106 protein-coding genes, 1 tRNA gene and 2 pseudogenes (1 of these 109 only partly in view) are annotated in these 111,591 nt (G+C 73.2%); 64 read left to right on the top strand and 45 right to left on the bottom strand.

Annotation, left to right across the window (positions count from 1 at the left end; translation table 11 throughout):
- Together ACIA5A_RS09055 and ACIA5A_RS09050 are read left to right on the top strand one after the other, a co-directional pair.
- On the top strand, positions 1-563 hold the 3' end of the coding sequence (locus ACIA5A_RS09055; protein WP_396758388.1) for a methylmalonyl-CoA mutase. Its footprint begins 1,021 nt before the window's first position; 563 of the gene's 1,584 nt are visible here — the last part of the coding sequence; the start codon falls outside the window, past its left edge; its stop codon occupies positions 561-563.
- A gap of 616 nt (positions 564-1,179) precedes the next feature.
- The gene (locus tag ACIA5A_RS09050; protein WP_396758385.1) at positions 1,180-2,439 is read left to right on the top strand and encodes an amidohydrolase; all 1,260 of its coding nucleotides are present in this window, start codon (positions 1,180-1,182) and stop codon (positions 2,437-2,439) included.
- On the opposite strand, the gene ACIA5A_RS09045 is transcribed toward ACIA5A_RS09050, so the two are convergent.
- Positions 2,396-3,367, bottom strand: a complete 972-nt coding sequence (locus tag ACIA5A_RS09045) for a DUF4349 domain-containing protein (RefSeq protein WP_396758382.1) — start codon at positions 3,365-3,367, stop codon at positions 2,396-2,398. The genes ACIA5A_RS09050 and ACIA5A_RS09045 overlap by 44 nt on opposite strands.
- A 123-nt stretch (positions 3,368-3,490) precedes the next feature.
- Here ACIA5A_RS09045 and ACIA5A_RS09040 point away from each other — a divergent pair, with 123 nt between their 5' ends.
- From ACIA5A_RS09040 to ACIA5A_RS09025, 4 genes are read left to right on the top strand one after another with little or no spacing between them, the layout of a single operon-like run.
- The gene (locus ACIA5A_RS09040; RefSeq protein ID WP_396758379.1) at positions 3,491-4,123 is read left to right on the top strand and encodes an MBL fold metallo-hydrolase; all 633 of its coding nucleotides are present in this window, start codon (positions 3,491-3,493) and stop codon (positions 4,121-4,123) included.
- Complete coding sequence (locus ACIA5A_RS09035; RefSeq protein ID WP_396758376.1) at positions 4,116-5,111, top strand: hypothetical protein; 996 nt, start codon at positions 4,116-4,118, stop codon at positions 5,109-5,111. Before ACIA5A_RS09040 ends, ACIA5A_RS09035 begins: the two co-directional genes overlap by 8 nt.
- A 43-nt stretch (positions 5,112-5,154) precedes the next feature.
- Positions 5,155-5,895, top strand: a complete 741-nt coding sequence (locus ACIA5A_RS09030) for a hypothetical protein (RefSeq protein WP_396758374.1) — start codon at positions 5,155-5,157, stop codon at positions 5,893-5,895.
- 42 nt (positions 5,896-5,937) lie between these two features.
- Positions 5,938-6,900, top strand: coding sequence for a GNAT family N-acetyltransferase (locus ACIA5A_RS09025; RefSeq protein ID WP_396758371.1), 963 nt, complete (start codon positions 5,938-5,940; stop codon positions 6,898-6,900).
- A 74-nt stretch (positions 6,901-6,974) separates the two neighbouring features.
- Here the strand turns inward: ACIA5A_RS09025 and ACIA5A_RS09020 are convergent, their stop codons facing one another.
- Positions 6,975-7,430 carry a gamma-glutamylcyclotransferase gene (locus ACIA5A_RS09020; protein WP_181571642.1) on the bottom strand — a complete coding sequence of 152 codons (456 nt, stop codon included), beginning with the start codon at positions 7,428-7,430 and terminating at the stop codon, positions 6,975-6,977.
- A 106-nt stretch (positions 7,431-7,536) separates the two neighbouring features.
- Here ACIA5A_RS09020 and ACIA5A_RS09015 point away from each other — a divergent pair, with 106 nt between their 5' ends.
- Positions 7,537-8,940: an NAD(P)H-quinone dehydrogenase gene (locus ACIA5A_RS09015; protein WP_396758369.1), complete on the top strand. Its 1,404-nt coding sequence runs from the start codon at positions 7,537-7,539 to the stop codon at positions 8,938-8,940.
- A gap of 1 nt (position 8,941) precedes the next feature.
- Here ACIA5A_RS09015 and ACIA5A_RS09010 read toward each other — a convergent pair whose 3' ends face one another.
- The 3 genes from ACIA5A_RS09010 to ACIA5A_RS09000 all read right to left on the bottom strand — a co-directional run bounded on the left by ACIA5A_RS09010 (position 8,942) and on the right by ACIA5A_RS09000 (position 11,474).
- On the bottom strand, positions 8,942-9,832 hold the full coding sequence (locus ACIA5A_RS09010; protein ID WP_396758367.1) for a PhzF family phenazine biosynthesis protein: 891 nt from the start codon (positions 9,830-9,832) through the stop codon (positions 8,942-8,944).
- A 34-nt stretch (positions 9,833-9,866) separates the two neighbouring features.
- The gene (locus ACIA5A_RS09005; protein ID WP_396758365.1) at positions 9,867-10,517 is read right to left on the bottom strand and encodes a DUF998 domain-containing protein; all 651 of its coding nucleotides are present in this window, start codon (positions 10,515-10,517) and stop codon (positions 9,867-9,869) included.
- A 138-nt stretch (positions 10,518-10,655) separates the two neighbouring features.
- Positions 10,656-11,474 carry a DedA family protein gene (locus tag ACIA5A_RS09000; protein WP_396758363.1) on the bottom strand — a complete coding sequence of 273 codons (819 nt, stop codon included), beginning with the start codon at positions 11,472-11,474 and terminating at the stop codon, positions 10,656-10,658.
- Positions 11,475-11,847: 373 nt separating this feature from the next.
- Between ACIA5A_RS09000 and thrS the strand changes: the two genes are divergently transcribed.
- Positions 11,848-13,065, top strand: a complete 1,218-nt coding sequence (thrS, locus tag ACIA5A_RS08995; RefSeq protein ID WP_396758360.1) for a threonine--tRNA ligase — start codon at positions 11,848-11,850, stop codon at positions 13,063-13,065.
- Between the two features lie 73 nt (positions 13,066-13,138).
- Here thrS and ACIA5A_RS08990 read toward each other — a convergent pair whose 3' ends face one another.
- The 4 genes from ACIA5A_RS08990 to ACIA5A_RS08975 all read right to left on the bottom strand — a co-directional run bounded on the left by ACIA5A_RS08990 (position 13,139) and on the right by ACIA5A_RS08975 (position 17,998).
- A complete protein-coding gene (locus ACIA5A_RS08990; protein WP_396758357.1) occupies positions 13,139-15,172 on the bottom strand; it encodes an ABC transporter ATP-binding protein in 2,034 nt (677 codons plus the stop codon).
- Positions 15,169-16,902, bottom strand: coding sequence for an ABC transporter ATP-binding protein (locus ACIA5A_RS08985; RefSeq protein ID WP_396758354.1), 1,734 nt, complete (start codon positions 16,900-16,902; stop codon positions 15,169-15,171). Before ACIA5A_RS08985 ends, ACIA5A_RS08990 begins: the two co-directional genes overlap by 4 nt.
- A complete protein-coding gene (locus ACIA5A_RS08980) occupies positions 16,896-17,417 on the bottom strand; it encodes a MarR family winged helix-turn-helix transcriptional regulator (RefSeq protein WP_396758800.1) in 522 nt (173 codons plus the stop codon). The genes ACIA5A_RS08985 and ACIA5A_RS08980 overlap by 7 nt, the downstream gene beginning before the upstream one ends.
- Positions 17,418-17,479: 62 nt before the next feature.
- Positions 17,480-17,998, bottom strand: a complete 519-nt coding sequence (locus ACIA5A_RS08975; protein ID WP_396758352.1) for a MarR family winged helix-turn-helix transcriptional regulator — start codon at positions 17,996-17,998, stop codon at positions 17,480-17,482.
- Positions 17,999-18,054: 56 nt separating this feature from the next.
- Between ACIA5A_RS08975 and ACIA5A_RS08970 the strand changes: the two genes are divergently transcribed.
- Entirely contained in the window at positions 18,055-19,674 is a 1,620-nt protein-coding gene (locus ACIA5A_RS08970) for an MFS transporter (RefSeq protein WP_396758349.1), read from the top strand.
- Positions 19,675-19,737: 63 nt separating this feature from the next.
- On the opposite strand, the gene ACIA5A_RS08965 is transcribed toward ACIA5A_RS08970, so the two are convergent.
- Positions 19,738-20,181, bottom strand: coding sequence for a DoxX family membrane protein (locus tag ACIA5A_RS08965; protein WP_396758346.1), 444 nt, complete (start codon positions 20,179-20,181; stop codon positions 19,738-19,740).
- A gap of 85 nt (positions 20,182-20,266) precedes the next feature.
- On the opposite strand from ACIA5A_RS08965, the gene ACIA5A_RS08960 reads away from it, so the two are divergent.
- Entirely contained in the window at positions 20,267-20,815 is a 549-nt protein-coding gene (locus ACIA5A_RS08960) for a TetR/AcrR family transcriptional regulator (RefSeq protein ID WP_396758343.1), read from the top strand.
- 4 nt (positions 20,816-20,819) lie between these two features.
- Here the strand turns inward: ACIA5A_RS08960 and ACIA5A_RS08955 are convergent, their stop codons facing one another.
- Together ACIA5A_RS08955 and ACIA5A_RS08950 are read right to left on the bottom strand one after the other, a co-directional pair.
- The gene (locus ACIA5A_RS08955) at positions 20,820-22,259 is read right to left on the bottom strand and encodes a GuaB1 family IMP dehydrogenase-related protein (RefSeq protein WP_396758340.1); all 1,440 of its coding nucleotides are present in this window, start codon (positions 22,257-22,259) and stop codon (positions 20,820-20,822) included.
- Positions 22,260-22,378: 119 nt separating this feature from the next.
- The gene (locus tag ACIA5A_RS08950) at positions 22,379-24,133 is read right to left on the bottom strand and encodes an acetyl/propionyl/methylcrotonyl-CoA carboxylase subunit alpha (RefSeq protein ID WP_396758337.1); all 1,755 of its coding nucleotides are present in this window, start codon (positions 24,131-24,133) and stop codon (positions 22,379-22,381) included.
- Between the two features lie 133 nt (positions 24,134-24,266).
- On the opposite strand from ACIA5A_RS08950, the gene ACIA5A_RS08945 reads away from it, so the two are divergent.
- From ACIA5A_RS08945 to ACIA5A_RS08930, 4 genes are all read left to right on the top strand, one after another.
- Entirely contained in the window at positions 24,267-24,860 is a 594-nt protein-coding gene (locus ACIA5A_RS08945; protein WP_396758797.1) for a PadR family transcriptional regulator, read from the top strand.
- A gap of 94 nt (positions 24,861-24,954) precedes the next feature.
- The gene (locus ACIA5A_RS08940; RefSeq protein WP_396758334.1) at positions 24,955-25,914 is read left to right on the top strand and encodes an ATP-binding cassette domain-containing protein; all 960 of its coding nucleotides are present in this window, start codon (positions 24,955-24,957) and stop codon (positions 25,912-25,914) included.
- 17 nt (positions 25,915-25,931) lie between these two features.
- A complete protein-coding gene (locus tag ACIA5A_RS08935) occupies positions 25,932-26,687 on the top strand; it encodes an ABC transporter permease (RefSeq protein WP_396758331.1) in 756 nt (251 codons plus the stop codon).
- A 103-nt stretch (positions 26,688-26,790) separates the two neighbouring features.
- Positions 26,791-28,113: an MFS transporter gene (locus tag ACIA5A_RS08930; RefSeq protein WP_396758329.1), complete on the top strand. Its 1,323-nt coding sequence runs from the start codon at positions 26,791-26,793 to the stop codon at positions 28,111-28,113.
- 8 nt (positions 28,114-28,121) lie between these two features.
- Here ACIA5A_RS08930 and ACIA5A_RS08925 read toward each other — a convergent pair whose 3' ends face one another.
- The 5 genes from ACIA5A_RS08925 to ACIA5A_RS08905 all read right to left on the bottom strand — a co-directional run bounded on the left by ACIA5A_RS08925 (position 28,122) and on the right by ACIA5A_RS08905 (position 32,709).
- Complete coding sequence (locus ACIA5A_RS08925; RefSeq protein ID WP_396758326.1) at positions 28,122-28,775, bottom strand: O-methyltransferase; 654 nt, start codon at positions 28,773-28,775, stop codon at positions 28,122-28,124.
- A 9-nt stretch (positions 28,776-28,784) separates the two neighbouring features.
- Complete coding sequence (locus ACIA5A_RS08920; RefSeq protein WP_396758323.1) at positions 28,785-29,441, bottom strand: Maf family protein; 657 nt, start codon at positions 29,439-29,441, stop codon at positions 28,785-28,787.
- A gap of 10 nt (positions 29,442-29,451) precedes the next feature.
- A complete protein-coding gene (locus ACIA5A_RS08915; RefSeq protein WP_396758794.1) occupies positions 29,452-30,588 on the bottom strand; it encodes a S8 family serine peptidase in 1,137 nt (378 codons plus the stop codon).
- Between the two features lie 1,354 nt (positions 30,589-31,942).
- Positions 31,943-32,395, bottom strand: a complete 453-nt coding sequence (locus ACIA5A_RS08910; protein ID WP_396758321.1) for a hypothetical protein — start codon at positions 32,393-32,395, stop codon at positions 31,943-31,945.
- A 101-nt stretch (positions 32,396-32,496) separates the two neighbouring features.
- Positions 32,497-32,709 (bottom strand): acyl-CoA carboxylase subunit epsilon, encoded by a 213-nt coding sequence (locus ACIA5A_RS08905; protein ID WP_396758318.1) that lies wholly within the window; start codon positions 32,707-32,709, stop codon positions 32,497-32,499.
- A 91-nt stretch (positions 32,710-32,800) separates the two neighbouring features.
- On the opposite strand from ACIA5A_RS08905, the gene ACIA5A_RS08900 reads away from it, so the two are divergent.
- Positions 32,801-34,783, top strand: a complete 1,983-nt coding sequence (locus ACIA5A_RS08900) for a protein kinase (RefSeq protein WP_396758315.1) — start codon at positions 32,801-32,803, stop codon at positions 34,781-34,783.
- An 87-nt stretch (positions 34,784-34,870) separates the two neighbouring features.
- Positions 34,871-35,086: a hypothetical protein gene (locus ACIA5A_RS08895; RefSeq protein WP_181571661.1), complete on the top strand. Its 216-nt coding sequence runs from the start codon at positions 34,871-34,873 to the stop codon at positions 35,084-35,086.
- Between the two features lie 70 nt (positions 35,087-35,156).
- On the opposite strand, the gene ACIA5A_RS08890 is transcribed toward ACIA5A_RS08895, so the two are convergent.
- Both ACIA5A_RS08890 and ACIA5A_RS08885 read right to left on the bottom strand, forming a co-directional pair.
- Entirely contained in the window at positions 35,157-35,909 is a 753-nt protein-coding gene (locus ACIA5A_RS08890; protein ID WP_181571662.1) for a GH25 family lysozyme, read from the bottom strand.
- A gap of 93 nt (positions 35,910-36,002) precedes the next feature.
- Positions 36,003-36,527 carry a Uma2 family endonuclease gene (locus ACIA5A_RS08885; protein ID WP_396758312.1) on the bottom strand — a complete coding sequence of 175 codons (525 nt, stop codon included), beginning with the start codon at positions 36,525-36,527 and terminating at the stop codon, positions 36,003-36,005.
- 136 nt (positions 36,528-36,663) lie between these two features.
- Here ACIA5A_RS08885 and ACIA5A_RS08880 point away from each other — a divergent pair, with 136 nt between their 5' ends.
- The 4 genes from ACIA5A_RS08880 (at position 36,664) to ACIA5A_RS08865 (ending at position 39,876) form a co-directional block, all read left to right on the top strand.
- A complete protein-coding gene (locus tag ACIA5A_RS08880; protein WP_396758309.1) occupies positions 36,664-37,407 on the top strand; it encodes a M50 family metallopeptidase in 744 nt (247 codons plus the stop codon).
- Between the two features lie 56 nt (positions 37,408-37,463).
- Positions 37,464-38,447 carry a ketopantoate reductase family protein gene (locus ACIA5A_RS08875; RefSeq protein WP_396758307.1) on the top strand — a complete coding sequence of 328 codons (984 nt, stop codon included), beginning with the start codon at positions 37,464-37,466 and terminating at the stop codon, positions 38,445-38,447.
- A gap of 63 nt (positions 38,448-38,510) precedes the next feature.
- Entirely contained in the window at positions 38,511-39,011 is a 501-nt protein-coding gene (locus ACIA5A_RS08870) for a SigE family RNA polymerase sigma factor (protein WP_396758304.1), read from the top strand.
- Positions 39,004-39,876 carry a hypothetical protein gene (locus tag ACIA5A_RS08865; RefSeq protein WP_396758301.1) on the top strand — a complete coding sequence of 291 codons (873 nt, stop codon included), beginning with the start codon at positions 39,004-39,006 and terminating at the stop codon, positions 39,874-39,876. Before ACIA5A_RS08870 ends, ACIA5A_RS08865 begins: the two co-directional genes overlap by 8 nt.
- A gap of 67 nt (positions 39,877-39,943) precedes the next feature.
- Here ACIA5A_RS08865 and ACIA5A_RS08860 read toward each other — a convergent pair whose 3' ends face one another.
- The gene (locus tag ACIA5A_RS08860; protein WP_396758299.1) at positions 39,944-41,527 is read right to left on the bottom strand and encodes an acyl-CoA carboxylase subunit beta; all 1,584 of its coding nucleotides are present in this window, start codon (positions 41,525-41,527) and stop codon (positions 39,944-39,946) included.
- Positions 41,528-41,600: 73 nt separating this feature from the next.
- Here ACIA5A_RS08860 and ACIA5A_RS08855 point away from each other — a divergent pair, with 73 nt between their 5' ends.
- Positions 41,601-42,479 (top strand): biotin--[acetyl-CoA-carboxylase] ligase, encoded by an 879-nt coding sequence (locus tag ACIA5A_RS08855; RefSeq protein ID WP_396758296.1) that lies wholly within the window; start codon positions 41,601-41,603, stop codon positions 42,477-42,479.
- A gap of 139 nt (positions 42,480-42,618) precedes the next feature.
- Entirely contained in the window at positions 42,619-43,188 is a 570-nt protein-coding gene (locus ACIA5A_RS08850) for a PH domain-containing protein (protein WP_396758293.1), read from the top strand.
- Positions 43,189-43,195: 7 nt separating this feature from the next.
- On the opposite strand, the gene ACIA5A_RS08845 is transcribed toward ACIA5A_RS08850, so the two are convergent.
- Both ACIA5A_RS08845 and ACIA5A_RS08840 read right to left on the bottom strand, forming a co-directional pair.
- The gene (locus ACIA5A_RS08845) at positions 43,196-43,894 is read right to left on the bottom strand and encodes a GtrA family protein (RefSeq protein ID WP_396758289.1); all 699 of its coding nucleotides are present in this window, start codon (positions 43,892-43,894) and stop codon (positions 43,196-43,198) included.
- A gap of 63 nt (positions 43,895-43,957) precedes the next feature.
- The gene (locus tag ACIA5A_RS08840; protein ID WP_396758791.1) at positions 43,958-44,494 is read right to left on the bottom strand and encodes a GtrA family protein; all 537 of its coding nucleotides are present in this window, start codon (positions 44,492-44,494) and stop codon (positions 43,958-43,960) included.
- A gap of 402 nt (positions 44,495-44,896) precedes the next feature.
- Between ACIA5A_RS08840 and ACIA5A_RS08835 the strand changes: the two genes are divergently transcribed.
- From ACIA5A_RS08835 to ACIA5A_RS08820, 4 genes are all read left to right on the top strand, one after another.
- A complete protein-coding gene (locus tag ACIA5A_RS08835) occupies positions 44,897-46,738 on the top strand; it encodes a phosphoenolpyruvate carboxykinase (GTP) (protein ID WP_396758286.1) in 1,842 nt (613 codons plus the stop codon).
- Positions 46,739-46,778: 40 nt separating this feature from the next.
- Entirely contained in the window at positions 46,779-47,660 is an 882-nt protein-coding gene (locus ACIA5A_RS08830) for a hypothetical protein (RefSeq protein ID WP_396758284.1), read from the top strand.
- 118 nt (positions 47,661-47,778) lie between these two features.
- A complete protein-coding gene (locus tag ACIA5A_RS08825) occupies positions 47,779-48,945 on the top strand; it encodes a geranylgeranyl reductase family protein (RefSeq protein ID WP_396758788.1) in 1,167 nt (388 codons plus the stop codon).
- Positions 48,946-48,976: 31 nt separating this feature from the next.
- Positions 48,977-49,747 (top strand): isoprenyl transferase, encoded by a 771-nt coding sequence (locus tag ACIA5A_RS08820; RefSeq protein ID WP_396758281.1) that lies wholly within the window; start codon positions 48,977-48,979, stop codon positions 49,745-49,747.
- A 121-nt stretch (positions 49,748-49,868) separates the two neighbouring features.
- On the opposite strand, the gene otsB is transcribed toward ACIA5A_RS08820, so the two are convergent.
- The 3 genes from otsB to ACIA5A_RS08805 all read right to left on the bottom strand — a co-directional run bounded on the left by otsB (position 49,869) and on the right by ACIA5A_RS08805 (position 51,719).
- Positions 49,869-50,693 (bottom strand): trehalose-phosphatase, encoded by an 825-nt coding sequence (otsB, locus tag ACIA5A_RS08815; RefSeq protein WP_396758278.1) that lies wholly within the window; start codon positions 50,691-50,693, stop codon positions 49,869-49,871.
- Between the two features lie 68 nt (positions 50,694-50,761).
- The gene (locus ACIA5A_RS08810; RefSeq protein ID WP_396758275.1) at positions 50,762-51,115 is read right to left on the bottom strand and encodes a hypothetical protein; all 354 of its coding nucleotides are present in this window, start codon (positions 51,113-51,115) and stop codon (positions 50,762-50,764) included.
- 163 nt (positions 51,116-51,278) lie between these two features.
- Positions 51,279-51,719 carry an XRE family transcriptional regulator gene (locus ACIA5A_RS08805; protein WP_396758272.1) on the bottom strand — a complete coding sequence of 147 codons (441 nt, stop codon included), beginning with the start codon at positions 51,717-51,719 and terminating at the stop codon, positions 51,279-51,281.
- Positions 51,720-51,983: 264 nt separating this feature from the next.
- Here ACIA5A_RS08805 and ACIA5A_RS08800 point away from each other — a divergent pair, with 264 nt between their 5' ends.
- The 6 genes from ACIA5A_RS08800 (at position 51,984) to ACIA5A_RS08775 (ending at position 57,279) form a co-directional block, all read left to right on the top strand.
- Positions 51,984-52,325: a hypothetical protein gene (locus ACIA5A_RS08800; RefSeq protein ID WP_396758269.1), complete on the top strand. Its 342-nt coding sequence runs from the start codon at positions 51,984-51,986 to the stop codon at positions 52,323-52,325.
- Positions 52,322-52,747, top strand: coding sequence for a hypothetical protein (locus ACIA5A_RS08795; RefSeq protein WP_396758266.1), 426 nt, complete (start codon positions 52,322-52,324; stop codon positions 52,745-52,747). The genes ACIA5A_RS08800 and ACIA5A_RS08795 overlap by 4 nt, the downstream gene beginning before the upstream one ends.
- 262 nt (positions 52,748-53,009) lie before the next feature.
- Positions 53,010-54,419, top strand: a complete 1,410-nt coding sequence (locus tag ACIA5A_RS08790; RefSeq protein WP_396758263.1) for a PhoH family protein — start codon at positions 53,010-53,012, stop codon at positions 54,417-54,419.
- 302 nt (positions 54,420-54,721) lie between these two features.
- Positions 54,722-55,423: a transglycosylase SLT domain-containing protein gene (locus tag ACIA5A_RS08785; protein WP_396758261.1), complete on the top strand. Its 702-nt coding sequence runs from the start codon at positions 54,722-54,724 to the stop codon at positions 55,421-55,423.
- A 102-nt stretch (positions 55,424-55,525) separates the two neighbouring features.
- Complete coding sequence (locus tag ACIA5A_RS08780; protein ID WP_396758258.1) at positions 55,526-56,182, top strand: rhomboid family intramembrane serine protease; 657 nt, start codon at positions 55,526-55,528, stop codon at positions 56,180-56,182.
- 128 nt (positions 56,183-56,310) lie between these two features.
- Positions 56,311-57,279: an NAD(P)/FAD-dependent oxidoreductase gene (locus ACIA5A_RS08775; RefSeq protein ID WP_396758255.1), complete on the top strand. Its 969-nt coding sequence runs from the start codon at positions 56,311-56,313 to the stop codon at positions 57,277-57,279.
- Positions 57,280-57,301: 22 nt separating this feature from the next.
- Here ACIA5A_RS08775 and ACIA5A_RS08770 read toward each other — a convergent pair whose 3' ends face one another.
- Positions 57,302-57,988 carry a TetR/AcrR family transcriptional regulator gene (locus ACIA5A_RS08770; RefSeq protein WP_396758252.1) on the bottom strand — a complete coding sequence of 229 codons (687 nt, stop codon included), beginning with the start codon at positions 57,986-57,988 and terminating at the stop codon, positions 57,302-57,304.
- 140 nt (positions 57,989-58,128) lie between these two features.
- Here ACIA5A_RS08770 and ACIA5A_RS08765 point away from each other — a divergent pair, with 140 nt between their 5' ends.
- Entirely contained in the window at positions 58,129-59,058 is a 930-nt protein-coding gene (locus ACIA5A_RS08765; protein ID WP_396758249.1) for an NAD-dependent epimerase/dehydratase family protein, read from the top strand.
- 14 nt (positions 59,059-59,072) lie between these two features.
- On the opposite strand, the gene ACIA5A_RS08760 is transcribed toward ACIA5A_RS08765, so the two are convergent.
- Complete coding sequence (locus ACIA5A_RS08760) at positions 59,073-60,032, bottom strand: DMT family transporter (protein ID WP_396758246.1); 960 nt, start codon at positions 60,030-60,032, stop codon at positions 59,073-59,075.
- Positions 60,029-61,060, bottom strand: coding sequence for a class II fructose-bisphosphatase (glpX, locus tag ACIA5A_RS08755; RefSeq protein ID WP_396758243.1), 1,032 nt, complete (start codon positions 61,058-61,060; stop codon positions 60,029-60,031). The genes ACIA5A_RS08760 and glpX overlap by 4 nt, the downstream gene beginning before the upstream one ends.
- A 160-nt stretch (positions 61,061-61,220) precedes the next feature.
- Here glpX and ACIA5A_RS08750 point away from each other — a divergent pair, with 160 nt between their 5' ends.
- Together ACIA5A_RS08750 and ACIA5A_RS08745 are read left to right on the top strand one after the other, a co-directional pair.
- Positions 61,221-61,901 carry a DUF4245 domain-containing protein gene (locus ACIA5A_RS08750; RefSeq protein ID WP_396758240.1) on the top strand — a complete coding sequence of 227 codons (681 nt, stop codon included), beginning with the start codon at positions 61,221-61,223 and terminating at the stop codon, positions 61,899-61,901.
- 90 nt (positions 61,902-61,991) lie between these two features.
- Positions 61,992-62,828, top strand: coding sequence for a hypothetical protein (locus tag ACIA5A_RS08745; protein WP_396758237.1), 837 nt, complete (start codon positions 61,992-61,994; stop codon positions 62,826-62,828).
- A 128-nt stretch (positions 62,829-62,956) separates the two neighbouring features.
- On the opposite strand, the gene ACIA5A_RS08740 is transcribed toward ACIA5A_RS08745, so the two are convergent.
- The gene (locus tag ACIA5A_RS08740; protein ID WP_278107737.1) at positions 62,957-63,169 is read right to left on the bottom strand and encodes an exodeoxyribonuclease VII small subunit; all 213 of its coding nucleotides are present in this window, start codon (positions 63,167-63,169) and stop codon (positions 62,957-62,959) included.
- 13 nt (positions 63,170-63,182) lie between these two features.
- A complete protein-coding gene (gene xseA, locus ACIA5A_RS08735; RefSeq protein WP_396758233.1) occupies positions 63,183-64,439 on the bottom strand; it encodes an exodeoxyribonuclease VII large subunit in 1,257 nt (418 codons plus the stop codon).
- A 69-nt stretch (positions 64,440-64,508) separates the two neighbouring features.
- Between xseA and ACIA5A_RS08730 the strand changes: the two genes are divergently transcribed.
- Together ACIA5A_RS08730 and ACIA5A_RS08725 are read left to right on the top strand one after the other, a co-directional pair.
- On the top strand, positions 64,509-65,495 hold the full coding sequence (locus ACIA5A_RS08730; RefSeq protein WP_396758230.1) for a 4-hydroxy-3-methylbut-2-enyl diphosphate reductase: 987 nt from the start codon (positions 64,509-64,511) through the stop codon (positions 65,493-65,495).
- Between the two features lie 37 nt (positions 65,496-65,532).
- The gene (locus ACIA5A_RS08725) at positions 65,533-65,937 is read left to right on the top strand and encodes a hypothetical protein (RefSeq protein ID WP_396758227.1); all 405 of its coding nucleotides are present in this window, start codon (positions 65,533-65,535) and stop codon (positions 65,935-65,937) included.
- Positions 65,938-65,997: 60 nt separating this feature from the next.
- On the opposite strand, the gene ACIA5A_RS08720 is transcribed toward ACIA5A_RS08725, so the two are convergent.
- Together ACIA5A_RS08720 and ACIA5A_RS08715 are read right to left on the bottom strand one after the other, a co-directional pair.
- Positions 65,998-69,303 (bottom strand): S8 family serine peptidase, encoded by a 3,306-nt coding sequence (locus ACIA5A_RS08720; RefSeq protein WP_396758224.1) that lies wholly within the window; start codon positions 69,301-69,303, stop codon positions 65,998-66,000.
- Positions 69,304-69,452: 149 nt separating this feature from the next.
- A complete protein-coding gene (locus tag ACIA5A_RS08715; protein ID WP_396758221.1) occupies positions 69,453-70,631 on the bottom strand; it encodes a DNA recombination protein RmuC in 1,179 nt (392 codons plus the stop codon).
- Positions 70,632-70,685: 54 nt separating this feature from the next.
- On the opposite strand from ACIA5A_RS08715, the gene ACIA5A_RS08710 reads away from it, so the two are divergent.
- Positions 70,686-71,480, top strand: coding sequence for a hypothetical protein (locus ACIA5A_RS08710; RefSeq protein WP_396758218.1), 795 nt, complete (start codon positions 70,686-70,688; stop codon positions 71,478-71,480).
- Positions 71,481-71,550: 70 nt separating this feature from the next.
- On the opposite strand, the gene ppc is transcribed toward ACIA5A_RS08710, so the two are convergent.
- Positions 71,551-74,337: a phosphoenolpyruvate carboxylase gene (ppc, locus tag ACIA5A_RS08705; RefSeq protein ID WP_396758215.1), complete on the bottom strand. Its 2,787-nt coding sequence runs from the start codon at positions 74,335-74,337 to the stop codon at positions 71,551-71,553.
- A gap of 124 nt (positions 74,338-74,461) precedes the next feature.
- Positions 74,462-75,496 carry a hypothetical protein gene (locus ACIA5A_RS08700; RefSeq protein WP_396758212.1) on the bottom strand — a complete coding sequence of 345 codons (1,035 nt, stop codon included), beginning with the start codon at positions 75,494-75,496 and terminating at the stop codon, positions 74,462-74,464.
- A gap of 84 nt (positions 75,497-75,580) precedes the next feature.
- On the opposite strand from ACIA5A_RS08700, the gene ACIA5A_RS08695 reads away from it, so the two are divergent.
- The gene (locus ACIA5A_RS08695; protein ID WP_396758209.1) at positions 75,581-76,621 is read left to right on the top strand and encodes a S66 peptidase family protein; all 1,041 of its coding nucleotides are present in this window, start codon (positions 75,581-75,583) and stop codon (positions 76,619-76,621) included.
- On the opposite strand, the gene ACIA5A_RS08690 is transcribed toward ACIA5A_RS08695, so the two are convergent.
- Positions 76,615-76,833 carry a winged helix-turn-helix domain-containing protein gene (locus tag ACIA5A_RS08690; RefSeq protein WP_396758206.1) on the bottom strand — a complete coding sequence of 73 codons (219 nt, stop codon included), beginning with the start codon at positions 76,831-76,833 and terminating at the stop codon, positions 76,615-76,617. The genes ACIA5A_RS08695 and ACIA5A_RS08690 overlap by 7 nt on opposite strands.
- A gap of 207 nt (positions 76,834-77,040) precedes the next feature.
- On the opposite strand from ACIA5A_RS08690, the gene ACIA5A_RS08685 reads away from it, so the two are divergent.
- Positions 77,041-77,349: a hypothetical protein gene (locus tag ACIA5A_RS08685; protein WP_396758203.1), complete on the top strand. Its 309-nt coding sequence runs from the start codon at positions 77,041-77,043 to the stop codon at positions 77,347-77,349.
- Positions 77,350-77,591: 242 nt separating this feature from the next.
- Here ACIA5A_RS08685 and ACIA5A_RS08680 read toward each other — a convergent pair whose 3' ends face one another.
- Positions 77,592-78,503 (bottom strand): cyclase family protein, encoded by a 912-nt coding sequence (locus ACIA5A_RS08680; protein WP_396758201.1) that lies wholly within the window; start codon positions 78,501-78,503, stop codon positions 77,592-77,594.
- Positions 78,504-78,657: 154 nt separating this feature from the next.
- Between ACIA5A_RS08680 and mfd the strand changes: the two genes are divergently transcribed.
- The 4 genes from mfd (at position 78,658) to ACIA5A_RS08660 (ending at position 85,924) form a co-directional block, all read left to right on the top strand.
- A complete protein-coding gene (mfd, locus tag ACIA5A_RS08675; RefSeq protein WP_396758198.1) occupies positions 78,658-82,299 on the top strand; it encodes a transcription-repair coupling factor in 3,642 nt (1,213 codons plus the stop codon).
- 47 nt (positions 82,300-82,346) lie between these two features.
- A complete protein-coding gene (locus ACIA5A_RS08670) occupies positions 82,347-83,102 on the top strand; it encodes a hypothetical protein (protein ID WP_396758195.1) in 756 nt (251 codons plus the stop codon).
- Complete coding sequence (locus ACIA5A_RS08665) at positions 83,099-84,088, top strand: nucleoside triphosphate pyrophosphohydrolase (RefSeq protein ID WP_396758193.1); 990 nt, start codon at positions 83,099-83,101, stop codon at positions 84,086-84,088. The genes ACIA5A_RS08670 and ACIA5A_RS08665 overlap by 4 nt, the downstream gene beginning before the upstream one ends.
- 210 nt (positions 84,089-84,298) lie before the next feature.
- Entirely contained in the window at positions 84,299-85,924 is a 1,626-nt protein-coding gene (locus ACIA5A_RS08660) for a DUF885 domain-containing protein (protein ID WP_396758190.1), read from the top strand.
- 4 nt (positions 85,925-85,928) lie between these two features.
- Here ACIA5A_RS08660 and ACIA5A_RS08655 read toward each other — a convergent pair whose 3' ends face one another.
- Positions 85,929-86,621: a hypothetical protein gene (locus ACIA5A_RS08655; protein ID WP_396758187.1), complete on the bottom strand. Its 693-nt coding sequence runs from the start codon at positions 86,619-86,621 to the stop codon at positions 85,929-85,931.
- A 212-nt stretch (positions 86,622-86,833) separates the two neighbouring features.
- Between ACIA5A_RS08655 and eno the strand changes: the two genes are divergently transcribed.
- The 7 genes from eno (at position 86,834) to ACIA5A_RS08620 (ending at position 92,245) form a co-directional block, all read left to right on the top strand.
- Entirely contained in the window at positions 86,834-88,117 is a 1,284-nt protein-coding gene (gene eno, locus ACIA5A_RS08650) for a phosphopyruvate hydratase (RefSeq protein WP_396758184.1), read from the top strand.
- A gap of 29 nt (positions 88,118-88,146) precedes the next feature.
- The gene (locus ACIA5A_RS08645; protein WP_396758181.1) at positions 88,147-88,779 is read left to right on the top strand and encodes a septum formation initiator family protein; all 633 of its coding nucleotides are present in this window, start codon (positions 88,147-88,149) and stop codon (positions 88,777-88,779) included.
- A 22-nt stretch (positions 88,780-88,801) separates the two neighbouring features.
- Positions 88,802-89,359: a DUF501 domain-containing protein gene (locus ACIA5A_RS08640; protein WP_396758178.1), complete on the top strand. Its 558-nt coding sequence runs from the start codon at positions 88,802-88,804 to the stop codon at positions 89,357-89,359.
- A 1-nt stretch (position 89,360) separates the two neighbouring features.
- Positions 89,361-89,873 carry an amino-acid N-acetyltransferase gene (locus tag ACIA5A_RS08635; RefSeq protein ID WP_396758175.1) on the top strand — a complete coding sequence of 171 codons (513 nt, stop codon included), beginning with the start codon at positions 89,361-89,363 and terminating at the stop codon, positions 89,871-89,873.
- Between the two features lie 38 nt (positions 89,874-89,911).
- On the top strand, positions 89,912-90,838 hold the full coding sequence (locus tag ACIA5A_RS08630; RefSeq protein ID WP_396758785.1) for an exopolyphosphatase: 927 nt from the start codon (positions 89,912-89,914) through the stop codon (positions 90,836-90,838).
- 82 nt (positions 90,839-90,920) lie between these two features.
- On the top strand, positions 90,921-91,253 hold the full coding sequence (locus tag ACIA5A_RS08625; RefSeq protein ID WP_396758173.1) for a PadR family transcriptional regulator: 333 nt from the start codon (positions 90,921-90,923) through the stop codon (positions 91,251-91,253).
- Positions 91,250-92,245 carry an HAAS signaling domain-containing protein gene (locus tag ACIA5A_RS08620; RefSeq protein ID WP_396758170.1) on the top strand — a complete coding sequence of 332 codons (996 nt, stop codon included), beginning with the start codon at positions 91,250-91,252 and terminating at the stop codon, positions 92,243-92,245. The genes ACIA5A_RS08625 and ACIA5A_RS08620 overlap by 4 nt, the downstream gene beginning before the upstream one ends.
- 52 nt (positions 92,246-92,297) lie before the next feature.
- Here the strand turns inward: ACIA5A_RS08620 and ACIA5A_RS08615 are convergent, their stop codons facing one another.
- Positions 92,298-92,615, bottom strand: a complete 318-nt coding sequence (locus ACIA5A_RS08615; protein ID WP_396758167.1) for a helix-turn-helix domain-containing protein — start codon at positions 92,613-92,615, stop codon at positions 92,298-92,300.
- Positions 92,612-92,794, bottom strand: a pseudogene (locus ACIA5A_RS08610) (type II toxin-antitoxin system RelE/ParE family toxin); the annotation flags it as partial. The pseudogene ACIA5A_RS08610 and the gene ACIA5A_RS08615, both read right to left, overlap by 4 nt.
- Positions 92,795-93,025: 231 nt before the next feature.
- Between ACIA5A_RS08610 and ACIA5A_RS08605 the strand changes: the two are divergent.
- The 8 genes from ACIA5A_RS08605 (at position 93,026) to ACIA5A_RS08570 (ending at position 100,252) form a co-directional block, all read left to right on the top strand.
- Positions 93,026-93,712, top strand: coding sequence for a dienelactone hydrolase family protein (locus tag ACIA5A_RS08605; protein ID WP_396758164.1), 687 nt, complete (start codon positions 93,026-93,028; stop codon positions 93,710-93,712).
- Between the two features lie 19 nt (positions 93,713-93,731).
- Positions 93,732-94,445, top strand: a complete 714-nt coding sequence (locus ACIA5A_RS08600; protein WP_396758782.1) for a uracil-DNA glycosylase — start codon at positions 93,732-93,734, stop codon at positions 94,443-94,445.
- A 20-nt stretch (positions 94,446-94,465) separates the two neighbouring features.
- Positions 94,466-95,200 (top strand): DUF4129 domain-containing protein, encoded by a 735-nt coding sequence (locus ACIA5A_RS08595; protein ID WP_396758161.1) that lies wholly within the window; start codon positions 94,466-94,468, stop codon positions 95,198-95,200.
- On the top strand, positions 95,197-95,778 hold the full coding sequence (locus ACIA5A_RS08590; RefSeq protein ID WP_396758158.1) for a hypothetical protein: 582 nt from the start codon (positions 95,197-95,199) through the stop codon (positions 95,776-95,778). Before ACIA5A_RS08595 ends, ACIA5A_RS08590 begins: the two co-directional genes overlap by 4 nt.
- On the top strand, positions 95,778-96,776 hold the full coding sequence (locus ACIA5A_RS08585; RefSeq protein ID WP_393509961.1) for an AAA family ATPase: 999 nt from the start codon (positions 95,778-95,780) through the stop codon (positions 96,774-96,776). Before ACIA5A_RS08590 ends, ACIA5A_RS08585 begins: the two co-directional genes overlap by 1 nt.
- A complete protein-coding gene (locus ACIA5A_RS08580; protein WP_396758155.1) occupies positions 96,776-98,140 on the top strand; it encodes a DUF58 domain-containing protein in 1,365 nt (454 codons plus the stop codon). Before ACIA5A_RS08585 ends, ACIA5A_RS08580 begins: the two co-directional genes overlap by 1 nt.
- A gap of 114 nt (positions 98,141-98,254) precedes the next feature.
- On the top strand, positions 98,255-98,815 hold the full coding sequence (locus ACIA5A_RS08575; protein ID WP_396758153.1) for a hypothetical protein: 561 nt from the start codon (positions 98,255-98,257) through the stop codon (positions 98,813-98,815).
- 102 nt (positions 98,816-98,917) lie between these two features.
- Positions 98,918-100,252, top strand: coding sequence for an NAD(P)/FAD-dependent oxidoreductase (locus ACIA5A_RS08570; RefSeq protein WP_396758150.1), 1,335 nt, complete (start codon positions 98,918-98,920; stop codon positions 100,250-100,252).
- Positions 100,253-100,307: 55 nt separating this feature from the next.
- Here the strand turns inward: ACIA5A_RS08570 and ACIA5A_RS08565 are convergent, their stop codons facing one another.
- Entirely contained in the window at positions 100,308-102,137 is a 1,830-nt protein-coding gene (locus ACIA5A_RS08565) for a hypothetical protein (protein ID WP_396758147.1), read from the bottom strand.
- Positions 102,138-102,238: 101 nt separating this feature from the next.
- On the opposite strand from ACIA5A_RS08565, the gene ACIA5A_RS08560 reads away from it, so the two are divergent.
- The 3 genes from ACIA5A_RS08560 (at position 102,239) to ACIA5A_RS08550 (ending at position 103,666) form a co-directional block, all read left to right on the top strand.
- Positions 102,239-102,319: transfer RNA gene (locus ACIA5A_RS08560), tRNA-Leu, on the top strand.
- Between the two features lie 112 nt (positions 102,320-102,431).
- The gene (locus ACIA5A_RS08555) at positions 102,432-103,265 is read left to right on the top strand and encodes a Bax inhibitor-1/YccA family protein (protein WP_396758144.1); all 834 of its coding nucleotides are present in this window, start codon (positions 102,432-102,434) and stop codon (positions 103,263-103,265) included.
- An 80-nt stretch (positions 103,266-103,345) separates the two neighbouring features.
- Positions 103,346-103,666 carry a hypothetical protein gene (locus ACIA5A_RS08550; RefSeq protein ID WP_396758142.1) on the top strand — a complete coding sequence of 107 codons (321 nt, stop codon included), beginning with the start codon at positions 103,346-103,348 and terminating at the stop codon, positions 103,664-103,666.
- 4 nt (positions 103,667-103,670) lie between these two features.
- Here the strand turns inward: ACIA5A_RS08550 and ACIA5A_RS08545 are convergent, their stop codons facing one another.
- The 4 genes and pseudogenes from ACIA5A_RS08545 to ACIA5A_RS08530 all read right to left on the bottom strand — a co-directional run bounded on the left by ACIA5A_RS08545 (position 103,671) and on the right by ACIA5A_RS08530 (position 108,490).
- The gene (locus ACIA5A_RS08545) at positions 103,671-105,155 is read right to left on the bottom strand and encodes a CHAD domain-containing protein (protein WP_396758140.1); all 1,485 of its coding nucleotides are present in this window, start codon (positions 105,153-105,155) and stop codon (positions 103,671-103,673) included.
- 40 nt (positions 105,156-105,195) lie between these two features.
- Positions 105,196-106,458, bottom strand: coding sequence for an acetyl-CoA C-acetyltransferase (locus tag ACIA5A_RS08540; protein ID WP_396758138.1), 1,263 nt, complete (start codon positions 106,456-106,458; stop codon positions 105,196-105,198).
- 58 nt (positions 106,459-106,516) lie between these two features.
- A complete protein-coding gene (locus ACIA5A_RS08535; RefSeq protein ID WP_396758136.1) occupies positions 106,517-107,329 on the bottom strand; it encodes an SGNH/GDSL hydrolase family protein in 813 nt (270 codons plus the stop codon).
- 34 nt (positions 107,330-107,363) lie between these two features.
- Positions 107,364-108,490, bottom strand: a pseudogene (locus ACIA5A_RS08530) (SGNH/GDSL hydrolase family protein).
- A 130-nt stretch (positions 108,491-108,620) separates the two neighbouring features.
- Between ACIA5A_RS08530 and ACIA5A_RS08525 the strand changes: the two are divergent.
- Together ACIA5A_RS08525 and ACIA5A_RS08520 are read left to right on the top strand one after the other, a co-directional pair.
- On the top strand, positions 108,621-108,977 hold the full coding sequence (locus ACIA5A_RS08525; protein WP_396758133.1) for a YkvA family protein: 357 nt from the start codon (positions 108,621-108,623) through the stop codon (positions 108,975-108,977).
- 76 nt (positions 108,978-109,053) lie between these two features.
- Positions 109,054-110,424 carry a cystathionine beta-synthase gene (locus ACIA5A_RS08520; RefSeq protein WP_396758130.1) on the top strand — a complete coding sequence of 457 codons (1,371 nt, stop codon included), beginning with the start codon at positions 109,054-109,056 and terminating at the stop codon, positions 110,422-110,424.
- Positions 110,425-110,478: 54 nt separating this feature from the next.
- Here ACIA5A_RS08520 and ACIA5A_RS08515 read toward each other — a convergent pair whose 3' ends face one another.
- Positions 110,479-111,462 (bottom strand): S1C family serine protease, encoded by a 984-nt coding sequence (locus tag ACIA5A_RS08515; RefSeq protein WP_396758128.1) that lies wholly within the window; start codon positions 111,460-111,462, stop codon positions 110,479-110,481.
- Positions 111,463-111,591 lie beyond the last annotated feature (129 nt).

The following is a 111,591-nucleotide window of genomic DNA, read 5'->3' as shown; positions in this document are numbered from 1 at the left end:
TCGCGCTGCCCACCGAGAAGGCGGCCCGGCTGGCGCTGCGCACCCAGCAGGTGCTGGCGTACGAGACGGACCTCACCGCCACGGTCGACCCGTTCGCCGGCTCGTACGTGGTGGAGGCGATGACCGAGGAGCTGGAGACCGCGATCACCGCGTTGATGGAGCGGGTCGCCGACCACGGCTCGGCGGTGGACGCGATCGAGGCCGGCTTCCAGAAGCGGGAGATCGAGCAGTCCGCGTACCGGATCGCCCAGGAGATCGACTCGGGTGAGCGGGTGGTGGTCGGGCTCAACCGGTTCCGGATCGACGAGGAGGAGCCGTACGAGCCGCTGCGGGTGGACCCGACGATCGAGGCGGCCCAGGCGGAGCGGCTGGCCAAGCTGCGCGCCGACCGGGACGCGGGTGCGGTGGAGCGCGCCCTGGCCGAGCTGCGCGCGGCGGCCGAGGGCGACGCGAACGTGCTCTTCCCGATGAGGGAGGCGCTGCGGGCCCGGGCCACGGTCGGCGAGGTGTGCGGGACGCTGCGGGCGGTCTGGGGGATCCACCGGCCGAGCGACCGGTTCTGACGCGTACCGACGGCGGCCCGCGCCCGGGCCCCCCCCGGGGGGCCCGCGCGGGGCCCCGCGCCGCCGGGGGGGGGGGTTTGGGGGGCCGGGGGGGGGGGTTGGGGGGGCCCCACGGGCCGCGCCCCGGTTCCTGCGGGTCCCCGCGGGGGGCCCGCGCGGGCCCCCCCGGGGGGGCGCCGGCGCGGGCCGCGTCGCGTCCGGGTGTGCGATTTCGGAATACGGGTAACCCGATCGGGTGAACGGGACGGACAGGCTGTGCGGTCGCGCACCGGGGCGTCATGTCACCGTCGGGAGTCGCCCGGCAGCCGAATGTTGTCGGGCAATTGTCGGAGTGGCAGTTAATTGCCGCGACTAATGCGACAATTCGGAACGACGACTTGCTATTTGGTAACCGATGAAACGGTTACGCGTTGTAGGAGGTGGGGGGCAGATGACGGCGTCCGACCACGATCTACCTGCTGTCCCGCAGATATTCGAGCACTCCCACCAGGGCATTCGTGACGCTGCGCGGTCCGACCGCTACGCGAAAGACGTTGCGCAGCGTCACCGCCGGGGGTCTAGGCTGTCTGCTGTTCTGCCCGATGATCCATCCCTCTCTAGTGATCGAGAATTCGACGTGACGAGTGCGTTGACGCTGCCTTCCGGCGGCCCGCTGGCGTCGTCCCGGCCCGAGTCGCCGACCGGTTCCCAGCCCCTGCCCTTCGAGCTCGACCATCTGCTCGCGCTGCGGGTGCCCGGCCTCATCGCGACCCGTCGTCACATCCATTCCCACCCGGAACTGTCGGGCGAGGAGTTCGAGACGGCGGCCCTGGTGCACCGCGAGTTGTCGCTCGCCGGGCTGAACCCGCGCCTGCTGCCGAAGGGCAACGGCGTCATCTGCGACATCGACGGCCGCCCCGACGGGCCGGTGATCGCGCTGCGCGCCGACATCGACGCGCTGCCGCTGAGCGACCCGAAGGACGTCCCCTACCGCTCGACGGTGGACGGCGTCTGCCACGCCTGCGGCCACGACGTGCACACCTCGGTGATGCTCGGCGTCGGCATGCTGCTCGCCCAGCTCGCCGACCTCGGTGAGCTGGACGGCCGGGTCCGGCTGATCTTCCAGCCGGCCGAGGAGATCCTGCCCTGCGGCTCGCTCGAGGTGATCGAGGCCGGCGGCCTGGACGACGTGGTGCAGATCTTCGCGCTGCACTGCGACCCGAACCTGCCGGTGGGCAAGGTCGGCCTGCGGGTCGGCCCGATCACCGCCGCCGCGGACAACGTCACCGTCCGGCTCACCGGGCCGGGCGGGCACACCGCCCGCCCGCACCTGACCGTCGACCTGGTCGACGCGCTCGGCCGGCTGGTCACCGAGGTGCCGACGCTGATCAGTCGCCGGGTGCCGGCCAACAGTGGGCTGCTGCTGGTGTTCGGCCACGCCTCGGCCGGCACCCGCTACAACGTCATCCCCTCGGAGGCGTGCGCCGCCGGCACGCTCCGCGTGATGGACCGGGACACCTGGGACCAGGCGCCCAAGATCGTGGCTCAGGTGGTGCGGGACGTGCTGGCCCCCACCGGCGCCACCGTCGACCTGGAATACCTGCGCGGCCGCCCGCCGGTGACCAACGACGCCGGGGCGATCGGCGTGTTCACCGCCGCCACCGCGTCGGCGCTCGGTCCGGAGGGCATCGCCGAGACGCCCCAGAGCATGGGCGGCGAGGACTTCTCCTGGTATCTGGAGCACGTGCCCGGCGCGCTCGCCCGCCTCGGCGTCGGCCGGAACGGTCCCAACGTGGACCTGCACCGGGCCTCCTTCGACGTGGACGAGCGCGCCATCGAGGCGGGCGTACGCCTCATGGTCCAGACCGCGCTGCGGGCACTGGCGGCGGCGCGCTGAGCGGACCGCCGACCGGCCCGACCGGCGGCGGTCCCCCCGGCACCGGGCCGGCGGGCGGCGGCGTCCGGCGGGGCCGGCGGCGGCGCCACCGCAGCAGCAGCCACAGCGGTACGCCGATCACCACCGCGAACGGCAGCACCGCGCCGAGCACGGTGAGCAGCACCCGCACCGAGGTGAGGAAGACTGCCCAGCCGCCGCCGAGCCCGCTGAGGAAGCCGAGGTCGGCGCCCTCGTCGGCGGTGCTGGCGTCCCGGCCCAGGAACGTCACGGTGATGGTGGAGAGCGCGGTCAGGTCGGCCAGCCGGCGCTTGCGCGCCTCCAGCGCGGCCAGGTCCGCCTGCCGGGTGCCCACCTCGTTCTCCAGCGTGACCAACTGGTCCACGGAGCTGGCCTGGGCGAGCAGCTTGCGGGCGCTCTCCACCCGGGCCCGCTGGGTGGCGATCCGGGCGTCCAGGTCGACCACCTGCTCGGTGACGTCCTCGGTGCGGATCTCGCGGCGCTCCTGCCGCCCGTAGCCGGCCAACTGGTCGAGCACGCCGGCGAACCGGTCCGCCGGCACGCGCAGGGTCAGCACCGCCCGGGCGTCCGCCGACTGGCTCGACCGCCGGTCCCCGCCGACGAACCCGCCGGCCGCGGTGACCGCCGCGGTCGCCTCCCGCGCCGCGGCCTCCACGTCGTCCACCCGGACCTGCATGGTGCCGGTGTAGATGATGGAGCGCTGGTCCACCCGCAGGTCGGCGCCGCCGGTCCCGCCCGGCGCCGCCTGGTCCCGGTCCCGCCCCGCGCCGCCCTCCGCCGCCGGCGCCGCCGCGTCCCGACCACCGCTGTCCCCACCGCTGTCCCCACCCGCGCTGCAGGCCCCCACGGCCAGCGTCGCGGCGAGGCCCACCGCTGCCAGGGCCACGCCCCGGAGTCGTCGTCCGCCCATTCCCCGCTCCCGATCGTCGACGGCCCCGCGAGTCGGGGCCGATACCTCCGACGCGACGCGTCGTCGCTCCGGTTCCGGCAGACTGCGCTGAGGACGTCACGATTCGGTAATCGAGGAGTCACGATGCAGCTCACCAAGTACGCCCACTCCTGCCTCCGGCTGGAACACGACGGGGGAGTGCTGGTCGTCGACCCCGGTGTCTTCAGCGCCGCGTCCGAGGCGCTGGACGGGGCGGACGCGGTGCTGGTCACCCACGAGCATCCGGACCATGTGGACGTTCCCGCGTTGACCGCCGTGCTGGACCGGCGGCCGGTGCCGGTGTACGGCCCGGCGTCGTTGGCGAACGTGCTCGGCGACGCCGCCGAGGCGCTCGTCGCGGTCACCCCGGGTGAGTCGTTTACCGCCGCCGGGGTGCCGGTGCGGGCGTACGGGGGGCAGCACGCCGTCATCCACCCGGACCTGCCGGTGATCCCGAACCTGGGCTACCTCTTCGACGACGTGGTCTACCACCCGGGCGACGCGCTGTTCGTCCCCGACGACGTCCAGGTCGACACGTTGTTCGCCCCGATCCACGCGCCCTGGTCGAAGTTCTCCGCGGTGCTCGACTTCATCCGCGCGGTCGCCCCGCTCCGGGCGTACGCGCTGCACGACGGGCTGCTCAACGCCAACGGGTTCGGCGTGCTGGACCGGCAGTACACCGCCATGTCGAACACCGACTACCGCCGTCTGGAGCCGGGCACCCGGATCGATGCCTGACGTTCCCGTCGAGGTGGTCCGGCGGCTCTACGCCACGCCGCCGGACAGGTTCGTCGCGGCCCGGGACGCCGCCGTCGCCCAGGCGCGCGAGGCCGGCGACCCGCGTACCGCCCGGGAGATCGGCCGGCTGCGACGGCCCACGGTCGCGGCCTGGCTGGTCAACCTGCTCGCCATCCGCCGACCCGAGCTGGTCGCCGACCTGGCCCAGCTCGCCGATTCGCTCCGCGCCGCGCAACGCGACCTGCGCGGCGGCACCCTCCGGGAACTCTCCGCCCAGCGTCGCGCCGTGGTGGGCGCGCTGGTCGCGGAGGTACGCAAACTGGCCGCCGCCGAGCCCGCCGCGCCGCCGCCCGGAAAGCTGCCGCTGGGCGAGGTGGAGGCGACGCTGAACGCCGCGCTCTCCGACGCCGAGGTGGCCGAGCAGGTACGCGCCGGCCGGCTGCTGCGGGCCAGCCACTACGCCGGGTTCGGCGAGGTGCCCCGCCCCCAACTGCGGTTGGTCACCGGCGGCGAGGAGCAACCCCGGGCGGGGCGCTCCGGCGTGCCGGCCGGTGTGGCGGAGTCCGGCGTACCGGAGGGGGCGAACGAGTCCGGCGTACCGGACCGGGCGGCCGAGCGGGCCGACGCGCGCCGGGCCCGCGAGGAGCGGGCGGCGCGGGCCGAACGGGCGAAGCGGCGGCGGACGGCCACCCGCGAGCTGGAGAAGGCACGCACCGAGCTGGACCGGGCCGGGACGGAGCTGACCGGGGCACAGCGGGCCGAGCGGGACGGCGCCGCCACGCTGGACCGGATCGAGACCGAACTGGCCGAGCTGGAGCGCCGCCGGGCCGTGGCCGAACAGGAGCTGAGTCGGGCCCGGCTGGCCCGCCGGGGCGCGGAACGGGCGCTCACCGCCGCCCGCCGGCGGGCCGGCGAGGTGGAGGCCGTGTTGGAGGCGCTCGACGCCGAAGAGGGGGATGCCGAGGCCGGTGACGAACGGGCAGACTGAGCGCGATGAACGGCCACGGTGGACGGACTGCGGTGGGTCGCCGATGACCCCGGAACAGGTCGCCGCCGCCTGCAAACCGCTGGTGCTGGAGCTGGGCGAGGCGTTCTCCCGCTGCCCGTCGACGCTGCGCCGGGCCCGGCTGCTCGGCATCTCCGGCTGGGCCTTCTACATCACCGGTCGGGCCGGCGCGCTCGGTGACGTCCGCGCCGAGACGGTGGCGTCGGCGCTCGGCTTCATCGCCCCGGAGGCGGTCGCGGACGGCTGGGACGCCGCCGCCCGCACGGTGCCGCCGCTGGAGGTGGCCACCGCCAACCTGGCCGAGTGCTGCCGGTGGGGCACCTCCCGGCTGGGCGACGCGCCCGGCGTGTCCCGGCTGGCCGGGCTGCTCGGCCGGGCCGTCGACGCGGCGGACGGCAGCGCCATGCCGCTCTTCGCCGCCTGGCGGGCCATGCCGATGCCCGACCCGTCCGCCGGGGCCCGCGCCGCCGTCGGCCTGCTGCTGCTGCGCGAGCACTTCGCCGGGGCCTACCTGCTGGCCGTACGGGCGTCCGGGTTGACCCCGCTGGAGGCGGTGCTGGCCGGGCCGGAGGGGGAGGCGGGCGCCGCCGCGTGCGGGTGGGCGCCGCCCTACCCGCCGGTCGGGCCGCTGGTGCGCCGCCGGATCTGGGCCGAGGCGGTGACCGACCGGCTGGTGTCCCCGGCGTTCCACGCGCTCGGGGCGGCCGGCGGGGCGGACCTCGTCGACCTGCTCACCGCCGCGCGGCTGCACGCCCGGCGCGGATAAATGGGAGGCGCGACCCGCGGCCCGGCTGCCAGGATCTGCCGCGTGACGCTCCCCGCCGGTTGGACGGCCCGCCGCCCCACCCTCGACGACGTCCCCGCGATCCTGGCGGTGGTGCACGCCGCCGACACGTTCGCGGTGGGTCACCCGGACTTCGACGCCGAGGACGTGCGGGACGCGCTGACCGCGCCCTTCGTCGACCCGTCCCGCGATTCCTGGCTGGTCACCGACCCGGACGGGACGGCGGTGGCCTGGTCGATCCTGAGCAACCCGAGCGGCGTGGGCCGGGAGTGGGTGGACGTGCTCGTCGACCCCGGGCGCGGCGTCGAGCTGCGCGCCCCGCTGCTGGCCCGGCTGCTCGACCGGGTCGCCGAGCGCGCCGCCGAGCGGGGCGTGGCCGCGCTGACCGCCCGCACCGGGGTCTACGCGCCGGAGACCCGCTGGGCGGCGGAGCTGGTGGCGGCCGGGTTCACCCGGATCAAGCGCTACGTGCGGATGAGCCGGTCCCTGACCGACCTGCCCGCCGAGCCGGTGCCGCCGGCCGGGGTGACGGTCCGGCCGCTGCGCGCCGACGACGAGACCGACCTGCGGCTGTTCCACCGGATCTACGACACCGCGTTCCGGGACACGCCCGATCACGAGCCGCTCGACTTCGACCGCTGGCGGGAGCTGCTGCCGTCGTACGGCAAGGTCTGGGACGAGTGGTTCGTGGCCGAGGTCGACGGCGAGCCGGCCGGCGCCCTGCAGTCCTCCGACCAGGCGGTCGAGCACGACGCGGGCTGGGTCCGGACGCTGTCCGTGCTGCCGTCCCACCGCCGCCGGGGGGTGGGGGCGGCGCTGCTGCGCCGGGCCTTCGCGGTCTACGCGGCGAAGGGCCGCGCCCGCGCCGGGCTCGGCGTCGACCTGGCCAACCCGACCGCGCCGGTCACCCTCTACCGGTCGGTCGGGCTGGTCGAGGAGCGCTGGACCGACATGTACGAGCGGAGCGTGCCCGCCTCGCAGGTGTGACCCGGGACCCCCGCGTCGGGGTCGGCGAGCGCGTGGGCGCCCGCCCGGCGCACACTGTCGGGGTGGGAGACGCGCTACGCGGACGCGGTGCCGGTGGGGCGGGACCGCAGCTCGGTGACGTAGTCGTCCGGCGCGCCCGCCTTCTCCGCCGCGTTCGCGATCTCCGACAGATACCACGACGTCGGCAGGCCGCCCTCGTACCCGTCGAAGACGTAGACCCACGCGGTGACGTCGCCGTCCAGCGTCGAGACGCGCACGGTCAGCCGGCGGTACGTCCCGGCGGTCACCCCCTCGATCTCGTCGAGCTGGGCCGCGTCGTAGGGGTGGATGTCGTAGAGCGCTACGAAGACCCGGTCGCCGGGGGCCTCGACCACGGTGCTGACCGAGCCCTCCCAGCCGATGACGTCCTCCCCGGCGAAGGTGAGCCGCCACCCCTCCAGCCAGCCGGTGCCCACCATCGGCGAATGCGGGCAGTAGGCGCGCATGCGGGCGGGGTCCAGGTTTGAGCCGTAAGCGGCGTAGAGACGCACGGCGACGACGATAGCCCGGTCGGCGGGTGGGGGAGAATACGACGGTGCGTGTCGGACGCGACGGGGAGAAGAAAGTCACTGTGCGGAAAGACGAGGGGCGAAAGCTGTGAGCCAGATCGTGATCATCGGCGGCGGGCCGGCCGGATACGAGGCGGCGCTGGTCGCCGCCCAGCTGGACGCGGACGTCACCGTGGTCGAGGCGGACGGCGCCGGCGGCGCGTGCGTGCTCTCCGACTGCGTGCCCTCCAAGACCTTCATCGCCAGCTCCGAGGTGGTCACCGGCTACCGGGACACCGAGGAGTTCGGGGTGCACTCCGACGGCCTGGAGGCGGTCACGGTCGACGCCTCCGCGGTGCACGAACGGGTGAAGCGCCTCGCGCTGGCCCAGTCCGCCGACATCCACACCAAGCTGGTCAAGGCCGGGGTGGAGTTCGTCGCCGGCACCGCGCGCCTCGGCGAGGACACGCTCGGCCACACCCACCAGGTGATCGTCACGCCGGCCGACGGCTCGCCCGCGTACCCGGTCGGGGCCTCGACCGTGCTGGTCGCCACCGGCGCGACCCCGCGACAGCTCCCCACCGCGGTGCCCGACGGTGAGCGCATCCTGACCTGGCGCCAGGTCTACGACCTGCCCGAGCTGCCCGAGCACCTGATCGTGGTCGGCTCCGGCGTGACCGGCGCCGAGTTCGCCAGCGCCTACCTGGCCATGGGCGTGCGGGTCACGCTGGTCTCCAGCCGCGACCGGGTGATGCCGCACGAGGACGCCGACGCCGCGATGGCGATCGAGCGGGTGTTTCGCAACCGGGGCATGAGCATCCTCAACAACTCCCGGGCCGAGGCGGTGCGACGGGTCGGTGACGGCGTGGAGGTGGTGCTCTCCGACGGCCGCCAGGTCTGCGGCTCGCACGCGCTGATCGCGGTCGGCTCCATCCCCAACACCGCCGACCTGGGCCTGGCGGAGTACGGCGTCGAGCTGGCCCGGGGCGGCTACGTCACTGTCGACCGGGTCTCCCGGACCAACGTGCCCGGCGTCTACGCGGCCGGCGACTGCACCGGCGTGCTGCCGCTGGCCAGCGTCGCGGCCATGCAGGGCCGGATCGCCATGTGGCACGCGTTGGGTGAGGCGGTCCGGCCGCTGCGGCTGCGGACCGTCGCGGCGAACGTGTTCACCGACCCGGAGCTGGCCACGGTCGGCGTCTCGCAGGACGAGGTGGACGCCGGCAAGACCCCGGCCCGCCAGGTGATGCTGCCGCTGTCCGGCAACGCCCGGGCGAAGATGGACGACCTGGCCGACGGTTTCGTCAAGCTGTTCTGCCGGCCGGCGAGCGGGCAGGTGATCGGCGGCGTGGTGGTGGCGCCGAAGGCCAGCGAGCTGATCCTGCCGATCACCATGGCGGTGGAGAACAACCTCACCGTCAACGAGCTGGCCCAGACCATCACGATCTATCCGAGCCTGTCCGGCTCGATCACCGAGGCCGCCCGCCAGCTCATGCTGCACGAGCTGGAGTAGCTCAGAGGTGCAGCTCGCCGGTCGCCGCCAGGGCGCAGCGGCCGGTGAGCCGGGTCCCGGCCGGCGTGACGTCGATGGTCAGCACCGAGGGCCGGCCCATCGCGTCGCCCTGGAGGAACCGCGCCCGGTCGCCGACGAGCCCGTGCCGGTGCAGGTGGGCGGCGAGCGGTCCGGCCGCCGTGCCGGTGGCCGGATCCTCGGCGATCCCCACCGTCGGGTTGAAGAACCGGCAGTACGCGTCGTGCCCGTCGCCGGCACGGCTGTAGACGTAGCAACCCTCCGCCCCGGCGGCGGCCAGGACCCGTGCCAGGGCCGGCCCGTAGGGGTCGGCGGCGTCCACGTCCCCGGGGGAGGCCACCGCGACGAGCAGATGGGTGCTGCCGACGGATCCGGTGACCGGTGGGAGCGCCGGGTCCAGCCGCACCGGTTCACCGCCGGTGAGCGCCTCGACCACCTGCCGCCCCGTCACCGGCGGCTCGGCCAGCTCGACCGGCCCCTGGTCGAGCCCGATGGTGACCACGTCGTCGGTGACGTCGACGTGCACCGGCAGCGTCTGCCCGCCGAGTTCCTGGACCGCGCCGGGCGGGCCGGCGGCGCCGATGGTGACCAGCCACCACCAGGCGCCCAGCGCGTTGTGGCCGGCCCCGCCCACCTCGTCGCCGCCGGCGGTGAAGCAGCGCAGCGCGTGGTCGGCCCCGGGCCGGGTGGGCCGGGTGACGAACGTGGTCTCGGAAAGGTTGAACTCGACGGCGACGGCGGCCATCTGCGCGTCGGTGAGGTCGTCGGCGTCGGTGATGACCGCGAGCGGGTTGCCGGTGAGCGGGCGGTCGGCGAACACGTCGACCACGGCGTAGCGGTGCCGACCTGCCGGGCTGCCGCGGCCTGGGCGCACCGAATCCATCGCCTCGTACCTCCTGTGTCGACGCTCAGCACCGCCGGGCGGCTCCGACGGTATCCACGGCCCGCACCGCGCTGTCAACCGCGTTCGCCGGGCGCGGCGCCCTGGCCAGGTGGAGGGCGACGGTGGCCAGGAGCGCGGTCTCGGTGAGGATGAGCAGGCGCTCGGTCAGGCCGATCATGGCCCGGTCGCCGGGATAGGCGGACCAGATCATCGCGACCGCGAGCAGCAGGCTGGTCAGGGTCAGGGCGCGCAGCCGGCGGGCGGGCGGACCGCCGGGGCGGCGGGCGAGCAGCCAGCCGGCGAGCGGCAGGGCCAGGAACGACAGCACCGAGGCGTACCGGTGCACGTAGGCCGCGGTGTCCATGGGCAGGCCGGGGCTGTTCGTGGGCACCACCGCGGCCGCCAGCAGCCCGGCCGACCAGGCCGCCAGCAACGCGACAGGCACCCGGTCCGCGCCGGCCCGGCGCAGCGCCGGCAGGAGTACGGCGGTGGCCGCCGCCAGGACCGCCATCGCGGCGTCGATGACGCCGCCCCGGTCGGAGACGGCGAAGTCGCTGACGGTCAGCGACAGGGGATTCAGGTCGTCGTTCACCTCGAGGTGACCGATCACGGCGAGCACCGCCGCCAGGGCGATCCCGCCGAGGGCCAGCAGGCCGCTGCTCCGGGTTCCAGGCATGGGCCCAGCCTGTCGCCGGAGCCGCCCCAGACGGATCCGGGACCACCACCCACTTCGATCCCCGGGACGCCCCTTAGCGGTGCGTACCGGAACGGGTCAGGCCACGGCTTCGCGGAAGGGGTCGAACGGGAAAGCGCATCATTGGTCGACCGGAGCCTCGGCCCGGGCCGGCGGTTCCGACTCCTCGTCCGCAACCCGCGCGCCGTCGACAGCGGCCAGCATCTGCCTGCTGAGCCGGCGGCGTCGGGCCACCCGCTCGGGATCGTTCCAGGTGGGGTCGAGCCGCTGGGTCTGCACGCGGTTGTCGCGCCAGTTCGCTCCGCCGTTCATGACCGGTCCTCCTTCGATGTGACCATCTGCCTGTGGTGTCGCGGCGTGGCGGGTGCCGAGCCAGGTCATCGCCCAGCCGGCCGCGGCGAACCCGCCCGCGGCCACGCCGCCGATCAGCAGCAGCCGCCACGCCGACCCGGCGAGCGCCGCGCCGCCGAGGTGGCCGACCAGCGCGCCGTAGCCGGCCCAGCCGATCGCCGCCGCCGCCTCGTAGACCAGGAAGAGGCGGTAGGGGTAGCGGCTGCGTCCGGCCGAGAAGCACGCCGCCATCCGGCCGCCGGGCACGAACCGGCAGAGCAGGATCACCAGCGGTCCGGGTTCGCGCAGCCGGCGGGTGGCCCGGGCGACCGCACGACGGGCCCGCCCCGGCGTCGCGTGCCGGGACGCGCGGCGGGCGGGCGCGCTGCGACCGAGCAGGTAGCAGGCCAGGTCGCCGACGAAGACGCCGGCCGCGCCGACCGCGATGGTGAGCGGGAGGCTGAGCCCGCCGTAGACGGTCAGCGCGCCGCCGGTGATCATCACGACCTGGGTCGGCACCACCGGCACGAAGGCGTCCGCGACCAGCAGGATCAACAGCAGGGTGTACGCCCAGACCGGCGACGTGACGCCGGTGATGAGGTCAGCCACGTCCACCACCTCGCCGGGGTCTCCCGGTCCTCCCGCCGGAGCGGGGCGGCGGATCCGAGCGCACCGGCGTACCGTTGACGGGACGTGGCAACGGTGCCGTCGGGTCCCCCGTTCCCGACGCCCGGGCCGCGGCGGGTCGTCGGCAGGTCCCGTGCCGGCGACCCGCACCCTCTCTCCGAAATTCAGGTGCGTCCGTGGCGTCCGCGCGCCTACCGTCGACGCATGCGCAGCGCGGGAAGGACCACGACGCCGGGTGTTCCCGGCGCGCCGCACTGACGTTTCCGTCGACGAGGCCCCGGGGCGATCCGCTCCGGGGCCTCGCGGCGTTCCGGTCCCGCTCGCCTCCGGGTCGTACCCGATCAAGGAGAGCGACATGATCGACCACCGTAGGCTCGGCCGGGACCTGGAGCTGTTCGTCTCCGACCCGCTCGCGGGCGCCGGCCTGCCGATCTGGCTGCCGGCCGGCGCCGCCGCCCGGCACGCCGTCGAGGAGTACGTGCGGGAGCTGGAGCGTCGGGCCGGCTACCGGCACGTCTACTCGCCGCCGCTGGGCAGACGGGAGCTGTTCGAGCGCTCCGGGCATCTCGGCTGGTTCGCCGACGACATGTTCCCGCCGATGCGGCTGAGCGCCGACGACGAGTTCGTGCTCCGGCCGGCGCTCTGCCCGCACCACGCGCTGGTGTTCGCCGCACGCGGCCGGTCCTACCGGGAGCTGCCGCTGCGGGTCGCCGAACTGGGCGGCATGTATCGGGCGGAGCGTTCCGGCGTGCTCGGCGGCCTCTCCCGGGTCCGCGCCATCTCGCTGAACGACGCGCACAACTTCTGCGCGCCGGAGCAGGTCGGCGACGAGGTACGGGAGATCCTGCGACTGATCCGCGAGGCGCACGCCGCGCTCGGGGTGCGACCGGCCGGGTTCCGGCTGTCGGTGCGCGGCCCGGGGCAGCGGTACGTCGGCGACGACGCCGGTTGGGCGCGGGCCGAGGACCTGCTCCGCACCGCGCTCGACGGGGTGGACGCCGTCGAGGCGCCCGGCGAGGCCGCGTTCTACGGCCCGAAGATCGACGTGCAGATCGTGGACGCGGCCGGCCGGGAGTCGACCATCTCCACCGTGCAGCTCGACTTCGACAAGCCGGAACGCTTCGACCTGTCCTACACCGACTCGGACGGGAGCCGGAAGCGGCCGGTGATGGTGCACCGCAGCCTGGTGGGCAGCATGGAGCGGCTGTTCGCCTACCTGATCGAGGTGCACCAGGGCGCCTTCCCGCCCTGGTACGCCCCGGTGCAGGTGCTCCTGCTGCCGACCGGCGACGCGCAGGCCGACGCGGCCCGGCGGCTGTGCCGGGAGGCCGAGGCGGCCGGGCTGCGGGCCGAGGTGGACGAGTCGGGTTCGCTGGGCGCCCGGGTCCGGGACGCGGCCCGCCGTCGCATCCCGTACGTCGGGGTGCTGGGCGCCCGGGAGGTGGCCGACGGATCGGTCTCGCTGCGCCTGCGCGACGGGCGCGGTCTCGACCCGATGCCCCGGGCGGACGCGTTGCGCCTCGTCGGCGCGGTGGTGGCGAGCCGGTCGGCCGACCTGCTCCCGCCGGCCTGACCCGACCGGGCCGCCCGGGTGACCGACTGTCACCCGGGCGGTGCCCGGCGTCGAAGCTGTCGCGGGGTCCACGTCAGTTCCCGACCGGTGCGCCGGCGGGGCGCGTACCGGCCGGCGCCGGCACCTCGTCGGAGATCACCGCGCCGGTGAACTGCGCCCGGTAGAGCCGGGCGTACGCCCCGCCGGCGGCGACGAGCTGGTCGTGGGTGCCCTGCTCGACGATCCGGCCGCGCTCCATCATCAGGATCAGGTCGGCGTCGCGGATGGTGGAGAGCCGGTGCGCGATGACGAAGCTGGTCCGGTCGGAGCGCAGCGCCGCCATGGCGCGTTGCAGCAGCACCTCGGTCCGGGTGTCCACCGAGCTGGTCGCCTCGTCCAGGATCAGCAGCGACGGCTCGGCCAGGAATGCCCGGGCGATGGTTATGAGCTGCTTCTCGCCGGCGCTGACGTTGCTGCCCTCCTCGTCGATCACGGTGTCGTAGCCGTCGGGCAGGCTGCGCACGAACCGGTCCACGAAGGTGGCCTGCGCGGCGGCCAGGATCTCCTCCTCGGTGGCGTCCGGCCGCCCGTAGGCGATGTTGTCCCGGATGGTGCCGCCGAAGAGCCAGGTGTCCTGCAGCACCATGCCGATCCGGCCGCGCAGGTCGTCCCGGCGCATCGTGCTGATGTCCACCCCGTCCAGGGTGATCCGTCCGGCGTCCAGCTCGTAGAAGCGCATGACCAGGTTGACCAGGGTCGTCTTGCCGGCACCGGTGGGGCCGACGATGGCCACCGTGTGCCCGGGCTCGGCGACCAGCGAGAGGTCGTCGATCAGCGGCTTCTCCGGGTCGTACCGGAAGGAGACCTGCTCGAACTCGACGCGGCCGTGCGGGTCGGTGATCCGGGCCGGCTCGGTCGGGTCGGCGCTCTGCTCGTCGGCGTCGAGCACGGCGAACACCCGTTCGGCCGAGGCCACCCCGGACTGCAGCAGGTTGGCCATCGACGCGACCTGGGTCAGCGGCTGGGTGAACTGCCGCGAGTACTGGATGAACGCCTGCACGTCGCCGAGGCTCATCGCGCCGGAGGCCACCCGGAGGCCGCCGACCACCGCGATCGCGACGTAGCTGAGGTTCCCGATGAAGAACATCGCCGGCATGATGATCCCGGAGACGAACTGGGCGCCGAAGCTGGCCTTGAACAGCTCCTCGTTCTTGGCGTGGAAGGCGGCCTCGACCTCCTTCTGCCGGCCGAACACCTTGACCAGCTCGTGCCCGGTGTACGCCTCCTCGATCTGGCCGTTCAGCTCGCCGGTGTGCTTCCACTGGGCGATGAACTTGCCCTGCGACCGCTTGGCGATCCGGCCGGTGACGATCACCGAGAGCGGCACCGCGACAAGCGCGACGACCGCCAGCAACGGCGAGATCCAGAACATCATCCCGAGTACGCCGACGACGGTGAGCAGCGACGTGAGCAACTGGCTCAGCGTCTGTTGGAGCGTCTGCGACACGTTGTCGATGTCGTTGGTGACCCGGCTCAGCAGTTCCCCGCGCGGCTGCTTGTCGAAGTAGGGCAGCGGCAGCCGGTTGAGCTTGTGCTCCACGTCGGCGCGCAGCTTCAGCACGGTGCCCTGCACCACGCCGTTGAGCACCCAGCCCTGCGCCCACTGGAGGATGCTCGCGCCGATGTAGAGCACCACCGCGAACGCCAGCACCCGGCCCAGCGCGTCGAAGTCGATGCCCACGCCGGGGATCACGTCCATCCGGGCCAGCATGTCGGCGAAGTTGCCGTTGCCCTCGGCGCGGGCCGCCTGCGCCGCCGCCTCGGTGGTGGTGCCGGGCGGGAGCTGCCGCCCGATCACCCCGCTGAAGATGATGTCGGTGGCGTGGCCGAGCACCTTCGGCCCGACGACGCTGAGCCCGACGCTGGCCAGGGCCAGCGCGAGCACGCCGGTGAGCCGGAGCCGGTACGGACGCAGCCGTCCCAGCAGCCGGCGTGCCGACGGCCCGAAGTTCATCGCCTTCTCGGCCGGCATGCCCATGCTCATGTGCGGCGGGCCGCCCGGTCGCCGCCCGCCCGGCGGCAGCCGCGTCGGCTCCGCCTTCTGCTGCTGGGGCACGGCCTGTTTCATGCGGTCACCCCCGCAGTCTGCTGGGACGCCACGATCTCGGCGTACGTGGGGCAGTCGGCGAGCAGTTCCTCGTGTCGTCCCATCCCGACGACACCCCCGTCCTCGAGCACGATGATCTGGTCGGCGTCGACGATCGTGGAGACCCGCTGGGCCACGATCACCACCGCCGCGTCCGCGGTGACCGGTTTGAGGGCGGCCCGCAGCCGGGCGTCCGTGCCGAGGTCGAGCGCGGAGAAGGAGTCGTCGAAGAGGTAGATCTCCGGTTTGCGTACCAGCGCGCGGGCGATGGCCAGGCGTTGCCGCTGGCCGCCCGAGACGTTCGTGCCGCCCTGCGCGATCGGCGCGTCCAGCCCGCCGGGCATCTCGCTCACGAAGTCGCGCGCCTGGGCGATCTCCAGGGCCGCCCACAGGTCCGCGTCGGTGGCCTCCGGGTTGCCGTAGCGCAGGTTGCTCGCCACCGTGCCGCTGAACAGGTACGGCCGCTGCGGCACCAGCCCGATCCGCCGCCACAGCTCGTCCGGGGCCAGCTCCCGCACGTCCACGCCGTCGACCAGGACCGCGCCGGCGGTCGGGTCAACCAGCCGGGGGATCAGCGTCAGCAGCGTGGTCTTGCCGGCGCCGGTGGACCCGATGATCGCCGTGGTGCGGCCCGGGTGGGCGCGGAACGAGATGTCGTGCAGCACCGGGGCGGTGGCGCCGGGGTACTGGAAGCCGGCCCCGCGCAGCTCCAGCTCGCCGTGGCCGGTGACCTCGGTGACCGGGTCGGACGCCGGCACCACCGACGACTCGGTGTCCAGCACCTCCTCGATGCGTTCCGCGCAGACCGCGGCGCGGGGCACCATCATCAGCATGAAGGTGGCCATCATGACCGCCATCAGGATCTGCATCAGGTAGGCCAGGAACGCGGTCAGCGCGCCGATCTGGATCTGACCGGAGTCGACCCGGCCGGCGCCGAACCAGAGCACCGCGACGCTGGAGACGTTGAGCACCAGCATCACGATCGGGAAGATCAGCGCCTGGAGCCGGCCGATGCGCAGCGCGGTCGCGGTCAGCTCGGTGTTGGCCACCCGGAAGCGGTCCGTCTCGTACGGCTCGCGGACGAAGGCCCGGACCACCCGGATGCCGGTGATCTGCTCGCGCAGCACCCGGTTGACGGTGTCGATGCGGGTCTGCATGAGCCGGAAGCCCGGCACCATCCGGCGGATGATCAGGCCCAGCGCGACGGCCAGCACCGGTACGCAGATCAGCATCAGCCAGGAGAGCCCGACGTCCTCGCGCAGCGCCATCACCACGCCGCCCACGCTCATGATCGGCGCGGCCACCAGCATGGTGCAGCTCAGCAGCACCAGCATCTGCACCTGCTGGACGTCGTTGGTGTTGCGCGTGATCAGCGACGGCGCGCCGAAGCGGGCGACCTCGCGGGCGGAGAAGCGGTTGACGTGCCCGAAGATGGCTGCCCGGACGTCCCGGCCGAAGCCCATCGCGGTCTTCGCGCCGAGGTAGACGGCGGCGATCGAGCAGGCGATCTGGAGCAGGCTGACCACCAGCATCCACCCGCCCGTCCGCAGGATCTCGTCGGTGTCGCCGCGGGCGACGCCGCGGTCGATGATGTCGGCGTTCAGGCTGGGCAGGTAGAGCGAGGCCATCGTGCCGACGAACTGGAACGCCACCACGGCGGCCAGTAGTCGTCGGTACGGGCGTAGGTGTGTGCGGAGCAGGCGGATCAGCACGGATGTCTCCCCGTTGGCGACTCGGTGTCGGACTCGCTGTCCCGGTTCAACCGACGGAGGTCCCCGTCGGACATGCCGGTGATGATTTCGGTCAGGAACTCGCGGATGACCGCCCGCTTGGCCGGGTCGGCGTCGACCGAGGTCAGCGGCCGGTCGCTGTGGATCATGTCGATGATCGCGCGGGCTTGTTCCTGGCCCTTGTCGGTGAGCGTGAGCTGGACCGTGCGCCGGTCCTCGGGGCTGCGCCGGCGGACGACGAAGCCGTCCCGTTCCAGGGTGTCGACGATGCCGGTGAGGGTGGCCGGCCGGACGAAGCACAGCTCCGCCATCTCCCGGTGGGTGACGTCGCCGGAGCGCAGCAGGATCATCAGCACGCGCATGCCGGCGGAGGTGAGTCCGTGGTGCTCGGCCAGGTAGCGCCCCCAGTGCTGCTCGACGACGTGGCCGGCGATGGAGACGAGCCGGCCGAGCGGCGCGTGCTGCAGCGCGTCGGGGAAGCGGACGAGCGGTCCCATGTTCACGGGCGCTAGATTAGCGCCCGAATCATCAGGCCCCAAACTAATTTCTGAGAAGGTCCTCAGTCGGGGTCTGAGCTGGTGCGCCGGGGCGTCGCGGGCTCGTCCGGCGCGGTCGCCACGTACTCGCGCATCACGTCGGCGACCTCGCGCAGGAACGCCGCGGTGGCCTCGGCCTGCTCGGGGGTGAGTCGGGCGACCGCCCGGTCGACGCCGACGAGCATCGGGCGCAGCGCCTCCAGCACCTCGCCGACGGCGTGCTCCGTCACCTGGAGGCTGAGCCGCCGGCGGTCGTGCGGGTGCGGCGCGCGGGCGACGTGGCCGGCCCGCACCAGCCGGTCGACGAGCGTGGTGGCGGACGCGGACCGGATGCCGAGCCGGTTGCCCAGCTCGACCGGGCCCAGCGGTTCGGGGCTGGACACCAGGTGGTCGATGGCCGCGGCGTCGGTCGCGCCGAGGCCCAGCCGGCGGGCCAGCGCGGCCCGGGTGTCCCCGGCGATCCGCAGCACGTCGCGCAGGGCGCGGGCGGCCTCGCTGCTCGGCGGCGGCCCGGCCGCTCCGGTTGACGGCGACCCCTCCACGGGTTAAAGCTAGCATCTCGGGTAGCTAGAAAATCTAGCTAAAGGGGGAGGGCGCAATGCGCAGCGACGGGCGCGGACGCTGGTTCGGGCTGCTCGCCATCAGCCTCGGCGTCGCCATGATCATCGTGGACGCCACCATCGTGAACGTCGCGGTGCCGCAGATCATCCGGGACCTGGAGATCACCGCCACCGACGCCCAGTGGGTCCAGGAGGCGTACACCCTGGTCTTCGCGTCGCTGCTGCTGGTCGCCGGCCGCTTCGCCGACCGGTCCGGGCGGCGGCGGATGTTCGTCGTCGGGGTGAGCGTCTTCGTGGTCGCCAGCGTGCTGGCGGCGGTCGCCGGTTCCGGCGAGGCGCTGATCGGCGGCCGGGTGCTCCAGGGCATCGGCGGCGCGATGATGCTGCCCACCTCGCTCTCCCTGCTCAACGCCAACTTCACCGGCCGGGAGCGGGGCATCGCGTTCGCCGTCTGGGGTTCCACCATCGGCGGCGCGGCGGCGCTCGGGCCGCTGCTCGGCGGCTGGCTCACCACCACGTACTCCTGGCGGTGGGCGTTCGGGATCAACGTCCCGGTCAGCCTCGCCGTGATCGTCGGCACCCTGCTGCTCGTCGCCGAGTCCCGGGACGACCGCGCCGAACGCGGCGTCGACCTGCTCGGCGCGCTGCTCTCCGTGGTCGGCATGACCGGTGTGGTGTTCGCGCTGATCGAGGGCCGCACCTACGGCTGGTGGGAGCGGGAGCGTCCGTTCAGCCTGTTCGGCCTGGACTGGACCGCCTCGATCTCGCCGGTCCCGGTGGCCGCGCTGGCCGGACTCGCCGCGCTCGGGCTCTTCCTGGCCCAGCAGGTCCGCCGCAACCGGGCCGGCCGGCCCGCGCTGCTCGACCTGTCGCTGTTCGGCATCGGCTCGTTCCGCAACGGCATCCTCGCCGCCGCGATCGTCAGCCTGGGCGAGTTCGGCCTGCTCTTCGCGCTGCCACTGTGGTTCCAGAACGTGCTCGGCTACAGCGCCTTCCGCACCGGCCTGGCGCTGCTGCCGCTCGCCGTCGGCAGCTTCCTGGCCAGCGGCATCGGCGCGCCGCTCACCCAGCGCTGGGGCGCCGCCCGGGTGGTGCAGCTCGGCGTCGCCGCCGAACTGGTCGGCGTGGCCGGTCTCGGCCTCGTCGTCGCGCCGGACACCCGCTGGTGGGCGCCGGTGGCGTTCCTCTTCGTCTACGGCGTCGGCGTCGGCCTGGCCACCGCCCAGCTCACCGGCGTCTCCCTGGCCGAGGTGCCGGTGCGACGCAGCGGGCAGGGCTCCGGCCTGCAGAGCACCGCCCGGCAGGTGGGCTCCGCGCTCGGCATCGCGGTGCTCGGCACCGTGCTCTTCGCCGGCCTCGGCGGGCTGCTCGGCGACCGGCTGGCCGACCAGCCCGGCCTCGACCCGGCCGGGCGGGACCAGGTGGTGACCGCGGTGAAGGAGAGCGCCGGCGCGGCGATCACCGGGCTGGCGGCGGACCCGCGTACCGCGCCGATCGCCGAGGAGGCGAAGGAGGCGTTCTCCGACGCCACCCGGTACGCCGCGTTCACCGCCGCCGGTTTCCTGCTGATCGGCCTGCTCGCCTGCCTGCGCCTGGGTGAAAGGAAGGGCCCCCGCTTAACGCATTCGGTAGAGGAGGGGGCCCCTGTTAACACCTGACGCCCAGCACCCCGTCGGCCGGAGCGGGGGAACCGGCCCGGTGGGCGGCGGCCCCGAGCGCGCTCAGTCGCCCAGGGCGACCGCGAGCGCGGCGGCCACGAAGACGACCTGGAGTGCCGTCCGCGCGGCGAGCGGAGTAACCGGCCGGCCGGCGAGTGTCAGCCGCCGGCGGGCGGCCGAGACGTTGGCCGGAAACAAGGCAAGCACCAGCAGTGCCAGGCCGGCGGCCGCCCAGCGCGCGGTCGCCGGCGGCAGCAGGGCGACCGCGCCGGCGAGTTCGAGTACGCCGGTGAGCGTCACCAGCAGGTCCGGCCGGGGAAGCGCCGGCGGGACCATCGCGATCAGGTCGGATCGCCGCGAGGTGAAGTGGGCCGTCCCGGTCAGGAGGAACATCAGCGCCAGGCCGACCCGCAGTGCGGGATGCCAGCCGTCGAGCGCGTCCACGCCGAGAAGGCCGGCGATCCGGGCCACGACGGTGCCGGCGAGAAGTGCGATCAGGGGCGCCACGGGTGATCCCTCCGTCGACATATCTTGTCACCGACAAGATTGCCGCCGTCGATCAATCTTGTCAATGACAAGATATGGTGGGGTCATGACGTCCTCCCGCTCCTACCACCACGGTGACCTGCGCCAAGCGTTGCTCACCGCCGCAGTCGAGGCGATCGCCGAATCCGGGCCGTCCGCGCTGAGCCTGCGCGACCTCGCCCGCCGGGCCGGCGTCTCGCACGCGGCGCCCGCGCATCACTTCGGTGACAAGGCGGGGCTGCTCACCGCGCTCGCCACGCAGGGCTTCGACCTGCTCGGCGAGGCGCTGCGGGCAGCGGGCGACGACTTCCGGGAGAGCGGCGTCGCGTACGTCGTCTTCGCGGTCCGGCACCGCGCGCACTTCGACGTGATGTTCCGTCCGGACCTCTACCGGGCCGACGACCCGGAGCTGCTGGCGGCCCGGGAGCGGACCGGAAAGCTGCTGCGCGGCGGCGTGTCCCGGCACACCGGCCGGGAGCCCGACACGGACGCCCTGGCCGCCTGGTCGATCGCGCACGGCTTCGCCGAGCTGTGGCTGGCCGGCGCCCTCCCTGGCCGGGTGGGCGCCGACCCCGAGCCGGCCGCCCGTGCGGTGGTCGGCCGGCTCTTCTCCTGAACGGTCACCAACTCGTCGGCAACGGCATGCCCTCGGTGTAGCCGGCGGTGCTCTGCACGCCCACCAGCGCCCGGTCGTGGAACTCGTCCAGGGTGCGCGCGCCGGCGTAGGTGAACGCGCTGCGCACCCCGGAGACGATCTCGTCGATCAGATCCTCGACGCCCGGCCGGTTCGGGTCCAGGTACATCCGGGCCGAGGAGATGCCCTCCTCGAAGATCGCCTTCCGGGCCCGGTCGAACACGCTGTCCTCGGCGGTCCGCGCGCTCACCGCCCGGGACGAGGCCATCCCGAAGCTCTCCTTGTAGCGCCTGCCGTCGGCGTCGGTGTAGAGGTCGCCGGGGGACTCGTAGGTGCCGGCGAACCAGGAGCCGACCATCACGTTCGAGGCGCCCGCGGCCAGCGCCAGCGCCACGTCCCGGGGGTGGCGCACGCCGCCGTCGGCCCAGACGTGCCGGCCCAGCGAGCGGGCCGCCGCCGCGCAGTCGAGCACCGCCGAGAACTGCGGACGACCCACCCCGGTCATCATCCGGGTGGTGCACATCGCGCCCGGTCCGACCCCCACCTTCACGATGTCGGCGCCGGCCTCGACCAGGTCGCGTACCCCGTCGGCAGTGACCACGTTGCCGGCCGCGACCGGGACGCCCGGGTCGAGCTTGCGGACCGCCCGCAGCGCCTGCATCATCCGCTCCTGGTGCCCGTGCGCGGTGTCCACGACGAGCGTGTCCACCCCGGCCTCCAGCAGCGCGGCGGCCTTGCCGGTGACGTCGCCGTTGATCCCGACCGCCGCCGCGATGCGCAACCGGCCCCGGTCGTCCACCGCCGGCGTGTAGAGCGTCGCGCGCAGCGCGCCGGCGCGGGTCAGCACGCCGACCAGCCGGCCGTCCGCGTCCACCACCGGCGCGAGCCGCCGCCGGCCCGCCGACAACCGTTCGAATCCGGTACGCGGGTCCGCGTCCGCCGGCACCGTGTGCAGCTCGGTGGACATCACGTGCCGGAGCTGGGCGAACCGGTCCACCCCGACGGTGTCCGCCTCGGTCACCACGCCGACCGGGCGACCACCCTCGTCGACCACGATCACCGCGCCGTGCGCGCGCTTGGGCAGCAGGTGGATGGCGTCGCCGACGGTGTCGGTCGGGCCGAGCGTGATCGCCGTGTCGTGCACCAGGTGTCGCTGCTTGACCCAGCCGACCACGTTCGCGACGACCTCGATCGGGATGTCCTGCGGGATCACCGCGACCGCGCCGCGCCGGGCGACCGTCTCGGCCATCCGCCGGCCGGCGACGGCGGTCATGTTCGCCACCACCAGCGGCACGGTGGTGCCGGTGCCGTCGCCGGAGGACAGGTCGACGTCGAGCCGGGAGCCCACCTCCGAGCGGTTGGGCGCCATGAAGACGTCGTTGTAGGTCAGGTCGTGCGCGGGGACCGCGCCATGAAGGAACCGCACCCGGCCATCATTCCCGCTCCCGGCGCTCCCCGCCGCCGCTGGTGGCCCAGACCACCCGCCGCCCGAGGTGTTAAGAAGGGGCCCCGCCTCTACCGGAGGCGTTAACAGGGGGCCCTTCCTTACCCCTCGATGGTGCAGATGGGGGCGCCTGCGGTGATCACCGCGCCGACCTCGGCGGCCAGGCCGCTCACCGTGCCGGCCTTGTGCGCGTGCAGCGGCTGCTCCATCTTCATCGCCTCCAGCACCACGACCAGGTCACCCTCGGCGACCGTGTCGCCGTCGGCCACGGCGATCTTGACGATGGTGCCCTGCATCGGGGAGGCGAGCGTGTCCCCGCCGACCGCGGCGCCGGCCTTGCCCGTACCGCCCCGGCGGGCCGGCTTGCGCGCGGCGGGCGCCGCGGCCGCCGTACCCGCGCCGAGGCCGGCGGGGAGGACCACCTCGATCCGCTTGCCGGCCACCTCGACCACGACGGTCTCGCGCTCGGCCGGCGCCTCGGCGGCGCCGGCGGCGGCGGTGAAGGCCGGCACGGTGTTGTCGAACTCGGTCTCGATCCACCGGGTGTGCACGGTGAACGGCTCGCTGGTGAACGCCGCGTCCCGGACCACCAGGCGGTGGAAGGGCAGCGCGGTGGCCATGCCGTCGACGACCATCTCGTCCAGCGCCCGGCGGGCCCGCTCCAGCGCCTCGGTGCGCGTCTCGCCGACGATGATCACCTTGGCGAGCAGCGAGTCGAAGTTGCCGCCGATCACGTCGCCGGCCGAGATGCCGGTGTCCACCCGGACGCCAGGGCCGCTGGGCAGCCGCAGCGCGGTGACGGTGCCCGGGGCGGGCAGGAAGTTGCGGCCCGGGTCCTCGCCGTTGATCCGGAACTCGATGGCGTGCCCGCGCGGCGTCGGGTCCTCGGTGATGCGCAGCTTCTCGCCGTCGGCGATGCGGAACTGCTCGCGGACCAGGTCGATGCCGGCGGTCTCCTCGGTCACCGGGTGCTCGACCTGGAGCCGGGTGTTGACCTCCAGGAAGGAGATGGTGCCGTCCGCGCCGACCAGGTATTCCACCGTGCCGGCGCCGTGGTAACCGGCCTCCCGGCAGATCGCCTTGGCGCTGTCGTGGATCTGGGCGCGCTGGGCGTCGGTGAGGAACGGCGCGGGCGCCTCCTCGACGAGCTTCTGGTGCCGGCGCTGGAGCGAGCAGTCCCGGGTGCCGACCACGATCACGTTGCCGTGCTGGTCGGCGAGCACCTGCGCCTCGACGTGGCGGGGCTGGTCGAGGTAGCGCTCGACGAAGCACTCGCCCCGGCCGAACGCGGCGACCGCCTCGCGGGTGGCCGACTCGAACAGGTGCGGGATCTCCTCCATGGTGCGGGCGACCTTGAGGCCGCGACCGCCGCCGCCGAAGGCCGCCTTGATGGCCACCGGCAGACCGTGCTCGGTGGCGAACGCGGTCACCTCGTCGGCGCCGGCCACCGGGTCCGGCGTGCCGGGCACCAGCGGGGCGCCGGCGCGCTGGGCGATGTGCCGGGCGGTGACCTTGTCACCCAGGTCGCGGATCGCCTGCGGGGTGGGGCCGATCCAGGTCAGCCCGGCGTCGAGGACGGCCTGGGCGAAGTCGGCGTTCTCGGAGAGGAAGCCGTAGCCGGGGTGCACCGCGTCCGCGCCGGCCCGGGCCGCCACGTCGATCAGCTTGTCGATGCGCAGGTAGCTGTCGGCGGCGGTGTCGCCGCCCAGGGCGTACGCGACGTCGGCGAGCGTGGCGTGCAGGGCGTCCCGGTCGGAGTCCGCGTAGACGGCGACGCTTGCGAGCCCGGCGTCGCGGCAGGCGCGGATGACGCGGACGGCGATCTCGCCGCGGTTGGCGATGAGGACCTTGCGCACCTTGAGGGCTCCTCCCGGGAGGTCGATGCCGGGAGTGTATCGGCCGGCTTGCTGGCCCTAACGATCGCTCAGTGTGGGATGTCGCACTGTAGTCAAACTTGGCTATTACGCTTGTCCGGTGTCGGCGACGCGAATGATGATTCTGGGCCTGGTCAGGTGGATGCAACCGGTGCACGGCTACGACGTGCGCCGCGAGCTGCTGAGTTGGAGCGCGGACAAGTGGGCCAACGTGCAGCCGGGTTCGATCTACCACGCGCTGCGCAAACTCACCGACGAGGGGCTGCTGCGGACGGTCTCGGTCGAGCAGGTGGGCGCCCGCCCGGCCCGCACCACGTACGAGGTGACGCCGAAGGGTGAGGACGAGTTCGAGACGTTGCTGCGGGGGCAGTGGTGGCAGGTGCACGAGTCGCCGGACCCGTTCGCGGTGGCGTTCTCGTTCCTGCCGGCCCTGCCGCGCGACGAGGCCGCGGCGGCGCTGCGCAACCGGGCCAACCTGCTGCGCGCCGGAGTCGAGTCGATGCGTGCGTCGCTGGACTCCGACTGGGTACGCACCCGCAAGCCGGTGCACGTGGGCTGGATGTTCGAGCTGTGGCTGGCCCGGGCGGAGGCCGAGACGGCGTGGTGCGAGCGGATCGCGGAGCGGATCGAGTCGGGGGTGTCGTACCTGCCCGCGGGGATGGAGCGCGCGGAGGGCTGGTCCGGCTGGACCGACGGAGACACGGAATAATCAACATTGACTAGAAGAGTTATATCGCGTTAGCCTCGACGCGAACCGCTGACCGGCGGCCGGGCGACCCCGGCCCGGACGACCAGGAGCAGAAATGATCGAGACCAGGGGGCTGCGGAAGTCGTTCCGCTCCCGCGCGGGTCGCGAGAAGAAGACCGTGGACGCGGTGCGCGGCGTCAACCTCGACGTCGCCGAGGGGGAGATCTTCGGCTTCCTCGGACCCAACGGCGCCGGCAAGACCACCACCCTGCGGATGCTCGCCACCCTCATCGAGCCGGACGGCGGTCAGGCCACCGTCGCCGGCGCCGACCTGCTCAAGGACCCGGCCGGGGTGCGCCGCCGGATCGGCTACGTGCCCCAGGGCGGCAGCACCTGGGACGAGTCGAGCGCCCGCGAGGAGCTGGTGCTCCAGGCCCGCCTCTACGGCATCTCCAAGGCCGACGCCAACCGGCGCGCCGTCCGCGCGCTGGACGCCTTCCAGCTCAGCGAATACGCCGACCGCAAGTGCAAGACCTACTCCGGCGGCCAGCGCCGGCGGGTCGAGATCGCGCTCGGCATCATCCACGAACCGAAGATCGTCTTCCTGGACGAGCCGACCACCGGCCTTGACCCGCAGAGCCGCGCGCACATGTGGGACGAGATCCGCCGGCTGCGCACCGAGGGGATGACCGTCTTCATCACCACGCACTACCTCGACGAGGCCGACGCGCTCTGCGACCGCATCGCGATCATGGATCACGGCGAGGTGGTCGCGGAGGGCACGCCGACCGAGCTGAAGCGCGAGATCTCCGGCGAGGTGGTGATCGTCGGCCTGGACGCCGCGACCACCCCGCAGGCCGCGCAACTGCTCGACACCGAGGCGTACGTGACCAAGCTGGAGACCGCCGACGAGGGCGGTCTGCGCCTCTACGTCGACGAGGGCGCCGTCGCCATCCCGCAGGTGCTGCGTCGCCTCGACCACGCCGGGCTGGAGCTGCGCTCGATCGAGCTGCACCGCCCCAGCCTCGACGACGTCTTCCTCACCAAGACCGGCCGCTCGCTGCGCGAGTCCTGACCACCGGAGAAGCTGTCATGAAACTCGCCCGCGACACCTGGCTGATCTTCCAGCGCCAGGCGCAACTGCTGCTGCGCAACCCGGTCTGGGTCTTCGTCGGCGTCTTCCAGCCGGTGATGTACCTGCTGCTCTTCGCCCCGCTGCTCAAGCCGGCGCTGAACGCGCCCACCCAGGCCGCCGCCTACAAGATCTTCGTACCCGGCCTGCTGGTGCTGCTGGCCATCTTCGGCGGCCTGTTCCAGGGCTTCGGCCTGATCGCCGAGCTGCGCGCCGGCGTCATCGAACGCTCCCGGGTCACCCCGGTCAGCCGGCTCGCCCTGCTGCTCGGGCGCGCCCTGCGCGACGTGGTCTCGCTCATCGCGCAGGCGGTCATCATCACGCTGCTGGCGCTCCTGTTCGACCTGCGGGTGTTCATCGGCTACCTGCTCCTGGCCTACCTGATGCTCGCCCTCATCGCGCTGATGACCTCGGCCGTCTCCTACGGCGTCGCCCTCAAGGTCAAGAGCGAGGACGCGCTGGCCCCGCTGATGAACACCGTCGCGCAGCCGGTGCTGCTGCTCTCCGGCATCCTGCTGCCGCTCACCTTCGCACCCGGTTGGTTGCAGGGCGTCGCCAAGTGGAACCCGTTCTCCTGGGCGGTCGACGGGACCCGCGCCCTGTTCGGGGGCGACCTGGGCAACGACAAGGTCTGGCAGGGGCTCGGCATCATCGCCGTGCTCGCCGTCGCCGGCGTCGTCTGGGCGGCCCGCCAGTTCGCCCGCAGCGTGAGGTGAAAGGCGGGGCCCCCTTTTAACGCATTCGGTAGAGGAAGGGGCCCCGCTTAACAACCGGGGAGCCCAGGCGGGGTGCCGGTCACGCGCGCGTAGCGTCGGGCCGGTGCCCCGCCTCACCCGTGACCGGACCACCTGGCTGACCTACGCCCAGCTCGGCCTCTGGGGCTTCTTCCTCTACGGGTTCGGCCCGGTCGTACCGCTGCTCCGCGACGAGCAGGGCACCAGCGCCGCGGTGGCCGGCCTGCACAGCACCGGCATCGCGGTCGGCGCGCTGGCCGGCGGCGCGCTCTTCGCCCCGGTCGCCCGCCGCCTCGGACGCGGCGCGGCCGTCTGGCTCGGCCTGGCCGGCGTGGCCGTCGGCGTCACCGCGCTCGGCCTGCTCCGCCCGCTGCCCGCCACCATCGCCGCCGTCGCGGTCGTCGCCACCTTCGGCATGATGGTGATCAGCGGCGTCAACGTGCTGCTCACCGCCCGGCACGGCCCCGCCGCCCCGGCCGCGCTCACCGAGGCCAACGCCGTCTGCGCCGGCATGGGCATCCTGGCGCCGCTGACCATCGGCGTCACCGTCGGCGACGGCCTCGGCTGGCGACCGGTGATGGCCGTCGAGGTCGGGCTGATCGCGCTCGTCGCGCTCACCGCCGTGACCTTCCGGGTACGCCGACCGAAGCGCGCTCCCGCTGCCGCGGCTACCGCCCACCCCGTCGTGGCCCCGGCGGTCCGTTCGGTGCCCGCCGCGGCGGGCATCGTCGCGGTGGCCGGCGGCCCCGACGGCGCGCGCCCGGAGGCCGGGCAGCCCGAGATCCCGGACGGTGCGCGCGCGACGCCCAGCGGCGACGATCAGGGGGTCCGGGCGGGTTCGGGGCGGCTGCCGCGCGCGTACTGGATCGCCTGGGTGTTGATGGCCGTCACCGGGTCGATCGAGGTCTGCCTGTCGCTGTGGACCGCCGACGTGCTCCGCACCCACGCCGGGCTGAGCGCCGGCGGGGCGTCGGCCGCCGTGGCGGCGATCGTCTGCGGCATGTTCGTCGGCCGGCTCGCCGGTGGCCGGGCCGCGCTCCGCTGGTCGCCGGTGCCGCTGCTGCTCGGCGCGTTCACCGTCTCCCTCGCCGGGTTCACGCTGTTCTGGGCGAGCCCGGTCGGCTGGCTCGCGGTGGCCGGTCTGGTCGTGCTCGGCCTGGGCAACGCGCTGCACTACCCGCTGGCGACCGCCATCGCGCTCGCGGTGGCCGGCGGGGCCGCCGACCGGGCGGCGGGCTGGTCGTCGTACTCGATGGCAGTTGGTTTCGGGATCGCACCGGTGGCGCTCGGCCGGGTGGCCGACGGCGTCGGACCGCACGCGGCCTTCCTGCTGCTGCCCGCGTTCATCGTGGTGGCGGTGCTGCTGACCGGGCGGCTGGGGCGAGCGCTGCGCCCCGAGCCGGCGTGACCCCCGGCTCAGCGCACCCGGGCGAGCGTGACCCCGTCGGCGATCGACAGCATGACCGCCTCGACGCGGACGTCCGCGACCACCGCGTCGTTGAACGCGGCGATGGCCCGGTCGTCCGCGTTGCGCGGGGCGAGCACCCGGCCGGCGCGCAGCGTGTTGTCGACCGCGATCACCCCACCGGGACGCATCCGGGGGACCAGCTCGTCCCAGTAGACCGGGTAACCGACCTTGTCGGCGTCGATGAACGCGAAGTCGAGGTGACGCTCCCGGGGCAACTCGCGCAGCGTCTCCGCGGCCGGACCGATGCGCAACTCGATCCGGTCCTCGACCCCCGCCCGGGCCCAGTAGCGCCGGGCCACCCCGGTGTACTCCTCGGAGATGTCGAAGCAGGTCAGCCGGCCGCCCTCGGCCAGCCCACGGGCGATCGCCAGCGAGGACAGGCCGGTGAACGTGCCCACCTCCACCGCCTGCCGCACGCCGAGCAGCCGGGTCAGGAAGGTGAGGAACGCCGCCTGCTCCGGCGCCACCTGCATGTCGGCCTCGGCGGGCAGCGCCGCACGGGTCTCCTCGGCCAACTCCCGGACGACGTCGTCCGGGGCGGACCCGTGGGCCACCAGGTAGGCGTGCAGTTCCGGGGTCAGCGGCAACGGCTTCGTGGTCATGCCCGGACGTTAGCCGAGATGCTCGATCTCCTGGCCCCCCGGCGCGACCTTCGTCCACAGGTCGACCAGGCGCAGCTCCAGGTCGGCGAGGAGCCGGCGCAGCAGCGGCAGGGAAAGCCCCACCACCGTGCCCGGATCACCCTCGATGCCGGTCAGGAACGCGCCGCCCAGCCCGTCGATGGTGAACGCGCCGGCCACCGCCAGCGGCTCGCCGGTCGCGACGTAGGCAGTGATCTCCTCGTCGCTGATGTCGGCGAAGTGCACGGTGGTCGACGCCACCGCCTCGGCGCGCGCCTCGTGCGACACGTCGATCAGGCAGTGCCCGGTGTGCAGGACACCGCTGCGCCCACGCATCCGCTGCCACCGCCGGGTGGCATCGGCCGCGTCGGCCGGCTTGCCCAGGATCTCGCCGTCGAACGCGAGCACCGAGTCGCAGCCGAGCACAAGCGTGCGCTCGTCCGCGGCGGGCCGCAGCCGGCCGAGCACGGCCCGCGCCTTCAGCCGCGCGAGTTCCAGGCAGAGGTCCTCCGCCCGGTCGCTGACCACCTGCGACTCGTCGACGCCGCTGACCAGCACGTCGGGCTCGATCCCGGCGGCCTGGAGCAGCTTGCGGCGGGCAGGACTCTGCGAGGCGAGGACGAGGCGCAACGGCACGGAGGTCGACACCCTTGCGACGCTACCGGCTGATCCTCGGCGGCGGGTCGCCGGCACGGCGACGGCGACGCCAGACCAGATAACCGCCACCTGCGGCCAGCAGCACCCCGAGGGTCGCCAGGCCCCGGGCGGTGCTTCCGCCGTCGCCGCCGCCGGGCGCGGTCGCCGTCGAGGCCGGCGCGGTGACCCCGGTGGACTCGAAACCGATCGGGGGTACGTCGGCGGTCAACGCGGCGACCAGGTCGATGACGCCGTAGCCGTACTCGTCGTCCCGGCCTGGTGGTCCCTTGTCGACGGCGGTCGCGGTGAGGCGATGCGCGACCTCGGCAGCCGGCAGGTCAGGATATTTGGAGCGGATCAGGGCGGCGGCGCCGGCGACGATCGCCGTGGCGTCCGAGGTGCCGGTGCTTCGACGGTACCTGCCTGAGATGCCTGTGCTGTAGATGTCAACTGCCGGAGCGACGACTGAAACCTCCGTGCCTGTAACTGAAGATTCTGCGTGAAAGCCGCGCGCGTCAACTCCGCCCACAGCAATAACGCCTTGCTCGGATGCTGGATAACTGACTGCGCTTTCGCGTGGGCTGTTACCGACAGCGGCCACTACTACGATATCTGCTTTCAATGCGTTGGTTATCGCCGTCTGCAGCCTGCTGGTAGGAATGCTTGCTGCTGAGATGCTGATTATATCCACATGCTGAGTGACGGCATACTCGATGCTTGCGGCTAAATCGTCGGGCTGGCCCAGTCCGCTAGCTGGAGTGTCGAGGATAGGTAGTATCTTGGCTCTAGGGGCTACCCCGAGTGCGCCAAGATTGCCCCCTCTGCCGTGGGCTGCAATAAGGCCAGCCATCCCGGTGCCGTGGCTATTGCTGTCCCGTGTGCCGCTGCCGTTTCCGCCGGCTATGACATCTTTTCCCTGAAGTAGGTTGTCTCTAAGGTCAGGATGGGGATCGACGCCGGTGTCAGGAACTGCCACAACTACACCCTGACCCTGGGAAATCTGATGCGCGGCCGAAATGCCCAGAAAATTCAAATGCCACTGATCGGAGCGGATTCTTGCGAGCCCGTCATCGTTTTCGATCGCGGATGTTCCGGAGGGTGGTATCCACGACATCGCAATAACGGCTATTGCTAGTCCGAATGCCTGGGAAGAAAACAGAATCACCGGTCGAATCCTATTGCGGGGCCAGGATCGATCGGTCCATCCTCGGGTGTTTCTAGGATAGGTTCCACTCCACGCTTCACTTCCCAAGGATTATCTGGGTCCCAGTTGCTCTGGGTGGATTCCCCGCCGCTCTTGAGTCCTTGCCTTCTAATTGCGCTGGGGGCACCTGGGGAGCCGCCGATCGGAGGTGTGCCGTGGGCCCCAATGTAGGGCCCTTTGCCAGAACTGGGGCGAGATCCTGCGGCGCCCGACGGTGCTGTGCCGGCGCTGCCGCCCCCAATAACTCCGTTGAAGGGGGTTGAGCGGCGGGGTGTCATTCCTGCGCTGGGAGGATTGGTCGTGATGTGGTTTCCGATCACCCCGTTGGTTGGCGTTGTCCGCATCGGCGGCTGCGGGTATCCGGACTTGCCCGAAAGCGCATTCGAGCCGGGCTGATCCATGCGTGCGACTTGGCTCGGAGGTGGCGGGGGCAGAACGATGTTCGCCCCACTCCCGGGGGCTGCTTGCACAGGAGGAGGCGTAGATCCGAGAGGTGGCGGTTGGACGGCAATTCCGCTGGCGTTGCCCAGGATTGGACCCGCACCAATCACGGGCGCTGAGGATGGCCCTGGCCCTGGCGCAGGAGTGGGGCCAGGGCTCGGCATCGAGATTCGTGTGCGCAGATCCCCCTGGGTGGGTGGTGAAACTGGCACCGCCACGATGGGGGGAATCACCGGAGCTGGAACAGAGCTGGCATATGGATCTGTTGGTTGCTGGTCAACGCGGGGACCGGGGCGCACTGGTGCTGGCGGGCGTTGGAGCATCACCTGGGCCTGCTGGAGTTCTCCGCTCAGCCCCGTCATCAGCCCACGCGCCCTTACGTTCAACTGCTCCAGGTCGTCGTCCGTGACCGGGGGCCGTTCCGGCAACCGGCTGCCCGCCACCGCCTTCGGGTCGGCGATCGTCGCCTCGTACGCCTGCCTCTGCCGCAGCTTCGTCGCGTACTCGTCGTAGAGCGGCTGTAGCTCGGTGCGGGCGCTGCCGATGGCGCGGGCGGCGGCGGCCAGCGCGTCGTAGTTGGCGGCGGCCGCGTCGTGGGTGTGCTGCACACGGTCGATGAGCTGGTCGAGTTCGCCGACGTACGCCCGCGCGGCGGCGTTGGTCTCGGGCGGCCACGCCTCGGCGAGCCCGCGCCGGTATTCCCGGAGCCGGCCCAGGTGCGCCAGGGCGAGGTCGCACACCTTGCGCCAACCGGCGACCTGTTTCCACTGGCCGGCGGTGTCCTGGTCCCGCAGGCACGCCCACATGCTCTGCACGTCCATGAGCCGCCAGTCGGTGAGCCCGGAGGTGCGTCCGCCGCCCCGTTCGATCACGGCAGGACCACCCGCCCCTGGTCGGGGCCGGTGGGGTCGGCCAGTGGCGGGGTCGGGCGGGCGACGGCTGTGGTGGGCGCGGCGAGTGCCCGTTCGACGTCGGTGACGCGGGCGGAGGAGAAGGCGTCCGAGTCGTCGTAGCGGGCGGCGATCCGGCCGGCGGCGTCGGCGAGCCGGCCGGTGGCGGGTGCCAGGTCCCACACGGCGCTGACGGCGGCCTTCTGCGTCTCGTGGTGGGCCTGAAGGAACTGGACCAGCTCGATGAAGGCGTCGGCCGGGTTGGGCACCGGGGCCTTCATGTCGTCGGCGATGTAGGACAGGTGAGGGGAGTAGTTGCGGGTGACCTCGTCCTGGAGTCGGTCGGCGAACTCCCTCATCTGTCGGATGTCGGCCTCGATGCCGCCGTAGTCACGCAGCCAGCCGGCTGGCCGGTTGTCCTCCGGGATCATCGGACCTCCCTGCCCGTCACCGCACGGTTTCCCTGAGTGAGGTTAATGGCTCCACGTGGATCCCGGCAGTCCCGGCCGGGCTCGCGTACGCGGGGAAGGTTTCAGCGGGGAAGGCCGGAGGCGCGCCACGCGCCGGGTCCGGCGGCGAGCGTCGCGCCGACCGGGCGCGCGCTGCGCGCCCATCGCGACACGACGGGTGGCGCGGCGGCGGCGACGGGCCGGGTGCGGACCACTATCGCGCCGACCAGAGCGGCCAGCTCCTCGGCGGTGGGCACGCCACGGACGACCCGGAACATCGGCTCTTCGGCAGACATGGACCCAGGGTACGCGTCGCGAACTCGACCTTCGGCAGACAGTGGCGTGCCGGCGGTGTGCGCGTCGGGGCGGCCGGGTACCGTTTCTGCGATGTCGAACGCACTTCCCCAACTCGTCGCTGACCGGTATCGGCTTCTCACGCCGCTCGGTCAGGGCGGCATGGGCCGCGTCTGGAAGGCGCGGGACGAGGTGCTGCACCGCGACGTCGCCATCAAGGAGCTGGTGCCGCCGCCGGGCCTCACCCCGGACGAGCGCCGCGAGATGCGGGAGCGCTCGTTGCGCGAGGCGCGGGCGATCGCCCGGCTCAACAACGTCAACGTGGTCCGCATCTTCGACGTGCTGCGCACCGACGGCGACCCGTGGATCGTCATGGAATACGTCGCGTCGAAGTCGTTGCAGGACACGATCGCCGAGGACGGCCCGGTCTCGGTGGCCAAGGCGGTCGAGATCGGCCTCGGCGTGCTGGGCGCGCTCAAGGCCGCGCACAAGGCCGGCATCATGCACCGCGACGTCAAGCCGGGCAACGTGCTGCTCGGCGAGGACGGTCGGGTGGTGCTCACCGACTTCGGCCTGGCCACCATCCCCGGTGACCCGAACGTGACCCGCACCGGCATGGTGCTGGGTTCGCCCGCCTACATCTCGCCGGAGCGGGCGCGGGACGGCACGGCCGGCCCGGAGGCCGACCTGTGGTCGTTGGGCGCGACGCTCTACGCCGCCGTCGAGGGCAAGTCGCCCTACGCGCGCCCGTCGGCGATCGCCACGCTCGCCGCGCTCGCCACCGAGCCGATGCCGCCGCCGCGCAACGCCGGGCCGCTCAAGCCGGTGCTGCAGGGGCTGCTGCGCAAGGACCCGGACGAGCGGATCACCGCCGAGGTGGCGGAGCGCATGCTGCGCAAGGTCGGCGGTCGGCGGGCGAAGGGCATCTCGCTGCTGGACGGCGTACGCCGGCCGGGGCCGAACGGTCCGCGTGCGCCGCGCCCGCCGCTGGTGCCGGCGCCACGCCCGGCCGACGACCAGGTGGAACGCGCGGCCTCCGGGGTCGCGGCGACCGGGGGTGCGGCGGTGGCCGCCGACCCGACCGCGAAGGTGCCGGCGCCGGTCTCCGACGCGGGCCAGACGGCGAAGGTGACGCCGCCGGTCGCCGACCCGACGACCAAGCTGGACGCCGACCCGCCGGCCGACGCGACAGGGGTGGACGACGCCGACTCGGCGCTCGACGAGACGCGTCTCGACGGTGAGCCGGTGGCTGCCGCTCCCGCGCAGCGTTCGGCACCGGTCAGCCCGGCCCCGTCGGACTCCGCGCCGGTGAGTGCGGCGCCGGTCAGCCCCGCGCCGTCGACCGGCCGGGCGACGGTGCTGCCGGGGGTCAAGGATTCGCCGAACCGGCGCAACCTGCTGATCGGCGCGCTGGTCCTGGTGCTGCTGGTCGGGCTGGTCGTGGCGGTGCCGCTGCTGAACGGCGGCGACGACGACGGTGACGGCGGCGGCCCGACGGCCGGTTCCTCGGTGGCGTCGGCGGGCCCGCCCGCGCCGACGGCCAGCGCCTCGCCGAGCGCGGCGGCCTCGTCGGCCAGCCCGTCGGCCAGTCCGACGCCGTCGGCGAGCCCGTCACCGACCGGGTTCGTGCTGCCGGCCGGCTGGAAGTACTACACCGGCTCCAACGGCTTCAAGGTGCCGATCCCGAACGGCTTCGAGGCCAAGCCGGGCAACAACCAGGTCGTGCTCTACGAGGTCGGCGGCGCCCGCCGCGTCCTGTTCATGCAGTGGACGAACAGTCCGCAGAAGGACGCGTTGGCGGACTGGAAGGACCAGGAGCCGAACCGGCGCAACTACGTCCGGAACTACGAGTACATCAACATCACCCGGTGCAACTACTACCGGACCTGTGCCGACTGGGACTGGTTCGAGACGCGGAGCGGCAACGTCCGGTTCCACGTGCGCAACCGGGGCGTCGCGACGGCCACCAACCGTGGCTACGCGTTGCGCTGGGAGGTCCCGGCGAAGGACTGGGAGGCCAACCTGCCCGCCTTCGACATCATCACCAAGGGTTTCGTGCCGGACCGCCGCAACTGACGCTGGGAGTCCCGCCGGTGTGAAACTGGTTCGCATGACTTTCCGTAGTCGGGGGTATGAGTATCCCGACGACGAAGGAGGTGCGACATGGGTTACCGACACAGGGACACCGGCCCCCGCCTCGCACTGTGGATGCTGGTCGCGCTCGGCGACGCCGTCCTGCTGATGGTCGCCGCCGGCCTGTCCGCGCCGGTCGCGGTCCTCGGTGTGCTCACCCTGACCGTCGCCGGGGTCGCGGTGTGGCGCTGGACCCGCCGCCCCGCGCCGGTGCCCATGGCGCCCGCCGCGCGCCGCCGGGCCTGAGGCGACAACCAGACGGTACGACGACAGCGGGACCGCCCCACCTCGGGGCGGTCCCGCTTCCGTGCGTACGTCAGGTGTTGTTGGCCAGGGCGATCAGCCGGGTCCGGTCGCCGTTCCAGTAGTTGCGGTCCACGTTGCCGCTGATCCCGGAGACGCTGCCGGTGCTGGTGTACTGCCAGAAGCTCCAGACCGAAGCGCCGGCCGGCAGGGCGCCCGGCGTGCTGGACCAGCGGGCGAGCCAGAGCGGGTGGTTGGCCCACGGGCCGGTCCAGCTCCCGGTGCACTGGTTCCACCAGCTCGTCGTGGTGTAGATGACCGCGTACCGGCCGGTGCGGGAGCGGTAGGTGTTGAGGAAGTCCTGGATCCAGTTGCGCATGCCGGTGGTGCTCAGGCCGTAGCAGTAGCCGCCGCTGTACGGGTTGGCCTCGATGTCCAGCGCGGCGGGGAGCGTGCGGCTGTCCGCCGACCAGGCGCCGCCGTTGCTGGCCAGGTAGCCGGCCTGGGTGGAGCCGGCGGAGATGTTCGGCCGGGCGAAGTGGTAGGCGCCCCGGATCACGCCGGCGTTGTAGGCGTTGACGTAGTTGGTGTTGAAGTTCGGGTCCTTGTAGCTGGTGCCCTCGGTGGCCTTGATGAAGGCGAACTGGATGCCCGCGTTGCGCGCGCTGGTCCAGTTGATGCTGCCCTGGTAGCGGGAGACGTCGACGCCGGGCGTGGTCGCGGCGGCGGCCGGTCCGCCGGTCGCCACGAGGGCCGCGGCCGCGGTGGCGGCGACGGTCAGGCCGGTGGCGAGAAGCCGGCGTACGGAGAGTCTGGTGCGGGCCATGGTGTGCCTCCAGAGGACGTCAACTGATTGACGACCATCTTTGGAGGTTAGTGCCCTAGATCGCAATAGGACGCAAAGAAATTTTCATCGCGTTCAGCGGAGCGTGGCCGGGTCCATCGCCCAGCGGAACGGCTCGGTCACGCTGAGCGTCTCGCCGGCCTTGGCCACCGCGTCCTCGACGTAGTGGCCCCCGTCCAGCCGGTGCAGCCGCAGCGAGTGACTGTCCCCGTCCTGCTCGACCAGCAGGTAGAACGGGATGCGGGCGATCGCGTAAAGCTGCATCTTGACCAGCCGGTCGGCGGCGGCGTTGCCGGGCGACACGATCTCGCCGACGAGCGTGACCCGTTCGGCGTCGAGGACCACGCCTTCGTCGTCGGCATCCGTGACGACAAGGTCGGGAATAACGATCCGGTCGGAGCCTAGCCGGACATTGATCGCGTCATAGACAAGCAGGCCGACCGGCTCGGCCGCCAGCTCGACGGCGTTCGCCAGCCGCCGGGCCACCCGTTGGTGCCGCCGGCTCGGGGCAGGGCTCACGATCAGGCTCCCGTCGAGCAGTTCGATGCGGTCGTGGCTGTCGCCCAAAGCCAGGTAGTCGGTCTCGGTCCATGGACCCACGTGTGGGCTGTACGGCTCCAACGGAGCTGCACTCACCGATCTCACCTCCCCTTCAGGCACCTCGTCCGATCAGTCTCACACTCTATGAGACACGGCCGGTCGAACGACACGAGTCGGGCCGGTAGGCTCCCCGCCCATGCCCCTGATCGACGGCCTCACCACGCTCTGGGACACCCTGCTGAGCGCCCAGCCGGACCCGCCGCCGCTGCTTGTGGTGCTCACCGCCGTGGTCGCGCTCGCCGTGGTCGCCACCCGGCTGCCCTGGCGGATCGCCCGCAACGCGGTGACCATCGCGCATGAGGGCGGCCACGCGCTGGCTGCCCTGCTCACCGGCCGGCGCCTGCACGGCATCCGGCTGCACTCGGACACCTCCGGGCTGACGCTGTCCGCCGGCCGCCCGAGTGGACCCGGCATGATCCTCACGCTGCTCGCCGGGTACGTCGCCCCGTCGCTGCTCGGTCTCGGCGGCGCGTGGCTGCTCGCCGGCAACCGGATCACCCTGCTGCTCTGGCTGGCGGTGGCGCTGCTGCTCGCCATGCTGGTGCTGATCCGCAACCTCTTCGGCGCGTTGTCGCTGCTGGTCACCGGCGGCGTCGTGCTCGCCGTCTCCTGGTACACCTCGCCGCAGGTCCAGGCCGCGTTCGCCTGGACCTCGGTCTGGTTCCTGCTGTTCGGCGGCGTCCGGCCGGTCTTCGAGCTGCGCCGCCAACGCAGCCGGGGCCGGATGCCGGAGTCGGACGCCGACCAGCTCGCCCGGCTCACGCCGATCCCGCCGCTTGCCTGGGTGGGCGTGTTCCTGCTGGTCGCCGTCGGTGCGCTGGTCGCCGGTGGGCTGCTGCTCGCCGGCCCGATCCTCGCCGACGCCGGCCTCACCGGCTGACCCGTCCCGCGCCGCGCCCCGGGCGGCGCGCGCCCCGACCGGGCAGAATCGGACGGATGCGATACGTGGTCATCGGGGCGGGCGCGGTCGGCGGCACCATCGGCGTACTCCTGGGCGAGGCCGGCCGGGACGTGACGCTCGTGGCCCGCGGCGCGCACCTGGACGCGCTGCGGGAGCGGGGGTTGACGCTGCGGCGGCCCGACGGCGCGGTGACCGGCCGGCTGCCGGCGGTGGCCGGCCCAAACGGCCCGCCGTTGCCGGCCGACACCGTCCTCGTCCTCACCGTGAAGTCGCAGGACACCGCCGCCGCGCTGGCCGGCTGGGCGGACGCGCCGATCGAGGGCGGCGGGACGGCCGGCGAGCGGCTGCCGGTCGTGCTCGCCCAGAACGGGGTGGCGAACGAACCGGCCGCGTTGCGGCTCTTCGCCCGGGTGCACCCGGTGTGCGTGTGGCTGCCCGCCACCCACCTGGACCCGGGCGTGGTGGTCGCCAACGGGCACCCGCACCCGGGCATGCTGCACCTCGGTCGCTACCCGACCGGCGCCGACGACACCACCCGGGCGGTCGCGGCCGACCTGACCGCCGCCGGTTTCGTCGCCCCGGTCCGCGACGACGTGATGCGCTGGAAGTACGGCAAGCTGCTGGCCAACCTCGGCAACGGCCTGCAGGCGCTGCTCGGCCCGGACGTGCCCGAGCACCTGTCGCAGCGGGTACGCGCCGAGGGCGAGGCGGCGCTCGCCGCCGCCGGCATCGCGCACACCACCCGTGAGGAGGAGGCCGCCGAACGCGGCGACCTGGTGTCGCACCGGCCGGTCGACGGTGAGCCCCGATCCGGCGGCTCCACCTGGCAGAGCCTGGCCCGGGGCGCCGGCTCCGCCGAGGCCGACCACCTCAACGGCGAGATCGTGCTTCTCGGCCGGCTGCACAACGTGCCCACCCCGGTCAACGCGGCGGTGCAGACCGCGGTGCGCCGGGCTGTCCGCGACCGGATCCCGGCCGGCTCCTTCGGCGTCCGGGAGTTGGCGAAATTGGTCGGCTGAGCGGGCAACCGCGCCCGGTGCGGCAGGCGTCTCTCCTGCGACCACCACGGGGGAGGCGACAGCGTGCCGGACGTCGACGGGTTCGACGAGTTCTACCTGGGCAGCCGGCAGCGACTGCTCGGGTTCGTCTTCGTGCTCACCGGCAACCTCGCCGAGGCGCAGGACGCCGTGCAGGAGGCGTACATCCGGGCCTGGCAGCGATGGTCGACGGTGCGCGGCTACGACGACCCGGAGGCCTGGGTGCGGGTGGTCGCCAGCCGGATCGCGGTCAGCCGCTGGCGTAGCCTGCGCAGCCGCGCCCGGGCCTACCTACGGCACGGGGCGCAGGAGAGCATCCCCGCCCCGGGCACGGAGACGGTGGAGGTGGTGGCGGCGTTGCGGCAGCTTCCCGAGGAGCAGCGGGTGGCCATCGCCCTCTACTACCTGGTCGGCATGCCGGTCGCCGAGGTGGCCCGGGAGACCGAGGCGCCGGTCGGCACGGTCAAGGCGCGGTTGTCCCGGGGTCGGGCCGCCTTGGCCGAACTGCTCGCGGTCGTGGATCTGGAGGAGCCCGCGGATGCGTGACGACGACCTGACGTTCATCGAACTGGTGCAGCGGGACCTGCACACCGTGCGCTGGGCCGGCCCTGCCGAACTGCGGGCCCGGGCCCGCCGGCGGGGCAGGCGGGCGGTGGTGGCGGCGGCGGTGGCGGTGCTGGCACTCACCTCCGGCGTCGCGCTCGTGACGACCGGGCGGGCCGACCGGGCGACCGAGGTGCCGGTCGCCGCCGGCCCGTCGGCGACCGCCTGGGCCGCCACCGAGGTGCCCGCCGAGGCGCTGCTGCAAGCCTCCGACCTGCGACCCGCCATCGCGCGGCCGTGGAACGACGCGGGTCTCGGCGAGGAGATCCGCCTGGATCGGCTGGTGGAGGTCTGCCGGCAGGACCAGGGGCTGACGACGACCTGGGAGCAGTCCCGCTACTCCCGTTCGGTGACCCTGCTCCGGGAACGTCCCGACGTCGGCGGCCAGCGGGAGGGCCAGATGCTCGCCACGCAGGACCTCTACCGGGTGGCCCCGGACCGCGCCGACCGGCTCTTCGACGGGCTGCCGGCGCTGCTCGGCCCGTGCCGGCAGTGGCGGTCCAGCGGCCCGACGGCATGGCGGGGGAAGATCGTCACGGCGGAGGTCGTCCACTCGTGGCAGGAGATCGACAAGGGCTTCGCCGGCGACGAGTCGGTGCTCGTCCGGCACACCGTCAGCCAGGCGCGCCGGCTGGACACCGGCGCGCCGCTCGGTGAGCCGCCACCGCCCGACGACCGCGCGGTGGTGCGCGTCGGTGACCTGGTCAGCGTGCTCCAGAACCGCGCCGGGGGCACCGAGTCGCAACTGCGTGACCTGGCCCGGGCCGCCGCCGAACGGATGTGCGTCGCCGCCAACCCGAGCTGCTGAACCGCCCACGTGTTAGGAGGGGCCCCCTGCTCTACGCGAGGCGTTAACAGGGGGCCCTTCCTTACACCTACAGCGGGATGTTGCCGTGCTTCTTCGGCGGCAGCGTCTCCCGCTTGGTGCGCAGCACCCGCAGCGCCCGGACGATCTGGGTCCGCGTCTCGTGCGGCGGGATCACCCCGTCGACGTAGCCGCGCTCGGCGGCGATGTACGGGTTGGCGAGCGTGTCCTCGTACTCGGCGATCTTCTCGGCCCGCACCGCCGCCGGGTCCTCGGCGTCGGCCAGCTCGGAACGGTAGAGGATGTTCACCGCGCCCTGCGCGCCCATCACCGCGATCTGCGCGGTCGGCCAGGCGAAGTTCAGGTCCGCGCCGAGGTGCTTGGAGCCCATCACGTCGTACGCGCCGCCGTACGCCTTGCGGGTGATGACGGTGACCTTCGGGACGGTGGCCTCGGCGTACGCGTAGATGAGCTTCGCGCCGCGCCGGATGATGCCGTCCCACTCCTGCCCGGTGCCGGGCAGGAAGCCGGGCACGTCCACGAACGTCAGCACCGGCACGTTGAACGCGTCGCAGGTGCGCACGAAGCGGGCCGCCTTCTCGGACGCGGCGATGTCGAGCGTGCCGGCGAACTGCATCGGCTGGTTGGCCACCACGCCCACCGGGCGGCCCTCGACCCGGCCGAAGCCGACCACCATGTTCTGCGCGTAGAGCGGCTGCACCTCCAGGAACTCGCCGTCGTCGAGCACGTGCTCGATGACCCGGTGCATGTCGTACGGCTGGTTGGCCGAGTCGGGGATCAGCGTGTCCAGCTCCCGATCGGAGTCGGTGACCGCCAGCTCGGCCGGGGCGTCGAACACCACCGGCTCGTCCAGGTTGTTCGACGGCAGGTACGACAGCAGCGCCTTCACGTACTCGATCGCGTCTTCCTCGTCGGTGCCGAGGTAGTGCGCGTTGCCGCTGCGGGCGTTGTGGGTACGGGCGCCGCCCAGCTCCTCCATGCCGACGTCCTCGCCGGTCACCGTCTTGATCACGTCGGGGCCGGTGATGAACATGTGCGAGGTCTGGTCGACCATCACGGTGAAGTCGGTGACCGCCGGGGAGTAGACCGCGCCGCCCGCGCACGGGCCCATGATCAGCGAGATCTGCGGGATGACGCCGCTGGCCCGCACGTTGCGGAAGAAGATCTCGCCGTAGAGGCCGAGCGAGGCGACGCCCTCCTGGATCCGCGCTCCGCCGGAGTCGTTGATGCCGACGACCGGGCAGCCGATCTTCATGGCCAGGTCCATCAGCTTGACGATCTTCTCGCCGAAGACCTCGCCGAGCGAACCGCCGAAGACGGTGAAGTCCTGCGCGAAGACGCAGACCTGCCGACCGTCCACGGTGCCGTAGCCGGTCAGCACGCCGTCACCGTACGGTCGGGTCCGCTCCAGCCCGAAGTTGGTCGAGCGGTGCCGGGCGAACTCGTCCAGCTCGACGAAGGAACCCTCGTCGAGGAGCATGTCGATCCGCTCCCGAGCGGTCTTCTTGCCCCGCGCGTGCTGCTTCTCGACCGCGCGCGCCGATCCGGCGTGCACCGCCTCGTCGAGCCGTCGCTCCAGGTCCGCCAGCTTGCCGGCGGTCGTGTGGATGTTGATCCCGGTCTCGGTAGTCACCCAGGGAATATAACGATGGTTCAGGTGGGTGAGGTTGTGCAGTGCGCCTCACCCCGGGCCGTAGGCTGGTCCGATGCCCGGCTCGCCGTACACCGACCTGGATCGCCCGCCGCTGTCCGCGGCCCGGCTGCGCCGCGCGCTGGTCGCGCCGCACGGGCCCTGGCGCCGTCTCGAACTGCTGGCCGAGACCGGTTCGACGAACGCCGACGTGGTGGCCGAGGCGCGGAACGGCGAACCCGAGGGCCTGGTGGTGGTCGCGGAACGGCAGAGCGCCGGCCGGGGCCGGCGGGGCCGGGTCTGGGAGTCGCCGCCGCGCGCCGGCATCGCGGCGAGCGTCCTGCTCCGGCCCGGCGAGGCCGTCGCCGAGCGCGGCTGGTCGCCGGTGCCGGTCACCGCGTACGGCTGGCTGCCGCTGCTCGCCGGCGTCGCGCTGGTCGAGGCGGTACGCCTGCTGGCCGAGGTGGACGCCCGGCTGAAGTGGCCCAACGACCTGCTGGTGGACGGTGCGAAGTGCGCCGGCGTGCTGGCCGAGGTGGTGCCGGGCGACGGTGAGGGGCAGCCGCCGGCGATCGTGGTCGGCGTCGGGTTGAACGTGACCCTGCGCGCCGACGAGCTGCCGGAGAACCCGACCGGCCTGCCGGCCACCTCGCTCCAGCTCGCCGGCGCCACCGCCACCGACCGCGACCCGTTGCTGCGCTCGTTGCTGCGCTCGCTCGCCGACTGGTACGCGCGCTGGCGGGACGCCGGGGGCGACGCCGTGGCCGGCGGGCTGCGGGACGCGTACCTGGCCGGCTGCGCCACGATCGGCCGCCAGGTGCGGGTGCTGCTGCCGGACGGCCGCGAGGTGCACGGCACCGCGACCGGCGTCGACCCCGACGGCCAGCTCCTGGTCACCACCACCGACGGCGCCCCCCTCCGCCTGGCCGCCGGCGACGTCCTCCACCTTCGGTGAAAGGAGGGGCCCCTTCTTAACGCCTCAGGTATAGGCGGGGCCCCCTCTTAACTCCCGGCAGCCGCCCGCGCGGCCGATGCCGCCGGGGTCCGCTGACCGGTTACGGTCAGCGCGTCCGGTTCCCGCGAGGAGGTTCGAAGTGGCGTTCCCCGAAGACGTGCTCACCGAGGACGAGCACGTCGTGCTGCACCTGCACCCGCACTGGAAGGCCCTGATCCGGCCGATCCTGGTGCTGGTCCTCACCGTCGCGGCGGTCGTCGCCGGCTGGCTCCTGCTGCCCGACGGCGACGGCGGCACGATCGCGCTCTACGCCATCGCCGGGCTCGGCCTGGTGCTGGCGTTGTGGCTGGGCCTGTGGCCGTTCCTGGTCTGGCGCACCACGCACTACCTCTTCACCAACGAGCGGGTGCTGCTCCAGGAGGGGGTGTTCTCCCGCAACCGGCGGGACCTGCCACTGACCCGGATCAACGACCACGCCATGCACCAGCGGTTCCTGGAGCGGATCCTCGGCTGCGGCACGTTGACCATCGAGTCGGCCGGCGAACGAGGCCAGTCGGTGCTCGCCGACGTGCCGCACGTGGACCGGGTGCAGACGAAGCTCTACGAGCTGGTCGAGGCGCACCACGACAAGCACAGCCTGGGCGACGGCGAGATGCGCGAGATCCTGGCCGACATGGCCGAGGGCAAGTCGCTCCGCGACCCCTCCTGAGCGACGCTCAGCGGCGGGCGCGGCGGGGACGCAGCTCGGCGGCGAGTTCGGCGTCCAGGTCGGCCCCGAGCGCACCGCCCAGGGCCGCGTCGGTGGGCGCGGCGCGGCCCTGCGGCGGGGTGTAGTCGCTGCCGGGCCGGTTCGCGCCCAGGGGTGGCTCTTCCTCCTCCAGCTCGCTGACGGACTCGGCCAGCTCGGCGACCGGGTCCATCTCGGCGACGTTGTCCCACTCGTCCCGGGGGACGGCGTGCCAGGTCTCCTCGGCGTGCTTGGGCACCGGTTGGAACACGAACGTCCGGTAGGACCAGAAACGGAACAGGGTGGCCAACAGGACACCGACGGTCTTGGCCAGGTTCAACGCCAGCAGGCCGTGCACGCCGAGGCCGTACTTGGCCAGGGCCAGGACGCCGAGTTCGATGATCAGGCCGGCGCCGTTGAACAGGAAGAAAAGGATGTATTCGCGCCGTAGCGCGGATTTCGGTCGATCTCGGTACGTCCAGTGCCGATTCATCAGATACGACGTGATGGTCGCCACCACAGTGGCGATCACTGTCGCCTTGAGCTGGCCGTCCCGAAAGACCGTGAGTGCCAGCGCATTGAACACCGCGTAATTGATGACGGTGTTGATGCCGCCGACGATGCCGAATTTGAGCGCCTCGTGGATGAACTTCTGCCAGCGCTCGGGCAGCAGACGGACTCCAGGCATGCGAAACACCTTAGGGCAGTGGGCAGGGCCGGCTCGGCCCGGCGGGTCGGGATGGGCGGTGCGTCACGCCCCGGACTCTCGGTCGTGGCTCGGTGCCGGAACGGGGGGAGTTCCCGCCTCGACGAAGACGAACCGTCGGTACGACCAGAACCGGAACAGCGTGCCCAGGCCGGTGCCGACGACGAAGCTGGCGACGTTGTCGGCCAGCGGAGTCTGGAACACCCGCGGCCAGAGCGCGCCGAGCCCGTAGTGGCTGATCGCCAGGACGGCCACCGCGATGCCGAGGCCCACCCCGTTGAAGAAGAAGAACAGCGCGTACTCGCGGGCGGGGTGGGAGCGCTGCCGGTGCCGCCAGGTCCAGAACCGGTTGCCGAGGAAGGCGACTGTCGCGGCCACCACGGTGGAGACGGTCTTCGCCACCAGCGGTGGCATGCCGCGCCCGCTCGACAGGTAGTTGAAGAGCGCGAAGTCGACCAGGAAGGCCACGCCGCCGACCGTGGCGAACTTGCTCAGCTCGTGGACGAGGTGGCCGAAGCGGTCGAGCAGGGCTCCGATCGGACCCCGACGGGTCGGCGGAGCCCCCGGTTGGTCCCCGGTCATCGTCGCGGCCACCCGCAGAGAGTACCGGTTGCGCCCCACCCGGGCCGCCTGCAACGGCGAGTCGGCCGACGGCAACCTCGCCAGCGGCCGTCGGGCTCACCCGTTTCGGTTATCCGTGAGCGCAGCGTAACCGACTGTGTGAATGCGCGGGGCGCCTCCGGGACCGGGCCGTCGGAGGTTCACCGCAGGATTTGCGTGAAACTGCGCGCGAAAGCGGGTATCAGATCGCGATGCCGCAGCGTGGCCGCACCTTGTGCAGTTCTTCACAACCAGTCCCACTGACTGGCGAGGCAGCCCGGTTTACGCTGAGCCCAATCCCAGGTTTCCACGACGGCGGCGCCTCGCCCGCCAGAACTCGTGCATCCCATAGATCGGTCAGCGTCGACCACAAGGAGATGTGACATGGTTGCTCCGGCTGCTGTTCGGGGTATCGATCAGGCCCCGACGTCCCACCCCAAACTGCTCGCCTGGGTTCGTGAGGTCGCGGAACTGACCACCCCGGAGCGGGTGGTCTGGGTGGACGGGTCCGACGAGGAGTGGCGTCGCCTCACCGACGAGCTCGTCGAGAACGGCACCCTGATCCGGCTGAACCCCGAGAAGAAGCCCAACTCGTTCTACGCGCGGACGGACCCGACGGACGTCGCCCGGGTCGAGGAGCGCACCTTCATCTGCTCCGTCGACGAGGCGGACGCCGGCCCCACCAACAACTGGATGGCGCCGGCCGAGATGAAGCGGACGATGACGGAGCTCTACCGCGGCAGCATGCGCGGCCGGACCATGTACGTCATCCCGTTCTGCATGGGGCCCGTCGAGGCGGAGAACCCCATGTTCGGCGTCGAGATCACCGACAGCCCGTACGTGGTCGCCTCGATGCGGATCATGACCCGGATGGGGTCGGCGATCCTGGAGGCGATGGGCGACGACGCCGACTTCGTGCACGCGCTGCACTCCATCGGCGCCCCGCTCGCCCCCGGCCAGCAGGACGTGGCGTGGCCGTGCAACGAGACCAAGTACATCTCGCACTTCCCGGAGAGCCGGGAGATCTGGTCCTACGGCTCCGGCTACGGCGGCAACTCGCTGCTCGGCAAGAAGTGCTACTCGCTGCGGATCGCCAGCGTGATGGGGCGCGACGAGGGCTGGCTCGCCGAGCACATGCTGATCCTCAAGATCACCTCGCCCGAGGGCAAGGTCTACCACATCGCCGGCGCGTTCCCGTCGGCCTGCGGCAAGACCAACCTCGCCATGCTCGAGCCGACCATCCCGGGCTGGAAGGTCGAGACCATCGGCGACGACATCGCCTGGATGCGGTTCGGTCAGGACGGCCGCCTCTACGCGATCAACCCGGAGTACGGCCTGTTCGGCGTCGCGCCCGGCACCGACTGGAAGACCAACGCCAACGCCATGCGGACGCTCGACCGCGGCAACTCGGTCTTCACCAACGTGGCCCTCACCGACGACGGCGACATCTGGTGGGAGGGCATGGGTGAGCCGCCGGCGCACCTGATCGACTGGAAGGGCAACGACTGGACGCCGGAGAGCGAGAACCTCTCCTCGCACGCGAACAGCCGGTTCTGCACCCCGATCACCCAGTGCCCGATCCTGGCCGACGACTACTTCGACCCGAACGGCGTGCCGATCGACGCGATCCTGTTCGGCGGCCGGCGCCGGGACACCGTCCCGCTGGTGACCGAGGCGCGCGACTGGGTGCACGGCGTCTACATGGGCGCCACGCTCTCCTCGGAGACCACCGCCGCCGCGTCCGGCGCGGTCGGCGTGGTGCGTCGCGACCCGATGGCCATGCTGCCGTTCATCGGCTACCACGCCGGTGACTACTTCCGGCACTGGATCGAGATGGGCAAGGGCACCGACGGTGACGAGGCCAAGCTGCCCAAGATCTACTATGTGAACTGGTTCCGCAAGGACGCCGAGGGCAGCTTCCTCTGGCCGGGCTTCGGCGAGAACTCCCGCGTGCTCAAGTGGGTCATCGGGCGCCTGGAGGGCACCGCCGACGCGGTGGAGACCCCGATCGGCATGGTCCCGGCGCAGGACGCGCTGGACATCGAGGGCCTCGACATGACCCCGGAGGACGTCCGGATCGCCCTGAAGGTCGACCCGGAGGAGTGGCGCAAGGAGCTGCCGCTGGTCACCGAGTGGTTCGAGAAGTTCGGGGACAAGCTGCCCGGCGTGCTCTGGGCCGAGCTGGACGCGCTGCGCGCCCGCCTCGACGTGGAGCCGCAGAAGTAGCAGGTGTGACGATGGCCCGCACCGGGCACCATCGGATGCCATGAGGACGGCCGCCGAACCTGTCGAGGTCCGGCGGCCGTCCGCCGTCCGGGCGCTGACCACGTTGCTCGCCGTGACCGCGGCGGCCACCGTCGTGGTCGAGCTGCTCAACTACTGGTACGCCCCGGAGCAGGAGTTCGGTCTCGCCGTCCGCACGGGGTGGGCGATGCTCCGCTCGCTGGGCTTTCTGATCCTGATCGGGCACGTCAACCGCGGCCGGGTGGCGGCCCGGCCGTTCGGGCTGATCCTGGCCGTGACCACTGTCTTCGCGGTGGGCCGGCTGGTCGTCCCGCGACAGGGCGTGCCCGCGCTCCCCGGCCTGCTCGGGTTCGCCGCGCTCACCGCGCTCTGCGTCGCCGTGGTGGTGCTGCTCTACCGCTCCGACACGATCCGCGGTCATCTGGTCCGGCACCGCAAGGGTCTGGTGGTCGAGGGCGGCACGATCTCCTGGCGTGAGGTGGCGCCGAAACGCCCGCAGGCGAACGGGTGGCTGCTCACCGCCCGGGTCGCGGCGTTCACCTACAGCCCGCTGATGCTGGTGCCGGCGCTGGTGGCGACCGGGTCGCTGCTGGACGGCGGGATCGCCGCCGTGCCGGCGGTGCTGTTCTGGATCGGCGCCGGCATCGCGGCCAGCTACGCGGTGCTGTTCTGCACCGCGTTCCTGCTGCGCGGAAAGGACTGGGCCCGCCGGGCGCTGGTGCTTGTCACGCTCGGCGTGCTCGCGCTCGACCTCCCGCTCTGCTGGTGGCTGCTCGGCGTCGACGGCCTGATCCGCGACGGTGCCCCCCTGCTGACCGCCGCGATCCTCTGCCTCTGGTCCCTCCACCGCACCTCCCCCTCACCCCAGCCCCCGACCTGGGCGCCAGCATCGCGTCGATCATGACGTTGGCGGCGATGTCGATCTCCGTGGCTGCCGCCAACTTCATGATCGACGGAGTGGGCGGCGCGGTGGGGCCGGGAGGAGGTGCGGCGCGGGGGAGGATGAGGGGGTGGGTGGTTCGGTGTGGGACGTCGTGGTGGTGGGGGCGGGTCCGGCCGGGGCGGCGGCGGCGCTCGGCGCGCGGCGGGCCGGGGCGGCGCGGGTGCTGCTGCTCGACCGGTCCGAGTTCCCGCGCGACAAGGCGTGCGGCGACGGCATCGCCGCGCACGCGCTGGACGTCCTCGCCGAGCTGGGGGTGACCGGGGCCGTCGACGGATATCCGCCCCTGCCGGCGTTGCGCCTGGTCGGGCCCGGGGGCGGCACGGTGGCGCGGCCGCTGCCCCGACCGGCCTACACGGTGCCCCGGAAGGTCTTCGACGCGCGCCTGGTCCGGGCCGCCGTCGAGAGCGGGGCGGAGCTGCGGCGGCACACCGTCCGCCGGATGGAGGTGGCCGCCGACCGGGTGGTGCTCGACGGCGAGCTGGTCGCCCGGGCGGTGGTCGGCGCGGACGGCGCCGGCTCCGTGCTGCGCCGGGCGCTCGGGCACCCGGTGAATCCGGACCGGCACCTGGCGCTCGCCATCCGCGGCTACGCGCCCGCCCCACCCGGGCCGCCCGAGCAGCTCATCGTCACCTCGGGGGCGCGCTGGCCGGCGTACGCCTGGGCCTTTCCGATCGGGGACGGCCGGGCGAACGTCGGGTACGGGGAGGTGCTGCGCGGCGAGCCGCTGACCCGCGCGCACCTGCTGGACCGGATGGCCGCGCTGCTGCCCGGCACCGACCCGGCCACGATGACCGACCTGCGCGCCCACCACCTGCCGCTCTCCACCCACCGGCCGGCGCCGGGCCGGGGCAGGGTGGTGCTGGCCGGTGACGCGCTGTCGCTGATCAACCCGTTCACCGGTGAGGGCATCTTCTACGCGCTGCGCTCCGGCGCGCTGGCCGGGGCGGCGGCGGCCGGGGCGCCCGCCGACGCCGCCCGCCGATACGCGGCCGCGCTGCGCGAGCGGCTCGGCACCCACCTGCGGCACAGCTCGGCGGCGGCCTGGCTGGCCCGGCGGCAGTGGGTGGTCGACGCGGTGGTCGGCGCGGCCGGCCGGGACGAACGGGTCTACCGGACGGTGGTGGAGTTGGGGCTCGGTGACGGCCGCCTGGACGCCCGCACGCTGGCCGCGATCGCCGCCGGCGTGCCCCGGCCACGCCGGGGCGGAGACGACCGGCCGTCCCGCTATGCGCCACCGCGACACTGATCTTCGTGGTGGGTCGCTACCCTGCAAGGTGATGACTCTGCGGAAACTTCTCTACTCCGTGTACGAGCGCCGGTTGACGGCGAAGCTCGCGGGTAAGCCCGTGCCCGCGCACGTCGGCGTGATGTGCGACGGCAACCGCAGGTGGGCCCGGGAGATGGGATTCGTCGATCCGAACGACGGTCACCGGATGGGCGCCGAGCGGATCAAGGAACTGCTGCGCTGGTGCGACGCGGCCGGCGTCGGGCACGTCACGCTCTGGCTGCTCTCCACCGACAACCTCTCCCGGCCGGCCGCCGAGCTGGACCCGCTGCTCCAGATCATCGAGGACCTGACCAGCGAGCTGGCCGAGGAGGGCAACCCCTGGCGGCTGCGCATGGTGGGCGCGCTCGACGTGCTGCCGGCGCAGCACGCGGCCGCGCTGAAGGGCGCCGCCGAGCGCACCCGGGACCGCGACGGCGGGGCTCAGGTCAACATCGCCGTCGGGTACGGCGGCCGGCGCGAGATCGCCGACGCGGTCCGCTCGTTGCTGCTGGAGCACGCCGCGCAGGGCGGCACGCTGGAGGAGTTGGCCACCACGATCGACGTGGACGACATCTCGGAGCACCTCTACACCAAGGGGTTGCCCGACCCTGATCTGATCATCCGGACCAGTGGTGAGCAGCGGCTCTCCGGTTTCATGCTCTGGCAGAGCGCGCACTCGGAGTTCTACTTCTGCGAGCTGAACTGGCCCGACTTCCGCAAGGTCGACTTCCTCCGCGCCCTGCGCTCCTACGCCACCCGCCAACGCCGCTACGGCGTCTGACCCCGCCCTGCCGCCGTCGATCTTGCACATTCGGCCCCGATTATGAGCCCTGTGCCCGCTTCGCCCGGGCAGAAACTGCACGATCGGGGGCGGAGGACGGGGCGGGGTGGGGTGGGGTGGGTTAGGCGAGGTGGTGGAGGGCGGCGGTGAGGAAGTCGCCCAGGGCGGCCGGGGAGTCGAGCGTGAGGTCGGCGGCGTCGGCCACCTCGTGACCGGTCTCCGGGTTGGCGACGGCCACGCACACGCCGAGGAAGTCGGGGTCGGTGGCGGCGCGGGCGCGCAACGCGGCGAACGCCTTGATGTCGGAGACGTCGTCGCCGAAATACCAGGCCCCGCCGGCGTCCCGGACCGTCTCGCCGATGACCATGCCCTTGTCCCGGTCGACCGGCGGCTTCAGTTCCAGCACCATGCGGCCGGCCTGGCAGCGCAGGCCCAGCCGCTCGGCCCGGGCCCGGCCCCACTCCTGCACCACGTCGCCGAGATGCGGGGCGGTGCGCCAGTGCAGCGCGACGGAGAGCCGTTTGAACTCGACCAGGGCGCCGGCCGGCAACTCGGCCTCGGCCTGTGCGGCCAGCTCGGCCATGGTCGGCACCCACGGCAGGGCGGCCGGCTCGGTGACCGTCTCGCCGCCGGAGTGGCTGTGCTCCAGCCCGTACAGCCCGTAGAGGTCGACGTCGGCGAGGCCACCCAGGTGGTCGCGGAGGAACTCGACCGGGCGCGCGGACACGATGGCGATCCGGCGTACCCGGGGGGCGAGCGCCTCCAGCGCGGCGAGCACCTTCGGCGCGGGCCGGACCGCGGTGGGGTCGTCGTCGACGGGCGCGAGTGTGCCGTCGAAGTCGAAGAAGAGCACGACGTCACCCGCCCGGGCGGCGGTGGCACGCCAGGCGTGCTCGGCGTCCAACGGAGTCTTCGGCGGCTGGTTGCCCAGATTCAACGGCGGCACGCGCGTCAGCGTACCCCGCGCCGGGCGGCGTATTCGTGGCCGAGATGTGACGTCGGGACGACGTGGCGTCAGCGTTCGGCGGCTCCTCTTCCCCGGCGCCCGAACGGCACCACGGCCGCCTCCTGCCCGTGGCTGAGCAGGTAGCCCTCCACGAAGCCGGTGTTCCGGTCGCCGGTGTGCGCCTCGATCTCGTTGAGCCGCGCCACCAGGAACTCGGTGAGCGCGCTGACCCGGTCGTTGAGTCGGTCGTGCAACTCGGCGACGACGGCGAGGATCACCGCTGTGCCGGCCGTGGTGAGCGTGAGGAGATTGACGACCAGGGGAAGCTGTCCGCCGTTCAGCACGCCGACCACCACGTTGCCGGTCACGCAGGATGTCACCGACACCACCGCGACCACGACTGCCAACCATTTCAGGGTCATGGACAGACCCCTCCTTCTGTCCCGCAGGGCTGGGTTCGGCTGTGTCCCGTCCCCCCGCCGACGACGAGCCCTTAGCAGTACAAACGTGGACGCTAGCCGGTCCGATCCGTCCCCGAGGCGAAACGATCGGGACTGACCTTCCGTTCTTTCGCCATCTGAGGAACTACCCGGCTTGTTTCCGTCGATTTCGGACATTTGCCGGAAGTGTCGGGCGATATGCGAGGTAACGAATGGTTTCTCGGATGTGGAACTTCTCCGCGTCGGAGACGTTCGGGTCGATCAGCCGGCGGAGCAACGCCTCGACGTCGGGGTCCATCGGCGGCGGGGTGGGGGCGGTGCGGGAGCCGGTCGCCCGGTCCCAGCCGAGCGCCGTGAACGCGCCGGTCGGGTCGAGCCCGAGACCCTCGCAGAAGGCGACCACGCGCTCGGCCTCGGGATCACTCGCCCAGTCGCCGCGGACCCAACGGTTGATGGTCTGCCGGGAGACGCCGGTGCGCCGGGAGACCTCGGTGCCGCTCCAGGCCCGCATGGCGCGGGCGTCGTCCAGCGCGCGGCGGACGAAGGTGGCGAAAGCGATCTTCCGTGCATGGGCCGTCTCACTCACCCCGTGACGGTACGGCCAGTCGGTCGTTCCGAGGTGACTCGGCGCGCTGTTGTCACGCAGACGTGACGCTGATCCGGGTTTTCCGGTAAACGATCCAGAGCTGCTTCTGAGGGGTGCCACCCGGGCAGAATAGATAGACGCGAGTGCAGTCGCAAACGGACGGAAAGCTGATACTGTCACGCTCATGAGACAACTTACGGTGTGTCACGTGCTTGAGACGACGAGTGCTCACATGCGTCACTCCGCGGTTGCGGAGGGGGTCTCGTGACCGAGCTCGCGACCCGTGCCCAGGCGTTCGGGTTGATCGCGGACGGAGTCTCCGCCGGGTTGAGCGCCCCGTGGCGCCTCTACCTCGCCCGGGGCTGCCGGTACCTCTCGCTGAGCGTCGGTGACCGGGCGGAGTGGGACGCCTGGCGTACCCACCTGGGCTGTCCCGAACTGAGCGTGCGGGTCTACGACTCCGGCGGCGAGATCCGCCGTGCGTCCGTCGCCGAGGTGATCCTCGACGGCTGCCGGATCAGCGTGGAGCTGGTCGAGGAGGTCAGCACCGACGACCTGGAACGGCTGCTGGTGGTCGACCCGCTGCCCGGGGCGGACGAGCGGTGAGCCCCTTCCTCGCCGTCGTCCTGGTCCTGGTGCTCGGCTCCACCTGCTACGCCGCCGGCCGACTGCACGGCCAGCTCAGCTATCGCATCGGTTACCGGTTCGGCTACCGGCAGGGCTACTTCGACGGCGACCGGGGCGCCTGGAACCGCCGCCGCCGGGACGCCCAGGCGGCCATCGCCTCGGCGTTGTCCGGTCCCGCGCCGACCGTGGTGACGTCGGTCGGTCGGGCGCCCACGCCGTTCGGCGGCACCACCGTGCCGGCCGCGGTCACCGCCCGGCCCGGCGCCCCGGCCGTACGGGTCACCGCGACCGCTCAGCTCGGCGGCTCGGCCGCCCGCGTGGGTACCACGTACACCGGGTCCTCGTTCACCGCGACCGCCGCCGGGCCGAGGGCCGGCACGCTGGTCCGCCGGTCCGGCTGAGGCCCCACCTGACCGGCCGGGATGCGCGCAGGGGGCATGCATCCCGGCCACTTTCTCAGGCGTTCATCGGAGATCCATCCGGACCCCTAGCCGCGCGGGCCGACGGGGATTAGCGTCTAGGTATGGCACGGGGTTTTCCCGGGCCAGCCGGACAGCCCGGACCTGCGTCCTCGCGCACGGGGCCCGCATCCGACCCCGTGTCCGCCGGGCACCGGATGAGGCGGAACTCGGGTGGCCGGGTGCCCATCCGCGGAGCAGGCCTGTGACCACTCGCCGTACCCCCGCCGGTGCCGACCAGAACCCGGCCGCGACCGCCACGACCCGTCGGACCACCCGCAGCCGGCGCACCGCCGCCGCCGCCGCGACCGAGGAGCCTCGACCATCGGGCCCGGCATTCGTGCTGGACACCTCCGTCCTGCTCTCGGACCCGGCGGCGTTCCACCGCTTCGCCGAGCACGAGGTGGTGCTGCCGCTGGTGGTCATCTCCGAGTTGGAGGGCAAGCGGCACCACCCCGAACTCGGCTGGTTCGCCCGCCAGTCGCTACGCATGCTGGACGAGCTGCGGGTGCGGCACGGCCGGCTGGACCGGCCGGTGCCCGCCAACGACCAGGGCGGCACGCTGCGGGTGGAGCTCAACCACACCGACGACGGCGTGCTGCCGCCCGGCTTCCGCAACGAGTCGAACGACGCCCGGATCCTGTCGGTGGCGCTCAACCTGGCCGCCGAGGGGCGTGAGGTGACCCTGGTCAGCAAGGACATGCCGCTGCGGGTGAAGGCGGCGTCGGTCGGCCTGCGCGCGGACGAGTACCGGCACGGCCAGGCCAGCGACCCGACCTGGACCGGGATGGCCGAGTTGGAGCTGGCCGAGGAGGAGATCGCCCGGCTGTACGCGGGCGACGCGCTGGACCTGGACGCCGCCGCGGGGCTGCCCTGCCACACCGGGCTGGTGCTGCACTCGGCGCGGGGCTCGGCGCTCGGCCGGGTGCTGCCCGACAAGACGGTGCGCCTGGTCCGCGGTGACCGCGAGGCGTTCGGCCTGCACGGCCGGTCGGCGGAGCAGCGGATCGCGCTGGACCTGCTGCTGGACGAGTCGATCGGCATCGTCTCGATGGGCGGCCGGGCGGGCACCGGAAAGTCGGCGCTGGCCCTCTGCGCCGGCCTGGAGGCGGTGATGGAGCGCCGCCGGCACAAGAAGGTGATCGTCTTCCGCCCGCTGTACGCGGTCGGCGGCCAGGAGCTCGGCTATCTGCCCGGCTCGGAGTCGGAGAAGATGTCGCCCTGGGCCCAGGCGGTCTTCGACACGCTCGGCGCGGTGGTGCACGAGAACGTGCTGGAGGAGGTCACCTCGCGCGGGCTGCTGGAGGTGCTGCCGCTCACCCACATCCGAGGCCGGAGCCTGCACGACGCGTTCGTCATCGTCGACGAGGCCCAGTCGTTGGAGCGGGGGGTGCTGCTCACCGTGCTCTCCCGGATCGGCCAGGGCTCGCGGGTGGTGCTCACCCACGACGTGGCGCAACGCGACAACCTCCGGGTGGGTCGGCACGACGGCGTGACCGCGGTGATCGAGGCGTTGAAGGGCCATCCGCTGTTCGCGCACGTCACCCTCAGCCGATCGGAGCGATCTCCGATCGCCGCGATGGTCACCGACCTGCTGGAGGACATCCCGGGCTGACGTTGGCTTTTGTCCTACTTCGTCCGCCTTTTTAGTGTGGCGCAGATCACTTTTGGCCGCCGCGGTTTCCCACCCGCCTCACCGTGCGCGATGGTGTCCATCGAGCGTCACCGACAACTCCGGTGTCTGGAGTCCCATTCGCACCGGGCACTCGTCGAGCATTCTCCGCCACGGACGGCGGGAGCCACGAGGGCCGGTGCGCCGGTCGAGACCGGCGGGGCGGGACGCTTGCGGCACCCGGGCGCGGCCGGAAACCGGCCACGCGTGGTGCCGTGTCCCTGCCTCCGACGAAGGGAAACTTCGTGAGTCGGCTCTGGAGCCGGTTCGGCGCCCGTACGGCCGCTGTCGCACTGCTCTCCGTGGGCGTTGCCGGCGGCTTCTACCTGGGCGAAGATCGTCAGACCCAAGAGCAGGGTCTGACCGCGCAGGTCGGCCGCGAGGTCGACCAGGCCGAATACACCTACCAGCGCGAGCGGCAGGCCGACCATCGCCTGCAGTCGTCGAAGCAGCGGGCCGCCGAGTACCAGGCCAAGCTGCGGGCCGCGGCGGCGGCGAAGGAAGCCGCCGAGCGCGCCAAGGCGGCCGAGGCGGCCGCCGCGAACCGCAAGAAGGAGCGGGACGCGGCGGAGGCCGAGGCCAAGGCGACCGCCGACGCCAAGGCCAAGCCGTACGACGGGCCGATCCCGGCCTCGTGCGGGGAGTACAGCGGCAACCGGAAGATCGGTTGTGCCGTGATGCTCGACAAGGGCTTCGGGATCGACCAGTTCCCCTGTCTGGACAAGCTCTGGACGAAGGAGAGCGGCTGGAACCCGAAGGCCTCGAACAGCAGCTCTGGCGCGTACGGGATTCCGCAGGCCGTGCCCGGCAGCAAGATGGGCTCGGTGGCCGACGACTGGCGGACCAACCCCGCCACCCAGATCACCTGGGGTCTCGGCTACATCAAGGGCCGCTACGACACCCCGTGCGGCGCCTGGCAGCAGTCGCAGAGCGAGGGCTGGTACTGATCGGACCGACCGACGGCGGGACGCGCGGAGATCCGCGTGTCCCGCCGTCGTCGTCCGCCCTCCGACTGGCGGCCGGCCGCATTTACTGATAGCTCTTGGTGGGTGACCTGGCAGGACGGCCCTCGCGGCGGAGATACCAACCGGTTCGGCACCGACGCGTTCTACGCGTCGATCGGCCGGGCCTTCGTCGCGATGTGCGCGGTCGTGCCGGTGCTGTTCCTGATCGAGGCGCTCGACGTCGGGCTGCGCCTCAACCTCGACGTCACCGCCGGCATCATCCCGCACCGGATCCAGGGCCTGGACGGCGTCTTCTTCTCGCCGTTCCTGCACGCCGGCTGGAACCACCTCTACAGCAACAGCATCCCGCTCATCCTGCTCGGCACGTTCGTGCTGGCCGCCGGCACCCGCCGGTTCCTCTGGTCCACCGCGGTGATCATCCTGGTCAGCGGCTTGGGCGTGTGGTTCACCGGCTCGCCCACCTCGGTGGTGGTCGGCGCGAGTGGCGTGATCTTCGGCTACCTCGGTGTCCTGATCACTCGAGGCGTGGTGGAGCGGAGCTGGTGGAACTTCGCCGTGGTGCTGCTGGTCGGGCTGCTGTACGGCTGGCAACTGCTGGGCATCCTGCCGACCGACGAGCGCATCTCCTGGCAGGGCCACCTGTTCGGGCTGCTCGGCGGCGTGGTCGCGGCGATCCTGTTCCGCCGCCGCGGCGACACCGCGCCGGACCGGCTCGGCTCACCGCCGGTCACGCTGCCCTGACGACGCGTTATCGCCAACAGCGGGACGTGCTTGCCCGCGACCGTCCGCCCGCCTACCGTCGGCATCAGCTCCGGTTGATCCCTTGCCGGACTCTCCGGCCGGCACCCGGCGGAAAGTGACGGTGCGCCATGCGCGAGGTCGATGTCGCCGTGATCGGGGCCGGCCCGGCCGGGCTCTTCGCCGCCTACTACGCCGGCTTCCGCGGGCTGTCGGTGGCCCTGATCGACGCGCTGCCCGAGCCGGGCGGACAGGTCACCGCGATGTACCCGGAGAAGCTGATCCTCGACGTCGCCGGCTTCCCCGCCGTGAAGGGCCGGGAACTCGTCGCGAACCTGGTCGCCCAAGCCGCGCCGTTCCACCCCGAATACCTGCTCGGCGTACGCGCGGAGAAGCTCTCCTACCTCGACGAGCGGCCGGTGCTCGGCCTGGCCGGCGGCGAGCAGGTGCGCTGCGGCGCGGTGGTGGTGACCGGCGGGCTGGGCAGCTTCACGCCCCGGCCGCTGCCGGTCGCGGAGAGCTTCACCGGCGGCGGCATCGTCTACTTCGTGCCGCAGCCGACCGAGCTGACCGACCGGCACGTGCTCATCGTCGGCGGCGGTGACTCGGCCTTCGACTGGGCGGCCACGCTCGCCCCGCTGGCCCGGTCGGTGACGCTCGCGCACCGGCGGGACCGGTTCCGCGCGCACGCGGCCACCGTCGAGCGGGTCCGCGGCCTGCCGGTGCGCGTCGTGGTCAACGCCGAGGTGACCAAGCTGTACGGCGAGGAACGCGTCACCGGCGCCGAGCTGACCGTACGCGGCGGCCCCGCGGAGACGCTGCCGGTGGACACGGTGGTGGCCGCGCTGGGCTTCACCGCCGACCTGGGTCCGCTCGCCGAGTGGGGGCTCACCCTCGACCGGCGGCACATCCTGGTGGACAGCGCCATGGCCACCAACCTGCCCAGGGTCTTCGCGGCCGGCGACATCACCGAATATCCGGGCAAGGTCCGGCTGATCGCCACCGGCTTCGGCGAGGCGGCGACCGCGGTCAACAACGCGGCGGTCGCCATCGACCCCACCGCGCACCTCTTCCCCGGCCACTCCTCCGACGGCACGTAAGGCGGGGCCCCCTCCTAACGCGTCAGGGCAGGCCGATCAGGTCGGCCATCAGGGCAAGCTGGTGGTCGAAGTACTCGTCGCGGTGCGGCAGCGCCCGGTTGATCCGCCCGAACAGCTCGAAGCTGATCAGCCCGAAGAGCTGCGTCCAGCCGGCCATCCCGCGCGCCATCAGCGCGGGCGGCAGCGCCATCCCGATCTGGTCGACCAGTTCGGCCACGTCGGCGCGCAGCGGCTCGGGCAGGTCCTCGTCCGGCGGGGCGAGGCGGCCGGTGGACAATCCGTCGCGCAGGATCCCGATCAACGTCATCGGGGGGCGCTGGGCGGGCGCGACCGTGTCGTCCGGCGCCGCGTAGCCGGGAACCGGGCTGCCGTAGAGCAACGCGTACTCGGCGGGGTGGGCCAGTGCCCAGGCGCGGGCGGCGCGACCGGCGGCGAGCCAGCGCCCGCGCAGGTCGGCCTGGTCGGCGGCGGCGTCGGCCGCCTCCACCGCGTCGCCGAGCGCGTCGTACGCCTCCAGGATCAGCGCGGTGAGCAGGTCGTCCCGGCTCGGGAAGTAGCGGTAGATCGCCGAGGAGACCATGCCCATGTCCCGGGCGACGGCGCGCAGCGAGAGGTCCGCGCCGTCGCTGGCCAGGTGGCGACGGGCGACCGCCTTGATCTCGTCGATCATGCCGGCGCGGACCCGGGCGCGGAACGAGGGAGCGACCATGTCCCCACTGTGCCACGACGGAGAGCGGCAATCAAAAGCGAGAGCACCGCTCTTGACTTTGCGTGCAGGCGGAGCCATGCTTTCTCTGCGAGAGCGGTGCTCTCCATTCGGACTACTGCTTCAGAGAAGGTGGACCCGCCATGGCCCTGCACGTGATCGTCGGCGCCGGACCCGTCGGCACCGCCACCGCCCGACTCCTCGTCGAGCGCGGCGAGCGCGTGCGGGTGGTCACCCGGCGCGGCACCGGCCCGGAACACCCGGCGGTCGAGCGGATCGCCGCCGACGCCGGCGACGCCGATCGGCTCACCGCGCTCACCGACGGCGCGGTCGCGCTGCACAACTGCGCCAATCCGCCCTACCACCGCTGGTCGACGGACTGGCCGCCGCTGGCCGCCGCGCTGCTGACCGCCGCCGAACGCAGCGGCGCGGTGCTCGCCACCGTCGGCAACCTCTACGGCTACGGCCCGGTCGACGCGCCGATGACCGAGGCCACCCCGCCCGCCGCCACCGGCACCAAGGGCCGGGTCCGCAACCGGATGTGGTCCGACGCCCTGGCCGCGCACCGCGCCGGTCGGGCCCGGGTCACCGAGGTACGCGGCTCCGACTACGTCGGCGTCGGCGGCACCTCGCTGGCCATGATGGTGCTGCCCCGGGTGCTCGCCGGGCAGCGGGTGTTCCTCCCGGTCGACTGGGACGCCCCGCACACCTGGACGTACGTCCCGGACGTCGCCCGTACCCTGGTCGCCGCCGCCACCGACCCGCGGGCCTGGGGGCGGGCCTGGCACGTGCCCAGCGCGCCTGCGGTCTCCATGCGGGAACTGGCCGAGCGGGCGGCGAACCGGGCCGGCGCGCCCGCGCCCCGGCTGACCCGGATGCCCTATCCGCTGCTCTGGGCGGCCGGCGTGGTCAACCCGTTCGCCCGGGAACTACGCGAGACCGCGCACCAGTTCGCCCGGCCGTTCGTGCTCGACTCCCGGGCCGCCACCGCCACGCTCGGCATCGACCCCACACCGCTGGACGAGGTCGTCGACGAGATCGTCACCGGCCTGCGCGCCCCGACCGCTCGTTAGGCGAGGGCCCCGCCTCACCTCCGGAGGGCGGCGACGAGGACGGCGACCAGGGTGAGCGCGGCACCGAGCAGCGTGTTCACGCCGGGGTGGCTGGCCTCGGTCGGCAGCACCACGTCCAGCAGCACCGCGCCGACGATCTGCCCGGCGATGGTGGCCAGGCCGAGCAGCAGCACGCCGGTGAACCGGACCAGCGCGGCGGCCAGCGCGATGAACACGATGCCTATCGCACCGCCCAGATAGAGCCACGGCTCGCTCGGCAGGCTGCCGGCGGGCCGGCCCCGCACCGCCACCTCCACCGCGAACGTGGCGAGCAGCGCCACCGTGCCGACGGTGAAGTTGACGAGCGTGGCGGTCATCGCGCTGCCCGACGCGGCCCGGACCTGGCCGTTCACCGCCTGCTGCCAGGCGATGCCCACGCCGGCCGCCAGCGGCAGCAGGGCCAGCGCCAGCGCGCCCGGGTCGCCGAGCCGGTCGCCCACCGCCAGCAGGACGGCCAGCACGGTGAGCACCGCGCCGACGAGCCGGTTCGGGGTGATCGGCTGCCGGCCGGTCGGGCCGATGCCGGCCCGGTCGACGAGCAGGCTGCTGCCGGACTGCCCGGCCACCACCGCGACGGTGAACACGGCCACCCCGAGCGTGCCGATGGTCAGCCCCTGGGTCGCCACCAGGAACGCGCCGCACACCCCGCCCAGGCACTGCCACGGGCGCAACGTGCCGGCACGCAGCGCCCCGCGCAGCGCGGTCAGTCCCCGCCGGCCACCTCGGGTGGCGGGGACCAGCACCACCAGGATGAGCAGGCCCAGGCCGAACGACACCACCGCCGCGGCGATGCCGTCGGCCAGCCGTACGCCCAACTCGCCGTTGATCCGGGACTGGAGGGCCACCAGCACGCCGGAGGCGGTGGCCAGCCCGACGCCGGCGATCCGCCTCCGGGTCGACAGCACTGGCGGCGTCGCCGTCCCGGTCGTCGTCACTCCTGCTCGGCCAGCGGGCGCCCGTCGAAGTCGACGGACGAGTAGAGGGCGAGCTTCTCCAGCCGGTGGTAGGAGTCGATGACCCGGATCGTGCCGCTCTTGGAGCGCATCACGATCGACTGGGTGTACGCCCCGCCCGCCCGGTAACGCACGCCCCGCAGCAGGTCGCCGGAGGTGACGCCGGTGGCGACGAAGAAGCAGTTGTCGCCGGTGACGAGGTCGTCGGTGAACAGCACCCGGTCCAGGTCGTGCCCGGCGGCGAGCGCCTTCTCCCGCTCGGCGGCGTCCTTCGGCCAGAGCTTGGCCTGCATCACGCCGCCCATGCACTTCAGCGCGCAGGCCGCGGTGATGCCCTCGGGGGTGCCGCCGATGCCCATCAGCACGTCGATGTCCGACTCGCCCCGGGCGGCCGCGATGGCGCCGGCGATGTCACCGTCGGAGATCAACCGGATGCCGGCGCCGGTGCGCCGGATCTGCTTGACCAGGTCGTCGTGGCGCGACCGGTCCAGCACGCAGACCGTCACGTCGGCGGTGTCGGTGCCCTTGACCTTGGCGATCCGGCGGATGTTCTCGACCACCCCGGCGTCGATGTCGACCACGTCGGCGTACATCGGGCCGACGGCCAGCTTCTCCATGTAGAAGACCGCGCTCGGGTCGAACATCGCGCCGCGCTCGGCGACCGCGAGCACCGCCAGCGCGTTCGGCATGCCCTTGCTCATCAGCGTGGTGCCGTCGATCGGGTCGACCGCCACGTCCACCTCGGGACCGGTGCCGTCGCCGACCTCCTCACCGTTGAAGAGCATCGGGGCGTTGTCCTTCTCGCCCTCGCCGATCACCACGACCCCGCGCATCGGGATCGAGTTGATCAGCTTGCGCATGGCGTCGACAGCGGCGCCGTCACCGCCCTCCTTGTCGCCCCGGCCGACCCAACGGCCCGCGGCCATGGCCGCGGCCTCGGTGACCCGGACCAGATCGAGGGCGAGATTGCGGTCGAGATCCTGGGGCGTCCGCGTCCTGGTGGTTGTCATGGCGGCCTCCTCCTCGCGACGTTGCGGGGTGGACCGGCGGGAGTGCGGCCGTCGCCGCCGCCGGTTTTGTCGCTGATCCTCACACGATCTCAGGTTCGCCGCCCCGGCGGGGCGGAGGAGGCCAGGATCACCTCACCCGTGCGGCTGCGACAATGGCCGGGTGGAACCCGCACAGCCTGCCGACCGCGTACCGTCCGACGCCACCCCGCCCGACGGTCAGCCGCCGGTGCGCCCCGGCGCCGACCCGACGCCGCCCGACGCGCCGCCCGCGCTCGTCGAGCCGGCCCCGGACGCGGGTGACCACCCGGCCCCGCCGGCCCGCAAGGAGAAGGCCCGCTCCGAGCGGTCACCCAAGGACATGGTGCTGTCGCTGCTGATCCTGCTGGTGCCGATCGCGCTGCTGATCGCCTTCTACCGGGGCTTCCTGGGCGGCGACTCGCCGGTCACCGTCGACCCGGCGCCCGCGCTGGACCAGGCCCGGTCGGCAAACGCCTTCCCGGTCGCCGCGCCGACCGGGCTGGGCGACGACTGGCGTACGGTCAACGCCCGCTTCCAGACCGCGGCGGACGGCGCGACGCTGCGGATCGGGTACGTGACGCCGGAGGGACGCGGCGCGCAACTGCTGGAGAGCAACATCCCGGCGGAGAAGCTGTTGCCGGCCGAGCTGAGCGACGGGCAGCCGCAGGGCCCGGCCGACCTGCCCGACGGGTTGAGCTGGCAGCGGTACACCGCCCGCGGCAACGAGCAGGCGCTGGTCCTGCTGGAGCCGAACCGGACGGTGATCGTGGTCGGCGACGCGCGGGAGAGCGAGCTGCGCAAGCTCGCCACGTCGCTGCGCTGACGTCCCGCCGTCGGGTGACCGGGATTGCGGAACGCCGCTTCAGGGAACAGAAGGGACACGAGCCCGGACGATTCACCTGGAGAGGTTGACGTGAAGATACGACGCTTCAGCGCCACCGCGTTCGCCGCGGCGCTGCTCATTCCCGGCCTGGCCGCCTGCAACGGCAACGGGACCTCCGACGCCTCGGCGACGCCCAGCGCCTCCGGCAGCGTCGCCCCCAGCGCGTCGGCGTCCAACAGCGCGGCCAAGCAGGCGCTGCTCGACTCCACAAACGCGATCCGGGACGGCAACTTCCGGTTCGCCATGACGGGCGCCGGTTCGACCGCCGAGGGGCAGGTGCACGAGCCCAGCCAGAGCGCCGAGATGAAGATGACCATCGGCGACCCGTCGTCGGACCTGATGATGAAGCTGGACCTCATCCACGCCAAGCCGGACAGCTGGGTCAAGCTGGAGCTGGGCGGCACCGCCGCGGCGCAGATCCCCGGCGTGAAGAACATCAACACCGGCAAGTACCAGCACCTCGACCAGAACCGGATCAAGGGCAACCGGTCGCTGGGCTTCGACTTCTCGAAGGTCGACCCGGCCGGCAGCGCCATCCTCACCCAGGGTGTCACCGAGGTGCGGCAGACCGGCGAGGGCGCGTACGAGGGCACCGTCGACGTGTCGAAGGCCGCCGAGGCCGGTTCGCTCGACCCGGCCGTGATCACCGCGCTCGGGGCGCAGGCCCAGTCGGTGCCGTTCACCGCCAAGGTCGACCCACAGGGCCGGCTCAGCGAGCTGGTGCTCAAGATCCCGGCCGCCGGTCAGAGCGCCGCCCAGGACGTGAAGATCACCTACTCCGACTACGGGAGCGCCGCCGCGGCGACGAAGCCCCCGGCCGACCAGGTCGTCGAGGCGCCGCCGGAGCTGTACAACCTGTTCAACTGACCCCGCGTCCGTCCGGAGCGCCCCGCACTTCTCGGCGGTATACCTCAGAGGCAGCTCTACGCCTCTGAGGTATACCGCTTATCGGGGACCTGCGTCACACGGGCCTGGGGCGGCGGACCCCTGGCGGATCAGTCCTCGGCGCGCTGCCGGGCCGCGTCGATGCGGGCCCGGGCGCCGTCCAGCCACCGCTGGCACACCCCGGCCAACTGCTCGCCCCGCTCCCACAGCGCCAGCGACTCCTCCAGCGAGGTGCCGCCCGCCTCCAGGCGCTCCACCACCGACGCCAGCTCGGCGCGCGCCTGCTCGTAGCTGAGCTGCTCGTTCTTCGTCGCTTCAGTCATCGGTCCCATTTCCTCAGCCGTCGACGGTGGCGGTCAGCTCGCCCTCGGCGAGGCGCACCCGCAGTGGATCGCCCTTGGTCACCTCGGACGCCGCGCGGACCACGTGGCCGTCGCCGCGCTGCACGATGGCGTAGCCGCGGTCGAGCGTGGCCGCGGGGGAGAGGGCGCGCAGCCGGGCCAGGGTGTGGCGCAGGTCGTCGGTGGCGGCGGTCAGCCGGTGCTCCAGGCAGCGGCCGGCGCGGTCGTGCAGCGCGACGATCTCGACGGCCCGCTGGTCGACCATCACCTGCGGGCGCGCCAGCACCGGGCGGGACCGGAGCAGGTCGATCCGGTGCTGCTCCCGGTCGACGAGGTGGCGTACGGCCCGCTCCAGCCGGGACCGGGCCTGGCCGATGAGGCGCACCTCGTCGGCCAGGTCGGGCACGATCCGCTTGGCGGCGTCGGTGGGGGTGGAGGCGCGCAGGTCGGCCACGTAGTCGAGCAGCGGGGCGTCGGTCTCGTGGCCGATCGCGCTCACCACCGGCGTGCGGCAGGCGAAGACCGCCCGGCACAGCGCCTCGTCGGAGAAGGGCAGCAGGTCCTCGATGCCACCACCGCCCCGGGCGATGACGATCACCTCGACCGCCGGGTCGGTGTCGAGCACCTTCAGCGCGGCCACGATGTCGGGCACCGCGGCCGACCCCTGCACCGCCACTTTGATGGTGCGGAAGTCGACAGCCGGCCAGCGGCGCCGGGCGTTGGTCAGCACGTCGCGCTCGGCCGCCGAGGCGCGCCCGGTGATCAGGCCCACCCGGCCGGGCAGGAACGGGAGCCGCCGCTTGCGGGACCTGTCGAACAGGCCCTCGGCGGCGAGCAGCTTCTTCAGCTTCTCCAGCCGGGCCAGCAGCTCGCCGAGGCCGACCTGGCGGATCTCGTCGGCGCGCAGGCTGAGCGAGCCCCGCGCGGCGTAGAACTCGGGCTTGGCGTGCAGCACCACCCGGGCGCCCTCGCGCAGCTCCGGCGCGCCCGAGTCGAGCACGTCGCGGTTGGTGGTGACGGTCAGGCTGAGATCGGCCGACGGGTCGCGCAGCGTGAGGAAGACGGTGGAGGCGCCGGGGCGGCGGCTGATCTGCGCGACCTGACCGTCGACCCAGACCCAGCCGAGCCGGGCGATCCACGCCCCGACCTTCTGGCTGACCACCCGGACCGGCCACGGCTCCTCGGCGGTGCTCCGCTCCTGGGGACTGCCCCGCTCCTGGGGATTGCTCCGCCCCACCTCACCCGCGCTCACCCCGCCCACCCTACGGCCCGCCGCCGACAGCCCGGGGCAGGGCGCTGCCGGCGCACGTACCATGGTCGGGTGACTGACGCTGAGACCACTCCCCGGACCGGCAAGCGCGTGCTCCTGGCCAAGCCCCGCGGCTACTGCGCGGGGGTGGACCGGGCGGTGCAGACCGTCGAGGAGGCGTTGAAGCTCTACGGCGCGCCGATCTACGTCCGCAAGCAGATCGTGCACAACAAGCACGTGGTGCGGACGCTGGAGGCCAAGGGCGCGATCTTCGTGGAGGAGAACGAGGAGGTGCCGGAGGGCGCCACCGTGATCTTCTCCGCCCACGGCGTCGCCCCGGAGGTCTACGAGCAGGCGAAGGAGCGGTCGCTCAAGGCGATCGACGCCACCTGCCCGCTGGTCACCAAGGTGCACCACGAGGCCCGGCGGTTCGCCCAGCAGGACTACGACATCCTGCTCATCGGCCACGAGGGGCACGAGGAGGTCATCGGCACCGCCGGCGAGGCCCCCGCGCACATCCAGCTCGTCGACGGCCCGGACAGCGTCGACCAGGTCACCGTGCGTGACCCGGAGAAGGTGGTCTGGCTCTCCCAGACCACGCTCTCGGTCGACGAGACGCTGGAGACGGTGGCCCGGCTCAAGCAGCGGCTGCCGCTGCTCCAGTCGCCGCCCAGCGACGACATCTGCTACGCCACCTCCAACCGCCAGCACGTGGTCAAGGAGATCGCCCCGGAGTGCGACGTGGTGATCGTCGTCGGCTCGCGCAACTCCTCCAACTCGGTCCGGCTGGTCGAGGTGGCGCTGGACGCCGGCGCCCGCGCCGGCCACCTGGTCGACTTCGCGCACGAGATCGACGACGCCTGGCTCACCGGTGCCCGCACCGTGGGCCTGACCTCCGGCGCGAGCGTGCCGGACGACCTGGTCCAGGACGTGCTCGCGTACCTGGCCGAGCGGGGCTTCGCCGACGTGGAGGAGATCACCACCGCGGACGAGAGGTTGACCTTCTCGCTGCCGCAGGAACTCAAGCGCGACATGAAGGCCGCCGCGGCCCGCGGCTGACCGGGAACGGATCAGCCGCCCCGCGCGTCCAACCGGCATGAAGACTCCTCGGACGGTGCTCGTCGCCCTGCTCGCCGTCGCCGCGCTGACCGCCTGTGCCGGCCCGGACGACGAGCCCGCCGGCCCCGGCCCGACCGGAGCCGTCCCGACGACCGGCCAGCCCGACCCGGTGCCCAGCGCGAGCCCCAGCCGGCCGAACCCGACGTGGAAGGGCGGCGCCTCGACGCCACCCGGGGTGGGCGCCACCACGATCAGCGGCACCATCCGGGCCGGGGTCGAGCCGAACTGCCTCCTGCTCGACGACCACCTGCTCGTCGGCGGCCCGCGCGACCTGCTCAAGGCCGGCGCCAAGGTGGAGGTCACCGGCCGGCCCGAGCCGGGCCTGATGACCACCTGCCAGCAGGGCACCCCGTTCGTGGTGGAGTCCGCCCGCCGCGCCTGACCACAGGCGGAAGCCCGCCTCCCCGAGGGGAGACGGGCTTCCGTCGTGACGCCGGGCGGTTCAGTTCACCGCGTTGATCTCCACCGAGCCGCGGCCGACGACCGCGCCCTCGACGGTGGTGACGGCCATGTCACCGAAGAGCTCCCGGCCGGCAGCCGGGGTGCTCAGGGCGGTCACCGAACCGGTCAGGGTCGCGGTGGCGCCGTTCGCCAGGAACAGCGGCGTGGCCGGCGCGGAGAGCGAGCCCAGCGCCGGGGACGCGAACGAGTCCCGGTAGTCGTACGCCGTGCCGCCCGCGGCGACCGCGTAGCCCTCGATGACCACCCGGTACGTGGCGGCGACCGGGTTGGTCAGCGTCACGGCCTCCTCGGAGTCACCGTCGGCCGAGCGGCCGACCTCGGTGGTGCCGCGGAAGATGTACAGGTCCAGGTCGGCACCCAGGTCGGAGGTGTTGCCGATCCGGGCCGAGAACGAGGTCGTCCCGGCCGGGATGTCCACCGTGTACTCCTGGGTGGCGCCCTCGGTGATGGTCGGCCGCTCGGCGCGGACGCTGGACAGCGGCCCGCCGACGCCGGTCACCCGGACCGGGCCGAACGTGTTGGTCAGGCTCCAGCTCACCGGGGCCGGCGTGCCGGCGGTCACCGACGGCAACTGGACCACGGCCGGCTCGACCTTCACGCCCTGCACCCGCGCCTGGATCTGGAACGGGTTGTCCAGCCCCGGCGACGTGCGACGCGCCTCCACCTCGATCTCCCAGACGCCCGGGATCGGGTTCTGGTAGTCCCGCTCCTGCGGCTTGCAGGCGGCGACGTCGGAGAAGTTGGTGTAGCAGGCGGTGCTCGCGGTGCTCTCGACCGGGACGCCGTACGGGTTGATGGCGATGAACCGGGTCTGCGAGCCGGTGGCGATGCCGGACAGGTTCACCTGGAGCGCGCCCGCGCCCTGCGGCACGGTCACGAAGTACGAGGTGGAGCTGTTCCGGTCGACCGAGCCCTCGGCCGAGTAGGAGTACGCCGGAGCGGTCACCACGTTGGACGCCACCACCACGGCGGAGACCTCGAAGTCGACCACCGAGGTGGCCGGGTCGTCGACGGTGATGATCGCGCCGTGCGCGCCGACGGTCATCGGCTTGGCCTTCACGTTGACCGTGACGGTCTTGTTCAGCGGCAGCCACACCTCGCCGGGGGCGCTGTAGGTGCCGTCGTTGCCACGGAGGCCGACCAGGTGCTTGACGCCCTTGTTCGGGCCGCTGGTCCGGGTCAGCTTGACCTGGTAGGTGCGGCTCTCCTTGACCTTCTGCCCGCCCCGGTCGGCGGCGCAGCGGTTGTAGATGCCGGTGCCCACGTTCGGGTTCGACACGAAGGTGCCGGAGTCCCGGTCGTAGCGGGTCAGGTTCGGCGACAGCTCCGTGCAGACCGCGGCCTCGGAGGTGTACGTGCGGGTCTGCACGCCGCCGGCCAGCAGCGTCCACGCGCCGGGCACGTTGAACATGCCGTAGCCCTGCGCGTACGTCGGGACGTCCGCGATCGGCTTGGCCGAGGTGTAGACGGCCCGACGCAGCGCGGCCGGGGTGACGCCGGTGCTGGTCGCCTTCGCGGCCGACAGCAGCAGCGCCGCGGCGCCGGTGGCCTGCGGCGAGGCCATCGAGGTGCCGTTGAGCATCTGGTAGCCCGGGGGCAGCGGGTAGCCCGCCTCGGGCACCGGGTTGCCCGGCTGCCAGGTCGGCGCGGTGGAGATGGCCGAGCCGGGGGCGGAGATGTTCGGCTTGAAGCCGCCGTCCTCACGCGGGCCGCGGGAGGAGAAGTTGAACAGCGCGTTGTCCTTGCGGACCACCGAGCCGTAGTTGGCCAGCCAGGTGTCCTTGCTGATGTTGGCGGCGACGCTCACCACGTCGGTGGCGACCGACGGGTCGCCGACCGTGTTCAGCCCCGGGCCGGAGTTGCCGGCCGAGATGAAGAGCTGCACACCGTACGTGTTGATCAGGTCGTTGTAGAGGACGGCCCGCGCGTTCGAGCCGTCGTTCAGCGCCGGCAGGCCGCCGATCGACATGTTCACCACGTCGACCCGACGGTTGACCACCAGGTCGACCATGCCGGTGGTGAGCGCCGCGGCGGTGCAGCCGCCGCCCCAGGAGCAGGCCCGGGCGGAGACCAGCTTGGCGCCGGGCGCGGCGCCGTCGAAGGCGCTGTTGCCCAGCATGTCGTTGGCGGCGGTGATGCCGGCGACGTGGGTGCCGTGGGTGCTCTCGATGATGCCGATGTTGACGTAGTCGACCAGGCCGGGGCCGCCGACCGGAGTGGTGTCGACGTTGCGCCGGAACTCGACCACGAACGGGATCTGCTCGCGTACGGCGGTGGCCGGGTTGTCCGTGCCGAAGTGGCCGACCTGGAACTTCTCCTTGTAGGGCCGCATCACCTCGTCGTCGGTGAAGTCGCGGTTCTGGTTGACGTCCACCCGGATGTCGCCGGTGGCCGGGTTGTAGAGGATGCCCCAGGAGTCGGTGGTGTCGCCGTCGCGGTTGACGTCACCGGCCGGGTCGCTGCCCGCGGTGATGGACTCGCGGAAGGTGTTGAACCGGTAGGTGCCGGCCGGCGCGGTCCAGGTGAGGGCCGAGGCGCCGGTGCCGGTGGTGAACGTGGGCCCGCTCACCTCGGTGATCATCGCGCGCCAGGTGGCGTCCTCGAGCGGGTCGGTCGCGGTGACCCAGTCGACGATCTTGCGCTCGCCGGTGGTGGTCTTCTGCAGCGCCGGCTGGTCGAGGTCCACGCCGGAGTCCATGATGCCGATGGTGACGCCGCGGCCGTCCCACGTCGGGTGCGCGGCCTTGAACGCCTCCGCACCTGTCTCGTTGGTCGGCATGTACGGGTTGACCGCACCGGTGTCCCCGCCGGGGCCGGCCAGCGTCTCGCCCTGCTCGGCGGCCTTGGCGCCGTTCGGGGCGGCCTCCTGGGCCGGGTCGGGGAGCTTGATGGTCTCGTCGAGGTCGACGGCGGCGACGCCGGGCAGCGTGGCGGCCTTGAGCGCCTTCGACGTCGGCACCTTGGCCAGCACGTAGCCGACCTGGTAGTACCGCTGGCTCACGGTGGCGCCGAGGCTCGCCAGCCCGTCGGCGACCTTCTTGGCCGAGCCCTTCTTCGCCGCGATGATCATCGTGACGGTGGGCGCGTGCTTCGCCTCCGCGGCGTCGAGCAGCTTGGCGTCGTGGGCGCCGAGGGCCTTCGCCGCGGTCGGCAGCGAGGGCTGGGGGGTGGCGGGGGCCGCGCTCGCGGTAGCGGCGCCACCCCCGACGGTCATGGCGCCGGCCGCGAGGGCCGAGGCGAAGAGCACGGCGGAGGGGCGCCGGCTCCGACTGCGGGGTTGACTCACGTTCTCTTCCTCCAGAGAACAGGGCCCTTGCTGGGGCAGGGGCGGGTGTGACGCAGATCCTTCGGGTTCGGACGGCATGTGTCACTAACGAAGCAGGCTTTGTGACCGCTCCGTGACACAGATCGGCCGGTGTCGACGTGTCGGCCGTGTTAGGCGTCGAGACCCGGTGACCGTTCGGCCGATGTGGACGGCGAGCCGAGCAGTTCCGGCGCCTGCGGCTGACGGGGCGCCAGCTCCACCTGCGCCGGGGCGGCCAGCTCGTCGCCGGAGACGCCCAGCTCGGCCAGCTTGCGGGCGCTGACCAGCACCCGCGACTCCAGCGAGCCGACCGCCCGGTTGTAGGCCGTCACCGCCCCGCCCAACGAGTTGCCCAGCTTGCCCACGTGGTCGCCCAGGGTGGAGAGTCGCGCGTACAACTCGCGGGCCAGCGAGTGCACGGTGGCGGCGTTGCGCGCCAGCGCCTCCTGCCGCCACGAGTAGGCGACCGTGCGCAGCAGCGCCACCAGGGTGGCCGGCGTGGCCAGCACCACGTTGCGGGAGAACGCGTGCTCCAGCAGCGACGGGTCGCGCTGCAACGCCACGTCGAGGAACGGGTCGGCCGGCACGAACAGCACCACGAAGTCGGGCGTCTGGTCGAACGCGGCCCAGTACGACTTGGCCGCCAGACTGTCCACGTGCGCCCGCAGGTGCCGGGCGTGCGCGTCGAGCTGGGTGTCCCGCCCGCGCTCGTCGCGCGCCTCCATCGCGGTCAGGTAGGCGTCGAACGGCGCCTTCGCGTCGACCACCACCGAACGCCCGCCGTGCAGCCGCACCACCAGGTCGGGTCGGACCCCCTGGTGGTCGGTGGCGGCGGTGACCTGCTCGTCGAAGTCGCAGTGCTCCAGCATGCCGGCCGCCTCGACGATCCGCCGGAGCTGGTGCTCGCCCCACCGGCCGCGCACCTGCGGCGCCCGCAGCGCGGCCACCAACTGCTTGGTCTCGGTGCGCAGCTCACCGGAGACCGTGCTCATCGAGCGGACCTGCTCGCGCAGCTCGGCGTAGGCGTCGACCCGGTCGTGCTCCAGCTCGGCGACGCGCTGCTCGTAGCGGCGGAGCGTGTCGTGCAGCGGCGCCACCGCGCGCGCCACGGCCTCCTGCGACTGCGCGGTCGCCTCGTAGCTGAGCGCCCGCATGGACTGCTCCAGCCGCCCCTCGCCCGCGCGGGTGGCGGCCAGCGTCGCCTCCAGCCGGGCCACGTCGGCCGCCGCGCGGGCGCGGGCCGCCAGCCAGCCGACCGCGCCGCCCGCGGCCAGGCAGAGCACCACCACGGCCAGCGTCGACAAGCTCATGCCAGAGAGCTTGCCAAACGGGTACGACGTGCGCTCGCTGGGTACGTTCGAGTCATGGAAGTCGCCCTGTGGCTGTTCCTGGTGCTGATGCTCGGAGGTGCGCTGGTGTTCTGGCGGTGGGGAAGCAGGTCCCGGCGGGCCGACGAGTTGGCGGACGCGCGCGCCGAGGCGCAGCGCTGGTACGAGCGGCTCGGCGGCCAGTTGATGAACCTGCACGGCGACCAGCCTGCGGTCCGGCAGGCGCTGGCCGACGCCGGTGAGCGCTACAACGCGGCCGGCTCACAACTGGAGCAGGCCCGCACCACGCACCAGTTCGCGCTGGCGCGGGAGACCGCGCTGGAGGGGCTGGCGTACATCCGGGCGGCGCGTACGGCGATGGGCATCGACCCGGGCCCGGAGCTGCCGCCGCTGGCCGCCGCCCGCGGCGCCGGCATGCTGACCAAGGAGCGTGAGGTCGCCGTGCAGGGCCAGACGTTCCGGGCCGGGCCGCAGCCGGGGAGCCAGACGCCCTACTACTACCCCGGTGGGCACATGCAGGGCCGACCGGTGCCGGCCGGCTGGTACTCCACGCCGTGGTGGAAGACCGCGCTGGGCGCGGGCGCCGGGGTGCTCGGCGGCATGCTGATCGCGGACGCGCTCTTCTCGCCCGCGTTCGCCGACCCGGGCTACGGCTACGAGTCCGGCTACCAGGAGGGCTTCCAGGACGGGTTCGGTGACGGCCAGGACTACGGCGACCAGGGCGGCAACGACTTCGGCGGCCAGGGCGACTACACCGGCGGCGACTTCGGCGGCGGGGGAGATTTCGGCGGCGACTTCGGTGGTGGCGACTTCGGCGGCGGCGACTGGTAACCCCCGCGCAGGTGTTAAAAGGGGCCCCCGCCTATGCAGAATGCGTTAAGCGGGGGCCCCTCCTTACCCCTCAGCCGGTGTTGCGCATGCCGGCGGCGATGCCGTTGACAGTGGTCAGCAGCGCCCGCTCCAGCGCGGTGCCGTCGTTCGGGGCGCGTCGGCCGCCCGGCGCGGTCGCCACCGCCCGCCCGGCCGCCCCGGACTCGCGGTACTGCCGCAGCAACGCCACCTGGAGGTGGTGCAGCGGCTCCAGGTAGGTGTCCCGCACGGCCAGGGTGCGTTGCAGCACGGGGGAGTTCTCCAGCAGCGCCGGCGAGGCGGAGATCGCCAGCACCTCGCGCTTGGTCAGCTCGTACTCCTCCTCGATCTTCGCGAAGATCGGGTGCAGCTTCTTCGGGACCAGCGTCTCCACGTAGCGGCGGGCGATGCTCAGGTCGGTCTTGGTCAGCATCATCTCGACGTTCGACAGGAACGTGCGGAAGAAGTGCCAGTTGCGGTTCATCTCGGCGAGCACGTCGGCGAGGCCCGCCTCCCGCGCGGCGGCGAGCCCGGAGCCCACGCCGAACCAGCCGGGCACGATCTGCCGGGTCTGCGTCCAGCCGAACACCCACGGGATGGCCCGCAGGCCGGACAGGCCGGCGCCGGTGTTCGGCCGCTTCGCCGGACGGGAGCCGATGTTGAGCGCGCCGAGCAGCTCGGTAGGGGTGGACGCCCAGAAGTAGGCCGGCAGGTCCGGGTCCTCGACCAGGGACCGGTAGGAGCGGAACGCCGACTCCGACACCACGTCCATCGCCGCGTCCCAGCGCTCCAGCATCTCGGCCGGCTGCCGGGGCGCGGTGTGCAGCAGCGTGGCCTGGAGCACGGCGGCCACGGTCAGCTCCAGGTTCTCCCGGGCCAGCGCCGGCAGCGTGTACTTGTCGGAGATGACCTCGCCCTGCTCGGTCACCTTGATCGCGCCGTCGAGCGTGCCGTAGGGCTGGGCCAGGATCGCCTCGTGGGTGGGGCCGCCACCCCGGCCGACCGTGCCACCCCGACCGTGGAACAACCGCAGGTGTACGCCGTGCCGGGCGGCCACGTCGCGCAGCGCGCGCTGCGCCCGGTGGATGGACCACTGGCTGGTGGTGATGCCCGCCTCCTTGTTGGAGTCGGAGTAGCCGAGCATCACCTCCTGCACGTCGCCCCGGGCGGCGACAAGCGCCCGGTAGGCCGGCAGCGACAGCAGCTCGTCGAGCAGCTCACCGCCGGCGTTCAGCTCGGCCGGCGTCTCCAGCAGCGGCACGATGCCGACCCGGGCCCGCCCGCTCTGCACGTCGACCAGGCCGGCCTCGCGGGCCAGCACCACCGCGGCGAGCACGTCGTCCACGCCCAGCGTCATGGAGATGATGTAGGACTCGATGACCTCGGGGCCGAACCGGTCCTGCGCCTCGCGGATCGCGCCGAACACGTCGAACGTCTTGCGGGCCGACTCGGTGAGCGGGCTGTCCTGGGTGGAGAGCGGCCGGCGGCCGGCCAGCTCGTCGGCGAGCAGCTTGGTGCGCTCCAGCCGGCTCAGCGACGGGTAGTCGGCGACCTCGCCGACCGCCTCGTAGAGCTGTGCCAGCACCTCGTGGTGCTTCTCGGCGTGCTCCCGGATGTCCATGGTGGCCAGGTGCAGCCCGAACGCGGAGAGCGTACGGATGGTGGAGGCCAGCCGCCCGACGGCGGTGAGCTGCCCGGAGTTGCGGGCCAGCGAGGCCCGCAGCAGTTCCAGGTCGGCGATCAGCTCGGTCGCGCCCTGGTAGTCGCGGCCCGGCACGTGGCCGGTGCCGGCGCGCAGCCGCTCCCGGGTGTTGGCCAGCTTCGCCTTCACGCAGCGGGCCTTGAGCCGGTAGGGCTCCTCGGCGTTGACCCGGCGGAACCGGGGCGCCACCTCGGGCAGCGCGTCCAGGTCCTTGGCCAGGCTGGCGGAGAGGTCGAGCGAGACGGCGCGCAGCCGACGGGAGACGCTCACCTCGCTGATCAGCTCGTCCATCGCCCGCTCGGTGGCCTCGATGCCGTGCTCGTGCTGGATCCGCAGCACCTCGCGGGTGACCGTCGGGGTGACGAACGGGTTGCCGTCGCGGTCGCCGCCGATCCAGGTGCCGAACGTCAGCGGGCGGGCCGTCGGCGACGTCTCCACGCCGAGCGTGCGCAGCGTGTCGGCGAGGTCGTCGAGGACCTGCGGGGCGGCCTCGGCGTGCAGGTCGCGCAGGTAGTAGATGGCGTTGCGGGCCTCGTCCGTCGGGTCCGGCCGGTCGAGCCGCAGCTCGTCGGTCTGCCACATCAGGTCGAGCAGTTCGGCGAGGCGGCGGTTGGCCGGGCCCTCGTCGCTGGCCCCGTAGAGGATCGCGTTGGCGGTCTCGGCGTCCAGCTCGTCGGCGACCGCGCGCAGCTTGGACAGGATGGACCGGCGGGCCGCCTCGGTGGGGTGGGCGGTGAACACCGGGCGGACGGCGAGCCGCCGGGCCGCGGCGGCGATCTCCTCGGCCGGCACGCCGCGCTCGGCGATCATCTTGGCCGCCTGGTCCAGCCAGCCGCCGTGGGTGGCGCGGCGGCGGCGCAGGTCGCGGGCGCGGTGCACCTGCTCGGTGATGTTGGCCAGGTGGAAGTAGGTGGAGAAGGCGCGGGCCAGCTTCGTGCCGGTGGTGACGTCGAGCCCGGCGAGGCGCTGGGCGGCGGCCGGCGCGTCGGAGCGGACCTGGGCGCGGATCTCCTCGACCAGGTCGAGCAGCGGGCGCCCTTCCTGCCGGGCCAGGGTCTGCCCGAGCAGCGTGCCGAGGCGGCGGATGTCGGCCCGCAGAGCGGCGTCGGGGCCGTCGTGGTCGTGCTGGTCGGTCACGGGTGCGCTCCTTACGCGAGGACGAAGGACAGCGCTGTCCGACTCCCCTGGATGGTATCCGCGTGCGCCCCGACGGCAGCAGGGGTACGGCGTGATGATCTGCACTCTGGGACGCGCCGGCCGGTCACCCTCCGGCGGTGGCGTGCCGTCCCGCAGCGGTGCGCGCGGCCCGCCGGCGGACCCGGAACAGGGTCGCGGTGAGCAGCCCGACCAGGCCGACGACCACCCAGACCAGCAACCCGGTCAGCGCCCAGCCGCCGCCCCGCCAGTCGAAGTAGATGGCGGACTTCAGCAGGTCGGTGGCGAGCCCCGGCACGTTCCAGCGGTGCATGCCGCGCAGGAACGCGGGCAGGAACTCGGGCGCGTAGATGCCCCCGGAGCCGGGGTTGCCGAGCACCACCAGCAGCAGGATCACGATGCCGGTGCCGAGCAGCCCGAGCCACGCCTGCACGGCCGCCGCGACCATGCCGGCCGCGAACGCGGCAAGCGCGCCGACCACCGCGATGGTCCCCACGTCGTGCGGGAACACGTCGAGCACCGGCCCGACCAGCACCGCGCCGATGAGGCCGAGCAGGGCGGAGTGCACCGCGAGCGTGGCGGTCCGCAGCCCGGCCTGGCGCAGCCCGCGCGGGCTGGTGCCGAGTGAGATGCCGAGCGCGGTGGAGGCCAGGTAGCCGCCGAGCACCACGCCGACCGCCAGGTAGAACGGCACCAGGCCGCGCGGGTCGCCGCCGGAGACCGGCACCTCGTCGGTGACCGCCAGCGGCGCGCCGGCCTGCCGGGCGGCCTGGGTGAACACGTCGGTGACGAGTTCGGTGGCGGCGGGCGCGCCGGCGCTGGCCGTGGCCAGGGTGAGCCCGCCGGGGGTGGAGCTGAGCACCGCGTACACGGATCGGTCGTTCAGGCCGTCGTCGGCGCGGTCCCGGCTGTCGTACCGGACGGGTTTGATCATGTCGGTGCGGGCCCGAACGGCCGACATCACGGCCTGGGCCTGCTGGTCGCTGGTGACCACGGCGACCGGCACGTCCTTCGGCTCCGGCTTGTGCAGCGCGCCGACGTAGGCGGCGATGAACGCGCTGGCCAGCGCCAGGGTGCCGAGCACCAGCGCCGCCGTGCGGGGCAGCCAGTCCCGGGTTCGCAGCTCCGGCTCGTCGTCCACGCGCCCAGCCTATTGCCGGGATATGCCCGGCTCATGCCGTTTCGCCGGGCGGAGATCGCTGGTGGCCGCCGATAGCGTCGGATCATGACGCCGCCGCGCTACCCCGCCAAGCCGCGACCGGGCGACCGGGTCGCGGTCGTCTCACCCTCCGCCGGCCTGCCGGGTCTCTTCCCCCACGTGTACGAGCTGGGCCTGCGCCGGCTCCGCGACGAACTGGGGCTGGAGCCGGTGGAGTATCCGACCACCCGCCGGATGGGCGCCGACCCCCGGGACCGGGCCCGCGACCTGACCGCCGCGTTCGCCGACCCCACGATCACCGCGGTGCTCGCCACCATCGGCGGGGACGACCTGATCACGGTCGTCCCGTTCCTCGACGACGAGGTGATCCTGGCGAACCCGAAGCCCTACCTCGGCTACTCCGACAACACCAACGTGCTCAACCACCTGCACCGCCTGGGGATCGTGGCCTACCACGGCGGCTCGGTGCTGGTGCACCTCGGCCGGCCCGGCAAGTCGCACCCGCTGACCGTCGACTCGCTGCGCGCCGCGCTGTTCACCTCCGGCTGGTACGACCTCAGCCCGGCCGCCGAGTGGGGCGACGAGACGCTCGACTGGCACGACCCGGCGACGCTGGCCGAGGAGCCGCCGATGCTGCCGGGCGAGGGCTGGCGCTGGCACGGCCCGGCCCGGGTGGTGACGGGTCGCACCTGGGGCGGCAACCTGGAGATCCTGCACTGGCTGGCCGCCGCCGACCGGGTGCCGTCCGCCGTCGAGCTGGACGGCTCGGTGCTGCTTGTGGAGACCTCGGAGGAGATGCCGCCGGCCGAGGAGGTCTTCCGGATGCTGCGCAACCTGGGCGAGCGTGGGATGCTCGCCGGCTTCCCGGCGATCGTGGTGGGCCGGCCCAAGGCGTGGAACTTCGACCGCCGGCTGCCGATCGCGGAGCGGCTGGCCTGGGGGGAGGAGCAGCGGGCGGCGATCCTGCGGGCGATCGGGCCCTATGCCGACGACCCGGTGGTGGTCTTCGACGTCGACCTCGGTCACACCGATCCCCAGTTGATCGTCCCGTACGGCGGGGAGATCCGGGTCGACGCGGTCGAGCGCCGGATCGCGGTGCGCTACTGACCGCGCACGAACACCCCGGCGCCGGGCGCGCCCTCGACGAGTCCCCGGGCCTTGAGCCAGTCGACTGCGGAGCGCACCACCTGGCGAGAGACGTCGAACTCGGCGCAGAGTTCGGTGCCGGAGGGCAGCTTCGCGCCGGGTGGGTACTCGCCCGATTCGATGCGCTCGGTCAACGTGTCGATGAGGCGTTGCTTCTTCGTGTACGCAGGCATGGGTCGGCTCCGTGGCAGGTAACGCCCATGTGATCACGAGAATCGGCGAAGCGTCAATCAAAGGTAGTTGCAGGTATTGACCTGGCATGACAGGTAGTCATAGGTTGTCTTCGGGTGACCGTGGCAGGCACCCGCGACCAGATGAGGCGGCCCGGGGTGGAGTTGGCACTCCGCTCCCCGGGCCTTGACCGGGAGGACGCCCGGCCCATGAGCAACCTATCGAACATCGCCCACCCGCCCTGGTGCCTGCGCGGCCCGGACTGCGCCGGCGGCAACGGCCTGCACCTGTCCCGCCTCGCCGGCACGGCGGTGCGGGGTGACGAGGTGATCCAGGCCGGCGTCGGCCTGTGGCGGATGGACGTCGGCCCGACCTCACCGTCCGGCTTGCTGCTGGAGTTCTCCGCAGGCGCGGACGTCGAGCGGTGGCCGCTCGACCTGCCCCAGTCCCAGGCGCTGGTCCGCGCGTCCCAGCGCCTGCTCCGCCGCCTGATCCCGCTGGCCGTCCACGCCGCCTGACCGCCTCTCCACGCACCACGCGGCTCGGTGGAACGCGATGGCTGTCACGAGACGGTTTTGACACCCATGGCGTTCCACCCGCTGCGTCTGGATGCCGTCGGTGGAACGCCATGGGTGTCTCGGCTCCCGTTTGACACCCATGGCGTTCCACTCGGAGGGTGGGGTTTTCCACTTCGGCGAGGTGGTGGCATCGCGGGTGCGGTGACCCCACCAGCTCGGGGAAGTGGTGTGGATCTTGTGGGTCAGGCGTCGACGGTGGCGAAGGCGCGGACCGGGAAGGTGCCCATGCCGGACACCCTCGGCGGGGCGGCGGTGAATCGGAAGCCGGTGGGTGGCAGCGCGTCCAGGCCGGTCAGGTGCTCCACGATCGGGATGCCGGCGGCCAGCAACGCGGTGTGCGCCGGGCGCTTGCCGGCCGCCGCCGCTGTCATGTCGTCGATGTTGATCGAGTCGATGCCGACCAGCGCCGCGCCGGCCTCGACCAGCCAGGAGGCGCCGTCGCCGGTCAGGTAGGGCGCTTCCGGGGCGGCGTAGGCGTCGGTGCCGAAGTGCGCGTCCCAACCGGTGTGCAGCAGCACCGCCCGCCCGGCCACCTCGTAGGGGGCGAGCAGCAGGCGGTCCACCGCCCGGGTGCCGGCGGGCACGCGGACCACCAGGGCGGGCAGGTCGGCCAGCCGGTCCAGCGGGATCCCGGTCAGGTCGGGGGCGTCGGCGAAGCGGTGCGACGGCGTGTCGACGTACGTGCCGGTGTTGGCGATCATGTCGATGCGGGCGACGTGGAACTCGACGCCCGGCGCGTACCGCTCCCGGGAGGTCTCCCGGGTCAGCCAGTCGGTGATCGTCGGGCCCGGCCAGCCGGGGAGCGTGACCATCCCGTCGGTGACCACGTGGCTCAGCTCGACCAGCCGCCGCCCGCCGCCGGTCGGCGTGGTCGCCACGCCGCGCCCGCCCTTGTGCGGCTCCTCGACCACGGTGCGGTCGGTGATCCGCACCTCGCCGACCATGAGCAGCCCGAGGTGCCGCACGAGCAGCGCGGCCAGCTCGTCGTCGGTGACCTCGGGGCCGGGGACGTCCAGCCGGAAACCGTCGGTGCGCAGGCCCCCACCGTTGGCGAAGACCACCTCGGCGTCGAAGACCGCCCGATACTCGACCATCGGTCCAGCGCACCACGCCCGGCCCGGGTCGTCAAGATCGATACGCGGCGACGCCCGGATGGTCGGGGGAGCGGGATAGGCTCGACGGGTGCACCCCCCGTCCGGCTGGACGCGGGGTCGTCGTCATGCGTCGACCCGCTGGAAGTGATCACTGATGCTCACCGGACTCTTCGCCGCCGCCCTGGCCGACCCCGGGCTGGCCCGGGCGCGTGACCTGGCGCGCTCCGGTGCCGCGCAGGTCGACGGCCTCGACCTCACCGCCCCCGCCGCGCTGCGCCCGTTCGCCGTGGCCGCCGTCGCCGCCGACGAACCGGCCGGTGGCGCGGGGCGCTCGGTGCTCGCGGTCACCGCCACCACCCGCGAGGCCGACGACCTGGTCTCCGCGCTGGGCAGCCTGCTGCCGCCGGAGCAGGTCGCGGTCTTCCCGTCCTGGGAGACGCTGCCGCACGAGCGGCTGTCGCCGCGCTCCGACACGGTCGGCCGGCGCCTGGCCGTGCTGCGCCGGCTGGCCCACCCCGACTCGGCCGACGCGCACGGGCGCACCGGCCCGCTGCGGGTGGTCGTGGCGCCCGTCCGGTCGCTGCTCCAGCCGCAGCTCAGGGGCCTCGGCGACCTGGAGCCGGTGCAGCTCGCCGCCGGCGAGGAGGCCGACCTGGAAGAGGTCGCCCGCCGGCTCACCGACATGGCGTACGCCCGGGTCGACCTGGTCACCAAGCGCGGCGAGTTCGCCGTGCGCGGCGGCATCCTGGACGTCTTCCCGCCCACCGACGAGCACCCGTCCCGGGTCGAGTTCTGGGGCGACGAGGTGGAGGAGATCCGCACCTTCGCCGTCGCCGACCAGCGCACCATCGAGGGCGTGCCGCAGCTCTGGGCGCCGCCCTGCCGCGAGCTGCTGCTCACCCCGTCGGTGCGGCAGCGGGCCGCCGCGCTCGCCGCCGAGCACCCCGAGCTGGCCGAGATCCTCGACAAGCTGGCCGAGGGCATCCCGGTCGAGGGGATGGAGTCGCTCGCGCCGGCGCTGATCGGCGACGACGCGCTGGAACTGCTCGTCGACTGCATGCCGGCCGGCACCCACGTGCTGCTCTGCGACCCGGAGCGCATCCGCACCCGGGCGCACGACCTGGTCCGTACCTCGGAGGAGTTCCTCCAGGCGAGCTGGGCCGCGGCCGCCGTCGGCGGCCAGGCCCCGGTCGACCTCGGCGCCGCCGCCTTCAAGACCCTGGCCGAGGTACGCGCGCAGGCCCGCGCCCTGCGCCAGCCCTGGTGGACGCTCGCGCCGTTCGGCCTGGTGGAGGCCGACGCCGCGCCGGCCCGCCAACCCTGGGAGGACGCGCCGGCCGAGGTCGACGTCACGCCCGACGACGCCATCGCGGTGAGCCTGGCCGCCCAGCCCGCTCCGCTCTACCACGGCGAGACCGCACGGGTGGTCGACGACCTGAAGCGCTGGGCCGGCGAGGGCTGGTCGATCGCGCTGGTCTTCGAGGGGCACGGCCCCGCCCAGCGGGCCGTCGAGGTGCTGCGCGACGCGGGCCTCGGCGCCCGGCTCACCGAGGAGGTGCCCGCCGCGCCCGCCCCCGGCGAGCTGCTCGTCTCCTGCGGCTGCCTGACCGCCGGCTTCGTCGACGAGGCGTCGAAGTTCGTGCTGCTGACCGGCAACGACGTCACCGGCGGCCGGGGCACCTCCACCCGCGACATGCGCAAGATGCCCAGCCGCCGGCGCAACACCATCGACCCGCTGGAGCTGAAGGCCGGCGACTTCGTGGTGCACGAGCAGCACGGCATCGGCCGCTACGTCGAGCTGGTGCAGCGCACCGTCAACGGCGCCAGCCGCGAATACCTGGTCATCGAATACGCGGCGAGCAAGCGCGGCCAGCCCGGCGACCGGCTCTTCGTCCCCACCGACCAGCTCGACCAGCTCTCCCGCTACGTCGGCGGCGAGCAGCCCACGCTGCACAAGATGGGCGGCTCGGACTGGCAGAAGTCCAAGGCCCGGGCCCGCAAGGCGGTCCGCGAGATCGCCGCGCAGCTCATCCAGCTCTACGCCGCCCGCAAGGCGTCCAAGGGCCACAACTTCGGGCCGGACACCCCGTGGCAGCGGGAGCTGGAGGACGCGTTCCCCTGGCAGGAGACGCCGGACCAGATGGCCGCCATCGAGGAGGTCAAACGGGACATGGAGCAGACCGTCCCGATGGACCGGCTGATCTGCGGCGACGTCGGCTACGGCAAGACCGAGATCGCGGTGCGGGCGGCGTTCAAGGCGGTGCAGGACGGCAAGCAGGTGGCCGTGCTGGTGCCCACCACCCTGCTGGTGCAGCAGCACTACAACACGTTCGCCGAGCGGATGAGCCAGTTCCCGGTGAACATCCGCCAGCTCTCCCGGTTCCAGACGCCGAAGGAGAGCGAGCGGACGCTGGAGATGGTCGCCGACGGCAGCGTCGACATCGTCATCGGCACCCACCGGCTGCTCCAGGCGGCCACCCGGTTCAAGCAGCTCGGGCTGGTCATCATCGACGAGGAGCAGCGCTTCGGCGTCGAGCACAAGGAGCACCTGAAGACGCTGCGCGCCTCGGTCGACGTGCTCGCCATGTCGGCCACCCCGATCCCCCGGACGCTGGAGATGGCGATCACCGGCATCCGCGAGATGTCCACCATCGCCACCCCGCCGGAGGAGCGGCACCCGGTGCTCACGTTCGTCGGGGCGTACGACGACCGGCAGGTGGCCGCGTCCGTCCACCGCGAGCTGCTCCGCGACGGGCAGGTCTTCTACCTGCACAACCGGGTCGAGTCGATCGACAAGGCGGCGCGGCGGATCCGGGAGCTGGTGCCCGAGGCCCGGGTCGCGGTGGCGCACGGCCAGATGGGCGAGGAAGCGCTGGAGAAGGTGATGGTCGGCTTCTGGGAGAAGGAGTTCGACGTCCTGGTCTGCACCACGATCGTCGAGTCCGGCATCGACATCCCGAACGCCAACACGCTGATCGTGGAGCGCGCCGACCTGCTGGGCCTGGCCCAGCTCCACCAGATCCGCGGCCGGGTCGGCCGGGGCCGGGAGCGGGCGTACGCCTACTTCCTCTACCCGCCGGAGAAGCCGCTCACCGAGAACGCGCACGAGCGGCTGGCCACCATCGCCCAGCACACCGAGCTGGGCGCCGGCATGTACGTGGCGATGAAGGACCTGGAGATCCGGGGCGCCGGCAACCTGCTCGGCGGCGAGCAGTCCGGCCACATCGAGGGCGTCGGCTTCGACCTGTACGTGCGGATGGTCGGCGAGGCGGTCTCCGCGTTCAAGGGCGAGCGCACCGAGGAGGAGGCCGACGTCAAGATCGACCTGCCGATCGACGCGCACCTGCCGCACGACTACGTCGGGGTGGAGCGGCTGCGGCTGGAGATGTACCGCAAGCTCGCCGAGGCCCGGGACGCCGAGCGGCTGCGCGAGGTGGTGGCCGAGATGACCGACCGCTACGGCGAGCCGCCCGCGCCGGTGCAGAACCTGGTGGCGGTGGCGAGGTTCCGGCTGCTGGCCCGCCGCTACGGCCTCACCGACGTGTCGATGCAGGGCAAGCACATCCGGTTCGGTCCGCTGCCGCTGCCCGACTCCAAGCAGATGCGGCTCAAGCGCTACCACCCGGACTCGGTCTACAAGCAGGCGCTCGACCAGGTCAGCGTGCCCCGGCCGAGCACCCGCCGGATCGGCGGCGAGCCGCTGCGCGACCAGGCGCTGCTGGAGTGGTGCGCCCAGCTCCTCTCCGACGTGCTGGGTGAACCGGCCGCCGCGGTGCAGCCGGCGGGGGCGCGGTGAGGTGGGCGGCGTCACAGCCGACCGCGGGGCGTGAGAGAGTGACCGTCATGCGTGCTCGCCGTCTTGTCGCCGTCGCCAGCGTGGCGGTCGGCCTCGTCGCCCTCTCCGGTTGCCGCACCGAGCCGGGGGTCGCCGCCTACATCGGCGACCACCGCGTCACCGAGGACCAGGTCACCTCGATCCTCGACGAGGCCCGTAGCGGCCTGGCCAGCCAGCCGGCCACCGCCGGCCAGGCCGACGCGCTGCTGCCGCCCCGCGACCAGGTGGTCGCCACCCTGGTGCTGTCGGACGTGTGCAAGGAGCTGTCCGCCGACAAGGGCTACCAGCCGAAGGGCCAGGTGACCGCGGAGCAGGTGGCCCAGCAGCTCGGGCTGCCGGCCGACGCGACCTACCCGAAGAAGGTGGCCGAGTTCTACACCTGCGTCTCCGGCGTACCGGTGGGTGAGTCGACCGCCCCCTCGAAGGAGGACTTGGCCGCGGTGGTCGCCGCCGGCCGGGCCGCCGGCGCCATCCCGCCGGACGTCTCCGACGCCGACGCCGCCGGTCAGCTCGACGGCGACCAGCTCCGCTCCGCGCTGGCCACCCGCAAGGCGCTCGCCGACGCCATCGACGGCTACGACGTCTCGGTCAACCCGCGCTACCGGCCGCTGGCCTTCCCGGTGCTCACCTTCAAGGGTGACGTGCCGGCGGTCTCCGTGCCGCTCGGCGAGCCGGGCTCGTCGGTCACCGACATCTCCACCCCGGAGCCGGAGACCGGTGACTCGGCGCCCGTGGTCGACCCGTCGGCGGCGCCCGGCGCATGACCGCGCGCATCGTCCTGCTCGTCACCTCGCCCCGGCTGCCGGCCGGCCTGCTGACCTCGGCCGCCTGGGACGCCGTACGCTCCGCGCCGGTCCTCAGCGGCGTCGACGGTGAGCTGACCCGGGCGGTCCGGACGGCCGGCGCCGAGGTGCGCGTGGTGACCGAGGGCGCGACGCAGGCGTTGCTGGACGCCGCCGCCACGCACGGCGGCGCGGTCTGGCTGGCCGGACCGGCCGGAGACGAGGCGCTGGCCCGTGAGCTGGGGTTGCGGCTGGCCCGCCAGCCGGGCCTGGCCGAGCTGGAGCTGATGTACGGCTCGTGGGACCCGCCGGGCGCCCGGCTGCTTGACGCGGTCGAGGTGATGGACCGGCTGGCCTCACCGGGCGGCGACCCGTGGAAGCGGGCGCAGACCCACCGCAGCCTGGCCGCGTTCCTGCTCGAGGAGTGCTACGAGGCGTACGACGCGATAGGCGCCGACGACACCGACGCGCTCCGCGAGGAGTTGGGCGACGTGCTGCTCCAGGTGCTGCTGCACGCCCGGCTGGCCGAGGACCTGCCGGAGGGGAAGAGCTGGACCGTCGACGACGTGGCCGGCGGCCTGGTCGACAAGATGGTCCGGCGCAACCCGCACGTGTTCGCCGGTGAGCAGGCCGGCACGATCGAGGAGATCGAGGCCAACTGGGAGCGGATCAAGCGGGCCGAGAAGACCCGTGAGTCGGTGCTCGACGGCATCGCGTTGAGCCAGCCCGCGCTCGCCCTGGCCGCGAAGATCCTGGACCGCGCCGGCCGGGTGGGGCTGGCCGTGCCGCCGCCGCTCGCCGAGTCGCAGGTGGACCCGGAGGCGCGGCTCGGCGCGAGCCTGCTGGCCACCGTCGCGGCGGCCCGGCAGGCCGGCATCGACCCGGAGGCGGCGCTCCGCCGCGCCACTCTGGCCTACGCCGAGGCGGTCCGCGCCGCCGAACGCGCCACCCCCGCCCCACCAACCTGACCCACTCGCCGCCCCGGCAGCACCGTCACGGCGTCCCCGCGTGGGGCGGGCCCATCTCGTTGTTGTCGATCTTGCACTTCCTGCCCCGACAAACAGGCCTGAACGGGACGTTCGGGGGGCCATAACTGCAAGATCGCGGGTCCGGGGCGGGGTGGGGTGGGGTGTGCGTGGGGGCGGGGGGAGGGCGGGGCGGGTCGGTAGGGTTCGGGGATGGAAGCGTTCGTGCCGCTCGCGGAGCGGATCGTGGAGGCGTTGCTGGAGAGCCGGCCCGGGTTGGCCACCGCCGCCGGGGACCACCGCTACGACGACCGCCTGCCCGACCTCTCCGCCGACGCCCTCGCCGCCGACCAGGCGATGCTGAAGGACGCCGCCGACGCCCTCACCGAGATCGACCCGGACGTGCTCGACGTCGACGAGGGCGTCGACCACGCGCTGCTCAGCAGCCTGGTCGACCGGGGGCTGTTCGAGGCCACCGAGATCCGCAGTCACGAGTGGGACCCGCTGCGGCACAACCCGGGTCCGCTGCTGCACGCGCTGCTGGCCCGCCCCTACGCCCCGGTCGACGAGCGGCTGACCCACCTCGCCGGGCGCCTCGACGCCGTACCGGACGCGTTGGCGACCGCGCGCGCGACGCTGCGGGACATGCCGCGGGTCCACGCCGAGACGGCGGTGGGGCAGTTCGCCGGGGCGGCGGCGCTGGTCCGCGACGAGGTGCCGGCGCTGCTGGCGCAGGCGCCGGCGCTGCGGGACCGGGTGGGGCCGGCGGCTGCCGCCGCCATCGCCGCGCTGGACGAGTTCGTGGCGTGGCTGCGGGCCGGGTTGGCGGCGGACGCCGGCCCGGGGCGCGACCCGCGGCTGGGTCGGCGGCGCTGGGAGGCGCGGCTCTGGCACACGCTCGACACCGAGCTGGGCGCGGCCGAGGCGCAGCGCCGAGCGTGGGCCAACCTCGACCGGGTCACCGAGGAGATCCGGGCGGCGGCGGTCGAGCTGGTCGGTGGTCCGGCCGACGACGAGACGGTACGCCGCGCGCTGGACCTGCTCGCCGCGGAGCACCCGGACGACGCCACCATCGTGGACCTGGCCTCGGTCACGCTCGACGAGGCAACCGACTTCGTCCGCCACCACGACCTGGTGAGCCTGGTCGCGGATCCGTGCGTGATCCAGGAGATGCCGGAGTTCGCCCGGGGCGTGGCGGTGGCCTACTGCGACTCGCCGGGTCCGTTGGAGACGGCGGACGTGCCGACGTTCTACTGCATCGCGCCCACGCCGGCGGACTGGCCGGCGCGGCGGGTGGAGTCGTTCTACCGGGAATACAACGACCACATGATCCGCAACCTGACCGTGCACGAGGCGATGCCGGGTCACTTCCTCCAGCTCGCCCACGCGCGCCGCTACGCCGGCCCGACCCGGGTGCGTGCGCTCACCGAGTCCGGCGTGTTCATCGAGGGGTGGGCGGTCTACACCGAGGAGCTGATGGCCGGGCTGGGCTTCGGCGGGCTGCCGGTGCGGTTGCAGCAGCTCAAGATGCAGCTCAGGATGACCATCAACGCGCTGCTCGACCAGCTCGTGCACTGCGACGACCTGCCCGAGGCCGACGCGATGGCGCTGATGACCGGGCGGGGCTTCCAGGAGGAGGGCGAGGCGGCCGGCAAGTGGCGGCGCGCGCTGCTCACCTCGACGCAGCTCTCCACCTACTTCGTCGGCTACAGCGAGATGGCCGGGATCGCCGGCGCCCGGCCGGACGGCGTGCCGGTGCGCGACTGGCACGACGCGATGCTGTCGCACGACTGCCCGCCGCCGCGCCACCTGCGCACCCTGCTCGGGCTGGACGGGTGAGGCGTCAGGACGTCTTCGTGCGCCGGTCCACCACGGCGGCGCCGGCCGGCAGGTCGAACGTGGTGGCCTCGACCGTCTCGGTGTAGCGGCTCAGCGTGACCTCGGCGGCCTTGTCGTCGAGCGTGCCGGTGAAGCTGCCCAGCACCCCCTCGGTCGTCACGCAGGTGGCGAAGCGTTCCCCGGCGTTGGTGACGTCCACGCAGGTGGCGTGGTGCCCGGCGAGTGTGGTGTCGCTCTGCTTGATGACCGCGTCGGGCTCCAGCGCCGCCTCGGTGAGCAGCCGGATCACCGCCGGCGGGGTGACCAGGCCCAGCTTGCGGGCCTCGTCGTAGACGATCACCGACGGCTTGCCGGCGGTGAGCACCGGGGGCGACACCGTGCAGGAGGTGCGGGCGGAGGCGCCGGTGCACCTGGTCACCGCCTCCTGGGTGACGGTGATCCGGCCGCCGGGCCAGGTGTAGGTGGAGCGGAGCGGGTCGGCGGTCTGCGCGATCGAGGCGGTCTGGCCGCCGGCGAGCTGGTAGTCGGCGGCCCAGGTCTGCTCCAGCGCCCGGTCCATCCGCGCGGCCAGGTCGTTGACCAGGTCGGCCCGCCCGAGCGCGACGCCCGCGTCGTCCAGGGTCTGGCAACCGGTGACCGAGAGCGACGCGATGACCGAGGCGGCGAGCACGCGGAGAGTCGTCGAGGCGGCAGGCATGATGCCCAGCCTTGTCGATCGACGCAACCTCTCGCAAACCCGTTGCCGGTTGACGACCGGTAAAGCGGGAATGTCCGTCTCATTCGCCGCCGTGGGGTCCGCCCCGACCGGCATGCGGGCGGGCGGGGACCGATACGCTGCGTTCAACACCTGCCTCAGCCGCACCGTCGCGGCCCGAACCGGACCGGAACACACAAACGAGGAGCGACTCAGTGGCAACCATCGAGGGAATTGTCGCCCGGGAGATCCTGGACTCGCGGGGCAACCCGACGGTCGAGGTCGAGGTCGGGCTCGACGACGGCACGATCGCCCGCGCCGCGGTGCCGTCCGGCGCCTCCACCGGCGCGTTCGAGGCGGTCGAGCTGCGCGACGGCGACAAGGACCGCTACCTGGGCAAGGGTGTCGAGAAGGCCGTCGCCAACATCGAGGACCGGATCGTCGACCAGCTCATCGGCTACGAGGCCAGCGAGCAGCGGCTGATCGACCAGAAGATGATCGACATCGACGGCTCCGACAACAAGGGCGAGCTGGGCGCGAACGCCATCCTCGGCGTCTCGCTGGCCGTGGCGAAGGCCGCCGCCGGCAGCGCCGAGCTGAGCCTCTTCCGCTACCTGGGCGGCCCCAACGCGCACCTGCTCCCGGTGCCGATGATGAACATCCTCAACGGCGGCGCGCACGCCGACTCGAACGTCGACATCCAGGAGTTCATGATCGCGCCGATCGGCGCGCCGACGTTCCGGGACGCGGTCCGCTCCGGCGCCGAGGTCTACCACGCGCTGAAGTCGGTGCTGAAGAAGAAGGACCTGTCGACCGGCCTGGGCGACGAGGGTGGCTTCGCCCCCAACCTGCCCACCAACGCCGCCGCGCTGGACCTGATCGCCGAGGCGGTGGAGAAGGCCGGCTACCGGCTCGGCACCGACATCGTCTTCGCGCTCGACGTGGCCGCCACCGAGTTCTTCGACAACGGCACCTACACGTTCGAGGGCAGCGCTAAGAGCGCCGAGGAGATGAGCAACTACTACACCAAGCTCGCCGGCGACTACCCGATCGTCTCCATCGAGGACCCGCTGGCCGAGGACGACTGGAGCGGCTGGGCCACGCTGACCGCCGCGCTGGGCGACCGGATCCAGATCGTCGGCGACGACCTGTTCGTGACCAACCCGCAGCGCATCGCCCGGGGCATCACCGAGCGGGCCGCCAACGCGGTGCTGGTCAAGGTCAACCAGATCGGCTCGCTCACCGAGACGCTCGACGCCGTGGACCTGGCCCACCGGGCCGGCTTCAAGTGCATGATGAGCCACCGGTCCGGCGAGACCGAGGACACCACCATCGCCGACCTGGCGGTCGCCACCGGCTGCGGTCAGATCAAGACCGGCGCCCCGGCCCGCTCGGACCGGGTCGCCAAGTACAACCAGCTCCTGCGGATCGAGGAGGAGCTGGCCGACGCGGCGCGGTACGCCGGCGCAGGCGCGTTCCCGCGTTACCGTTCGGCCTGAGGTCAGCGCTCCGGGGGAGGGGTGTGACGATGCAGCAGCGCCGCACACCGGGTGGCCAGCGGCCCGCCCGTCGGCCGGGTCAGGCCGGCCGGGCGGGCGGTGCCCGGGTCCGGTCCACGGCACGCGACGGCGTCCGCGCGGAGGCGCGCGCCGCCGGGCGGTCACCCGGCGCGTCCCGCGCCACCGAGGGCGTACGCGCCGCGAACCGGCCGGGCTCGCCCCGGCGCAGCGCGGCCGGCGGCCCGGTCAAGCGGCTCACCGCACCCCAACCCCGGCGCTTCACCGGGCGTGCCACAGTGCTGTTCGCGGTGCTGATCGCGCTCGCCCTGGCGTACACCTATCCGGTGCGGGTCTACCTGGACCAGCAGGCCGACATCGAGCGGATGGAGGCGTCCCAGGCGGCGCAGCGGGCGGAGATCGACAGGTTGACCGCCGAGGCGGCCAAGTGGAAGGACCCGGAGTACGTCAAGACGCAGGCCCGGGAGCGGTTCTTCATGGGCAAGCCCGGCGAGACCCTGCTGGTCGTGCTCTCCGACCCGGACGGCGCCGCCAAGGACGCCGGCAAGGGCGCGAAACCGGGGCCGCCGAAGCCGCCCGACCCCTGGTACGACACCCTGTGGTCGAGCGTGCAGGCGGCCAACGCCGAGCGCCCCGACAAGTGAGCACCACACGAGAGGCACTTCCGTGAGCGTCGTACCACCGCGGGATCCGGCGGCGGACTCCGTACCCCCGCCGGAGCGCCAGCCGGCCACCGAGGCCGACCTGGCCGCGGTGGCCGCCCAGCTCGGACGCACCCCGCGCGGCACCCGGGCGGTGGCCCACCGGTGCCCGTGCGGCCTGCCCGACGTGGTGGAGACGACGCCCCGGCTGGCCGACGGCACGCCCTTCCCGACGCTGTTCTACCTGACCTGCCCGCGGGCCACCGCGGCGTGCAGCCGGCTGGAGTCGGCCGGGCTGATGAAGGAGATGGCCGACCGGCTCGCCGAGGACCCGGAGCTGGCCGCCCGCTACCGGGCCGCGCACTCCGACTACCTCGGTCGCCGGGACGCGATCGGCGAGGTGCCGGAGATCGCCGGCGTCTCGGCCGGCGGGATGCCCGGCCGGGTGAAGTGCCTGCACGTGCACCTCGGTCACGCGTTGGCCGCCGGCCCGGGGGTGAACCCGTTCGGAGACGAGACGCTGGCGCTTGTGGAGAAGTGGTGGGCCGCCGGCCCCTGCGTGGACGTGCCCGGGGCGGAGTGAGATGAACGCGGCCGACGAGATCGTGGTCCGCCGTGCCCGCACCGCCGACGTGCGCGGCATCCGCCGGCTGGTGGACACCTACACCGACGACCGGCGGCTGCTCAGCAAGGCGACCGTGACGCTCTACGAGGACGTGCAGGAGTTCCGGGTCGCGGCGACGCCGGACGGCACGGTGGTCGGCTGCGGCGCGCTGCACGTCATGTGGGAGGACCTCGCCGAGATCCGGACCGTGGCGGTCGATCCGTCCTGTCGGGGGCGGCGGCTCGGGCACCGGATCGTCGGCGAGCTGATCGACGCCGCGCGCGAGCTGGGCGTCGCCCGGATCTTCGTGCTCACGTTCGAGACAGGCTTCTTCGGCGGGTTCGGGTTCCGCGAGATCGACGGCGCCCCGGTGCCGCAGCCGGTCTACGAGCAGCTCCTGCGCTCCTACGACGAGGGTGTCGCCGAGTTCCTCGACCTGGAGCGGGTGAAGCCCAACACGCTCGGCAACACCCGGATGCTGCTGCGCCTGTGAGCCGGTCGGGCCGTAGGGTGGGCGCTGTGAGTGCGCGTGTGGCCGCCATCGACTGCGGGACCAACTCGATCCGACTGCTGATCGCCGATCTGCCGGATCCGTCCGCCGCGTCGGCGCCGCTGGTGGACGTCAGCCGGCGGATGGAGATCGTGCGGCTGGGGCAGGGCGTCGACCGGACCGGCATGCTCGCGCCCGAGGCGATCGAGCGCACCCGGGTGGCGCTCGCCGACTATGCGGCGGAGATCGAGAAGGCCGGCGTGGAGCGGGTGCGGATGTGCGCCACCTCGGCCTCGCGTGACGCGTCAAACGCCGCCGACTTCCGCGCGATGGTGGAGCGGACCCTCGGCGTACCGCCCGAGGTGGTGACCGGCGACGAGGAGGCGCGGTTGTCGTTCACCGGCGCGGTGCGCGGCCTGCCCGCCGACGCCGAGCCGCCGTACCTGGTGGTCGACATCGGCGGCGGCTCGACCGAGTTCGTCGTCGGCACCCGCGCCGACGGGGTGCGCGGCGCGATCTCGGTGGACATCGGCTGCGTCCGGATGACCGAACGTCACCTGCACGGCGACCCGCCGACCCCGGCGCAGGCCGCCGCCGCGGAGGCCGACATCGCCGCCGCCGTCGACCGCGCGCTCGCCGCCGTGCCCGGCCGCGAGGCCGCCACGCTGGTCGGGCTCGCCGGTTCGGTCACCACGGTGGTCGCCCTGGCCGAAGGGCTCCGGGAGTACGACCCGAGCCGCATCCACCACGCCCGGGTCTCCTACGAGCAGGTGGCCGAGGTGACCGCCGACCTGCTCGGCAAGAGCAGTGAGCAGCGGCTGGCGTATCCGGTGATGCACCCGGGGCGGGCCGACGTGATCGGCGCGGGCGCGCTGGTGCTGCGAGTGATCATGGAGCGGGCCGGGATGCCGTCGGTGGTCGCCTCCGAGCACGACATCCTCGACGGCATCGCCTGGAGCCTCGCCTAGCCACTGCCACCACCCGGTTCCGTCCTCGGGTGGGGTGTGGTGTCGTTGACGGTAGTGCGGATTGCGCAGTAGTGTGCGAAGCGTGGATACCACGCAGCTCCTCAAGGGCGTGCTCGACCTGGCGGTCCTCGCCGTGCTCAGGCACGAGGACGGATACGGCTACGACATCCTGCGGCGGCTGCGCGAGGCCGGCCTGACCGAGGTCGGCGACGCCTCGGTCTACGGCACGCTGCGCCGGCTCTTCGCGGCCGGCCTGCTCACCACCTACGTGGTGCCCAGCGAGTCCGGGCCGCACCGCAAGTACTACGCGCTCAACGCCAGCGGGCGGGACCAGCTCACCCGCTCCGGCAAGACCTGGCGCTCGTTCGCCACCACCATGGACGCACTGCTCGACGATCGGGGGATGGCGGCATGACCGTCACGGGGCAGGAGATCACGGACTACGTCGACCGGGTGCGCGCCGCGCTCGGCGACCTCCCGCCGGCGCTGCGGGACGAGTTGACCGAGGACCTTCCGGAGCACCTCGCCGAGGTGGCCGCCGAGGGCGACGGCGCGCTCGTCGACCGGCTCGGCCCGCCGGAGGCGTACGCGGCGGAGCTGCGGGCCGCGGCCGGCGCGGAGTCGGGACGGCGACCGGGTCGTCCGGGCCGCCTGGCCGCCGCCCGCGCTCGGGCCGCCACTCAGGTGCGCCTGCTCGACCGCCAGCTCGGCCCGCTCGTAGGGCAGGCCCGGGTGGCCGACTTCGTGCGTTCGCTGCGCCCGGCCTGGTGGCTGCTGCGCGGTTGGCTGGCCGCGCTGCTCATCGGCGAGATGACCGACAGCGGTCGGGCCGGCCTGCTGCCCCGCCTGGAGGGCAGCGCGCTGGGAGGGCTGGCGCTGCTGGCTGCCGCCGTCGTCGCGTCGCTGTGGCTCGGCCGCCACTCCGACGGCTTCACCGGCTGGCCGCGACGGCTGTACCTGCTGGGCACGGCGGTGCTGGTGGTCTTCTCCTTCGCGGTGCTCGCCGACGTCCACCGGAACGCCCGCGAAGACATGTACGCCGGCTACCAGCAGACCTCGGTGGACCGGCGGATCGACCGGATCGAGGACGTCTTCGTCTACGACCAGCAGGGGCGGTTGATCCGCGACGCCCAGCTCTTCGACCAGAACGGCGTGCCGATCCGGCTCGGCTGGCCGAACTGCGTGGACTCGTCCGGCAACGTTCCCGCGCCGCGCAACGCCTACCCGTACTGCGCCATGCGCGCCCCGTTCGGCGCCCCGGCAGCCCCGCCCGCGCCCGCGACGAGCGGCACTTCCGCCCCGACCGCGAGTGTCACGCCAGGGCCGACCGCGACAGGTCTGCCGGCCGAGCCCGCTCCCAGGGGCAGCGCCGAGCCCGGGGCGCCGACCCCGACACCGACCAACTGACCGTCCTGGCCGCCCACCCCCGCTCGTGCCGCGGGGTGGGCGGCATCTCGCGTCACGCGATGGCGGCGATGTCGCCGTCGTCGAAGTAGATCGCCTGATGGAGCCGGCCCCCCAGCGCCGCGGCGAAGCGGGCCACGACCTCCTGGCCGGAGATCTTCCCTTGCTCGATCTGGGACACACGCCCCTTCGTGACGCCCATGCGGTCGGCCACCTGTTGCTGGGTCAGCCCTCGGGCGCGACGCACGTCGGCGAGCCGGTGGCCGATGACTTCGGCGAGAAGCTGCTGTTTGCCCGCCTCCACCGCTTCCTCACCGCCGGCTCGGGCGACCTGGCCGGCGCGAATGTCCTGCCACCGCGAGTATTCGCTCATGCCTTTCCCCCCTCCTCTCGTGCTCGATCTTTGAGGTAGAGCTCGTAGCGGTGCTCGGCGACCGGTATGGCTTCCTGGTACCACGTCTTCCAGCGGCCGGACTTGTCGCCGGCTACCAGGAGGACGCTCGAACGCCATGGGTCGAACGCAAAGAGGATACGTACGGTGCCTGGCCGGAGTGTCGAGCCACTGCCGCACCTCGTCGACGAGGTAGATGTCCCACTCGCCAGCCACCATGAGGCGAGTTTAGCAATCGCTATACCGGAGTGTGGCCCCGACGGTGTGTACAGGAGGTGAATGCCACTGTTCTTCCGTCTTCCCCGGGCCGGTGACGGCATGGCACGCTACCGGCACGTAACACCCAACTGTGCGACCAGCCAACGATGACTGACCGCTAGGAGGACGGGCCCATGGGCGAGATGGTGAGCTTCACCGGCAACGGGGGGACGAGCGAGGGGTATCTCGCGATACCCTCCGGCGGTGTGGCCAGCCCGGCGGTCATCGTCATCCAGGACTGGTGGGGACTGGTGCCCCACGTCCGGGCCGTGGTCGACCGCTTCGCCGACGCCGGCTTCGTCGCCCTCGCACCCGACTTCCGGCACGGCGGCCCGGCCGTGAAGCCGACCGAGCCCCGGCAGATGCTGAACAGCACCCAGATGGACGAGGCGGCCAGCGACATCGCGGCCGCCGCCGAATACCTGGCGAACCGGCCCGAGGTGGCCGGCAAGGTGGGCTGCGCCGGGTTCTGCGCGGGCGCCAGCCTGGCCCTCTGGTCCGGCACGTCCTCCGAGCGGATCGTCGCCACCGCCGGCTTCTATCCGCGCCTGCCCTGGGACGGCATGCCCACCGACTGGCCCGGCTACGCCGGGAAGGCGTCGCTCGTCCACTGCTCCGAGGCGGACGGCCTCTCCGCCGCCGACGGCGTGCAGAGCGTCAGCCGGTCCATCGAGGCCGCCGGCGGCACCTGCCAGACGTTCGACTACCCGGGCACCGCGCACGCGTTCTTCAACGAGGACCGGCCGGAACACTTCGACCAGCGCGCCGCCGCCACCGCGTGGGCCCGCACCCTGGAACTCTTCCGGGCCAAGCTTGGCTGAGACGCGTACCCCCGCGGAGGTGGTCGCCCGCGCGGCGCGGGCGACCGACCTGGCCGACCTCGACGGCGCGGTCGTCGACTGCTTCGCCTGCCCGCGCCTGGTGGCGTGGCGGGAGGAGGTGGCCCGGGTCAAGCGGGCCGCGTTCCGCGACCAGCACTACTGGGGGCGGCCGGTGCCCGGCCTCGGCCCGGCGGACGCCCGGATCGCGATCCTCGGCCTGGCGCCCGCCGCGCACGGCGGCAACCGCACCGGCCGGATCTTCACCGGGGACCGCTCCGGTGACGTCCTCTTCGCCGCGCTGCACCGGGCCGGGCTGGCCAACCAGCCGACGAGCGTGGCCGCCGACGACGGCCTGACGCTGCGGGACACCCGGATCTTCGCCGCCGTGCGCTGCGCGCCGCCGGACAACAAACCCACCCCGGCCGAGCGGGACACCTGCGCGCCGTGGCTGCACCGCGAGGTCGACCTGGTCCGCCCCACCCTGCGCGTCGTGGTCGCGCTGGGCGCGTTCGCCTGGGCCGCGTGGTGGCCGGTGCTCCGGCACGTGTACGGACAGCGCCCGCCCACACCGCGACCCGTGTTCGGTCATGGGGCACACTGGTCCGGCGAGTCCGCGCCGGCGGTGCTCGGCTGCTATCACGTCAGCCAGCAGAACACGTTCACCGGTCGGCTCACGCCCTCGATGCTGGACGACGTGTTCACCCGGGCGAAGCACCTGTCCGGGGTGGACTGAGGAACACCTGAGGCGGTGGGATGGATTTCGGCGTACTGCGCAGGTGGTGGCCGATCGTCGCGGTGACGGCGCTGCTCGCGGTCGCCGCGCTCGCCGCCGGCCACTCCGCCATCGGCGCCAGCCGGATCCCGCCCGTGGACAACGTCCCGTACGTGCCGGAATATCCGTCCGAGGCGCCGCCCTCGATCCCGGTCGAACCACGGGAGGCGGGGGTGCCCTCCCAGGGCGGGGTGCCCGACTGGCTGGGCACCGCCGCGGTGGCGCTGCTGTTCACGATCGTGCTGGCCGCCGTCGGCTACGTGCTCTACACCGTGCTGCGCGGCGCGCTGCGCCGGACCACCCGCGCGGTGCCGGTCCGGCGCACCCGGCGCAGCGCCGAAGGCACCGCCCGTGAGGTGGTGGCCGCGCTGGACGCCGGGCTGGAGGAGTTGGACGACCGCGCCACCGACCCGCGGACCGCGGTGATCGCCTGCTGGGTGCGGCTGGAGGAGGCCGCCGAGGACGCCGGGGTGCCCCGGCAGACCGGTGACACCCCCACCGACCTGGTCAGCCGGCTGCTGCGCGGCGACCCGGAGGCGGGCATCCCGGCGATCGCCAGCGCCGACGTGCTGGACGGGTTCGCGCACGTCTACCGGGAGGCCCGCTACGCCACCCGGGACGTCGACGAGCGCACCCGCGACCAGGCCCGGGCGGCGCTGCGCCGGCTGCGCGGCGAGCTGACAAGCGTGGCGGCGGGGGAGGTCGGCCCGGCGTGAGCACCAGCATCGACGACCTGCTCGGCTCCGGCGAGGAGCCCACCGGCCGGGCCGAACGGCCGTCCGGCGGCCGGGCGCGCGGGGTGCTGCGGACCGTGCTTGTCACCGCCGCCGTCGTGGCGGTGATCCTGGTCGTCCTGCGCGCCGTCGGCCTGCGGGTGCCGATCTGGATCATCGTGGCGGGCGTGCTCGCCGTGCTCGCCGTACGCCGGGTCACCACCGCGCTGTCGCCTCCGCCGCCGCCCCGCGCCGGCGCCCGGGTCCCCGCCGGGGAGGAACCCGGCACCTGGAACTGGTCCGCCCGGGACGCGCTGCGGACCGCCATCAACGGCTGGGAACGGCCGCTGGACTGGTGCGCCAACAGTCGGGAGCGGTTCACCGAGCGGGTGCTGCCCCGCCTGGGTGAGCTGGCCGACGAGCGGCTGCGCCAGCGGCACGGCGTGACCCGCGAGTCCGACCCGGCGCGCGCCCGCGCCCTGCTGGGCGAGCCGCTGTGGACGTTCCTCGGCACTCCCGCCCGCCGTCCCCCGTCGCCGCGCGACCTCGCGGCGATCGTCGCCGAACTGGAGAAACTCTGATGAACGACGTGGACCGGAGCATGCCCCCCGCCGAGGTGGGCCGGCTCGCCCGGGCCGTCCTGGACGCGGTCGGCACCGTCGTGGTCGGCAAGCGCGAGGCGTTGGAGCTGGTGCTGGCCGGCATCCTCGCCGGCGGTCACGTGCTGCTGGAGGACCTGCCCGGTCTGGGCAAGACGCTCACCGCGCGCTGCTTCGCGCAGGCGCTCGGGCTGGACTTCCGCCGGCTCCAGTTCACCCCGGACCTGCTGCCCGCCGACGTCACCGGCTCCTTCCTCTACGACCAGAGCAGCGGCGACTTCTCCTTCCGCGCCGGCCCGCTCTTCACCAACCTGCTGCTCGCCGACGAGATCAACCGGACGCCGCCGAAGACCCAGTCGGCGCTGCTGGAGGCGATGCAGGAGAAGCAGGTCTCGGTGGAGGGTGTGACCTACCGGCTGGACGAGCCGTTCCACGTGCTGGCCACCGCCAACCCGATCGAGTACGAGGGCACCTACCCGCTGCCCGAGGCGCAGCTCGACCGGTTCCTGCTGCGCGTCTCCTTCGGCTACCCCGACCACGACGAGGAGTGGGAGGTGCTGCGCCGGCGGATCGCCCGTCGCCGGGAGGAGGCCGAGATCAAGCCGGTGGTGGACGCCGGCACGGTGCGCGCCATGCAGGCCGCGCTGGAGGACGTGGTCGTCGAGGACTCGATCGGCCGCTACATCGTGGCGCTCACCGCGGCCACCCGGGAGCACCCGTCCGTGCTGGTCGGCGCGTCACCGCGCGGTTCGCTGGCGCTGCTGCTGCTGTCCCGGGTGCGGGCGGTGCTCGCCAACCGGGACTACGTGGTGCCGGAGGACGTGAAGGCGGTGGCGGCGCCCGCCCTGGCGCACCGGGTCACGCTGCGGCCGGAGATGTGGCTGCGCCGGGTGGACCCGTCGTTCGTGGTCGGCGAGGTGCTCGAGTCGACGCCCGCGCCGGCCAGCGGCGCGCTGCCCAGCTACGCCGCCGGACGCTGATGGACGCGCGGGCCGAGCCGGCGGGCGGCTGGGCGCCCACCTGGGCGCTCGGCCGGGCCGTGCTGCTCACCGGCGTGCTGATCGTCGCGGCCGTGCTGCTCGGCCGGATCGACCTGGTGGTGCTGGCCACGCCGTTCGCGCTGGGCACCGCGTACGCGCTGCGCCGTCGCCCGGCCGCCCAGCCCGAGCTGGAGTTGAGCGTCGCCGACACCCACCTGGTCGAGGGCTCGCCGATGGCCGCCACGGTGGCGGTCGCCAACCCGGACCTGATCGGCTACGACGTGGCGGTGGTGCGGACCCGGATGTCGCACTGGCTGCGGGTGGAGCAGGTCGGCTTCGGCGGCGCCGGGCTGGACGTGAGCCGGTCCGGCGGCGCGGACCGGCCGTTCGTCACGTCGGTGCCCCGGGGCAGCGCCGTCGACCTGGAGCTGACCGGCACCGCGTTGCGCTGGGGCCGGCACCCGTTCGGCCCGGCCGGCGTCCGGGTCGCCGCCGCCGACGGGCTGCTGATGTCCCGGGCCGTGATCACCGACTCGATCCGGGCCCGGGTCTATCCGCGCACCGAGCCGTTCGACGCGGTCGAGGCGATGCCCCGGGCCGCCGGGCTGGTCGGCGGCCACCGGTCGCGGCGGCCGGGGGAGGGCGGCGAGCTGGCCGGGGTACGCGTCTTCGCGCCCGGGGACCGGCTGCGCCGCATCGACTGGCGGGTGTCGTTGCGGGCCCGTCAACTGCACGTCGCGGCGACCCTGTCCGACCGGGACGCCGAGGTGGTGGTGCTGCTGGACGTGCTGGCCGAGGCGGGCCGCTCCGGCGGCGTACGCGGGCCGGCGTCGGTGCTCGACACCACGGTCCGGGCCGCCGCCGCGATCGCCGAGCACTACCTGCACCGGGGCGACCGGGTGGCGCTGCTGGAGTACGGCCCGTCGGCCCGCCGGCTGCGCCCGGCCACCGGTCGCCGGCAGTACGTCACGGTGCTGGAGTGGCTGCTGGACGTGCACGCCGACTCCTCCCCGCACGAGCCGTACGACCAGGTGTTCGGTCCGCAGGTGCTGTCCTCGGACGCGCTCGTGGTGGTGCTCACCCCGCTGCTCGACGAGCGGTCGGCGCAGATGCTGGCCCGGCTGGCCCGGGGCGGCCGGTTCGTGGTCGCGGTGGACACGCTGCCGGCCGAGCTGCCGGTGCCGAAGGACCAGGGCTGGGCCGAGGTGGCGTACCGGCTGTGGCGGCTGGACCGGGACACGATGATCGGCCAGCTCCGGGAGCACGGGGTGCCGGTGGTGCGCTGGGCCGGCGCGGGCAGCCTGGACGAGGTGCTGCGGGACGTGTCGCGGCTGGCGACCGCACCGAGGGTGGGCATGCGGTGAGCGCGAGGAACGCAGCGCAGCGGAGTCCTGCAGTCGCGAACGGAAGGCGGCCCCGGTGAGCGCGAGGAACGCAGCGCAGCGGAGTCCCGCAGTCGCGAACGGAAGGCGGCCCCGATGAATGCGATGGTCGAGCGGGTCCGTGGGGTGCGCTACCGGGTGGCGCGGGTCAGCGCGCTGCCGCTGCTGGTGCGCGGCGGCATCTTCCTGGTCGTGCTGGCCGGCTTCCTGCTCGCGTACCCGGTGCAGATGCTCGCCCCGCGGTCGCTGCTGGCCCTGGCGGTGGCCGCGGTGCTGCCGGCGGTCGGGCCGCGCCGGCTCTGGCCGACCTTCGCCGCGCTGGTGACGGTCGGCGGTTGGCTGCTGGCCACGCTCGGCTACGACCGGCCGCCCGCGCTGTGGCGGCTGCTCGCCGTGGCGACGCTGCTCTACCTGGGGCACACGCTCTGCGCGCTGGCCGCGCTGCTGCCCTACGACGGGCTGATCGACCCGGACCTGGTGCTGCGCTGGCTCGCGCGGGCCGGCGGGGTGGTGCTGGCCAGCGCCGTGCTGGGCGTCGTGCTGGCCTGGCTCGGCGGGGTCGGCGACGTCGGCGCCTCGCAGGCGGCGACCGTGGCCGGGCTGCTGGTCGCGGTGGGCCTGAGCGCGCTGCTGGGGTGGCTCCTGCGTCGCAGATGACGGGACGCGCTGAGGCGTTGCGCAGGTCACACCGGTTGTGCTCCGTCACAGAAGGGGGTCTCGCGCGGTATTACCGGAGCCGCCCGGGGAAAGATGGATGACGTGAATCCGAAGCGGATCCTTGTCGTGGGTGCCGGGCACGTTGGCCTGTACGCCGCTCTGCGCCTGTCCAAGAAGCTGAGCTCCCGTGAGGCCGAGGTGGTCGTCGTCGACCCGCAGCCGCACATGACGTACCAGCCGTTCCTCCCGGAGGCCGCGGCCGGCAACATCTCCCCGCGGCACGCTGTGGTGCCGCTGCGGCGGGAGTTGCGCAAGTGCACGGTGGTGGCCGGCACGGTCACCCGGATCGACCACGAGCGGAAGACCGCCGTGGTGCAGCCGATCAGCGGCCCGGCCCGGGAGATCCCGTACGACCACGTGGTGGTCGCCCCCGGCTCGGTGTCCCGCACCCTGCCGATCCCCGGCCTGCACGAGAACGGCATCGGGTTCAAGACCATCGGTGAGGCCATCTTCCTGCGCAACCACGTGCTGGACCGGCTCGACGTGGCGGCCGCCACGACCGACCCGGAGGTCCGCCGCCGCGCGCTGACGTTCACCTTCGTCGGCGGTGGTTACGCCGGCATCGAGGCGCTCGCCGAGATGGAGGACATGGCCCGCGACGCGCTGCGCTACTACCCCGAGCTGAAGCCGGAGGAGATGCGCTGGGTGCTCGTCGAGGCGACGCAGCGGGTGCTGCCCGAGGTCGACCGGGACATGGGCGCCTACACGGTGCAGCAGCTGATGAAGCGGAACATGGACATCCGGCTGGACACCCGCCTGGAGTCCTGCGTCGACGGGGTGGTCAAGCTCTCCGACGGCGACAGCTTCCCCTCGGACACCATCGTCTGGACCGCCGGCGTGAAGCCGTCGCCGATGCTCGACGCGACCGACTTCCCGCGCGACGAGCGGCGTCGGGTGACCTGCCGGCCCACGCTGCAGGTCGTGGACGGCGACCGGGTGATCGAGGGCGCCTGGAGCGCCGGCGACTGCGCTGCCGTGCCGGACCTGACCAAGGAGCCGGGCAACTTCTGCTCGCCGAGCGCCCAGCACGCGGTGCGGCAGGCGGCCCGGATGGCCGACAACATCGCCAACGTGGTCCGCGGGCGCGAGCCGGTCGACTACAAGCACAAGCACGCCGGCAGCGTGGCCAGCCTCGGCCTGCACAAGGGCGTGGCACAGGTCTACGGCGTGAAGATGACCGGCTGGCCGGCGTGGTTCATGCACCGGACGTACCACATGTCGCGGATCCCCTCGTTCAACCGCAAGGTCCGGGTGGTGGTCGACTGGTCGCTGGCGTTCTTCCTCAAGCGCGAGGTGGTCGCCCTGGGCCAGTTGCACGACCCGCGTGAGGAGTTCTCCGAGGCGTCCGCCCCGCCGGTCGGCGCGGCGCGCGTCTGAGTCGTCGCGAAGGGGCCCTTCCCGCACGGGAGGGGCCCCTTCGCCGTGTCCGGGGTCAGACGCGCCAGGTCCACGCGTCGGCGATCCGGGTGCCCGGACCGAAGAGCGCCTCCAGGGTCTGCCGCAGCGCCGGCGCGTGCGGGGCGTCGTCGGTCAGCGCCACGCAGGACGCGCCCCAGGCGTCGACGTCCCGGACGGCCTGGCGGCGCTGCCGGTCGCCGACCGCGGGCGCCACACCCCGCCCGGCCACGTCGGCGAGCAGGGCCGAGGTGGGACGCTGCCAGGTGCCCATGGTGGCCGAGCCGTCGCGCCCGTACGGGCCGATGAAGAAGCCCTCCGGCATGCCGAACTCGACCCCGGCGGCGGTGGCCCAGCGCATCGGTCCGGGCTGCTGCGGGGTGGCCGTGGGCACCGGCACCAGCACCCCGCCGGGGCGTACGCACTGCCGCCAGTGGCCGCCGGTGACGAACTCGGGCAGCGGCGGCCGGTCGACGGTGGGCAGCGGCGTGGGGAAGACGCTGAGCAGCGCCGCGCCGACCGCGACCGGCACCAGTCGACGGGCCGGGCCCGGCTCGTGCAGCGCCTGGTGCACGGCGAGCGTGAGCACCGTGCCGACGAGCGGCAGCACCGCCAGGGCGAAGCGGGTCGGCAGCGCGCCGTCCACCACCGGCAGGCCGCCCAGCAGCGCGTACGGGCCGGGCACGCCGGTGCGTTCCCCGCCGGCCACGACCTCCGGGCCGAGCGCGAGCGCGGCCATGACCAGCGCGCCGGTCACGGCGGCGAGCACCAGCGGCCGGCGCCCCGACCAGAGCGCGCAGCCGGCCGCCACCAGCAGCAGCGGCCAGCCGAGGAACGTGGTGAACTCGGCCGGACCGGTGGTCAGCCGGACCGCGTCGGGGCGGCCGAGCACCGTCAGCGCGGAGAGCCGGGTCCAGCCGGCCAGGTCGGCGGAGAAGTAGGCCGCCGGGAACATCCCGTCGGAGACGCCCTGCGGGCCGGCGAACTGCACCCAGAGCGGGTACGCCAGCACCAGCAGCGCCAGCCCGGCGGCGCAGAGCAGCCCACCGGCGAAACCGGGCAGCGCCCGGCGGGCCAGGTCCCGGTCGGCCAGCGCGTACGCGACGGCCATCACGGCCAGGGTGAGCGCGGTGAGGAAGAGCACCTCCTCGCCGACGAAGACGCCGACGCTGACGGTGAGCGCCAGCGCGACCGTCGAGGAGGCCATCCGGGGGCGGTCCGGGCCGTCCGGTCGGCCGTCCGGGTCGGCGGCGCGCAGCAGCCGCACCACCAGCCAGACCAGCGCCGGGACCAGCCACTGCGCGGTCATGTGCAGGTGACCGTTGCTCTGCGAGACCATGCCCGGCCCGAAGCCGCAGAGTGCCGCGCCGAGCCCGGCGGCGAGCCGGTGGGCGCACAGTGTCCGGGCGAACAGCAGGTACCAGGCGACCGCGGTGCCGGCCAGGTTGCCGGCGACCAGCAGCGCGAAGGTGACCGGGGCGCCGAACGCCCACGTGACCGGGGCGAGCGGCACACCGAGCGCGAGGACCGAGGTGTTGGCCATCAGGTTGACCCCGTCGGGCGCGTTGAGCCGGTCGGTGACCAGGCTGATCTCGCCGTGCAGGGCGCGCGCGTCGAGCGCCAGGAACCACTCGTAGAGGGTCTGGTCGGCGGGGTTGAGGGCGAGCATCCGGGTGTCCGGCGCCGGCCACATGCCGTGGGTGAGCCAGCCGGCGAACGCCACGAACAGCAGTCCGACAAGCAGGTCGGCGCGGTGGCGGCGGGCGGCGGCCCGCAGCCGGGCCGCGCGCCCGGTGGCGACCGCCGGCGCGGGACGAACCTCCTGGTCACGCTCGGGCCCGGGGGCCGCGCGGGCGGCGCTGGTCACGGCCCGACCCTATCGGCCGCACCCGCCGGGGTACGCCGAGGCGCGGCGCAGCCGCTACGGTGAGATCTGCACCCGCGCGTGTCGACGCGCCGGTGTCACCCGCCCGGGTGGTGGAACGGCAGACACGGCCGCCTTAAAAGCGGCTGCCGCAAGGCGTGCGGGTTCGACCCCCGCCCCGGGCACCGACCAACTCTCAGCTTTCCCACAGCTTGGCGCGACGCGCCCGGTCGCGGTCCCGTCTACCCTGGAAGCCGCACGTCTACGTGCGATCGACCTCTGAGGGAGGCCTGAGAAGTGAAGACCTCGAACCCGGTGCTCGCCCGGCTCGGCCAGGCGGCCGAGCGTGAGCGGGCGGCCGGGTACGCCCAGCCCGGGCCGTACGGTCAGCCCGGATACCCCCAGCAGTACCCGCCGCAGCAGCCCTACCCGGGTGGCTACGGCCAGCCGGTGGCGCCGCCCGCGGTGACCCCGATGACCATCGACGACGTGGTCGTCAAGACGGTCCTCATGCTCGCCATCCTCGGTGCCTCGGCCGCCGCGGCCTGGGTGCTCGTGCCGGACGCCCTGGTCGGTGTCGCGTGGATCGGCGCCGCGGTGGTCGGCCTGGTGCTCGGCCTGATCATCTCGTTCTCCCGGATGGCCAACCCGGCGCTCGTGGTGACGTACTCGATCGTCGAGGGCGTCTTCGTCGGCATGGTCAGCAAGGCGTTCGACACGCTCTACGACGGCATCGTGCTCCAGGCGGTGGCGGCCAGCTTCGGCGTCTTCTTCCTGATGGCGATGATCTACAAGGCGCGGATCATCCGGGCCACCCCGAAGTTCGCCCGGATCATGGTGGCCGTCATCGCCGGCCTGTTCGGTGTGATGCTTGTCAATCTGGTGCTGTCGCTGTTCGGCGTGAACACGCACCTGCGTGACGGCAGCCCGCTCGCGATCGGTTTCAGCCTGGTCTGCATCGTGGTGGCGTCGCTGAGCTTCGTGCTCAACTTCGCCGACATCGAGGAGGGGGTCCGGATGGGCCTCCCGCAGCGCTACTCCTGGACCGCCGCGTTCGGCATCGTGGTCGGCCTGGTCTGGCTCTACATCGAGATCCTGCGGCTGCTCAGCTACTTCCAGGGCGACGACTGACCGTCCCGCCCGTCCCGCGACGCCCGCCTGCCGCTGCCGCGGCGGCGGGCGTCGCCGTTCTCCCCCTAGACTCGGCGGTGATGAGCGCAGCGGAGCTGGACCGGGCGGTGACCCTGCTGGTCCGACAGGTGGGGCACTGGCAGCAGCCGCGCTGGTCGGCGCCGGCCGAGGGCGGCAACGTGTCCCGGGCGGACCTGGTGCACAAGCTCGTCCAGGAGCTCGCCAACCTGGCCGCCGACGCGGCCGGTGAGCCCCGTCGGGAGGTGCCCCGGCTGCCCAGCGACCTGGCCCTGCCCGACCAGCTCCGGGTGGTCGCCGCCGACCTGGCCCTGACCGCGCCGCCGGCGCCGGTGCTGGCCGGAGCCGTCGACGCGGTGAGTCGCACCCGCGCCGCCCTCTAGGGGGTCAGCGGTCCAGCCAGCGGCGGACCGTGCGTCGCCGGGTCCGGTCCCGGGCCCGCAGCACCGCCGGCCGGTCGTGCCCGGCCGCCTCGGCCTGGCGGGCGTGCAACAGGCCATAGGTGAACGTGTTCTCGCCCTCGGCGTACGCCCGCAGCGCGTGGCGGCGCAGCACCTCCCGGGTCACCACCGAGTCCTGGTGCGTGCCGAGCAGGTCCTGCAACGCCTTGAACCGCTTCACCAGCCGGGCGGCCGGCCGGCCCGCGGTGGCCTTCCGGACCTCGACCGCGTAGCGGGCGGCCTTGTACTTCTTGCGCGCCTCGTGCAACGCGACGTCGCCGGCCGGCCCGTCGACGGCGAGCGCCTCGTCCAGCCGGGCGTCGGCCCGGCGCACCGCCCGCCGGATCCGGCGGTCCACCCAGCGGCGGTCGACCTCACGGGCCGGGCCGTCGAGCAGCCGGTCCAGGCGGGTCAGCAGGTCGGGGTAGCGATCGTCGTCCAGGGCCGCCCGCAGCGCGGCGGTCGCCTCGGCCAGGTCGGCGGCGAACCGCTCGCCGAGCCGCGCGGCGACCGGGCCGAGGACCAGCTCGTCCGGCAGGTCATGCACCGCCGTGTCGAGCCGGGCGGCCATCACCTGGGTGTCGCGCACCCGGCCCAGCTCGCCGCCGAGCCACCGCAGCTCGGCGCGGACCGCCTCGCCCTCACGCCGGTCCCACAGGCCGCGGAACGTGCGCAGGGTGGCCCGCAGCCGGCGGGACGCGACGCGCATGTCGTGGACCGCGTCCTCATCCCCCTGGTACGCCGCCGCGTGGTTGCCGACGATCGCGTCCCGCTGCTCCCGCGCGTACCCGACGACGGGCCCGGCCGGGCCGGCGGGCGGGCGGTCGTCGAAGCCGGCCAGGCGCGCGGCGACCGCGCGGTGGGACTTGCTGACCGGCACCTCGCGGGCGCCGGCGGCGGCCAGCCGGGCGGCCACCGCGTCGAGCAGTTCCTCGTCGCCGTCGACCAGCTCGACCTCGACCTCGTGCCAGGTCCGGGTGGCGCCGTCGACCAGGTCCTCGGAGCGGACGTCGTCCTCCGCCACCTCGGCCAGCACCCGGCCGTCCGCGTCCAGCAGCCGCCGCTCCCGGCGGTGGTTGACGATCCGGGCGGCGGGCGTCACCGGCCGGCCCCGGGACGCGCCGCGGATCAACGCGGCCAGCTCGGGCGGCGGACCGGCGTCGGCCGACCCGGCCGGGAACTGGTGCTCGACCCGGGCGCCGCCGACCGCGCCCACCTTCAGGTGCCAGCCCGCGTCGTGCCCGCCGGTACGCCGCCGCAGCGCGTGCCCGCTGCGCAGCAGGCGCAGGTCGTCGGTGTCCCAGTAGACGGCGTCCAGATCGGCGGCGGTGGCGTCGGACACCGTCACGACGCCACCGCAACCGGTCAGATCGGGCAGCCGGAACCCGTCGTCGCCGGAGAACTTGCGCTCGCGTTCCACGACGGTCGCCATACGGGTTCCGGTACCCGGCGCGGGCCGTGGTGAACCGGCCTCAGCTCAGGCGTTCGAGCACCATGGCCATGCCCTGGCCGCCGCCGACGCACATGGTCTCCAGACCGATGGTCTTGTCGTGCCACTCCAGCGCGTTGAGCAGCGTGCCGGTGATCCGGGCGCCGGTCATGCCGAACGGGTGGCCGACCGCGATCGCGCCGCCCGCCACGTTCAGCTTCTCCTCCGGGATGCCGAGCTGCCGGTACGACGGGATCACCTGGGCGGCGAACGCCTCGTTGATCTCCACCAGGTCGACGTCGTCGACGGTCATGCCGGCCCGCTTCAGCGCCTGCCTCGACGCCTCGACCGGGCCGAGGCCCATGATCTCCGGGGAGAGCGCGGTGACGCCTGTGGAGACGATCCGGGCCAGCGGGGTGAGCCCCAGCTCGGCCGCCCGCTCGGCGCTCATGATCACCACGGCGGCCGCGCCGTCGTTCAGCGGGCAGCAGTTGCCGGCGGTGATCCGGCCGTCCGGACGGAACACCGGCTTGAGACCGGACACCGCCTCCAGGGTCACCCCGGGACGGGGGCCGTCGTCGGCGCCGACCACGGTGCCGTCCGGCGTGGTGACCGGCGTGATCTCGCGGGCCCAGAAGCCGTCCGCGATCGCCTTCTCGGCCAGGTTCTGGCTGCGGACGCCGAACGCGTCCATGTCCTCGCGGGTGACGTCGTACACCTGGGCCAGGTTCTCCGCCGTCTGCCCCATGGCGAGGTAGATGTCCGGCAGCGCGCCGGCCTCCCGCGGGTCGGTCCACACCTCGGCGCCGCCCTGGGCGCGGGCCTTCGACCGCGCATGCGCCTCGGCGAAGCGCGGGTTCTCCCAGCCGCCGCCGACGAGCGCCTGCGCCTCCGCCGGCAGGGTGTCCGAGTTGCCCCGGGCGTACCGGGAGACCATCTCCACGCCGGCGGAGACGAACACGTCGCCCTCACCGGCCCGGATCGCGTGCATCGCCATCCGGGTGGTCTGCAACGAGGACGCGCAGTAGCGGGTCAGCGTGGCGCCGGGCAGCCCGTCCAGGCCCAACAGCGTGGCGACCACCCGGGCCATGTTGAAGCCCTGCTCGCCGCCGGGCAGTCCGCACCCGAGGTAGAGGTCGTCGATGGTGGTCGGATCGAGCGCCGGGACCTTGTCGAGCGCGGCCTGGACGATGGTGGCGGCGAGGTCGTCCGGACGGACCTCGCGCAGGGAACCCTTGAACGCCCGGCCGATGGGGGACCGGGCGGTGGCGACGATGACGGCGTCGCGGGGCGACTCAATCGGCATGAACCAACGTTAACCCGCGGGTAACTTGCCGTGGAAGCCGCGCACCGGGCGGGAAATGTCACCCCGCCGGCGGCCGCCGGTGGTGCCGGAACGCGACCGCGGCGGCCGCCTCGACCGCCGGGAGCAGGGCGTGCGCCCAGACCCGGTAGCCGTCGGCGGACGGGTGGAAGCCGTCGTGGCAGAGCGTGCCGGCGTCGGCCCGGAACACCGGACCGGTCTCGGTGGCCAGGTCGACCACCGTGCCCCCGGCGTCGAGCACGGCCACCGTCTGGGCCCGCGCCATCCGCCGCCCGGACCAGCCGAGCACCTGACGCAGCGGGGCGGCGACCGCGCGCACCGCGCCGAGGTCGGGGCAGGTGCCCACGACCACCTCGACGTGCGACTCGCGCAGCCGGCGCACCGCCGAGCCGAGATAGGCCGCGGCGTCGGCCGGCCGGCTCAGCGCGGTGGCGTCGTTCGCCCCGATCAGCACCACCGCCACGTCGGGCCGCTCGCCGAGCAGCGCCCGGGCCACCTGGGTGGCCAGGTCGGTGGCGCGGGACCCGGAGACGCCGACGCTGGACAGGTGCACCCGCCGGCCGGTCGGGCCCTCGGCGAGCAGGTGGGCGAGCTGGCCGCCGATGGTCTCCTCGAAGCGGTCGACGCCCACGCCGAGCGCCGACGAGTCGCCGAGCAGCACCAGCCGCAGCGGCGGCGCGTCGGCCCGGCCGACCGTGGCCCGCAGCACCAGGCCCAGCTCGGGTTGCGCGTACTCCCGGGTGCGGGCGGCGATGGCCTGGCCGGCGAGGACCGCCGCGCCGCCCACCGTGCCGGCCAGCAGCGACAGGGCCGCGGCCCGGCCCCACCGGGCCGCCTCACTCGATCCGCTCATGCCGTCACCTCCCAGTGTCCGACGCTGCGCTCACTCATGCCGGCACTCCGCTTCGCTCCGTGCCGTCATGAGGCACCATCGCACTGAGCCTGCCGATTCGCTCGCTGCGCTCGCTCATGCCGTTCCCTCCAGCGTGGCCGAGTCGGCGGCGGTGCCGGTCGGGGGCACCGCGCCGACGCCGAAGAAGGCCCGCCGGCGCAGCTGGGCCCACCGCCCGCCGGGCCCGCGGTCGCGACCCCGGAGCTGGGCGCCGCTGACCTCCGTGCCGGCGTGCCGGGCCGCCGCGTGGGCGGCCTCCGGGAGCGACCGTACGCCTTCCAGGCCGGCGAGCGAAGACCTGCGTTCCGGCACCGCCCCCAGCGCGGAGAGCACGGTGGGCAGCAGCGCCGCCGCGGCCATGGCGTAGCCCTCCGCCGACGGGTGGAAGCGGTCCCAGGCGAACATCCGGCCCGGCTCGGCGGCGAACCGTGGTCCCAGCAGGTCGCCCAGGGAGACCGTCCGGCCGCCCGCCTCCACCACGGCCACCGTCTGGGCGGCGGCGAGCTGACGGCTCCAGCGCCGGGCCAGCCACCGCAGCGGCGGCTGGATCGGCCGGATCGTGCCCAGGTCGGGGCAGGTGCCGACGACCACCTCGCAGCCGGCGGCGCGAAGCGTTCGCACCGCGTCGACCAGATAGCGCACGGCCACCGCCGGCGGGGTGCGGTTGGTGACGTCGTTGCCGCCGACCAGCACCACCGCGACGTCCGGCGCGACCTCCAGCGCGGACTCGACCTGCGGCTTCAGGCCGGCCGACAGGGCGCCCACCACGGCGAACCGGTGCAGCCGGACCGGCCGGTGCAGGCGGCGGGACAGCCCGGTGGCCAGCAGCGAGCCGGGTGTCTCGCGGCGGCGGTGCACCCCGTAGCCGGCGGCGGAGGAGTCGCCCAGGACGACCACGGTGACCGGGCGGCCGGGGAAGCGCGCCCCGTAGACACCGTCGCAGCGGGGCGGCGGCGCCTCGGCCATCGGAATCGTGCGGCGGGCCTGCCGGGCCTGGCCGAGCAGCACCCCTCCGGTCGCGGCCGTGGCCGCCACCGTGGCGCCCGTGCCGATCGCCGCGAGGCGGGCGATCCGCCAGGCGCGTTGCCGGCGGACCGGCGCGACGGAACCAGCGTCCCCCATGAACCGACAGTATCGCGCCGGCACGACAGTCGCTGTCCTTGATCGGGTGGCTGGCAGGTGGCCGTTCTGGGTACCTGTGGGGTGGGCTTGCCCCGGGGGCGCACCCTGGTCGGCGGAGAAGGGCGGAATCATGGGGAAGACGTTGAAGCGCAGCGCCGCGTTCGCCGCGCTGGCCCGGGCACTGGCGGCCGGGGCGCGCGGCGGGCCGTCGCTCGGCGTCCGGTTGGCGGCGCTGCCCCGGATGATCCGGGCCACCGGCCGCGGGGAGTACGACGGCGGGCTGCGGCTGGCGCTGATGGCCGGGGCGGCGGCGTACGTCGTCTCCCCGATCGACCTGCTGCCGGAGATCCCGCTGGCGATCTTCGGGCTGGCCGACGACGCGGTCATGGTGACCTGGCTGGCCGGCAGCGTGCTCGCCGAGACCGAGCGGTTCCTCGAGTGGGAGGCACGTCGCAGCTCCGTCATCCCGGGGCATGTGGCGCCCTGACGGCACGTACGCTGGGCGGCGACACCGGCCGACCGGCCGTCGGAGGTGCCGGCGGCGCGACGAAGGGCACAACGAGGTGCAGTACTACGACAACGTCGTCGAGCTGATCGGCAACACCCCGCTGGTCCGCCTGCGCAACGTCACCGAGGGCATCCAGGCGACGGTGCTGGCGAAGGTGGAATACGTCAACCCCGGCGGCTCGGTCAAGGACCGGATCGCGCTGCGCATGGTGGAGGACGCCGAGAAGGCGGGCATCCTCGGCCCGGGCGGCACGATCGTGGAGCCGACCAGCGGCAACACCGGCGTCGGGCTGGCCCTGGTGGCCCAGCTCAAGGGCTACCGCTGCGTCTTCGTCTGCCCCGACAAGGTCAGCCAGGACAAGCAGGACGTGCTGCGGGCGTACGGCGCCGAGGTGGTGGTCTGCCCGACCGCCGTCGCGCCGGAGGACCCGCGCTCCTACTACAACGTCTCCGACCGGCTGGCCCGGGAGATCCCCGGCGCGTGGAAGCCCGACCAGTACAGCAACCCGGCCAACCCGCGCTCGCACTACGAGACCACCGGCCCGGAGCTGTGGCGGCAGACCGAGGGGAAGATCACCCACTTCGTCACCGGCGTCGGCACCGGCGGCACCATCTCCGGCATCGGCCGCTACCTCAAGGAGGCGTCCGAGGGGCGGGTCAAGGTCGTCGGCGCGGACCCGGAGGGCTCGGTCTACTCCGGCGGCACCGGCCGGCCCTACCTGGTCGAGGGCGTCGGTGAGGACTTCTGGCCGACGACGTACGACCGCTCGGTCGCCGACGAGATCGTCGAGGTGTCCGACAAGCAGTCCTTCGAGATGACCCGCCGGCTGGCCCGCGAGGAGGGTCTGCTGGTCGGTGGCTCCTGCGGCATGGCCGTGGTGGGCGCGCTGGAGGTGGCCCGCAAGGCCGGCCCGGACGACGTGATCGTGGTGCTGCTGCCGGACGGCGGCCGGGGCTACCTGTCGAAGATCTTCAACGACAGGTGGATGGCCCGGTACGGCTTCCTGGACGACTCGGGCAGCGAGCCGACCGTCGCCGACGCGCTCGCCGGCAAGCCGGGCGGCCTGCCCGAGCTGGTGCACGTGCACCCCACCGAGACGGTCCGCGACGCCATCGACTACATGCGCGAATACGGCGTCTCCCAGCTCCCGGTGCTCAAGGCCGAGCCGCCGGTGGTGACCGGCGAGGTGGCCGGCTCGATCGCCGAGCGGGACCTGCTCGACGCGCTCTTCACCGGCCAGGCCCACCTGCACGACACGATCGAGCGGCACATGGGTGAGCCGCTGCCGATGATCGGCGGCGGGCAGCCGGTCAGCGAGGCGGTCGGGTTGCTGGAGAAGGCCGACGCGGCGCTGGTGCTCGTCGACGGCAAGCCGAAGGGCGTGCTGACCCGCCAGGACCTGCTCGCCCACCTCGGCGCCCACTGAGAGGTGTAAGGAAGGGCCCCTTCTTAACGCCTGGCGTAGAGAAGGGGCCCCCTCTCACCGACCCAGCTCGGTGGGGACCGCCACCACGTCGACGTACGCCCCCTTGCGCAGCAGGGTGACCGGCAGCCGGACGCCGATGGCCGGTCCGAGCATGAGCCGTTGCAGGCTCTGCCCGTCCCGCACCGGCCGACCGCCGGCCGAGACGATCACGTCGCCGAGGTAGATCCCGGCCACCCCCGCCGGGCTGCCCGGCACCACCTCCACCACCCGCAGCCCACGCCGCTGGCCGGTACGCGCGGTCACCTCCGGCGGCAGCGGCACCGGCGCGCCGGCCACCCCGAGCCACGCCCGCCGCACCCGCCCCTGCCCGGTCAGGTCGGCGACGATCTGCCGGGTGGTCGGGTTGATCGGCACGGCCAGCCCCAGCCCGTACCCGGCGACCGCGGTGTTCACCCCCACGACGCGGCCGGCGGAGTCGGCGAGCGCCCCGCCCGAGTTGCCCGGGTTGAGCGCGGCGTCGGTCTGGATGACGTCCTCGATGAGCCGGACCAGCCGCCCGTCCCGCGCGGGCAGCGACCGGCCCAGCCCGGAGACCACGCCGGCGGTTACCGACCCGGCGAGCCCCATCGGGTTGCCGACCGCCACCACCAGTTGCCCGATCCGCAGCCGGTCGGCATCGCCCAGCTCGACCGGCGGCACGCCGGCCTCGTCGGCGCGCAGCACGGCCAGGTCCGACAGCGGGTCCGCGCCGACCACCCGGAACCGGGTCTCGGTGCCGTCGCCGAAGGCGGCCACGCCGCCGCTCGCGCCCTGCACGACGTGCGCGCTGGTCAGCAGCAACCCGTCCGGGTCGATCACCACGGCCGAGCCGGCGCCCGCGCCGCGCGGCGTCCGCACCGACAGGGCCGCGACCGCGGGCAGCACCTTCGCCGCCACGCCGGTCACCACCCGGGAGTACGCGTCGAGCGCGGCGTCGTCGGCCCTTCCGGTGTCCTCGGTGTCCATGCCGCCAGCAACGCGGCACCGGTCGGCACCCATGCCCGCCTCCGCTGAGAGCGAACGGGCGAGGTGTTAAGAGGTCCTAACTTAATGATGTTGGGCGTAACCGACTGGACGTGAGGGTCGTTTCGTCTGAACGTGAGGAGGGGTGAGCAGCCGCCGTGGATC

It is taken from the genome of Micromonospora sp. NPDC051300 (assembly GCF_044455315.1).
Taxonomy (GTDB): domain Bacteria; phylum Actinomycetota; class Actinomycetes; order Mycobacteriales; family Micromonosporaceae; genus Micromonospora; species Micromonospora robiginosa.
The sequence above is the reverse complement of the archived record's forward strand: the minus strand, read 5'-3'. Positions and strand labels throughout refer to the sequence as shown.

What these genes read in the sequence shown, in the direction of transcription:
- ACIA5A_RS09045 (WP_396758382.1), bottom strand. Translation starts at nt 3,367, where the DNA reads ATGGGCGGACGACGACTCCGGGGCGTGGCCCTGGCAGCGGTGGGCCTC.
- ACIA5A_RS08770 (WP_396758252.1), bottom strand. Translation starts at nt 57,988, where the DNA reads ATGGTCGCTCCCTCGTTCCGCGCCCGGGTCCGCGCCGGCATGATCGAC.
- ACIA5A_RS08620 (WP_396758170.1), top strand. Translation starts at nt 91,250, where the DNA reads ATGACCGTCACGGGGCAGGAGATCACGGACTACGTCGACCGGGTGCGC.
- thrS (WP_396758360.1), top strand. Translation starts at nt 11,848, where the DNA reads ATGATCGACCACCGTAGGCTCGGCCGGGACCTGGAGCTGTTCGTCTCC.
- ACIA5A_RS08615 (WP_396758167.1), bottom strand. Translation starts at nt 92,615, where the DNA reads ATGAGCGAATACTCGCGGTGGCAGGACATTCGCGCCGGCCAGGTCGCC.
- ACIA5A_RS08925 (WP_396758326.1), bottom strand. Translation starts at nt 28,775, where the DNA reads ATGACCACGAAGCCGTTGCCGCTGACCCCGGAACTGCACGCCTACCTG.
- ACIA5A_RS09005 (WP_396758365.1), bottom strand. Translation starts at nt 10,517, where the DNA reads ATGCCTGGAACCCGGAGCAGCGGCCTGCTGGCCCTCGGCGGGATCGCC.
- ACIA5A_RS08830 (WP_396758284.1), top strand. Translation starts at nt 46,779, where the DNA reads ATGAGGACGGCCGCCGAACCTGTCGAGGTCCGGCGGCCGTCCGCCGTC.
- ACIA5A_RS08595 (WP_396758161.1), top strand. Translation starts at nt 94,466, where the DNA reads ATGGATTTCGGCGTACTGCGCAGGTGGTGGCCGATCGTCGCGGTGACG.
- ACIA5A_RS08810 (WP_396758275.1), bottom strand. Translation starts at nt 51,115, where the DNA reads ATGACCCTGAAATGGTTGGCAGTCGTGGTCGCGGTGGTGTCGGTGACA.
- ACIA5A_RS08585 (WP_393509961.1), top strand. Translation starts at nt 95,778, where the DNA reads ATGAACGACGTGGACCGGAGCATGCCCCCCGCCGAGGTGGGCCGGCTC.
- ACIA5A_RS08710 (WP_396758218.1), top strand. Translation starts at nt 70,686, where the DNA reads ATGGAAGTCGCCCTGTGGCTGTTCCTGGTGCTGATGCTCGGAGGTGCG.
- ACIA5A_RS08580 (WP_396758155.1), top strand. Translation starts at nt 96,776, where the DNA reads ATGGACGCGCGGGCCGAGCCGGCGGGCGGCTGGGCGCCCACCTGGGCG.
- ACIA5A_RS09040 (WP_396758379.1), top strand. Translation starts at nt 3,491, where the DNA reads ATGCAGCTCACCAAGTACGCCCACTCCTGCCTCCGGCTGGAACACGAC.
- ACIA5A_RS08820 (WP_396758281.1), top strand. Translation starts at nt 48,977, where the DNA reads ATGACTCTGCGGAAACTTCTCTACTCCGTGTACGAGCGCCGGTTGACG.
- ACIA5A_RS08940 (WP_396758334.1), top strand. Translation starts at nt 24,955, where the DNA reads ATGATCGAGACCAGGGGGCTGCGGAAGTCGTTCCGCTCCCGCGCGGGT.
- ACIA5A_RS08910 (WP_396758321.1), bottom strand. Translation starts at nt 32,395, where the DNA reads ATGATCCCGGAGGACAACCGGCCAGCCGGCTGGCTGCGTGACTACGGC.
- ACIA5A_RS08875 (WP_396758307.1), top strand. Translation starts at nt 37,464, where the DNA reads ATGCGATACGTGGTCATCGGGGCGGGCGCGGTCGGCGGCACCATCGGC.
- ACIA5A_RS08880 (WP_396758309.1), top strand. Translation starts at nt 36,664, where the DNA reads ATGCCCCTGATCGACGGCCTCACCACGCTCTGGGACACCCTGCTGAGC.
- ACIA5A_RS08990 (WP_396758357.1), bottom strand. Translation starts at nt 15,172, where the DNA reads ATGAAACAGGCCGTGCCCCAGCAGCAGAAGGCGGAGCCGACGCGGCTG.
- ACIA5A_RS08540 (WP_396758138.1), bottom strand. Translation starts at nt 106,458, where the DNA reads ATGCCGATTGAGTCGCCCCGCGACGCCGTCATCGTCGCCACCGCCCGG.
- ACIA5A_RS08775 (WP_396758255.1), top strand. Translation starts at nt 56,311, where the DNA reads ATGCGCGAGGTCGATGTCGCCGTGATCGGGGCCGGCCCGGCCGGGCTC.
- ACIA5A_RS08645 (WP_396758181.1), top strand. Translation starts at nt 88,147, where the DNA reads ATGCAGCAGCGCCGCACACCGGGTGGCCAGCGGCCCGCCCGTCGGCCG.
- ACIA5A_RS08895 (WP_181571661.1), top strand. Translation starts at nt 34,871, where the DNA reads ATGGGTTACCGACACAGGGACACCGGCCCCCGCCTCGCACTGTGGATG.
- ACIA5A_RS08935 (WP_396758331.1), top strand. Translation starts at nt 25,932, where the DNA reads ATGAAACTCGCCCGCGACACCTGGCTGATCTTCCAGCGCCAGGCGCAA.
- ACIA5A_RS08535 (WP_396758136.1), bottom strand. Translation starts at nt 107,329, where the DNA reads ATGAGCGGATCGAGTGAGGCGGCCCGGTGGGGCCGGGCCGCGGCCCTG.
- ACIA5A_RS08695 (WP_396758209.1), top strand. Translation starts at nt 75,581, where the DNA reads ATGACGCCGCCGCGCTACCCCGCCAAGCCGCGACCGGGCGACCGGGTC.
- ACIA5A_RS08670 (WP_396758195.1), top strand. Translation starts at nt 82,347, where the DNA reads ATGCGTGCTCGCCGTCTTGTCGCCGTCGCCAGCGTGGCGGTCGGCCTC.
- ACIA5A_RS08945 (WP_396758797.1), top strand. Translation starts at nt 24,267, where the DNA reads ATGATGATTCTGGGCCTGGTCAGGTGGATGCAACCGGTGCACGGCTAC.
- ACIA5A_RS08865 (WP_396758301.1), top strand. Translation starts at nt 39,004, where the DNA reads ATGCGTGACGACGACCTGACGTTCATCGAACTGGTGCAGCGGGACCTG.
- glpX (WP_396758243.1), bottom strand. Translation starts at nt 61,060, where the DNA reads ATGACAACCACCAGGACGCGGACGCCCCAGGATCTCGACCGCAATCTC.
- ACIA5A_RS08715 (WP_396758221.1), bottom strand. Translation starts at nt 70,631, where the DNA reads ATGAGCTTGTCGACGCTGGCCGTGGTGGTGCTCTGCCTGGCCGCGGGC.
- ACIA5A_RS08550 (WP_396758142.1), top strand. Translation starts at nt 103,346, where the DNA reads ATGAGCGCAGCGGAGCTGGACCGGGCGGTGACCCTGCTGGTCCGACAG.
- ACIA5A_RS08655 (WP_396758187.1), bottom strand. Translation starts at nt 86,621, where the DNA reads ATGCCTGCCGCCTCGACGACTCTCCGCGTGCTCGCCGCCTCGGTCATC.
- ACIA5A_RS08845 (WP_396758289.1), bottom strand. Translation starts at nt 43,894, where the DNA reads ATGCCTGGAGTCCGTCTGCTGCCCGAGCGCTGGCAGAAGTTCATCCAC.
- ACIA5A_RS08635 (WP_396758175.1), top strand. Translation starts at nt 89,361, where the DNA reads ATGAACGCGGCCGACGAGATCGTGGTCCGCCGTGCCCGCACCGCCGAC.
- ACIA5A_RS08835 (WP_396758286.1), top strand. Translation starts at nt 44,897, where the DNA reads ATGGTTGCTCCGGCTGCTGTTCGGGGTATCGATCAGGCCCCGACGTCC.
- ACIA5A_RS08840 (WP_396758791.1), bottom strand. Translation starts at nt 44,494, where the DNA reads ATGACCGGGGACCAACCGGGGGCTCCGCCGACCCGTCGGGGTCCGATC.
- ACIA5A_RS08740 (WP_278107737.1), bottom strand. Translation starts at nt 63,169, where the DNA reads ATGACTGAAGCGACGAAGAACGAGCAGCTCAGCTACGAGCAGGCGCGC.
- mfd (WP_396758198.1), top strand. Translation starts at nt 78,658, where the DNA reads ATGCTCACCGGACTCTTCGCCGCCGCCCTGGCCGACCCCGGGCTGGCC.
- ACIA5A_RS08575 (WP_396758153.1), top strand. Translation starts at nt 98,255, where the DNA reads ATGAATGCGATGGTCGAGCGGGTCCGTGGGGTGCGCTACCGGGTGGCG.
- ACIA5A_RS08515 (WP_396758128.1), bottom strand. Translation starts at nt 111,462, where the DNA reads ATGGGTGCCGACCGGTGCCGCGTTGCTGGCGGCATGGACACCGAGGAC.
- ACIA5A_RS08605 (WP_396758164.1), top strand. Translation starts at nt 93,026, where the DNA reads ATGGGCGAGATGGTGAGCTTCACCGGCAACGGGGGGACGAGCGAGGGG.
- ACIA5A_RS08690 (WP_396758206.1), bottom strand. Translation starts at nt 76,833, where the DNA reads ATGCCTGCGTACACGAAGAAGCAACGCCTCATCGACACGTTGACCGAG.
- ACIA5A_RS08680 (WP_396758201.1), bottom strand. Translation starts at nt 78,503, where the DNA reads ATGGTCGAGTATCGGGCGGTCTTCGACGCCGAGGTGGTCTTCGCCAAC.
- ACIA5A_RS08525 (WP_396758133.1), top strand. Translation starts at nt 108,621, where the DNA reads ATGGGGAAGACGTTGAAGCGCAGCGCCGCGTTCGCCGCGCTGGCCCGG.
- ACIA5A_RS08545 (WP_396758140.1), bottom strand. Translation starts at nt 105,155, where the DNA reads ATGGCGACCGTCGTGGAACGCGAGCGCAAGTTCTCCGGCGACGACGGG.
- ACIA5A_RS08905 (WP_396758318.1), bottom strand. Translation starts at nt 32,709, where the DNA reads ATGTCTGCCGAAGAGCCGATGTTCCGGGTCGTCCGTGGCGTGCCCACC.
- ACIA5A_RS09030 (WP_396758374.1), top strand. Translation starts at nt 5,155, where the DNA reads ATGACCCCGGAACAGGTCGCCGCCGCCTGCAAACCGCTGGTGCTGGAG.
- ACIA5A_RS08960 (WP_396758343.1), top strand. Translation starts at nt 20,267, where the DNA reads ATGACGTCCTCCCGCTCCTACCACCACGGTGACCTGCGCCAAGCGTTG.
- ACIA5A_RS08685 (WP_396758203.1), top strand. Translation starts at nt 77,041, where the DNA reads ATGAGCAACCTATCGAACATCGCCCACCCGCCCTGGTGCCTGCGCGGC.
- ACIA5A_RS08660 (WP_396758190.1), top strand. Translation starts at nt 84,299, where the DNA reads ATGGAAGCGTTCGTGCCGCTCGCGGAGCGGATCGTGGAGGCGTTGCTG.
- ACIA5A_RS08980 (WP_396758800.1), bottom strand. Translation starts at nt 17,417, where the DNA reads ATGGGACCGCTCGTCCGCTTCCCCGACGCGCTGCAGCACGCGCCGCTC.
- ACIA5A_RS08765 (WP_396758249.1), top strand. Translation starts at nt 58,129, where the DNA reads ATGGCCCTGCACGTGATCGTCGGCGCCGGACCCGTCGGCACCGCCACC.
- ACIA5A_RS08855 (WP_396758296.1), top strand. Translation starts at nt 41,601, where the DNA reads ATGCCCGGCTCGCCGTACACCGACCTGGATCGCCCGCCGCTGTCCGCG.
- ACIA5A_RS08970 (WP_396758349.1), top strand. Translation starts at nt 18,055, where the DNA reads ATGCGCAGCGACGGGCGCGGACGCTGGTTCGGGCTGCTCGCCATCAGC.
- ACIA5A_RS08725 (WP_396758227.1), top strand. Translation starts at nt 65,533, where the DNA reads ATGAAGACTCCTCGGACGGTGCTCGTCGCCCTGCTCGCCGTCGCCGCG.
- ACIA5A_RS08890 (WP_181571662.1), bottom strand. Translation starts at nt 35,909, where the DNA reads ATGGCCCGCACCAGACTCTCCGTACGCCGGCTTCTCGCCACCGGCCTG.
- ACIA5A_RS08900 (WP_396758315.1), top strand. Translation starts at nt 32,801, where the DNA reads ATGTCGAACGCACTTCCCCAACTCGTCGCTGACCGGTATCGGCTTCTC.
- ACIA5A_RS08665 (WP_396758193.1), top strand. Translation starts at nt 83,099, where the DNA reads ATGACCGCGCGCATCGTCCTGCTCGTCACCTCGCCCCGGCTGCCGGCC.
- ACIA5A_RS09035 (WP_396758376.1), top strand. Translation starts at nt 4,116, where the DNA reads ATGCCTGACGTTCCCGTCGAGGTGGTCCGGCGGCTCTACGCCACGCCG.